This is a genomic window from Vibrio sabulosilitoris (genome assembly GCF_055391395.1).
Map to the genome: position 1 here is coordinate 2183282 of NZ_AP029599.1, position 115343 is coordinate 2298624.

Consider the following 115343-nt stretch of genomic DNA (forward strand, 5'->3'; position numbering starts at 1 on the left):
CACTAGAGTGAAGCTCAGGGTTCTGTTCGAAAAGCGCCATGATGTTAGAGGCGATCAGATCGGTGACAACCTCTTCAACACTCTCCGTGCCTATATCACCCGAAGCGTTAGAAAATAGGTCCAGATTCATTGTTAAATGCTCGATCAAGGCCAAGTAGCCATCGGTCTCTAAAACCACATTGTGCTCCCAAAATGAGATGTAAGTAGCTGGATAACCAGAGATTAAGGGTAAAGTTAGGTTTCCTATATTAGGTATCTACCCGGCATACATCAAGTAAATGTTGCTCCCTGAAGGAAGAGACGAGAATCGAGATCGTGGTGCTGCGAGAGTCGAGGAAGTGATAGCGGGCGGTTCTCATGTCCTTTAACAAAGACGCCCTAACTTTAGTTCAATGACTAAATACTCACGTGTTATTTGAGCACGTAAAAGTTTTTTCCTCCCGACGGTACTGCTCAAAATTTTGTTATCACATTGCTGATTTGTTTAAAATAGTGACTCTACTCTGAGCTTAAAAATGCGATTCATCTACAATTAGGGTTAATCTTGTGCGTCGGGTGAGGAGTGGCAGTTATGTGGCGAGCGATCGAGCAAGCGATTTCTGAGCGTTTAGGAGCGCCTTTTGCAATAAAGGAGCACGAGAAGATCACCGGTGGCGATATCAATCAAGCCTACGTTTTTGGTGATGGCGAACAGCGCTTTTTTGCCAAAGTGAACGATAAAACCCACCTCGAACGTTTTCAGCTTGAGGCTGAGCAACTTGATCGGCTACAAGCCTCAAATACCGTTCAAGTCCCCGATTTAATTGCAGTCGGTCATAGCAAGCAACACGCTTGGCTAATCCTAAACTACCTGGTACTCAAACCACTCGATAGCTGCGGTGGATCTTATGAGTTTGGCCGCCAACTTGCACAGCTCCATCGTTGGGGTGAGCAGAAAGAGTATGGCTACGATGTGGATAATTTCATTGGCGCCACCTTTCAGCCCAATACCTGGATGAAAAATTGGTCGCACTTTTTTTCTGAGCAACGCATTGGCTGGCAGTTGCAACTGTTAAAAGAAAAAGGCGTACACATCGTCGACTTGGATGAGTTTGTCGAGCTTGTCCATCAAAAGTTACTTCACCACAATCCACGCCCTTCACTGTTACATGGCGACTTGTGGCACGGCAACGCGGCGCAGAGTGTTGCAGGCCCTGTTATGTATGACCCGGCTTGCTATTGGGGGGATCGTGAGTGCGACATCGCCATGACCGAGTTATTTGGCGGATTCGACCAGAAGTTCTATCAAGGCTACAACGACGAGTGGCAACTAGACAATCATTACGCTCAGCGGCAGCCAATCTATCAACTGTATCATTTACTCAATCACCTCAACCTGTTTGGTGGTGATTACCTCAATCAAACGCAGAATTTAATCGACAAAATCATGCGAGCGGAGTAACACCTCATAGAAGTAAGGCGCTGAACTCGTCACTCCAATGCGACTCGACTAAACTGTGAGTACAGGTTTGGTGAAAAGACGTTATCCGCCACAGTGTGCTTGCTGTGACGGGGCACGTCGGACCTAAGCAGGTAAGGAGTTCCCATGCAAACATTTACTGAACGACGCATAACATGTCCGCATTGTAATCACTCATTTGGCGTAACCGTTGACGCCTCTAACGGCAATCAAGAGTTTTATGATGACTGCCCCGCCTGTTGTCACCCAATTCACTTAAGCGTCGTGGTGGATGAGGTTCATGACACACTCGAGCTCCATTCCGATGCTGATGATGAGCAGATATTTTAGGTAGTCACTAGTTGAGCTTCTCAACGGTACTATGCTCAGCCAACTTTGCCTCCTGACGATAGCGAGTCGTCATCATACGTTCAACAGTATCGACAATGGCCTGAGTTGAAGGGTCAATTTCTAGATTTACCTTGTCGCCCACCGTTTTATTACCAAATAATGTGCGTTCAAGCGTCTCTGGAATAAGGTGGACACAAAACTGATTGCCCTTTACCTCACCGATCGTCAGCGAGCATCCATCCAAACCTACATAACCCTTGTCTAGAATATACCGACATTGATCATCTTCAATCTCAAACCACAAGGTAACGTTATTCGCGCTTTCATCACGCGCTACAATCGTTGTCACCCCATTGATATGCCCTGACATACTGTGCCCACCGATCTCATCGCCAAAACGAGCGGCACGTTCGATGTTGACATTATCTCCGATATTAATCAGACCCAAATTAGTTACCTTTAGCGTTTCTTGCATCAAGTCAAATGAGACAAGATCGCCATTAATATTTGTCACGGTTAAACAACACCCATTGTGAGCGACAGAAGCCCCCACTTGCAGGTTCTCCGCCATGGCGTCATTCAAGCGAAGAGTATGAGTTTGGAATTTTTCTTTCTTTACAATATCAACGACTTCAGCCGTACCTAGCACTATCCCAGTAAACATCTTATTCTCCTACAAGCTTTACTGGCACTCAGTGTGACATTTCTTTATGATTCCGCCAACCGCCTTTTTCTGACTCATAGCAATCAAAGTGATTAGGGAGTTCCTTTGTACCGATATAAACAAGAAGCCATCAGGCTGATCAAGTTAGCCAGCCCAGTGTTGATCGCTTCTGTCGCTCAAACCAGTATGAGTTTCGTCGATACCGTGATGGCCGGTGGCGTTAGTGCTATTGATATGGCCGCAGTATCGATTGCAGCAAGCATCTGGTTACCCTCAATTCTTTTTGGTGTTGGACTGTTATTGGCCTTGGTACCTGTAGTGGCTCAGCTCAATGGCTCAGGTCGAAGAAGTAAAATTGCCAAAGAAATCCATCAGGGAGGCTATTTAAGCTTGTTGGTGGCGATCCCAATTATCCTGGTCTTGCTGCAAAGTCAACGCATCCTTAACTGGATGGACGTTGAGACCGCGATGGCCGAAAAAACCAATGGTTATATGACGGCGGTGATATTTGCCGTACCAGCCTATCTTTTGTTTCAGACTCTGCGCTGCTTTACCGATGGAATGTCCTACACCAAGCCTGCAATGATCATCGGCTTTATTGGCTTGCTGATTAACATCCCCCTTAACTGGATCTTTGTCTACGGTAAGTTTGGTGCCCCGGCGCTTGGTGGTGTTGGATGTGGTGTGGCTACAGCAATTGTCTATTGGGTGATGTTTCTTATCCAACTTGGCTATGTTGCCACGACAAAGCGCTTTGCCAGCGTCGCCCTTTTTGCGGTTTGGCATAAGCCAGATTGGCGGGAGATCAAACGTCTATTTAGCCTTGGTTTCCCTGTCGCAGCGGCAGTGTTCTTTGAAGTGACATTGTTTGCCGTGGTTTCAATCTTACTCGCGCCACTTGGCTCACTTGTCGTTGCTTCACACCAGGTAGCGATGAACTTCTCATCGATGGTGTTTATGTTACCGATGAGTATTGGTGCTGCGGTGAGTATCAGAGTGGGACATATGCTTGGTGAGCATAGTGTTGAGGGTGCACGTATAGCCTCTCATGTTGGCCTGATAGTCGGTGTCGCTACCGCCATTGTCACGGCGATCCTGACCGTGCTGTTGCGCGAGCATATTGCACTACTCTATACCGATAACCGGGAAGTTATTCGTGTCGCGATGCAACTTTTGTTGTTCGCCGCCATTTATCAAGTGACTGATACTATTCAAGTGATTGCCGCAGGTGCGCTACGGGGATACAAAGATATGCAGGCGATCTTCTACTGCACCTTTACCGCTTATTGGGTCCTTGGCTTCCCGACCGGCTATATACTCGGGCTAACTGATTGGGTCATAGAGCCTTTGGGTGCCTATGGTTTTTGGATTGGGTTTATCGTTGGTCTTTCCTGTGCAGCACTACTGCTTGCCGCAAGATTGATCTGGATTCACCGCCAACCTGACGATCGTCAGCTGGCGTTTGTCGAATCCTAAACGGCCTTGAGAGATATAGAGGTATCCTCGCAGAAAATACTCTCTGGGTGCCTCTTTTCATCTTACTGATTGATGTGACACTGTCACTATGACTATGACTATGTAATTTACTACACGATATGAGCATCCATTTACACAGTGACGGGACTTGCAAGTTTCAAAGCTTAACCCGTCGATAATATGCACCAGCTAGCAATATCTTGCCGCCTGTACAAGGAGTGCCTTTTCTTTCAGCTCTGAATTGGTTATGTTGGTTGCTAAATGTACCAATCAAATATAAGTGTATGAAAAATAGGGTTCTAATTGTTTTTCTAGCCAGTCTGCCGTCATGTCTTTATGCTCTGCCTGACTTGGAAAACCAGCATCGTCTCGCGATTGGTAAAACTCGCGCTGACTTTACTTTATCCAGTTCAAACCAAGATAAACTGCACGTCCAAGGCAATGGCTTTAAGGTTGAATACAGCTATGATTTCAATCGATTGATCGGAATTCATGGCTCGCTGGAGCAAGCCAAAAAGAACCAACTTGCAACAGACACGATTAAGATTGGCGCTGATATTGGCTATCCGCTGTCATTCGGTTCAGTCTCATTCAAACCTTTTATCGCCAGTGGACTGTTTTATTACGATGAACCGGGTTACGAAAAACCGGGTTACGAAGAGCCGGGTTACAGTAAACCGGGTTATGATGACTTGGGGCCTTATTATGGTTTTGGCCTAAGAATCCATTACTTATCAGCATTTGTTGAGGCAAGAAAAGACTATCTCAACATGCAGTTTAACCGCGGTGATCTTGAACTTGAACAAGTTGCATTAACACTGGGGTTTGGCTTCTAACAGCCGGTTTTAACAAATTCGATGCCCTCTGTCTTAACTCGACTATTGTTAACAAAATCATTAACTTCACATATATTGGTGTATGAATTTACTGTGTAAATCAAGCAACACCGTGTCCTACTTGCTCCCGCAACTTTCCTTATGCAGCTAGAATGGGTGACACTGTCACTCAATTAACTTCATTGAGCGCCACCAGTTTGGCAAAGTTAGTCTATTTTTAAACTAATCAGCATCATACCTCTACGATTCATAATCAATAAGGGCAACACACGAGTGGGTAAACTACATATAGTCGTTATCATTTGCATATCTCTATTGGGCGGCTGTCGTCAACAGCAAGAAAGTATGTTTGAGCGCTACATTGTGCGTTTGTCGAATGTATTGGATGTCGAGCCTTTTTCGTTACCTGAGCCCCAGTTTATCTCGTTGCCCGATACCAGAGACCTGTATCGTGAGCCTTCCCCACTGTACCTTGGACTACTCGATAGCTATCAATTGAGGCAGTGTGGATTATTCCAGTTGATCGCCGAGCGTAATTCAATATTGGGTAAAGTGGCCGATCCGTTTAGAAGGTATGACTATCATGTCAGTTTTGTTCAACTGGCTACGCAGTGTCTCAACGAGCAACAGTTTGAACCTGAGATCAATCAGGCACTGACTGAGGCGATTGAGGTAAAGTCGGATGAGCTGACGAGTGTGCACTTCTCTAATCTTATCTGGTCATCTCAAGTCATACGCCGTCAGCTAACTGGCGTTGAATGGCTAGCAGAGGGGGACTTGCATAATAGTGCCCCTGTGGTTGACGCCTTTGAAGCACTCACTGCGGCATTTCTAGGCTCCTATAAGCAAGACTGGGCGGTAATACCTGAGCTCGTCCCTCATCAAGAGGTACTTGAAAAACAAGCGCTAGTTGGAAATCTCATCTACTCAATGTCGAACGCCAGTCATTATTTGTCCATGATTAACCTGTTTTTGACTCAAAATCTCGACACTGTTCGCTGCGGACAAGGGGTTGATAGTACCCAGTATCGTTATCTCAATAATGTCCTTAATCAGCAGTATATTCAGACCATCCAGCCCTACCTCGCTGATCTCAACCAGCTCTACTACCAACTGTTGGAGCACACCCAGTTTCTGAACTCACCACAGCTAAGTCACCAGCTTAGCCTAGAGAGCGTTCACAATGAGTTTCAAGATAAAATCATTGAGCATGTAGCTCAGTGGCAAACTCTGGATCAACGTTGTGAGGTCATTCCCAGCTAACTGTGTTTCTTGTAATTTATCTGTGGCGCTGGATGCAAAGTTCAGCGTCAAGCTAAAGGCGCATATCGAGGATCTTGAGGTTACTTAGGTATATAGGTCTGTTATCATGGCACTCTTTATAGATAACCATAAGTAAAGTGACCTATGTACCTTTCAAAACTGACGCCAGACCTATTTGATCAACTGTACCGAGACATCACCGAGTTTCGTACCACATTTGATTTGCCTGTCGCTCAGCCAGACACCCTTGATGAGCAAGCCGATACTCTGCATACCTCTCTGATAATCGAAGAATTAACAGAGTTAGCTCAAGCGCCTGATAAAACTGAGCAAGCAGATGCTATCGTAGACAGCGTTTATGTCTTGATGGGTCGATTGGTTCATTTGGGTCACAGCAAAATTGAAGACAACCTTTCTATCACCTACATCATCGACTTACTGCTCAATGTTGCCAGCAACCTAGCGATTGATTTTGTTCCATGCTGGAATGAGGTCCACTCAAGTAATATGAGCAAGGTATGCCGTAATGAAAAAGAGTTTGCAGACACCGAGGCGCATTACGCCAAGCAAGGTATTGCTCTGCAAGCTGTCGTGAATGGTGATTACATCATCGCTAAATGCGCTCAGGATGTGGTCACGGCTGAGAAAACGATTCGTCGTGGTAAAGTACTTAAGTCCGTTTACTACCGCGCCGCTGATCTTACGCCGCTAACCAAGTAGGCCTGTTCCCTACTCAACTTCCAGCTTAAGAAAAAAATGGCCACCATCTCTGGTGGCCTCTGCTAACATTAAGCTTAATAAAGATAAGAACGAGAATGTATCCCTTCTTATCTAGCTATCTCTGTGCCAAGATCATCATCTTTAGGACACATTCTATATAATCCATATAAATCATAACCTTAGATTAAGCTGGTCACTATTTAAAGCGAATCCTAGTCGATACTGTGACCAACTTGATGCCCCAAAAACTCTCAAAACGCCCTAGAATGGCGCACTAATCAAACACAAACAGCGCTTGACCATCAACACAGCCTAATGTCACAGGAGTTTGGTAAATCGCTTCTACTCGGTGGGCTAACAAAGTATCGGCAACAGGGCCAAAGCCGCGCATCACCCCTTGATCGAGCATCATCACTTTGTCGGCATGGCGTAAGGTTCGATTCAGATCATGATTCGCCACAATCACTGCCAACCCCATGTCAGCCAACTGCCTTATCAACTGGTGAAGTTTACCCTCAAAGCTAACATCCAATGCAGCGCTTGGCTCATCTAGCAGAACAAATTGAGCATGCGGGTTGTAATCTGGCCAGATCTGAAGGCATGTTGCCACAATCCTCACTCGTTGCCACTCGCCACCGGAGAGTTGATGCACCGATTTACGTAACTTGGTTGTTAGGGCAAACTGCTCAACCAACATCACAAAGGTGTCCTTGAAGCACTCACCGTGCTTATCCACCCACTTAGGAACGGAAACATCGAGGTACTTGTATACCGGCACATTAAAGGCAGGACGACCAGATTGAGCAAGATAGCTTCTCAGGCTCGCCTGCTGCTCATTTGCTTGACGCTCGACAAGGCAGCCCTGCAGGTAAACCTTTCCATTGTACGCAAGCTCACCCGCCAGCGCCGCAATCAAGCTGCTTTTACCGCTGCCATTGGGGCCGACTAAATGCACCACCTCACCTGCTTCAATCTGAAAGCTGGTTGGCAGCAAGCGACGGTCTATCGCGATATCTTTAACGGTAATCATGGTTACGTATCAGCATCCAAATAAACACCGGTGCCCCCAGTGTGGTGGTCACAACGCCCACGGGCAACTCACCTGAGCTCAGCGCCAATCGCGCAATCAGATCAGCGAGTGCAACGAGACTCGCACCAGCCATGGCACTCATCGGGATAAGGTAGCGGTGATCATAGCCAAACCACAGGCGAATTAAGTGAGGCACTACCAGCCCAACAAAGCCGATGATCCCGCCAAGCGCAACCGCACTGCCGACCAAAAGTGACGCCGCAATGATCATGGTCATGCGCAGTGCATCGAGATTAAGGCCTAATTGACGCGCATGACTCTCCCCGAGCATGAGTTTATCCAGCTTGCTGGACTGTAAGCCAATCCAAGTCAGCGTCGGTAAAAAGACCAATACCAGGCTCAGTTGATACCATTGATTACCGGCCAGGTTACCCATCAACCAGTAAAGCAGTTGACGCAAATTCATATCATCACTGAAGTAAAAGGCCCAGGTAACCAGTGCACTCGACATAATGCCAAGCGCGACTCCAACCAACAATAATCGTGGAGTATTGAGATTCAATCGGCGCGCGATAAACACCAATAAAGCGGTAAACGATAGTGCGCCAACGAAAGCCGCGACCATTAGGCCAAGTGTTGTGGCGGCCCAAGGCACGCCAATTAGCACCACGACCATTGCCAGGCTCGCCCCGCCAGAAATACCTATGATACCAGGCTCCGCTAGAGGATTAGCCAATAGAGTTTGCAACACTGCCCCAGCAACGGCAAGGGAGGCACCAATCATTAGCGCCGACAGCAGCCTTGGCAAGCGTAATTGGATCAACAGCTGCTGCTCAATATCGCTCATCGACCAAAACGGGAAGATAATCAGTTCACCGAGCGCTAAATTTAGTGCTGAGACGGCGATTAATAGCGCAGCAAAAATGAAAAAAGCGCGTCGCCAACGCGCGCGCTCACAAGCCAGTATCGATTCTAGTTCCATTAGCTTTTCAATACCGTGAAGACAAGGATGTGCATAATCAGCCCAAGAGGTGTATTAATCATAAACAAGCTGGCCAGCATCATAGCGAGTACGAACCGAGCACACCATCAGCGCGGCGCGTTGACCAATCTCGACATGGCGGTTGGGGAACACCACGGCTTCCCCCTCATTTTTGGCCATTAATGGCTTGTCACCGTCATGGCCAAACACCTCACCGTGTTTGAACTCGGTAAAGTTCTCCACGTCATCACCAAACATAAAGTCAAAGTCTTGGTTAATACGAACAATCGTTCGACTGACTCGGTAATGCACTACTCGACGAGGGTGATGCTCAGATGACGCATTGGCAATAAGATCGCGCAGTGTCATGTCAAATGCCACTAGCTTATCCAGTTGATTCTCACCGATTCTTGCCACCTGACCAAGCTCAATGGTCATTGCTTGCGCAGCAAACTTTTCTGCACTATACCAACTAAAGGTGCTCGACGGCGCGTTAGACAGTAGCACTGCTTCCACATGACACAGCTCGATAAAATCAAACAGTGCTTTGCTTCGTGTAGCGTGGCGTGACCTCGGACTCACGGCAAACGAATAGTGCTTAGACAGGCGGATCGCACAGTGTAAATCAAGGTGCCAGCGATTGCTTGGCAATGTGTCTGCAAAAAACTCACCGATGATTGTCTTAAGATTGTCGGCTATCTGCGATTCCGTACTACTTGGTCTGGCCTTGTTATCAAACAAGCGATTGAGGTTCTCATCGACGCAGCGCTGATGCAATATCGTCGCTTCTGGGTGAGCAATGATAAACAACGTGCGCTGTTTAATAACCTGGAAGCCTGTGGCGACATCCTCGATGATCTTGTCGATAAGTTCCATTGGTGCCGTTTCATCACCATGGATACCAGTGGAGACAACGATGTGTTTACCTACCTCTGGGTCAAAGTCGGCGGGAACACATTCAACAACACCACGTTGGAGCAATTTCAGCGTCGTGCCATTTGCTGCCACGAACTGCTGTGGTTTGAATGGGGTCGCTAAATCCAGTGTATCTTGTAAAAAGGATTGCTGAAATGGTGATGATGCCATGTATTACTCCTTGACCTTACGCACCAGTGGGCTGAACCGTTGTATGCAGTGCCTCTAATCGTTTCTCCATGATAACCGAATTATCGCGTCGAAATACGATCGTAGGCGCACATCATATACGCTATTGCTCGATAACTAGCGACATCCTAACATGATTTTTCCGGTTTTGTGACGTTAAGCGCCGATCTTAAGACGAGTGGTTATCAATGCGGCAACTATTAGCAAATTCGCTACCTTATCAACCCTTTATTAACACACGCAAAGGTACTCACCCTTATTTAGGGCGTGACACGCAAAACACCTCACCTAGGTGAGCATACTCCTGTCCGCCCAGGCGCATTAGTGGTTGTAACTTCGTCGCATCAACCCTAACTCGTCCATCCATATCGCAGGCAACAGTATCACTAATATAGACAGTCTCTATCTTAACAAAGACCAGTGACTGTGGGGTATCACCCATCTCAATCATCTCGTACAGCCGGCAACCAAACGCAATCGGAGCACCTTCGACCCTTGGCAATGGAAAATTGGCCAAGTTGGTCATTTCTATCTCATTTTTACTCACTTCAGATTCACCATGATCGAGCGTTTCAGCGGTCGCACTGACTGAAGGCGCTAGCTATGTGCACCACACAGTGCTGCTGCCGCTCAAGGTTCACCACCGTATCTTTGCGCTCACCCGTCGGCTTCTTGCCAATGGAGAACATCATCAAAGGGGGTTGACTTGAGACCGCGGTAAAATAGGAAAAGGGCGCTAAATTGTAATTCGCCTTTGAAGACTCCGTGAGTACCCAAGCAATCGGCCGTGGGATCACGGTTTGAGTCATTAAGTGGTAGCGTTCGCTGGATGAGAGCGTCTTAAAATCAATATGCATTCTTCCCTCCGCTGCATGAGCCTAACTCCAAGGCCATCAAAATGGCTCAGGCAAAGTCACTAGATTGTGATAGGTTTAGAGTGTGTAGCAACTATTGGACAAGTGCAATGATCTCGGTCGAAAATCAACACGACTATACTGCCGTGCTCGCTGGTGCAACGGGATTGATCGGCAGTGCGCTGCTCGATGTATTGCTTGCAGATCCAAATTGCCAGCAAGTGCTGGTGATCACCCGTCAAGCTCTGGGTAGAGATGACAAACGCATCATTGAGTGTCTCCACCCCCATCTGGTTTTTACCCACGAGGATATCGACCAACTCTGCCTGGCGCCAACATCTGGTTTTATCGCCCTTGGCACTACGCTAAAACAAGCGGGCTCTAAGCAGTGCTTAGCCAATGTTGACGTACACCTAGTCAATAGCGTTGCAGATAGAATGAAACAAGCAAACATCCAGCGCCTGTCGGTCGTGTCCAGTTATGGCGCAGCGCGAAAAAGCCTCAGTTACTATTTGCAGTGCAAAGGCCTAATGGAAGAGTATATCCAAGCGCTTGAATTTGACCATACCGCTATCTTCCGACCCGGCCCTTTAGCGGGAGAGCGCCAGCCGCCGCGTACCAGCGAGGTGATTACCGCTGCGATCTTAAATGTGATCAATCCAGTGATGATCGGCCAACTACGAAATCTGCGACTTATTGACGCCCACACGGTAGCAAGAGCGATGTGGCTAGCCAATCAGTCGCACCTAGGGCTGCAAATTCTCGACAATCGCGCGATGGAAAAACTGGTTGCCGGTGCGGATCGTTAGGGTGGATCGTCAAGACGGATGACTTCTCAGCTCAGTCTCACATTGCGCGTGATGCCATGGAAACGCATCCAGCCTGCGCCAAAGCGGCTGTAGATCAATCACTTCACCGAATTGACGCGCACTATCAATACTCAAAGCGATAATGCCTGCTTCTAGAGCCTGTTTAGCTGTTACAGCGAGTGGCGTTTCATCACAACGCAAGAACTGGCCAAGCCGTTTGGCGATTCTGCGATCAGCGCCGTAATGATGAGAGCACACTTGAGGGTCCTGAGTGTAATCGATATCCAGGCTCAACTGATTGGTTCTTGCACAGTGGACTTTGAGATAGCCTTTTTCAAACTCTCCCTCGGCCATACCGTGCGTACCATAGATTGAAAACCGGCGCTGCAGCTCTGGAGAGTTGGTGTTGGTATGAAATGTCATCGAGACACCATTTTCGAACTGCAAGATCGCGGTTTGGTGATCAACAATGTCCGCCTCACTGGTAAATGGATTTAGGGTTGACTGCCAGTAACTGGGGCGTTGGTGGTACTGTTGATCGCCCTCAAGGCGAGATTCAAACTCGGGTACGAAAGCAGCGCGGGCACCAAAACTCGCCACCTTGATTGGTCGAGAGCCAACTAACATGCGATACAAGTCTAGGTCGTGACAGCACTTTTCAAGCATATACCCACCTGAATAGCGGCTAAAACGCCGCCAATCACGCATAAAGAATGCCCCATGTGAAGGTAAGATATGCTCACATGCTTCAAGCGACACTATCCTTCCCAACCTCCCATCTTCGATGACTTTTTTCAGGTCGAGCATATGTTGTGAGTAACGCAACACCATTCCTACCATCAGGCGCGAACTACCATATTGACACAGTAAGCCTGCCATCTCCCAGGTTTGCTCTAATGAAGAGACGAGCGGCTTTTCACAGAACACCTTAACGCCAGCTTCAAGTCCTGCTCTAACATGTTCTAGATGAAGATGATTGGGCGACGCTACCACCAGTATATCGGGCACCACGCTCTCCAGCATATCCTGGACGCTTTGATAATTGCCTCCACAAATCGGCAGATTGATTTTATCCAGTAAGACTGGATTGGGGTCGCAATAGCCAACTAGTTGGATGCCAGAGTCAACGGCATACAAGTCGTTTAACACCATAACGGCCCGGCGGCCTAAACCTACCACGGCAATCTTCATCTCAGTCACTCCCTTGTCTCATGAGCTAAACGTGGATACGCCATGCCTGTTTCATCAAATAAATGCAGTGACGACGAGCAGTAGTGCAAGGTGATCTGTTGGTACTTGGGCAATTCGGTGTAGAGTGTCGCCGTCATAGGTGTCGAGTCCTTCAAGTGGCCAAAGAGATGACTCACATGCCCTAACGCTTCGCGCCGTTGGCAAGTCATGCTAATCGTACTATCCCCCCTAGAAAGAGATAACGACTCTGGCCTTAATCCTACCGTGACCCTGTCACCAACCTTGCAACCTTTTGAGTTCACTCTTGGGCTATAGTGGTGGCCATTGGCATCAACAACACAGAGCATATCATTACCTATATCCTTTATTCGTGCCGGTATTAGATTCATCCTTTGTTGACCGATAAAGCGCGCCACAAATTGATTGACTGGATAATGATAAAGGTTAAGCGGTGTATCGAACTGCTCAACTCGACCTTGATTGACCACACCCACCTTATCCGCCATCGTCATCGCTTCAACCTGATCATGGGTCACGTATATCATCGTTGTACCCAGTGATTGATGCAGTGCGGTGATCTCCGTGCGCATCTCCGCTCTCAGCACCGTATCTAGGTTAGATAATGGCTCATCAAACAGAAACACCTTGGGCTGACGGACAATCGCCCGCCCGATAGCCACTCGTTGACGCTCCCCACCTGAGAGCGCTCTGGGTTTATGTTTTGCTCGATGCTCCAGTCCGAGTAATTCGAGTGTTTGTTTTACTCGCTCTGTTCTCTGCTGTTTTGGCCACCCCACGCTCTCAAGAGGAAAAACCAAGTTATCAAACACTGTTAAGTGAGGGTACAAGGCGTAAGATTGAAACACCATCGCGATATCGCGCTCAACAGGTTCAAGCTCGGTGACACAACTCTGATTCATGTAGATATCGCCACTGGTAGGCTGATCTAACCCGCAGATAAGGCGCAGTAGAGTACTTTTGCCGCTCCCTGACGGCCCGACCAACACGACAAACTCACCCTCGTCGATCTTTAGGTCGACACCATGAAGGATTGGCGTACTGCCAATTGATTTGGTTACATTTTCTAGGGTGATCACTGCAACGTCCTTACTCTGTTCAATCTATTCATCTTCTAACCTTTGATCCCGCCAACACTAAAACCATATAAAACATAGCGTTGAGATAAGGCATACACGATGATAAGCGGCAGCGTCGAAACCACTGAGCCTGCCATTAACACGGTCCAGTTCGCTTCATACTGACTAAAAAAGTTCATTAACCCAAGAGGCAGCGTATGGCGCTCTGTATCATTTAAAAACAGTAGAGGACGCAATAACTCATTCCAATTGTTAGTAAAGGCAATCACGAACACCGAAATGATGGCGGGCCTGGCTAAAGGACAATAGATTTTTCGAAATATCCGCCATGCAGAGGCCCCCTCTGCATAGGCTAACTGTTTATATTCCTGTGGTAGCTGACAGAAGTACTCTTTCAAGATAAAAGTGCCAAAGGTTCCGACCAGAAAAGACGGCACGATGAGAGCATAAAGACTATTGAGCAGCCCCAACTCTCGCATCATTAAGAACTCCGGGATGATGGTGACCTCAACCGGCACAAAGGCAGTGATCAGTAAGCAAGCAAATAGGCCGTTTTTACCCGCCACAGGCAAACACCCAAGCGCATACCCTGCCAACGTTGTGGTAAAAACCTGGCCAATCGCTGCGCCGGTTGCAACCAGCAGTGAGTTGCGCATAAACAGCCAGAAATCATGTTGGGTGAACAGGCTGACATAGTTCCCCATGGGATCGTCTGACACTAACTTGCTTGGAAACAGGCTCGGTGGGATCCTAAACACATCTGACGGCACCTTAAAGCTGGTGATCACCATCCATAAGAATGGGCCCAGAGCAAACATCAGGTAGGCAAACAAAAAGCCATACAACACGACTAGTGTGACCTTAGTGTGTCGCTGTGAAGCGGGATAATCAGTCATCTTGCCACCGCTTTCTGATTTGAAATTTGAGCAGAGTCAGCAGGCCTAAAACAAAGCACAATAGATAAGCCAACGCAGAGGCGTAACCAAACTTGAAATCAACGAAGGCATGCTGATAGATGGAGAATGCCAATGTGGTTGAGGCATGGTTTGGACCTCCTCCTGTCAGTGAGTAGGTGATCTCAAAGGTCTGGGTGGATTGGATCAACGCGATAATCGCAACCACGAACAAGCTGCGCGAGAGCAGCGGCAGCGTGATGCGATAAAATCGACGCCAGCGCCCTGCTCCATCGACTCTGGCCGCCTCATAGAGGGTGGGATCAATGGTTTGCAATCCCGCCAACAATAGCAGCATGTAAAATCCTGCGTCTTTCCATACCGCGACGATGGCGACCGACGGCAGCGCCCAAAAAGGGTCCGCTAACCAGGCCGGGGGGCTGGTCACTCCCAACCACAGCAGTAGGTTGTTTAACAGTCCAAATCGCGAGGCAAAGATCCAACGCCACGCCAAGGTAACCGCAACAGCAGAGGTAATATAAGGTAAGAAAAACGCCCCACGAAACAAAGCAGAGAAGCGAAAGGCCTTATTTAGGACGATAGCCATCAAGGTCGCAATCACAATAGAGCCGCTAACATACATCAATGAATAGAGTGCAGTGTTAGAAAAGTAAGTCAGCGCCAGCTCTGAGCTCGCAATCTGGCGATAGTTTGCTAGCCCAACAAACTCCGGCGTATCGAATATTTTCCACTCATAGAAAGAAAGAGCAAAAGACCAAATAATTGGCACCAGACGAAACACGATTAAACCAATACAAGTTGGCAATAGGAACAGCAGCGCCATGCTTTTTTCACTCAGCCCTCTTCGGCCAGGTGATCGCTCATTGGCAAACAGCTGAGAGAAGTGAAAAGCTGGCGCCAGCTTGAATATTTTGGCAATCACAATCAGTTATTCAGCACCTGATTACCATAAATAGTGGCAGCTTCGATCGCTTCCTCAATAGACTTTCTGCCATTAAAAGCTTGGTCAAGCTCACCATTTAAACCACCCGAGCCCGAGGCGCCATAGCCGCGCCAGGCACTCCAGTTTGCAGAAAAGCCTGAGTAGGTGTTTTGCTGGCCTATTTTGAGTAGCAGGCGTTTGTTGGCGGGCTGCTGATCTTGCTCGAGGAAGTCTGCGCTTTCAGCGGTAGCGATATAGGCTGGAATTTTCCCTCCCTGATAATCAGAGACTGAGCGCTCTCCCCCAGACATATGCTGGATAAATTCCCAGGCCAGATCTTTATTCGGGGAGTCGGCGGAGATAGACAGCATATCGGACCATGCATAAGCTCGAGCCGCTCCAGCTTTGGCGTCTGGGCCTAGCGGAACTTGAGCGATCCCCCAGCGATATTTATCACCAACGATATCGCGCGTGTTGGAGATAAACCATGAGCCATCTACAAACATCGCCGCCAGCCCCATTGGCATCACATCTTGATGACGAATACCTTCCATCTCTTGCGGTTTTGGCGCAACCTTGTGAACCTGGATCAAGTCATTCAAGAATTTTAATGTGTTAACCGCAGCGGGATTGAATGAGAGTGCCGATCCATCATCGGTGAGATACTGACCACCATTGCGAAATACCCACGCATCGATATGGGCATAGCGACCAAACATCCACATACCCCATTGATCAATCTTGCCATCTTCGTTGTTGTCTAGTGTCAGCGCCTTGGCGGCCGCTAAAAAGTCTTGCCAAGTCCAGTCGGGCTTAGGTAATGGTACTCCTGCCGCCTCAAACATATCAATGTTGTAATACAAGACGGGGGCGACCCAGTTTTGCGGCATCGCGTAGCGGCGCCCTTCCACCAACCCAGCCGCAGAGGCTGCAGGGTAATAAACCTTTAAAACAGTCTCGTCCGCTTGTTCCGTCAAATCAGCCAATAGGTCAGATGCTGACCACTCTTTAATAAAGCCCGAAGACATCATAAATACGTCTGGCATGCTTTTGCCTGCTGCAAGTGCCGAAAGACGGGTCCAATAATGCTTAGAAGCAACCGCTGAGGTCTTAACCCGAACTCCAGGGTGTGCTGACTCAAAGGCTTCGATGGCTTGACGCTCTACCTCCAGTTGTGAGGGATCCCATGACATGTATGTCAGTGTGACGTCACTCGCCAAGGCATTGTTAACATAGATTCCGTTAATCAATACACTGGATGCTAAAATCAATGTATTGATGCTTTTCGCTCTAATCACTTTACTTCCCTATTTACGATTAGTATTCCGCTAAAAATTGTGTTGAGTTGATGCTAAATCGACCAAAGAACTATTCGAAGTTCAAAATTTAAGTCAATGCAGATTATCTCTAGCCACTGGTTAATCGACAGTAATTACCTGACGATTTTACAACAACCCATATTACATCAATTAGTTAGCAAAAGTTAAGCCAGATAGGAATCTCGCCATCTTGGGCTTTGAGTTACGGTATATCGGTGTTACCTACAAAAATCAGCCCGAGCAAGCATTATGGTGCAAACGCTCATTTACATGGTCGTATATTGCACCGTATTGAAGCGCATCGCTAAGGGCTGATCCTTGACTGATTGCTGTGGTCTGCATATGCAGGCCACAACAGTAGCATGGATTTATCCGTTACAGGTTAAAAGTGCCACTTCACTAGTGCAGAGGCCACTCGCTCGTTGATATTAGTACCATATTTATTATTCCAATATGCGAACTCAGCACCTAGGTATAAAGGCGACTTCAAGCCAAAATTGGCCCCTACGTCCCATTTCAACTGAGATGTCCAGTTAAATTCTGCAAGGTTGGTATCGGTGCGATTCGACCAGTCAATGAATCCGTCATAGAGAAATTTTTGACTGGCGAGCTCTAATGGCAGCGCCCAGCTACCGTTAAACAACCACTCGTTATCACTGGTTTCATTGTCCATGTAATACAGATTTAGGTTGACGTAGCGAAAACCAGGAATCGTCCAAGCGGTACCGATACCAGCGCCAAAGTTGTCGAATCCTTCACCCATCTCCCACATAGAGGCGAGGAACAAATCTCTGACTGGCCCCAGTGACAGCTCGCTACCAGACAGATAGCTCAAGCTTAAACGCGGAGCAAATTCACCATAGAAATCGGCCTTGCCCTCATCTGGCATCTTTCTGTCAATAAACATAAAGGTATCGCCCCAATTGTGTGAGCTAGCATGCTCAAAGGTCACGACCTCCATCTCACCATTGGGGGTAAACTGATAGTTTGTGCCATACAGGTAGGTGACACTAAAATTTTGCCAGTTTAGCTCTGCCTGTGCACCGGTACTGGCCAAAGCTAAACTAGCCAGTGGCAGGGTTAAATATTTTGAGTATCTCATCATTAAGTCCTTTTAAGTTAATAAAATAAGTTCAAATTGATATATGCAATCACTAAGCAGAGACAACAACCCCTGCCAACAAACACAATAAAATAAATTGCATATATTAATTTGCTACAAAGTTTAATATAAACACCTTGCAACCCAAGATGTAAAAACAATTTAGTCAATAACTTTAATTGATAAAAGTAGAATATTGAATCACAACTGATTAATTGAGATGCAATATAATTAAATTTATGTAGGCTTATGCCATATTTACAGTGGCGCCCCTAAGGTCAATGTTTAGACTGACCTTAGGGTTTTCTTTTGAGGCTTTTTATTTGAGTTATATAGTAACCACAAAAACGCGATTAAAGTGACATCTCACCTTTGATCTGCTCCACCCAAGTCGCCACTCTATCCTCAGACAGGTTGGATTGGTTGTCTTTATCGATGACTAAGCCAACAAACTTATCTTCTTCAACCGCGGTAGAGTCATTGAACTCATAGCCATCAGTCGACCAACTACCAACAACATTGGCTCCGCAATCAACTACACAGTCAAACAATTCGCCAAGACCATCGACAAACTCATCGGCATAATTGACTTGATCACCAAGCCCAAATAAAGCGACTGTTTTACCAGAGAGATCCATGTCATCAAAATTTGGCGCGAACTCCTCCCAACTTTCACTTTCACACTCAGCAGACAGTCCTGGTAACTCACCTTCACCATAGGTTGGCGTGCCAAGAATTAAATAGTCGTATTGGTCAAATGCAGTCTCATCGACTTGATTAATATTTACAGGCTGCGCTGCAATATCACCACCTAATGTCTGGTGAATTAAAGCTGCAATTTTTTTGGTACTACCTGAGTCCGTTCCGTAAAAAATACCAATTTTAGCCATCATATACTCCTAATAGGTTTTAAATATAATCATTGTATTTCAGTGTTATTATTAACAATTCCATCATATCGCTCGCTGTCAACCATCGCTTTCATTTTCATTATTTTTCCAGGTGATTGGGCGATAGATCTCGACCCGGTCACCCTCTTGTAATTGACTGTCGAGCTTGGTGAGTTTGCCAAATATCCCCACCTTAAGCTGGTTGAGTTCAATACTCGGGAACATGGTTAAGATCCCCGAGAGATGAATTGCGTTCATTACTGTGTCTTGCTCATCCACCTCTAACGGTAGCCAGACCTGCTCTTCCGGTAACGCATACACCACACTCACTTTCATCTCTCTATCCTTATGAATCTCAATACTTATTGCTTTTGTACTTATTGCTCTCTGGCAATCAAACGGCTACGCGCCGGGGCTTGGCGCCGAGCTAAGCTTTGCTTAACAGCTAATAACGCACCCAGAATCAAAAAACCTCCTGGCGGTAATATCACCAAAAGCAGTCCTCGGTACTCTTCGATAAGCGTCATCTCAAGAAACGCAAACTGCTCTCCGAGTAATAAGCTCGCATTGGCAAATAAGGTACCGCTGCCAAGTATCTCCCTTATACCGCCGAGCAGCACCAGAACCCAGGTAAACCCAAGTCCCATTGCAACACCGTCTACCAGTGAGGGCAACACTCCCGAGCGGCTGGCAAACGACTCAACGCGACCGAGAATGGCACAGTTTGTCACTATCAAAGGGATGAATAAGCCCAGCGACTGATGCAGCGGGTGTAGCCAAGCGTTAAGCATCAAGTCGGTCAACGTGACGAGGGTGGCGATAATAATGATGTTGACTGGAATTCGAATTGCCCGGCTAATCAGCATTTTACTCATCGAAACCAGGACATTGGCAGCGACCATCACCGCTGTGGTGGCCAAGCCCAACCCTAAACCGTTGGTGGCGCTGCTCGTCACAGCGAGCAAAGGGCACAGGGCCAGCAGTTGACCTAATACAATATTATTGCCCCACAACCCTTGATAAATGATTTTGTTGTAATCACTCATTGATCGCCTCCTGATAGTCAACGCTATTGTGGGACTCAAATGCCTGCAACGCATTTTGCACACCCTGTACCATGCTTCTAGCGGTGATGGTGGCACCAGTGAATTGATCAAACTGGCCACCATCTTTTTTCACCGCCCAGGTGGGTGTATTGCTCAAGCTGCGACCATTAAAGTCAAGTATCCAGTCACTTTTGGCCAACTCAATCTTGTCCCCCAATCCTGGCGTTTCACTGTGGCTAATCACACGAACGCCAGTAATCGTTGCTGTCTCATCCACGCCAAGTAGAAAACTAATTGGCCCGCTGTAGCCCTTCTCTTGCGCATTGATCACGTGATGCGAGATCTTACCCAAAGCATTTTTGACCTCATAAACCAAGTAAACTTGCCCATTGAAAGCAACTCTTTGGCTACTATCAAATACAGGGTTTGCGACATCAGCACCTGCTAAGACCTCAGTCAGCAGAACTTGTTGGTCGTCGAGGATCCGCTGGGCAATAACGGGCTGTGTATAGTGATAACACACAAACAAAAGCGATGCAGCAAGGCCACAACAACTGCCAAGAAGCAGACTTTGATACGCAATTCGCTCTTTCCATCTCTCTATCAGCGCACTCATTTTACTCCCTCCTTGGTCACCTGACTGCCAAATAGGTTTGGCCTTACATAGTGGTCAATCAAGGGGCTGATCGCATTGAGCAGCAGTACGGCAAATGCGACACCCTCGGGGTAGCTACCATAGCTGCGGATCAACCAAACCAGTGCACCACATCCCGCGCCGTAAATAAGTTGACCCTTAACCGTGCTTGGTGATGTCACCAAGTCGGTCGCAATATAAAAGGCGCACAGCATGGCACCACCACTCAACAAATGCTCAGGCATCGATAAATAATCTGACGGTGCCAATGTCGAGCTGATCAACGCTGGCAGCGCCAAGCCAGCGATAAATGAAACTGGGATAGCCCAATGGATGATTCGTCGGTAAATAAGATACACTCCACCTAGCAGGATCAGTATTGCGCTGGTCTCACCCAGACTACCAGCGTGGCTACCCAACGCTAGACTGCCCAAACTTGGCGTCACTGAACTCTCACCAAGTACGGTCGCGGCCGAAACGCCGTCAAACAAAAGCCAGTTACCGGGAATGTTGATCTGGTCTAAAGTAAAGCCAATCGGGGTTGGCTCTGCCCATTGGCTCATTTCGAGTGGAAAGCAAATCAACAGCATAACTCGAGCTAACATGGCAGGGTTAAACAGGTTCTGACCTAGACCACCATAGATCTGTTTACCCACAACGATGGCAAATACCGTTCCTACTGCGCACAGCCATAAAGGTACCGTTGGTGGCAGACTCATCGCCAGCAATAGCGCGGTGAGAAGCGCAGAACCGTCTATGCAGGCGCGGCAATCTCGACCCATCAGTTTTAGACACAGATACTCACTGATAACGGCGACCAAGCAACACACCATGACCATTGATAAGCCATTGATGCCAAAATGATAAATACCAACCAATAGAGCGGGCAACAGCGATGCTATCACGCGATACATGATTCTGACACTCGAGTTCTCCGAGTGTGCAAAAGGCCCCGCTGCTGAGTCATAGTTAATCATGGCTAGCCTCCGTGCTGGCAGTGGTTGATTTGCGTGCTCGACTTGGCCGTTTACGCCGCCCTTCGGCTTTGGCTGCCTTGGCGGCTTTCTTCGCTTCGGCCTCTTTAGCTAGGCGTAGCTTACGAGCTTCTGTCAATCGCTTGGCCTGCTCCGATTTTTGCTCGCGAACTTTACCCGCCTTAATCACCCCTTTTGCGTGCTGAAAGTACTGAACCAAAGGGATATTAGACGGACACACGTAGGAGCATGCTCCACAGGCAAGACAATGATTCACACCCAGTTGCTCGGCCTTATCAAATGCCGAGACACGGGTATGCGCCGCCATCTGAAAGGGCATCAGCCCCATAGGGCACGCGCGAACACATTGACCACAACGGATGCAAGATTGCTTTGGCGGCGCTTGGACTTCGTCAGCGGTGAGGGCGAGGATCCCTCCTACACACTTATCCACCGGCACAAACGGTGACGCGATCACTTGGCCCATCATCGGGCCGCCAAAAATTAAGCGCTCGGTGTCGTGGTCAAAACCACCACAGAATTCAAGGATCTCACGCACTGGCGTGCCAATCGGCACCTCAACATTCTGTGGATTTTGTATACCTTTGCCTGATACGGTGATCGTGCGACTGACCAAAGGGCGATTAAAACGCACCGCGTGATAGACTGCTTGCGCCGTCGCGATATTGTTCACGACCACACCAACAGACATCGCCAACTGACCTAAAGGCACAGTGATGCCTGTCGCCGCCTTAATCAGATGCCGCTCTGAGCCCATAGGGTAAATACTTGGCACCTTGCGCACCTTGATATTTGCATCCTCGGAGGCGGATGCCGACAACTGCTCAAACGCCTCAACTTTGTTGTCCTCAACACCGATTACCGCCGTCTCTGCACCTGTTGCCGTCAACATTAAGCGCACGCCAGCGATGATCTCTGCTGAATAACGACGCATGGTTAAATCATCACAGGTCAGGTATGGCTCACACTCTCCGCCATTAATCACCAGTGTCGAAACCGCCTGTTGACGCGCAGACTGAAGTTTCGTGGCGGTGGGAAAACCGGCTCCACCAAGGCCAACCACGCCAGCGCTCTGAATCTTGGCCAAAATTGCCTCATGGCTTAACTGATAGAAATTGCCCTTGGTGGTATGCGTGCACCAATGCTTATTCTGATCGGCACGAATAATGATGGTATCGCTATTAGCACGCGAGGGGTGCGCGGTGATATGTGACGTGATCCCCGTGACGACCCCATTCACCGAGGCATGTAACGGAGCGTCCATCTCTGAGCGTCCAACCGCAATCACCTGTCCACGCGCCACTTTTTCACCCACCTTGACCAACGGCGTGAGCATCACGCCACTGCGTAACATCAGCGACATATACACCTGCTTGGGCCAAAAGTGCCGGGCAATACCCTTATCGCGCGTTAACCATTTGCGCCCACGTGGTTTGATCCCGCCTCGAAACGGAGATTTCATTATCATCTAGCCATACCTCAATCTATCATCTTCGTTTCAATTAGTTGGTCTGGCACGTGGTCTGGGTTCGGCCAATACCAGTTTGCCGCACTTGTCTTCACCGCTTGCATCTGCAAGCAGCCTTGAGGACAAACCTCAACACACACACCGCAACCTGTACACACTCGGTGAATGACTGTATGCATCTGCTTATTAGCACCCACAATCGCGTCATAGGGACACGCCTTAAAGCAGCGAGTACAGCCCGAACATTGAGATTCCGTGATATAGGCAATCTGGGGATCAACATGCTTGCCGGTGACCGAGATACCCAACATTTCGGCCACCTTGGTGATAAAGTCCTGCCCCGCCGAAGGACATGAGTCAGGGCTTAACGTCCCTTGTGCCATGGCTTCTGCCGCTTGACGACACCCTGGCTCGCCACACTGACCACACTGAGAGCCCGGCATCATGTCCTCAATCTTATCGGCAATCGGATTGCCCTCGACTCGAAACACGATGGCGGCATAGCCCAGTGCAGCACCGAGTGCAGCGCCTAAAACAATGAAAAAGATTACTGAGACCATATTTCCCCCAAATCAAGCCATGCCCGAGAAGCCCATAAACGCCATCGACAAAAGGCCGGCGGTGATAAAGGCAATCGGTGTACCTTTCATTGCAGCTGGCACACGGTTGAGGGCTAATTGGCTGCGTAGACCAGCAAATACCACAATTACAAAGGTGAATCCTAAGGCAGAACCAAGGCTGAACATCACCGTATTCATAAAGGACAGCTGCTCTTGAACAGCCAGTAGCGCCACCCCAAGCACCGCGCAATTAGTCGTGATCAAAGGAAGAAAGACCCCCAGAGATTGATACAGGGTGGGATCGCTTTTTCTGACATACAGCTCGGTGAGCTGCACTACGGCCGCAATTACCAAAATAAACGCAATAATTCGCATATACTCCAGTTGTAACGGCACTAAAACATAGATTTCCATCAGCCAGGTCGTGATCGCCGCTACTGTTAGAACGAAGGTGGTAGCAATCCCCATCCCTAGTGCGCTGGCTATTTTTCCTGACACCCCCATAAACGGGCACAAGCCAAGAAACTTAGCCAATACGACATTGTTGACAAAGGCGGCACTTAATAAGATCACGACACTTTCTGGCATTTAACTATCCTAGGGTTTATTCAATTTCTATTTTGCAAGAACTCACAACTTGTCAGTTGTTTATACACGACTCGTTTGAACCTTTGGTTCTAGCGGCTCTCCATCACCACTAGGTTGTTGTTGTCGTAGTGAGTTAGGTAGCAATACATTCAAAATAATGGCTGTCAACCCACCAGTGGTTATTGCCGAGCCGAAGATATGCTGTACATATTGTGGAAATACTGACAACACCTCTGGTCGGAACACAACAGAAAGTCCCAAGCCGAGTGATAGAGAAATAATTACAACACCTCTTCGGTCTATTATGCTACTTGCGATAATACGAATACCAGAAGCGGCAACGGTACCAAACATGATAATTGTGGCTCCACCCAGCACTGAGTTTGGAATGATAGAGAATAGACCACCGATAATCGGGAACATCCCAAATAGAACTAATAAGCCTGCTATCCAATACCCGACGTATCGACTCGCGACACCGGTCATTTGGATGACTCCATTATTTTGGCTAAATGTAGTATTAGGGAAAGAATTAAATACTGCAGCAATCGCTGAGTTCACACCATCACCAAAAATACCACCTGAAATACGTTTAAAGTAAATATTTCCTTTTACTGGCTCACCAGAAACCATAGATGTGGCTGTTAAGTCTCCAATCGACTCTACAGTGGTAATTAAATACAGCAATGCCATTGGCAATACATATTCCCAAGCAATATTAAAACCATATTTAAAAGGCACAGGCACATTGACCCAGCCTAACGTAGATAAACTGGAAAAATTAACCATGCCAAGCATAGACGCCACAATATAGCCTAGGGTTAACCCAATGGCGATTGCGCCCATTCTCAACCACTTATTGCGGCTCACGTTGAGAGCAATTACAGTGATTAGAACTAGCACTGCCAGTGACAGATTCTGGGGGCTTGCAAACAGCTCAGGCTTATTACTGAGCAACCATTGGCCACCACCAATATCCGTAATAGCAACTCGGATGAGCGAAAGGCCTATCAAGGTGACAACAATGCCACTGACTAGCGGAGTAATCACCTTTCTCAATAACGGTGTGAAACGGCTAAAAATCATCTCTACCGGAGAGCAGACCAATGCGACACCGAAAATCGTTGCTAATGCTTGCTCGGGCGTACCTCCTGAAGCCTTGACGGATAACCCGATACCGATGCACAAACTAAGGAAGGTGAAGCTAGTGCCTTGTATGCTCAATAGCCCTGAACCAACCGGACCAAATCGTCTGGTTTGAATAAAGGTTGCGATACCCGAAACAAATAGCGCCATGCTGATAATGTACGCTTTCATATCAGGCGGTAACTGTAAGGCTCCACCGATGATCAGTGGTGGTGTCATTATGCCCACAAAAATAGCTAATAGATGTTGTAGTGCAGCAAAGACCGCAGCTGCAGTGGCTGGTTTATCATTAAGCCCATATATTAATTCTGAATGGTGCGTTATTCCTTGAATATCATTACTCATGACTAACGTCTCCTTGTCTTCTTCTTTTTCTTCTTGGTATAACTAGTGTCATCCATCGGTAGTTTTGTCCTAAACTTACCGTCCAACATTAGATAGGCACCCTGAATAGCCGGTGGGGTTGGAATAGTGGCGAGTTCGCCAACTCCTTTGGTCCCACAGGCGATGGTTGCGTCGAATTCACGCTCGACGATGATGGTTTCTATTTCTGGAACATCCGCTGCTTTTAGCAGCCCCAAGTTGTTGTAGGTGGCTTTGGGTATCGCATTGACTAATGGGTAGTCTTCGGTCAGTGCATAACCGAGCCCCATGACAATGCCACCTTCGATTTGTCCTTCTGCACTCTTGCGATTAACCAACTTACCCAGGTCATAGGCCGCTACTACTTTAGTGATTTTACCGTCCTCACCTAAGATCACGACTTGAGCGGCATAACCATAAGCGACATGACTGACCGGGTTTGGTTTATCACTGCCAATTGGGTCGGTCTCGCTGCAGTACTCGGCATAAAACTCTTGGCCTTCGAGATCGCTCAGTGTGCACCCTGGCGACATGGCCTCACGGACTTTTACCGCAGCTCTGCGCACCGCTTCACCGGTAAATACGGTCTGACGTGAAGCAGTAGTGGTCCCGGAGTTGGGTGTGCGAGCGGTATCTGGCGCCTCCACTACCACACAACTTGGTGGCAACCCCGTCATTTCACAGAACATCTGTAAGGCTACCGTACCAATACCTTGGCCAATGCAAGAGGCACTGGTGCGGATATGCGCTTGGCCTTGCTCAATGGAAATCATGCAGCGTCCGGTGTCAGGTATACCGACCCCAAGCCCGGCGTTTTTAAATGAGGTGGCGATCCCCACATATTTACTCGAGTGATAAATGTCTTTCACCGCGTCCAAACACTCGACTAACGCCGTGCTCTCATCGGCAATCTGTCCATTGGCCAGGACCAACCCTGGCCGTATCGCATTGCGATAACGGATCTCCCACGCCGAGATCCCGACCTGCTCTGCCAACAGGTTAAGGTTCGACTCCATTGCAAATGCCACTTGCGAGACACCAAAGCCTCGAAACGCGCCACCTGGTGGGTTATTGGTGTAGACCGCTTGACCTTCAATTAGCACATTTTCCAGTGGATAAGGCCCTGCGGCGTGTGTGCATGCTCGCTGCAATACCGGCCCACCTAAAGAGGCGTAGGCACCAGTGTCAAACAGCAGCTTGGCCTCCAGACCAACCAACATACCCCGCTCATCACAGGCGGTGGTAAACTCCATCTGGGCGGCATGGCGTTTAGGGTGGATCAAGATACTTTCTTGGCGAGAGAACTTGACCTTGACCGGTTGCTTGGTGACCCAAGTCAGCAGCGCAGCATGGTGTTGCACGCTCATGTCTTCCTTGCCCCCAAATCCACCGCCAACTAGCTTACTTTGCACCCTGACCTTCTCTTTGGGTAACCCAAGCAGGCCAGCGACCTCTTTCTGCTCGTCATAGATCCCTTGCCCACCGGTGTAGAGCAAAATACCATCGCCTTCAGTCATGGCGATAGCACACTCAGGCTCCATAAACGCGTGCTCAGTAAACGGGGTTGAGTAGGTATGAGTGACCTTGTATTTTGCGCCTTCGATGGCGGCTTTGGCGTCACCGCGCACCAGACGCTCACTAGATAAAACATTACCCGAAGGGTGCAGTTGCGGCGCTTCTGCACTCAGTGCTTCCTCTGGGCTAGTGATTGGAGTGAGTTCTTCGTAGTCCACCTCAATCAAGGCGAGGATCTCATCCAGAGACTCCTTACGCTTGCTAGCAATCAGCGCAAGGGCGTCACCAATATAGCGGGTGATCTCCCCTTCCGGGATCAAGGCATCCCAATCTTGAACCAAATGGCCAACCTTGTTGTCGCCCGGCACATCCGCAGCGGTCAACACACACACCGCATCGGGATGTTGCTGCGCCGCAAGGGTATCAATACGATTGATACGTGCCCTTGGGTAGCGGGTGCGCAGCGCCTTACCAAACAGCATTCCTGGTACAACGATGTCATCGACGTACTCGCCATAGCCTAAGGTCTTTTCGCGCGCATCGATTCGATGCAAGTCATCGCCTAGTTTACCCGTGTTTTGCTTGGGCTCTATAGCGAGCCCTTCACGAAAATACTTTGCGGCAAGCAGAATCGCATCAATGATCTTCACATAACCCGTACAGCGGCAGATATTACGTCTTAACGCGACCTTAATCTCTTGCTCGTTTGGCTCAGGGTTCTTGTCGATTAGTGCCTTAGCAGCCAGCACCATACCTGGAATACAAAAACCACATTGAACCGCACCGGCCTCGGCAAACACAAAGTCAAACACCTCTTTTTCGCGCTCAGACAACCCTTCAACCGTGACGATATCGAGTGGCTCATCAATGCTCGACAAGTTAATACAAGACTTTTGTGCCGTACCATCAATAATCACGGTACAAGTGCCACACGCGCCCTTAGCGCAGCCATCTTTGACTGAGGTCAACCTATGCTCGTCTCTTAAATAATCCATCAAGGTAATAGGAATGGAATTATCAACACTAATTTGTTGGCCATTAATAGTTAAGTCAATCATTCATATTCCCTCAAAATAGCGCTTGGCTTATATTTTTGACGAGCGCCGTCGCTCATCCGTTAGCAGTGGATTCTCAATTGATCCAATTAATACTGTTCAGTAGAGCAGCTTGGCCTTACTGGTGTAACAAAAAAGTTAGTTACAGGTGTTCAACTTCTTTCTCAGCTGATTGATTTTGTCCCATTGGGCTTGATTACTTGCTTGCATGTTTGCCTGATCATTTGCTTGATTGAATGAGCGGTTTGATTCAAACAAGCCTAACAACTGAGCACTGATGGACACGGCCACCTGCATCGGCAGTTTTCCAGGTACATCAGGGTGACCAATCGGGCAGGTTAACAACTCAAGCCGGGCAGGATCTGATAACTGCTCACTTAACCTAAATTCAAATCGACGCTTTTTCGCTTGGGAGCCAATCAGACCGACAAATTGGCTCCCACCACGCTCAAGCGCCTCAAGGGTAAGCTCGTAGTCCAAGCTATGGTCATGGGTCATAATCACTGTGTATGCGCCAAAAGGCAGCTCGGCTATCGCATGCTTGGGACAGGTGTAGTGCTCAGTCGCAACACCTTGGGTCGCGATAGAGTCTAACCACTCCTGACGGTTATCTCTTACCAGAACCTTACAAGGCAATGGCTGCAAGATGGTGGTCAGCGCGTGCGCGACATGCCCTGCGCCAAAAATAACTACTGAGGGCAGTTGAGTATTAAAAAACTCAAACAATACCTGCGCTGCCCCGCCACAACACTGACCAAGGTCAGCCGCCAAAGACAAACGTTCAATGTGCACGGCCGACAATGATTCTCTACCGAGCCGCTTGCTCAGCTCAGTACGAGCCAATTTAATCACCTCAAACTCAAGCTGGCCTCCGCCCAGAGTGTCGTATTGGTGGGTTGCGGTGATCACCATCTTAGCGCCATGAGATCTTGGCAAAGAGCCTGACTCAGCCACCACAGTTGCGATACAGTATGCCTCACCGTGTTGCTCGAGCCACTGGCAAGCATTCAGCCAATCGAGGCGAGATGCACTCAATAACTGCTCAACTGATGATGACATGAAAAACCTCCTGTTGCGCATGTCCAAATATAATTTCGCATGTAACTTTTACTAATATTTACTTGCAATATTCTGACCAATTAACCAAATTGGGGAAAATATTTTTTATCATGGAATTTACTTATTAAAACCCCACGTTTTAGCTGATTTTATGACCAAATTTGAGTTTACTTTGCTATTGACGTCGACAAACCTTACTCGGTGATAATTAAAGCCAACAATCTCTGCACCAAAATAAACCGGCTGCACCTTAATTGGTCGTCGCCAATGTAACTTTATCGCTTCCCTCCCCTAAAAATGTATCGAACAAATACAATCAATTAACATTCAAATAACATACTTCATACTGCAATTATGATTGTACTAGCAGGCACGTCTTAGTTAAGAGCATCCATCGTATGCCATACTCTTTGAGCAACTCGCTGCGCCTGACGATATATGGACTCAACGTCGAATGGAAACTCTCGATCTTGATAGATAAATTGACCCTCAACCATCACACTTGAGACACTGTTTGCGTTGAGGCCAAAGGCAAAATGACCGGGTAGATTTTCAGCCAACAATGGCGTCGGACTCATATAATCTAGGATGGTCAAATCGGCCTTATAACCAGGCTCAAGCAGGCCAAATTTTGCACCAAAATTACGCGCAAGGATCTGATTGCCATTGTACAAGTGCTTAAGAAAGCTATCTGGCCATAGCTGACCGCCAGAATCTCGATGCTTGAAAAAGGCAAATTTCAGCTCTTCAAACATATCTGCGCCAATACCGTCAGTGCCTAAAGCGACATTATTAAATCGACCAATACTATTATTGTAACCAACGTTATTATTCATATTTGAGCGCGCATTATGCGCTAAAAACGCATCACGCTTATTTATGATTGAAATATCCTTTTCAGACAAATAGATCCCATGGGCAATTAGGGTTTTGCCATTAATCAAATCGTAGTTGTCAAGTCGCTCAACCAAATCTTGCTCATAATGATGATGACTGTGGGTCACATCATAGCGATCCTCTGCGATATGAATGTGTAGACCACGCCCGGTTGCCTTGAGCGCCTCGGATAACATTCCCAATCCATCGTTTGAGACGGTAAATGGGGCGTGGGCACCTATATGTGCCTCTACTAAGTAAGGCTCTTCGCCTAGCGCTTTCGCGGCATCAATTGATTGAGCAAAACGGATGTTCTCCTCAACGCCACGCATCATCTCATCGACACCACCGTTACGGTCCGTAGTCTCAAAACAGGTCATCCCGCGCAGCCCTGTCTCAAGAAAGCTTTTTCGCAGCGTAGTGAGCGAGCCATCGATATAGTTGGGTGATGCGTGATGGTCGATGACGGCACTGCAACCGCTCTTGATCGCCTCTAACGAGCAAATCAAACCACTGTAGTACAACGCTTCCTCATCCAAGGCACGATCCATTCGCCACCAGAGGTTTTTCAAAATAGAGATAAAATCTGGGCTGGGTTTAATATCGGCCATGATCCCGCGCGCAAGCCCGGAGTAAAAATGGTTATGTGAGCAAACAATACCCGGCATGACCAACTTTCCGCGCAGATCCTTGCGACTTGCATCAGGGTACTTGTGCTGAAGGTTGCTCCCCACCTCAACGATCACCCCATTGTCGATCGCAATATCAGTCCCTTCTCGGACTAGAGCGGGCTCAAACTGAACCGCTGTTGCATTGGTTAAAATTAGCATAGTGAACCTCTCTATTATGCGCTGACTTCACCGAGAAGATAGCGGTGGTTTTGGATGACGTGTTGAATGATTTTCTGCTCTTTTTCCAAGCCTTGTGGGAGCTTGAACTCATTACTTTCATCCAGCTCAGCGCAATGCACCTCACCATTGACTCTTAGCCATAGGTTACTCTCCACAAGCCAAAAGCCCGGGTTGGTGCTGGAGTGAAAGTCCTGCTCGAGGTTATACAAGGTGAACTTATCTTTGTAAGGCTTGCTATCCCAAGGGCAGAACTGTGCGCAGTTACCACACTCGTTGCAGTAGGCATCGATATGCATCACTTGCAGCGCGTCTTTAAAGCCTGCAATTGGCAAAGAGACATTAGCGCGGTTTGGGCACACATCGACACACTTACTACACACATAAGAGCACTCGAGACAACGGGCACTTTCTTGCTCTGCAAACACTTGATGCTGCTCTGCCTTTAGGCTTTGTGGCTCAATGACATTCACCTCGATCATGCCTTTGCGTTGGTAGAGCGCATTGAGGTCAGTCGTCAGCTCGTTGCCACTCATCGCCACTTGTCCAGATTCTGATTCGCCCTCACGCGATAGGATCGCAAGCGCTGCCTGTCGTGCGCCTTGAATTGCCGACACAATTGAAGAAGGCCCCGTTTTGCTATCGCCAAGCAAGAACACATTATCAACCTGAGTCTCGCCAGTTTGGTTATCTATCACTGGCCAGCCATCAACGCCCATAGGGACACCCATTTGCTCAAGAACTGGGGTATTCGCTTGCTCACCGATGGCCGTGATCACGCTGTCGGCTTCAATCGTCACAGTGTCTTGTGTCGCCAGTGGACGACATCGACCCTGCTCATCCGGCTCACCCAGCGTCATCACGCGCGCAAGCAGTTGACCGTCGGCCTCAAAACGTTCTGGACTCGCAAGGAACAGAAACTCAACCCCATCCTCGACCGCCTCAAGGTACTCTTCCTTGTAGGCTGGCATTTCCGCCTCGGTTCGGCGGTAGACCACCGTCACTTTCTCGACACCCTCGACCTTAAGCGCGGCCCGCGCGCTATCCATCGCGGTGTTTCCGGCGCCAATCACGACAATATTTTTACCCAGATTTGGCACTTGGTTGCGGTTAAAGCTGCGTAAGAAATCCAGTGACTTGTAGATCTGTGAATTTTCACCGGCGAGTGAAATAGGGTTGCCTTTATCGGCGCCGATACCCAAACAGATGTATTTGAAGCCGCTTTGTTTGAGAGTCTCAACCGTGATATCCGCACTGGCACCATATTCAATCTGCACGCCATGGTCTTGAACAAACTGGATATCGTGCTCAATCGCGGCCGCCGGAATACGAAACTCAGGAATGATGTGTTTGACCACGCCGCCCGCGCTGCGCTCTTTTTCAAAGATGGTCACAGGGTATCCCGCTCGAGCCATAAAATAGCCTGCCGATAGTCCTGCTGGACCTGCGCCTATCACGGCAATCGATGGCTTGTCAGAATCAACACTCGGCTGGTGCCATTTGTCGCGATAACCTTGCCAGCCCTGCTCTAAGGCGATCTTTTTCATCTCGCGAATATTGACCGCCCCTTCGTAATCACGGCGAGTACAGTTGTATTGGCACTGATGATCACAAATATGCCCAGTAATCGATGGCAGCGCGTTACGCGCATAGATAAGGTCAAGCGCCTCTACATAGCGCTGCTCTCCTACCAAACGAACATACTCCGGGATATCTTGACTGATTGGACAGGCAGCAACACACGGAGCCACGCTGCAATCGGTCAACGGAACTGCTTTATCGACCTGGATCTCTTCCGGTCCGCGCCACTCTTTTTGTACGTAATCGGCGCTCAAGGCCTTAGTGGCAAGCTGTTCAAGCTTGTCGACATCGACACAGGTCTTGGTCCAATCTTGGCTGTTGTCTAACTCTTGTGCGCACCCAGCTAAGCGCAGGTAACCGCCTGGCTTAAGTAAATCTGTCGCCATAGTGATAGGACGAATACCGGTAGCAAAAATCTCGCTAATATTAAACTTGCTTGCCCCGCCGGAGTATGAGATCGGCAGTTGACCGTCAAACTCTTTCGACAGCTCGAGCGCAACGTTGATCGACAAAGGAAACAGCGCACGGCCCGACATATACATCTCTTTGTCTGGCAGGCGGCCTTTGTTGTTTAACGTGCCCAAGGTATTGGTCAGCTTAACGCCAAAACCAAGCCCCTTTTCTTTACCTAAATCGACTAGACGATGCAACATCGCTTTAGCGTCGTTCATCTGCAGGTCATGAAGGAAAGCCTCTTCACTCAAAGCAATGTAGTCAAAGCCTGCCTGATCGAGGATATAACGTACTCTTTGGTAGCCAAGCAGGGTTGGATTGAGCTTGACGTAGGTATTGATGCCTTTTTCTTCCAGCATATAGCGACAAATGGACTCTATCTCATGCGATGGGCAGCCATGCAAGGTAGACAGCGTCACCCCTTGAGTCACTTGAGTAGGCACCTGTTCGACGAGTGCTGACAGTGTCGAGCGATCCCAATCATCAAGCAGTTCACTATGCTGGACAAACGCCTTGAGCTCTTGCTGGTATTGAGCAAACTTTGGGTGGTTCGAGGCGTCAAGCATATTGTCGATGTATTCCTGCATCGGCGCAGTCTTTATCCCCTCTAGGTCATAACCAACACTGATGTTAAACACAAACGACTTGTCGTCACCAGGTTGCTTTTGAGCAAATACACCCTCAAGCAAATGCAGAGCAAACCAGGCTTTAAGGTACTCGTCGAAGGCTTTGGGTAAGGTGAATTCAGTGGACCACTCAGTATTAAAACACTCGTCCTCGGCATCAATACACGGCTTAGCGATCTCTAGTTGATCAAGCTTTTGAACGGTTTTGAGCTCGATAAAACGCCCACCAGCTAGCCAAGAGGCAATGATATTTTGGCTCAATTGGGTATGTGGACCGGCTGCTGGTCCCACGGGGGTGGCGCACTGCTCGCCCCACACGCTAAAGTCACGCGCTTGAGGCTGCTGATAAAACTGTTTGGCTGGAATGCCAAAGATGGATTGGCTTTGTTTAAACTCGCCAAATACACGCTCGAGCAGCTCACTAAACGGAATCTGACGCATAATATCGCCCATAATCACTCTCCTAAGATACGGTGCTTTACTTGATTTCTCAATCTGTGAACGGAGTAATCAAGAAGAATGTACTTAGTAGAGCAAGTGACGCGCCAAAAGAGGCCTAAGTCGATATTCTGTCATTAGAACAGAATATTTACGTGCGCGATGGCTAATTCTTTACATAAAATACTAACAAACCACCAAATAGCACCCAACAATTTGTATTGCGCTTTATTCGAGCATCAAAGGTCGTTAATTACTATCGCCAGCTATCACTATCAGAATAATAGTGAACTATCACTTTGATAGCTCTCATCTGTGATAGCCTGCAGGTGTATACCCAAGTAACCTATCGACATAACCTTTGATAATCATCGGGCGTGTCAACATCAAAGTAGATGGTCGGTTGTTCAAGGTTTAAGAATGTCATTGGATAGGGTTGTAACAGCGGCTTCATTGCCTGATGCTCGGCATCGCTGATTATCCTTCGTGCCAGAGGGGTAGAGATCAACACCGGATGCCCACCTTGCGCAGCTGTACCGGGGAAGACGCTGCCTGGGCCCCTTGCCGCCCAAAGCTGGCGATAAGTTTGCGCCTCAATACATGGCATGTCGGCGTGAGCAACAAAAAAATGCTCACTGCGAACTTGTTTAAGCCCTGCCTTGATGGATGACAGCATGCCTTGACGGTAATTAGGATTGCGGACAATTTTAACCTTGGGTTGATGTTGAAAGCATTCAATCATTTCATCCGCGCGATGACCCACGACCAAAATAACTCTAGAGCACACCTTTAATGCATTACTGACGCTTGATTCAACCAATGTGGTGTTTTTATATGTCAGCATCAGTTTCCATTTACCCATACGACTTGATAATCCCGCCGCGGGTATTATACAGTCGACCTTCGGTTGAGTGTTATTTATTGGCATTCCCTGCCCCTTTTTTTAATTAACTCTAGGTTGTGAACTAGCATAATGCATCAAAGTCACTCAGGTGAAAACCACACGATCATTAATAGCAGAGAGCCCATGCATAAGGCATATGGTACGCTCGAGCGGCTCATCACAGCCAAGCATCGTGTTTCGTTAATCTCAATTGTTGGTGGCGGCGGCAAGACTCACTTGGCCTTTGCCCTTGCCAAGCACTTCCAGCAGCAGGGAAAACGTGTTGCGGTGACCACCACCACTAAAATGTATTTACCACGTCAAGACCAAGTGGACATTATCAGCCAGTGGTGTGATGGTGAGCCATTAGGCAATAGAGACGGTGTTTGCTTTCTCTATCAAGAAAAGCTAGTAGATAGCCAAGCACTAGACCCACCCAAAGTACGTGGGCTGTCTCTCACCCAACTCGATAGACTGTGTTACTCACGCCAGTTTGATATCGTGATCGTTGAGGCTGATGGTGCTAAACATAAGCCACTCAAAGCACCAGCAGAGCATGAGCCCTGTCTGTCACACCGTTCTGATGTTGTTATGGCGGTAACCGGGGCAGAAAGCCTGCTTACGCCAGCCATACCCAGTCAAATCCATCGCTGGAGCCATTTTCAAGCCATCACTCACTGCCAACCCGGAGAACTAATTGGCGAGCAGCATCTGAAACGGCTGATAGACAACCCGAAAGGGATGTTTAAGTTCGCTCCAGAGTGCGCGATAAAGATATGGATCATCAACAAATTAGACCAATGTGCTAATTCCAAGGCACTGGTTTCGATGACAAAGAAGCTTTATGCCGACACGCCGTGGCTTAATGATGTTTGGTTTTGCCAGCTGAATACTGGTGAGCCACTGCATGACCACCTCATTCCATTATCTTGGTGCGTGAGCCTGGATAAGATCTAAACCCAACTCAGATTTAACCCAATAAGGTAGCAAGGATGCAAGATTTTCCCCAACCCGCCCGACCTCATCACCACCGGTTCTGCGATCAGCTGGTGGTGATCCGTGGCGCGGGTGATATTGCCACGGGTGTAGCAGTCAAACTGCACAACTGTGGTTTTCCCGTGCTGATGACCGAGATCGCTAAGCCGACTATGATCCGCTGTAGTGTCTCTCTCGGCCAGTGCTTGTTCGATGGTGTGACCGAAGTCGAAGCGGTCACAGCGGTAAAAGTAACTGACAGTCAATCAGCCCTTGAAACACTCGCCAAAGGGCAAATTCCAGTACTGGTTGACCCACATTTGACGCTATCTCAGACGCTTAAGCCGCGTTATGTCATCGATGCGATATTAGCCAAACGTAATCTAGGCCTCACGCGCAGCCATGCGCCGATTACCGTTGCACTTGGCCCCGGCTTTCACGCAGGCATGGATTGCGATGCAGTGATTGAGACCAATCGCGGCCACTATTTAGGTCAAATCATCTATCAAGGCACCAGCCAAGCTAACACTGGCGTACCGGGCATGATTGCCGGCTTTAGCCATGAGAGAGTTATGCGCGCGCCTTGTGATGGTATTATGAAGGGCTTGGTTAAACTCGGTGACGTTGTCACCAAGGGCACCACAATTGCGTTGATTGACGATACTCCAGTGACGGCCCCGCTCTCCGGGATGGTGCGTGGGCTTCTCAATAGCGGATTGAACGTTTCAAGGGGCTTGAAGATTGGTGATATCGACCCAAGAGGAGAAAAAGCTGATCACACCACGATATCAGACAAAGCGCGTGCCATTGGCGGCGGGGTTTTAGAAGCGATGTTGCACTTAGACCGCCAGCGCATGTAATGCCCAAAGCGGCACATTGTTGCTATGGAAAATGAAAAACGCCGTCAAAACTCAAGTAGCTTTGACGGCATTGACCGTTCGGTGGGACAGTCTGGTTACTCAGTGACCGCAACGGTGGTCGCCGTGAAATCGGTCGCCGTGACTTCGGTCGCCGTGACCTCAGTTGGCGCAACAAACCTTTGGCGAGGCAGAAACTGTCCTTGACCGGCTTCACCGACAAATTCCCCATGCCAGGCAACCACTGCGCCGCGGCTTAATGTCACCACAGGCCAGCCTTGCACCTCTTGGCCCTCAAAAGGTGTGTAGTCGCTGTTATCGTGCATCAGCTCATGGCGTAGTGTCGTTACTAAAGTTGGATCAAAAATCACCACATCTGCGTCCGAACCTGGTTGTAAGGTACCCTTTTGCGGATAAAGACCAAACAACTTGGCCGGCATGGTGCAGTTTTGCTGTACGAACTCGCTTGCCGACATTCGCCCACTCATCACCCCCTGTGAAAACATCAGTGGCATCCGTGCCGCCACGCCTGGCAGACCATTTGGACAGCGCGTAAAGTCATCAACGCCGAGCTGTTTCTGCTCATGATAGGTAAACGCGCAGTGATCGGTTGCCACGGTATCAATACTGCCGTCGATTAATCCCTGCCAAAGCTTGTCTTGTTCAGCTTTTGGTCGAAGCGGTGGACTGAGAATATATTTAAGCGCATCTTCTCGCTCGTAGTACGAATCATCGAGCAGCAAGTATTGCGGGCAGGTTTCGACATAAACCGGTTGGTTATTACTTCGGGCAAGGCGCGCATAATCTAGCCCTAAGCCATTGGATAAGTGGACAATGTACAAAGGCGCGTTATCGGCCAGTTTGGCTAAGTTAATCATCCTGCCAATGGCTTCAGCCTCGCACTCCAATGGACGACTAATCGCATGATAGCGCGGGCTGCTTTTACCCTCGGCAAGCAAGCGTTCGCGTTCCAGCGTGATCACCGCATCATTCTCTGGGTGAACAGTGGTCAACGCGCCAACTCGGCGTAGCTCTTGAAGCGCTTGAAACGCCGCTTGATCGTCGAGTTTATAGCCGTAGGTCAGATACAGTTTGAAACTCGAAATCCCCTCACGCTCAACCATTGGCGCCATCTGAGACAAAATCTGATCGTCGATATGCTGAATAACACCATGAAAGCCATAATCGATCACCGCATTCGCTTTGGCGTACTGCTTATAAACCCTCAATTGATGAAACAGATCGCAGCCCTTTGGCCCAAATCCCATATGATCAATGATTGTGGTGGTACCCCCCATCGCTGCCGAGCGGGTTCCAGTAAAGAAATCGTCGCAGCTGCGGCTGATCCCCACATCAATATTGAGGTGGGTATGTACATCAATCCCCCCTGGCATCACATAGTGTCCACTGGCATCGATTACACAACACCCTTCACTATCAATCGATGGACTCACTTGAGCGATTTTCCCATCGATGATCAACACATCGGCTTGTCGCTGTGAGTCTGCTTCAATGACTAAACCATTGCGGATCAGCAAGGGCTTTTCTCCCCCTTGCCTGCCCGCTTGGTTAACTTGGTGTGGTTTAAGGCAATTTTGTGTGTGCATAGCTGCGTCTCTCATTGTGTTAATTAGGTGTAAACGACCTAGCAAAAACCAATATAGGGTTAGCAGCTAGGGTATTTGCCATGCCAAACCACATCTCGATAGTGAGCCGGGTCAGTGTCGCCCTCAGAGCTGATCACCAACACGACCGAGTCTTTATCAAGTCTTAGCGCGGTTTTTAGCGCCTCTCTCTCGGCGCTGAAATGAACACCGGCAAGTAGGCCCGCACCAATAGCGCCCGACTCTCCTGAAATCACTCTCGGATCCCCACTAAGTGGATTAGCTAACACACGCATACCAAGGGCCGCCAAGGTATCTGGACTAGAAACGAAGTGAGTCGCACAGTCACGTAAAACCTGCCAGCCCAATGGATTCGGTTCACCACACGCCAGACCAACCATAATCGTCTCTAGGTCTCCGTCGACATTGACCATCTCGCCGCGTGCTGAGCGACCCGAGCGGTAAATACAATCCGCATTGGCAGGCTCAATAACCACTGCGTTCAATCCATCATTCGCAAACGCCTGTGCTAGGTAACCGAGCACGCCACCCGCCATTGCACCCACGCCCGCTTGCAAGATCACATGGGTTGGTTTTTGCAATTGCTCTGCTTGGATTTGCTCAACCACCTCAGCAGCAAGTGTGCTATACCCCTGCATAATCCAGGTTGGGATCTCGGTATAGCCTTCCCAAGCAGTGTCTTGAACCACTTTCCAACCGCGCTCTTTTGCAGTCTCCACCACGAAACGTACCGTGTCGTCATAGTTCATATCGGTGACAATACACTCCGCCCCAAGTGCGCGAATGTTGTTCACGCGCTCATCGGCCGCACCCTTTGGCATGTACACCACAGCATTTTGCCCAAGCTGCTTTGCCGCCCAAGCGACGCCGCGACCATGATTGCCATCGGTGGCGGTGGCAAAGGTCATCTTGTGACTGATTTTTTTATTCAGCTCAGCAAAATCAAACTGGCTAATGTCAAGCTGATACTCTTGGCACAGTAAGCGTGCGATGGCGTAGACGCCACCGAGCATTTTGAAGGCGTTCAAGCCAAATCGGTAGGACTCATCCTTGACCAAGATGTTTTTCAGGCCAAACTCCTTAGCAAGATGGCTCAGCGAATGCAGCGGTGTTGGCTGATAGCCATCCAGGCGCTGATGAAACGTGCGCGCTTTATCTCCCTCTGCCACGGAAAATTGACTTGATAGCTGTCCGGTATAATGCTGGTTGGCTTCAATGTGAAACGTCTGGTTAGTCACGATAATCCCTCATAATATTGGTAAGTCAAACAATAAGATACAACATACATGCCAACCTTGATCCCCATACCCAGACAAGCATTGAAGCTACAATACTAAGCCGTTGTACTCTCAAAGTGAGCATCAAGCCACCAAAGTGATAGTTAATCGCTCTCACCAACTATCACTTTGATAGTCTGGCGCAGAAACAAGCTGTCCAACCATTTGCTCCTTTACAAGCCTTTCAGTATCCATAAAATGGAAAAAGTGCATTGGCGTTCAATGTGTTCGCCGCACAAGGAATAACAAAACAATGGATTAGTATGTTAAATAGACCAGCCTCCTCCGAGCTAATGGAGATCCAACCGACCATCATTCGCTTTAGTAAAATGTTGGCGGCAGTGCTCAAAGTCGACGCTGAAGTCGTTGATGCGGATCTGGTGCGTATCGCTGGCACCGGCCCTTACGCGCAAAAATTTGGCAAGAAGCTCAGTGCTAGCTCTCGCCTGTTTCGTTATATCATCGATACCAAAGAGCAGAAAACTGTCATTAAGACCCAAGCCGATCCACTGTGCGAAGGGTGCGATAGCAAAGAGAACTGCAGCGAAACGGCCTTTCTCGGCGTTCCTATTCTCTATCAACAACGCTGCATTGGCGTGATCAGCCTAGTCGCCTTTACCCAAGAATCTCAGCAGCACATCAAGCACAACACCCAGCTCTTTTCCGACTATATCCAACATATCGCTCAGCTACTGGTCGCTAAGCTTATCGAAGAGCGCACCCCGCGCAGTGGCCTCGAAGATGTGTTTATCAACTTGATTGATAATATGGACCAAGGCGTCCTGGTGCTTGATGAAGACTATTATGTTCAATATGGTAACCAACCAGCGCTGGATAACCTCAATCTCACCAAGCGTGATATTCAACACACCCCAATCACCATCCGCCCGCTAGCACAATGCAAAAACAGCGTTGAGCAACAGCAACAATACATTATCTCCTTGGGCGAACGTGAAGAGCTGTTGGTTGGGCAAGTCCATGACTCTGATGGACACAAGCTGTTCCTAATGTCCTTCTACCAGCCGCATAAACCGATTATTAGCAACGAGAGTAATCTCGTGTTTCAATCGGTGATCGGTGAGAGCGAGATCATGCACAGGCTTAAAACCCTGATCACCCGCATAGCACCAAGCCCATCGAGTGTCCTGATCAATGGTGAAAGCGGCACTGGTAAAGAAGTGATCGCCAATGCGGTGCATAAACTGAGTGACCGGGCACAAAACCCTTTTATCGCCATTAACTGCGCAGCAATTCCCGACCAACTGCTTGAGAGTGAGCTGTTTGGCTATACTAAGGGCGCGTTTACTGGCGCCTCAAGTAAGGGGCGCGTCGGCTTAATTCAGGCCGCGCACAAGGGCACCCTGTTTCTCGATGAAATTGGCGATATGTCGATGCAGTTGCAAGCAAAATTACTGCGTGTTCTCGAGGCCCGCGAGGTGATGCCCATCGGCTCTAACTCGCCCGTGCCAGTCGATATTCGCGTCATTTCCGCTACCAACCGAAACTTCGAGCAACTGATTGCAGACAATCAATTCCGTGAAGATTTATATTACCGCCTCAATGTGATCCCGCTTTATCTACCCCCTCTGTCTCAGCGCCGCGGTGACGTAACTCTATTACTCAATCATTTTGTCGAGCTGCACACTCGCAAGCTTGGGGTGATCTACCCAGGCTTTACCCCGCAAACGATTGAGTGCTTAACCCATTACGCTTGGCCGGGCAACGTGCGTGAGCTAAGTAACTTGGTTGAGTATCTAGTCAATATCGTGCCTGAGGGAGGGCTGATTGATGTCGACCTGCTGCCACCACATTTTTCGGTCAATATTGCCAAGCCGCAGGAGACAATTGATACAAGCACCCAACAACTGAGCTTGGAAGAGATGGAGAAACGCCAGATTGAAGCGGCGATTGAGAAACTCGGTAACCGTAAACTGGTTGCTGAGGAGCTAGGTATTGGGATTGCGACCTTGTATCGCAAGATAAAAAAATACGGCTTAAGCGAGCGTGCTTAAGCCGTTTGGTGACATTACTCTGTCACTTCAGCTTTTGGCTGACTGATGATTTGGTACTCTTTAGGGCTACGATGGAGATCAAAGTTAAAGATATGCTCTTTGATCTCTTTTGTACGCTCAAAGTCACACTCGGCAACAATTAACTCATCGCCCAATGTCTGAGCCTGAGCAACAATCTCGCCAGTTGGCGCAATAATGCAGCTTTCACCCAGCAGATCACACCCCTCTTCATTACCGGCCTTGGCACAAGCCACCACCCAGCAACCATTCTGATACGCCGCCGATTGCATCACTACATGGTTATGGAACGACTGCAGATGATCATGCTGCGGCACGGGTGGGTAGTGCATCGGCGTGTTGTATCCAAGTACAATCATCTCCGCGCCTTGCAGTGCCATAACACGGTAGGTTTCAGGCCAGCGGCGGTCGTTACACAGCGCCATGCCTACCTTGCCACCCATAAAGTCCCAAGTACCAAAACCAAGGTTGCCTACTTCAAAATAGCGCTTCTCCAAGTGCTGGAATGGGCGCCAAGGTTCGTTCTCCTGATGTCCTGGCAAATGGATCTTACGATATTTACCGACGACTTGACCTTGTTCATTAACCAAGATTGATGTATTGAACTTACGCATTTCGCCATGCTCTTGACACTGCTCAGCGTAGCCAAGATAAAAGCCGATCCCAAGCTCTGCCGCCTTGTTAAACAGCGGCTGAGTCTCTTCACTTGGCATGCTTGTCTCATAGAACTGAGCCAGCTCGTGCTGATCTTCAAAGAACCAGCGCGGGAAAAAGGTCGTCAGCGCAAGCTCCGGGAACACGACAAAATTGACATCCTTTTCACCAGCCTGCTCGAGCAGGTCAATTAGTCGTGCGACAACTAGTTTGCGGCTCTCACTGCGAGCAATTGGGCCTAATTGGGCAACGCCAACTTTTAAACTTCTGGACATGCTGTTATCTCCTTACTTTCACATGCAAATTCGAGCACCGTCTCGAGCAGTAGATTCGCCCCCTTGGCAATCTGCTCTGGTGCGGTGTATTCATTAATGTTGTGGCTTATCCCACCTTGGCTTGGAACAAAAATCATCGCAGTTGGACAATGAGGAGCAAACATCTGTGCGTCGTGACCAGCACCTGAGTACATGCGCTGACACGCTTGGCCTTTTGCTTTGGCTAATGCTTCAATGCGACTGACTAACTGCGGATTAAACGGCACCGGCTCAAAGCGCGCGAGTACCTTGCGCTCGATGGTCAAACCATGTGCCTTCGCTTGCTCGGTGAGGTAGTCCATTAACTGAGTTTCTGCTTGCTTGAGCTGCTGCTCGTCACAGTTTCTTAAATCGACAGTAAACTTCGCGGTATGAGGGATCACATTGATGAGGTTGGGCTGAAGTTCTAGTGCCCCTACCGTCGCAAGTTGGGTTGGTGAGATCTCGTTTGCTAGTTGATGAGCAAAGGTCATCACTTTGGCCGCGACAAGCCCTGCATCATGGCGATAAGCCATCGGTGTGGTTCCCGCATGGTTGGATACACCAGTCAGGGTAAATTCTTGCCAAGAGATCCCTTGCACTCCCTCGACAATACCAATTTCCATGTCTAGCTCATCCAATACCGGGCCTTGCTCAATATGCAGCTCAAGGAACATCGAAACCCACTTGTGAGTGAGAGCAAATTTATCGCTGCCATTGTAGCCAATTCGTTTAAGTTCATCGGCAACCACAGCACCATCAATGCCTTGCGTTTGCAGCGCGACATCAAGAGAAAGTGCGCCCGTAAACACGCCACTGCCCATCATGTCCGGGGCGAAACGAGAGCCCTCTTCATTGGTAAAAAAGCCCACCGCAATCGGACGAGTTGGTGTTATGCCTGACTCAATCAATGTCTCAATCACCTCAAGACCAGCCAACACACCAAGATTGCCATCAAACAAACCAGCAGTAGACACCGTATCGATGTGCGATCCCATCATAATACACGGCGCATCACTCTCACCAGCCAGCACGCCAATAACATTACCAATCGCATCAACCTTGACCTTCAATCCGAGCTGCGTCATCCAACCCACCACAAGATCCCGCCCAAGCTGGTCAGCATCAGTCAATGCTAGACGGCTGACGCCCCCACCCTCAAGCGCACCAATCTCGCCAAGCTGCTCTAGTCGCGCCTGCAGTCGATCAGAATTGATCGTTATCCCTTGATCACTCACCTTACACCTTCCTTGTCTCGATGAAATCATAGTATCAACAATAGAGATGCTAAAATTATATTTTCAATAATTCAAGCCTTTATTGAAAATTGATTTTCATTTAGTATTTAAGCAAAATTATATTTTCATCTCTTTGGAGTTGTTCGTGAGCCGAGTGAAAAAAACCGATCTGTTGGATGCCCGCATCCGCCAATACTATGAATCGATTCCGCCATCAGAGAAGCCCCTGGCCGATTTACTGCTCACATTTCCTGGTGACATTACCGACTACTCGGCCACTGAGCTGTGTGAAAAAGCCAACACCTCAAAGGCGGCGGCATCGCGCTTTTTTAGCCGAATAGGCTACAAGGATTTTAACGATGCACGATTACAAGCTCGGGAAGCTAAAAAATGGGGCGCGCCGCTGTACCAGAGCTCGAGTCAGTATCAAACTGAGCCGAGCACCTCTGATACTAGCGTGGAGATCAGCGAGCACATTCTGACTGAACAGGCTAATCTGGCAAGAACACTGGAAAGTATCAAGAGTGATGATTTAACCGAGATTGCGAATGAGCTGAGAAAGGTAAAACGCGTGCGAGTCATCGGCTATCGAAATAATCATTTTTTGGCCAGTTACTTTAGTCATCAACTTTCACTAGTACGTAATGACGTGACATTGCACCCACAAGCCAATCAAACCATCGCTGAAGAGCTGTTTGACCTGAGCCAAGATGATTTGGTCGTGGTATTTGGTGTTAGGCGCAGAACCCAGCTATTAGAGAACGTGCTGAAACTGGCTAAAAACAAAGGTTGTCAGACACTGTTGATCGCTGATCCCACCGCAAATGCACTTCATAAATACACGACATGGAAATTCGATACCATAGTGCACAGTACCTCAACCTTTGACTCTTATACCTGTGTCATGAGCGCCATTACACTGCTTGTTAATCGCGTGATAGCGGATAACTCAGAGTATATCGAGCGATTGTCGGCGATTGAGTCTGCGCATGAAGTGCTTGGTGAGCTTGATTCGGTTTGAGTGATCGCCAAGTTGACCTTTCGAAGTAGTGAAGAGCCGTTTTCGACCTCGTTACATTTCCCAACGGAAGTACGGACGCTGACCATCCATCCTTTCAACTTCTGCGCCTAACTTCTTATAAAAATCATGAGCCTTGATGTTGTATGGGCTCGCTGTCCATGAAACATGAGAAGTTAACGACTTTTCTGCTTCTGTTTTCAAAGCATGCATAAGTTCAGCGCCATATCCCCTTGACCTATGTTGACCAACAACTAGCAAGTCATCAAGCCAAATTGACGGCTCACCTCGAAAGGAAGAGTAGCGATAATGATATAAGGCGAAACCCACAACTTCACCCTCGACTTCCAATAGCAAGGAGTGAGCAAACGGAAAGTCGCCAAATAAGGTTCGTTCAATCTTGCCTTTAGTTGTCGAGATTTCGCCGTCGAACCCTTTCATACTTCGGTCAAACTCGGCTTTGTGTCCAATAAGCTCTAGCAATTTATCGGAATCTTGCTTGTTCGCTTTCCTAACGTCCACTTTGCTCTCCATAATTCAAATTTCTGTTTGTCGGCGATAGAGCCACGAAAGGCCACCGTAAACAGTCGAGCCAGTTTACACCAACACCTTGTTGTGTAAAGGGTCAACTTGATGGCCTTGTTACATGAATTCTCTTTTAAAACGCCTGACTTTAGTTCGCATATTTTTCATGGGAGATGACGTGTTAAACTGAATCATACGACCAAGTGTCCATTTTTCATACCACACAACACCATACAATTCATGGTTACTCAGGCCAGAAATAAGGGCAAGCACTTCACTGGTTGTTGCCTCTAACTCATCAAGCAAATCATTATAATTCCAATCACGATATTGTTCTTGAAAACTTTCGGCTAACTGCCCTAATTGATTCCACTTGTAGCCAGTTTCAGGAAAGTCTACATGCTGATCTTGAGATGTTAAACAATACCATTTAAGCACCAGCTTTCCCCAACCAACTAGGTAGGCAGCAGTATCACTAACACTGATTACTGTACCTTTAACATTGCCCTCTATACCGCATTCTCGTGCTGAGCTCTCAGGGACTGAACGGTAATCATCCATTAGCTTCGGAAATATTGAGTTTATAGCCAATATCAACTCATCCTTATTTTTTGGTACAGAGGACATTTTTATCTCCTTTCATATAACGCCTCGCTAAGGAGTGCCAACTTCACACTCCAAAAGCAAAACTTCCCCCGTAAACACACAAGCCAAACAAAATCCGCCACGCGCTGGCAGTCCCCTTGAGCGACTTATTGTGTTTCAAATTCTTTCCTAAGTGCTGCTATTTCAAACTCACTTAACTCGTAGAACTTCCGCTTAGCAACAACGTCGATTGGTTTATTCAGCTTTCGTACGTTGGCTACTTCCCAAGCCAGATAACCTTCAACAAACTCAGACTCAACACAACCAGCTGGTTCGCTATCTGATTTAACCCACGGTTTACAACCATCTATGTCGATAATAGCAACGATTTTACCAGCTGGGTCTTCTTGCCCATCTTTAGTTAAGCGGATACTATTTTGAACCAATGCAATATTTTTCATCGGAATTTCATTAGGATGCCAAGACCTAACTTCTAATGACTTCTTTCCACTAGCAATCATGTCACCCCATGGTTCAACAACAGACAAAGCTTTCAATTTACCTCCTTGAAACATACGGCTTGAGCATCTATCCATTGTCGCAGCACACTCGATAAACGCATGTTGGACTGAGCCGCCTCTTTGTACGGATTTTGCTTTTCGACGCTCATTATCTTTGATGGCTATGCTGTCCAAGCAAGCTTGACTAACACTCACACTTCAACCGTAGCCATCCATTTCCATAACAATTACTATATTTGTTGCATATGCATTTTAGAAGCGAACAATACCTCACACTTCAACTGCTTTTTTTGCATTGATACCAAGCAACGTTGAACTGACCGGGAATCACTATGAAATACTTTGTTGCGTATGACTTGTGACGTGCTTTGTCATTGCTGTCTCTGAGACAGATAGACCATCGATTCTATATTGGTCTTTGTACTCTCCGACCACACTAAACCCAACTTTAAGATAGAGGTTCTTTGCTGGGGTGTTCCCCGATAATACACAAAGGTCGAGCCAATCAATTTCTGCTTTATCTTCACAAAAGCTAATGGCTACATTAATCAACTTTTGACCAAGCCCCTGTTTACGACAAGTGGCATCTACGCCCATGCCAAGTAATACCCTGTGAGAACGGCTCTCATCACCATTGTGACGAAGATCAATGTGACCTTTGATACTTCCAGAGGGATCTTTTGCAACCCAAAGTTTCCTCCAACCAAAGGAGCCAAATGGGTGAACAAACCCTTGGGTAAATTTGTCTTTTGTGGGTTTTGGAACTCCTTTTTGCTCTCTAGACATTGGCTGAAAAAGTGGGATTTCTCCATTGCCATTTTCTGACAGCTGATTTTCAAGATAAGCAAAAAAAGATTCTAAATCCGATTGTTCAGCTTCTACTACTTCCATCTACTACTCTACTAGATATTTTTTTGTACTAAACGGCACTGGCGACAAATTAGCCAAGCACATATAACTTCCAATCCAAAATGCTGAACGCATCGGGCCCGTTTGGAGAACTTGTTTGACAACTGTATGTGAGTACTAAATATACGCTGATATGACTGACATGCAGTGTTCGAGCGACATTTCTTTTTCACCAACCGGTGCAACATAGTGGATCGCTGACATAGCCTCTTCTTGACTTGCCAACTTACAAATCGTCCACGCCGCTAAGTATACTGACGATAAGCAACCACCAGACGTTGCAATATTGCCGTGGGCATACAATGGCTGCTCAAGGACATTGATCCCTAACTCCTGCACCCAAGGCCTCGTTGTCAAATCTGTACAAGCTGGTACACCGTTTAATAGTCCCAATTTAGACAAAAGCAGCGTCCCCGAGCACTGTGCACCTATCACCTGTTTTGAGGGGTCTAGCGACAATCGCGATAAAAGAGCTTCATCTTGAGCAATTTGCCTTGTCTGCATTCCACTACCAATCAGTACTGCGTCAGCTTGGTTAGCAAACTCTAGGGGTTGCTGAGCAACTATCTCGACACCATTCATTGATGTAACCGACTCGCTTGGGCATGTTATCTGAACATTCCAACCATGACCTTTCATGCGATTTAAAATCGCGGATGCGATAAATGAGTCTAACTCGTTGAACCCATCAAATGTTACTACTGCTATGTCCATATCTTCCCTGCTTTCCTAACGCCCATAAGAATTTGGTTTGGCCTACAGAAGCCAAAGCTGACGCTTAAAGTGCCGAGCGTTGTGAATCAACTTCAAGCGTTTACTAGGCTTATAAGTTGCTCAATAAAAGCATCACCATAGGCGCTAAAACGTTAACACAACACCTTCTAAAGTGGCAAACAAGACTATCTTTCTGTGAGCAACACTTGTTTAATAATCCTTACTTGGGACCTGCGAAGTATCAGCTCCTTCAGCCAGAGATAACGCTTTTAAAATCACAAATTTCAAGCAATGGATTACGATATACCCAAAGACAACCAACTTTCTTCTTCGATTATGAAACTGTCACTTTATTCACATAATATTAAATGAAATTTTTGATGAGATTGGATTCTTAGACTAGTTTGAGGCTCGATATCATTTGCATTTTTTGATAGAAAGGAACTGCCATTTAATCCATGTTTTTCCACATCCAACATAGTTTAGGTATATTGAACAGAAAAAGCTCCCCAGAATGGAGAGCCAATTGCGTATCTTAACAAATAACCAACAAGTCAAAGGTCACATGACTCTAAAAGCTGTACCTTAAGCCAGCGTATAATCCACTGATAGTGGTATCAACTCCATCAACATCTGCCGACATGGAGCGATAGCCCAGAGTGCCACTTAACGCACTATTAATAACATAGCCAGCTTGTATACCATACTGGAATGCTGTGCCAGTTTCAGAATCTTTAGCTTTATTTATGCCATCAGTTACTTCCACCTCCAACTCTAGTTGGCCAAAACCTAGGGTCGCACCGATATAAAAGTTGTCATTGATGAAGTATTTAGGTGCAGCATTTACAAAAAAAGCATTACCTGAGGTTTTTAGAACACCCTCAAAATCCGCTCCATCATAAGTTCGGTACTCTAACTCTAGACCAAGACTAGCTTCATTGGACAAGGGCATATCGTAGCCAGCTAACAAATTAAACCCAATATCATTGTCTTCCGTGATACTCACACTGTTTACTTTTAACTCTGTTTCGTTGGCGAAAGTTAAGTCAACTCCCACATAAGGTCCCTCTGATGCAAATGAATAACTTGCTACCAACATTGTTAAAGCTGCTACTTTTACCTTCATTTCAATATCCATATTTTTGAGTGTATTCGATGGAATAGTATCATCTTGTATCGACTACTTACTGAGCTCTATCAAAAACAAGAACCTAATACTTAAAATTTGAGCAATTCAAGCTAAGACCTAATGTTCAAAGGAGGCATTGACCCTTTTTTATAAGAACTCATCGTTGAAGTAGTCAAACCACAAAGAAAGGGAACTACAGTGGAAGGAGGCACCTAACTCCCTACTTTTTTGACACTGAGCTTAAAGTCTCATTTTCACCAGCAGAACGTCTAGTGTCCGTTTGAGTAACTTATTATGTAGCGACCTTCCACAACAAAGAAACAAAGCGGTCATCGGTGTCCACGATTTCGTATCCGAGACTCTCATAGAAAGATATTGCCCTCTGGTTACGCTTAAAGCTTGAGAGAGTGACTTGCTGTTTCATCTTCGCAATCGCTTGATCATGAACCATTGCCATAACATTAGCGCCAATTTGCTTACCTTGATAAGAAGTCTCAATGACAAGGAAATGTACATGAAGAGCGTTGTCATAAGGTTTAAAGCACAGCAACCCAGCACGTTTATTATCAACGTAGAGCCAGTGAAACCAATCGGCTTGATATTCTGTTTTTAGTCGGTGCCGTTGAAATTGATCATCCCAACCAAAGACTGCGTCAATGTAATGAAACAAGCCTCTTTTTAACGCGGAAAAAACTTCTTCGAAATCACCCAGCAATACAGGTTCAAATTTTATTTCCATAAACCTTATAACACCTTGTTATACGAGAATGGTTGAATGAGCCGACACCACTTGAAGTTTGTCATTTGTTTTAAGCCAAACTCTCGAAAAAGCAAAACGTCCATTGGCATCTGCACCATCGTATGTCCCAACAATTTCTGCATTCGCATAAACTAAGACACAACTTCCCAGAGGCTCGACTTGGAGATCACTCAATTCAATTGATGCGATAGATAACAAGCCTGTTTGATGCAGTGCGATATCTTCTTGTTTTGAAACTCTATGCCCAAAGTGATTAATAAACACCAAATTATCAGCAAGCAGCTCGTCTAATACTGCAATATCAGAACTAACCATCGAAGATTTTAGCCGATGTTCGGCATTGATAACTTCCTGTACTATTTGGAACTTCATTCTAACTTCTCCTGGTTTTGTATAACGCATTGTCAAGTAGAAGCTAACTACCACTACACCTAAACAAAGCCACCGCAATTACTAAACTCAACCAGACCAAAATTGCCGACTGTTAGCAGCTTGCTTAAGCAAATTGCAAGAGCTCTGTTCTCAAAAGCTAGCTTTTATGTTTTTTACAAATCGTTCTATTTTTTGTTTTGATACGTTTTCACTTTTGTATAGTGACATATACTTGAAACTACACTTGGGGACACAGGCTCCAAGCAGGGCTATTTTGAGTACACGTTTCACTGGTTTCCAGAGTACAAACACATCCACCCACCAAGGAGAGCCTAACGTCGTCACAACTTTAACTTCTGTCAGTTTACTCAATCGTGGCTTAATAGCACCCAAATCCTTGTCGTGGTCATATGCATGTCCAGGAACCCAAACTCTGTCAAACCAACCTTTTAAAATAGCCGGAAAACCGAACCACCAGGTAGGGAAAACCAACACCAATGACTCGGCTTCTGTAAGAAGCGCGATATCTTGTTGAACTAAACTGGTATCAAATGAACTGCCATAGTAGCTTTTTCGTTCTTTTTTAGTTAGAGCAGGCAAAAATTCACGGTGATATAAATCTAGTATGTTTATGTCATAACCTTTTGAACCTAGGTGCTCAACAACCTGATCACACAAATAATGGCACAGACTATCTTTAACTGGATGTGCCACCACAACTAAACATTTCATGAAACTCCTCCTTGAGTTCTAACGCCGAATTAAGGCGCAGAGCGACGTGCGCCAAAATTGAGCGAAGCGAAACCAGCGCACGTTACGGAGTCGCTCTTAAATGCTTTGATATAACGCAGATTTACACCTTACTTTTCTCACCTAAGTACTGACTAAATCTAAGTAAATAGCCGTCCGGGTCTTGGACTAGAAACTCACGTTGCCCCGATAGAGTCTCGCCGACGTCGTACCAAGTTTCTTTCGGTTCTCGAAACAGGGAGACATTCGCGGAATTCAAGCGCTCTAATACAGATGCGATATCAGACAATTCAATTTGAAAATTAACACCTCTTCCTAAAGGAGCCTCGAGAGTTCCAGTCGACCAACCTTGCTCGTGGATTTGTTCAATCATGATGTGAACTTTCTCTAGTTCTAGGTACGCGAAATCTGGTGACGTTCTTTGATTCCTCAATTGAAAACCAAGCACCTCACAATAAAACCTGAGCGTATCGGAGAAGTTTGATACCGATAGTTCGGGCACCATTGGATTCCAGTATTCTTCCATTCAATATACCTCCTTGTAGACGATGAATTTTAATACGTTATAACGCCCGATTAACCTGTGTGCAGCGCAAACACTGAAATTACACACTGCCCTGTAAAGAGCTAACTCAACTCGAAGTGAAAGCACCAAGCGTTGCAATTCATGCTTGTTAGCTGCTCGGGTTTAGAGATTTCTTAAACGCACAGTACTCGTCTGTTTGATAACCCAGTGATTTGTAGAAACTCTGCGAGCCTAAGCGTTCGACATCAGTGATGAGCATAATATACGAGCAGTCACTTGCCTGCGCTCGTTTCTCAGCATCAATCATCAACGCAGAGCCGATTCCTTTACGCTTCATCGACTCATCCACTACGACGTCCTCGATTACCATAAAGGACTTACACTGGCCAAACAGCATCTCACAAGTGACTGACAGTAAAGAGCCAACAACTTTACCGTCAACTCTTGCAATCGAAATAAAATGACCTGGGTTGCTCTGTTGCCGAACGAGAACCTCTTCCATTTTGGAAATCGAAAAATCATTTGGAATAAGTTGCTGATAGAGCTGAGCCAATTCTTCTAAATCACTCACTTTTGCTGCTGATATTTCCATCTGTTCTCCGATAGCTGCAGACGCCTCGCTTATTCAACTGCTAGGTCTGCTTCTGTAAAATTCGTTTTAAAGGTAAATGCATATGGTGTATCTCCATTTTCACGCAAATGCTGCAGGCGATCTAGAGCTTCTTGAATTGTGGGAATATGCTCATCTTGAATCCACCACAAAACATACGTGTCTTCTGCTAATCGATGAAACCATTCACTTTTTCTACGCATAAAATCCCTATGGTGCGTACGAAACATGAAGTTTTTCAGCGCATCAATACTTTCCCAGACTGACATATTCACTATCATATTTGGGTCTTCCGATATCTTAATATTTGTTGCATCACCTGAATCATCTTTCAGGCGCCACACAAAGCCTTCACTTTTTTCTGCAATACCGTTTATCGAATCTAAATTGCCTACAAACTCACTTATTTCTGGCGCATCTAAGGGATACTTAGCCAATGCTATATTCAATTGTGCTAATTTCATTGATAGATCCTTCTTGATTAATTACGTATAAAGCTAAGTAGACTGCACCTCCCACCGAATCAGCAAAATACGCTGAGCTTCATACCAAAAATGCGAGGGTTCATGCGTCCATTTCAGCACCTGTTATGTGCGAACTTTCAGTTTACTGTTTAACCAAAACTGTAGCTACGTTTAACTTCCGTTATTTCCACCACATAAGATTGATACCACTTTTCTCGACCGAGTTTTTGCGCGACCTCATGCTTGCCATCAGTGTACCAATTACGGATGTCTTGTTCGTTGTTCCAATAAGAAATAGCGATTTCCTGCTCCCCTTCAGTGACCGCAATGAAGTCTTGACAATTGTATCTCTCGAACGCCAAGTCACGCAAAATACCCACCATTTCAATATATTGGGCGTCCTGATCACCAACCTTAGCTTTAAAAATAACTGCAAACATTTCGATTTCCTTTCTAGCACATAGCGCCGCATTCTTACGAATCACCTCATCATTCCCTTACAAAACAATGAGTAGAAGCGCGATGTTCAGATTCTACAGTAAACACTCCAACGACAGCGCCCCAGAATTCACAAAAACGGCTTAACTCTCTGATACTTGCAACAAATACTGTTATCGACGGTGCTAAGCTGACACTGACGATGCTTGGTTGAGCACTTGATGCAGATACCACGGTGAAAGACGCAATCTATAAATGGCACGTAGAGCTGATTACTCGCGCTAGCCCCTGCCCTGTTGTGCTCATTGATTGGTCTGATGTAAGGGAGCAATTGCGTTATATGACATTTCGAGCTTCTATTGCAGTCGATGAACGCGCTGTTACCCTGTACAAGCAAGCGTTCGAGTACCGTCACGACTACTCACCCAAAAGCCGTCAACTCTTTCTGGATAAGCTCCAAGCAATAATGCTTTGTCAGGCTTTTTCTACCACCATGTAAGTGTGTAGCTCTGGGTACTGATCGAACTCCAAGTGCCGAACTATACAACCCAACTCTATCAGCAACGCCAAAAAACCGTTAGTGCCAAGAGATGAATAGTAAACTTCTGGCCCCATAAAGTCATCTGTGTGACTACCAGCCTCTGAAGTCCCACCAAAAGAGAATATAAATACCCCACCCACATTTAAGCTATTCACAATCTTGCTAAGGACATTACGTTGTTCTGATAGCGGAACATGCCAAATACTGTCCCACGCGGTTATAAAATCGTAACGTTCCGATAAGGTATGCTTACAAATATCAGCCTGAATAAACTCAATATCCGGATGGTTCTCGCGAGCTACTTTCAACATTTTGCTCGAAATGTCAACTCCAGACGGAGTAAAACCAGCCGACCGCAGTAGCCTAATAAAGCGCCCAGTACAGCCGCAACCAATATCTAAGGCTTTTCCACGATTTTTTGCAAATGCAATGGCTTTTTCGTGCTGTTCAATACCATTGCTCATATTAAAATCACTACTCTCCCAAAGGTGAGTAATCTGATCATATGCTTTTCCAATATCTGCTGGGTTCATGAAACTACTCTCAAAGCCTATCGCTTTATTATAGGGTTAATGCCTTACCTAAACAGATCGATCTATCTGTATGCACGTACTTTCCATATGCCTTTATCTCACTGTAACCTTGGCGTGTATAAAAGTTGATTGCTAATTCATTTACTCTTCGCGTCGATAATACTGCTCGCTTATAACCTTTTTGGAGAGCATATGATTCAAGCTGTGAAACTAGGTAACTGCCCGCTCCTTTTACTTTAGAAAACATACGCTTTAGCTCACATGAATCGTCTTGATGTTTTCTGAATATTCCACAAGCTATCGCTTTATCTTGAGCATAAACGACTATACATCCATCGGTTCTTGGACAGAACTCATCACGCGCAAACGAACCTTCTCCAGTGTCCGCCGTAATCGCATCTAGTGTGACATTTAGCTCTCGTACCAAAGCTAAAAAATCTTCGCATTTGGGATCAGTAATTTTATATTTTAGTTGCATTGAACACTCCAACTATATAACGCCTTGCCAAGTTGCCGCTAATAGCCACAGAACTTAAACAAAACCACCGTAATCACGAAGCTCAACTAAACCAAAAATACCGAGCGTTAGCTATCAACTTGAGCAATTTGCTGGGATAACGATAGCTCATACTCTATGGCATCTTTAAGTTCACCATTTCGTTCCGCGTAGTTTGTAATGCCTTTCACTTTACTGAAGCCATTTCGCTCAAGTACTTTTTGTGAGCCTTCGTTACTGCAAAGTACTATTGCTCTCAAAGAGCTTAACTGCGTTTCTGAAACTAAATAGTCGATCAACTTTCCGACCGCCTGTGATGCAATACCTTTCGAAGTAAATTGTTGACCTATGCGATAGCCTAGCTCACCTGTATATACATTTGAATCAATTCGATGAACATTGATCCTACCGCAAACTTCTTGCGAGTTGCTACGAATAAGCATTGGATACATTTCACCTCTAGCATACAGTGATAGAAACTCTGAAATCTGACTTCTCACACCCTGTGAAGTATAAAATGACTCATCGCGAGGTGAAACATGCTGCTCAAACCAAGAACGATTAACCGATTCAAAATCTAGAAGTACATCCGCATCATCTAGGGAGATTAATTCAATTGATATATCCATTTTAGTTACCCTAACGATTTGCTATGCGAAATTCGTCAATGCTGATTTGTACGTTTTTCTAGCCTCTGGACTTAAGTAACTGTCCATGCCTTGAAACGGCTCAAGTAGCTCGCTACTACCCCAGTCCATCAGAACTTTTTCTGTGCCTTTTAGCCGCGCTTCTAATGTACCGTTAAGGTGCTGAAAATCACCCGCACCAAGCTCTTGAAGCATTGCAAATTTATCCATAAACCCCAATTTCCTTTAGGTCGCACAATGCTTATTATGCAGCACCTGGCCTCATCAAACTTTGGCACCATTTCACAAAGTATTATTTTATCAATTTAAAACAACACTATAGATTAGAACACCTTACCACAACATCGGTCAAATGTGGCAAGTAGCAGCTTCCTTGCCTCCACACTGTACTGATGCGCTTCACAGCCCCAAACTGAATCTATCTACCAACAAAAGTAAACTCGAATGCTGTAATCATCACATAGGTCTTACCAGCCTGAGCGTTGTAATTTTGGGCGCTAAGTTTCTCACCCAGCAACTATTTCACTCGATGCATTTTCACTCGATGCATTGCTGTCTCCAATAATGAGCGCTTGTGATAGCCATACCGTTTTTTTCACTTCTTGTTCGAACTTTAGCAAATTCGGGAGCACTCCAGCATCGGCTGCGTTAGATAAACTCAGCTCTGCTGCAACTATTTCGTGAGTACTTGTAGACTGCAGTATGCAGCTTACACTAAACCCTGTGCTTCCCGTGAGTACAATGTTGTTTTGCACCTCTAGTTTTGGGTTTAAATGAAGCTTTAACGCCCTTAGTTCGACGGCTTATACCAATGTAGTACTGACAAACGAGCGGGATGTTAGCGAGTATAAATACGTAGTCTATAAAACCTTGCAGCGCTCTCAATGACATAGAGAAAATACGCTTTACCATCAGTGCGGTTGTAATGGCAAAGTCACGGAATCAAAGCGCTCTACCGCGCCTACCTTGTTTGAATTGCTTATATTCAGCTATCGCTTTCTCATGAATCCAAAAGTTCAGAAAAAAAAGGTTGTTTAAGACTTTGTTGTACTGCTTACAGTTAGTCGTTTTGTAATGAGGTTTAGGCATAGGGTTACAATGATTAACTGATATAGTCAGTTCATAGCTTTTTGATTTAAGTTCCATCGATTTAAGCAACAAAGCCATCGCACAGTATCACCTTCAGTTAATAACTTAGCACTCAATAACAAGTCATAATTACTATTTTATCAGCCAAATAACCCCCTCAATAAATAAGTGTTATTTAAACTCACACAGATAGTAAACCCATGTTCTATCTTAGTGCATTAAGACAACGCAATTTGTAAATTCTGGTGCAGATACGTCTTATTTATTCGTATAGACACATAGAAAGTCAACTATCTCTCTCCTTCACTATTGCCGTGTATCCATTGTCAACTATAGCCCCAGAAGAAATTAACCACCAAAAATATTCTTTTGGCATTTCACTTGCAGAAATGTGCTTATAAAAATTATATCTTAAAACAACTAAGGAAGTCAGCATGAGCAATAATAATCAATTTTCTCGTCGTGATTTTATCCATAAAATGGCGTTATTAGGTGGTACTGGTGCAGCCTTTGCAGCATTAGGTGCATTTAATATTCGGCATGCTTCAGCCTCCGATGTACCCCCAACCCTAAAGGGAGGAGGCAATGGAAAATCGGTGTTAGTGCTTGGCGCCGGGGTTGCCGGACTGACCGCAGCCTATGAACTCAAAAATAAAGGCTACAACGTTAAGGTGTTAGAAGCCCGAGATTTTGCAGGAGGACGATGTCAAACCGCCCGCAAAGGGACCGTTATCGAAGAGTTAGGTGGTCATCGGCAGGTATGCGACTTTGAATCAGGGCAATACCTAAACCTTGGTCCAATGCGTATCCCTTCTCATCACAAATCTACTCTGTATTACACAAAAAAATTCAATGTACCACTTGAAACCTATATTAACTATAACGAAAACAGTTGGGTTTATTTCGAGGATGGTCAAGGTGTATTGAGCGCAAGTAGAGTAAGAATGCGAGAAATCCTTGCCGACATGCGCGGTTACACGGGCGAATTGATGGCTAAGGCAGTCAATAGTGACTCTCTTGATCTGCCATTATCAGCCGAAGATCGCCATCTATTTTTGGAATACCTAGTCAGTGAAGGACAGCTTGATAAAAAAGACCTCTCCTATAAAGGTTATAGTGGTCGTGGCTATCATACTGACCCTGCTGCCCTCTTACATTCAGGTGAATATTCTAAACCTCATAAATTAGATTCTCTGCTCCACTCAAATCTTTGGAAAGTCTCCAAATCGGTGAGTAGCTACTCTCAGCCTAAGACCGTGTTCCAGCCCATTGGCGGAATGGACAAAATTGCTCAAGCCTTTGAGGAAAACACCAAGGAACTGATCACCTATAACGCTGAGATTACCAAACTTCGTCAATCTAACGGGAAGGTCAATGTTGACTACAAAAATACCAAGACAGGCTCTGTCGTTAACCTTGAAGCAGACTACTGTGTATGTACTATTCCCCTTTCCGTCTTAAAGCAAATCGACACTGATTTCTCTCCAGAATTCAAGCAAGCGATCCAAGCGGTCGCCTACACCCCTACCTGTAAGCTTGGCATTCAAACCTCACGACGCTTTTGGGAAGAGGACGACGAGATCTATGGTGGCCACTGTCTAAACAATGTCGGTTCACCGCGAATTGGAGGTATTACCTATCCTAGTCATGACATGTTTGGCCAAAAAGGCGTGCTCCTTAGCGCCTACAATTACAACGGCGATGCCGCTCAGTTTAGTGCCATGTCACCAGAAAAGCGTTTTGCTCATGCTGTAAAAGAAGGGGCAAAAATTCACGGTAAGGCCTATGAACAGCACGCTGAGAAGGCTGCAAGTATCAGCTGGCATCTTACTAAATACAATCTCGGAGGCTGGGCAAGTTGGAGCTCAGAAGGACGAGAAAAATATTACCCAACACTGTGTGAACCAGAAGGAAATGTCTTTTTGGCAGGAGAACATATGAGCTACCTGACTGGTTGGATGGCGGGGGCCATTGAATCGGCATGGGAACAGATTGAAAAAATCGACCAAATTAACCAAGCCGCGGCATAAAAGGAGTGATTGAATATGAAAGTACTATTAGTCGCCGTCATTGGCCTATTTAGCTTTAGCACAAGCGCTCAAAATGGCGAAACACTTTATCAACATAAGTGTTCAGCTTGTCATATGGGGAATGGAATGGGCATACCCGGAGCCTTTCCTAACCTCAAAGATAGTCAATTCGTCGCGCTGGAAAATGATCAACTGATCGCAACCATAATGGATGGTCGCGGAGGAATGCCTACCTTTAAAAATGAGTTAAGCGACCAAGATTTTGTCGACGTGATTAGCTACATCAAATCAGCTTGGGGCCCACAAGGAGAGCCGGTCAGTACAGAGCAAGTCGCAACAATTAGAAAGCACGGGGCAACTCATACCGCACTCGCGCGCCAAGAATAACGAATAATTCACAAAGGAAGTGTAAATAATGAAAGCAACTATGAAATCCGTTCTTTTCGCATCAGCACTATCGTTAAGTCTTCATGCTCAAGCAAGCGGTGTTGAGAGGCACCTTAACGAAGGAAGTACGTTCCCAATTGCTAAAGCTGTCACCCTAAAAGCAGGCACTGATATCGTCTTTCTTAGTGGCACGGTTCCACCGGCTTTTGATACCAGTTTTGACAAGGGCACGATTGAATACTTTGGGGATATGGAGCAACAGACTGTAGGCGTGCTCACGAGCATTGAGCGTAAGCTCCACTCCCTCGGTCTTGAAATGGCAGATGTCGTCAAGATGCAGGTCTATCTCGTTCCCGAAAAAGACACTCAAAAATCGGACTTTGCCGGTTTTATGCGGGGATATACTCAGTTTTTTGGCACTGAAGCGCAGCCTAATCTACCCAGCCGCTCTGCATTTAACATCCACAGCTTAGCCAACCCAGGCTGGTTGGTTGAAATTGAGGTTGTTGCAGCTAAACAAGGTTAGATTGCCATCACTACGAGTGACCGCTGCACACGTCATCAAAATCTGTCCTTGTATTTAGACTTTGATGTGTGTATCGCCAATGGGTGCTGAATTCGAATCAGCGCCCTTTTCAGTTCGGTTGATTATTTTCATCAACCGATAAGAAAGAGTCGTACAGACTGCCCCTTATACCACCCAAATAGCTACTGGACAGAGCTATTTTTCTGTTTTTGCTTAACCCCCGAATTCAACTGTGAAGTGCAACACCCTCTAATAAAGAAGCATCGGGCTTACTCAACTATTCTGTATCAAGTTAGCCACGGCCAATATAAATAAACAACCAGGGCGACCGCATGAGTGTCTAGTTTTTCACCGCCAGATTAAAACCAGCACTTAATACCGCCTCTAGCATGGCTGTATTCATCATGCATCGCTTTTGTTTCCCAACAATGCTCAACTTGGTTGGCTCTGCACGGAGCATATTCAAGCTCATATGGCGTAAGCAAGACAGATTCTCTGCGCCGTTCTCTTTGTATATCTGACACGCGTCTTCATTCATACTCACATCAAGCACCCAATGCATTGACTCTATACCCCAATGTTCTCTGACTGCTGTCGCTGCTTGCTCGGCGCTAAGCTCTTTGGAGCTGATGTAGTAACGATACTCTAGGCCTATTGCTTTTCCTTTCTCAAAGCGGAAGTTTTCAACCATAACAATGCTCTTCAAGCCTTTCCAACGAGAGAAGTTACCTTCAAGTTTGGCACTGTCAAATACATAGCATTGGCGAGACTCTATACGCCCATGCCCGTCTTCAAGCACAATGTCTTCTGCCACAGTTGCTCGCTCAGTGGAGAACGCTTTTTCTATCGCTTGTCGAAGTTTTCCTTGGTTACACTTCACTGCAAGCAAGTAGTCGCCTCCTTGTTCTACAATGACTTTGGCTATCTTGGTTTGACAGGCCATTGCATCAATGGTGACGAGAGCCCCCTTGATATCGAGCATCTTTATCAGCTCTGGGATTGCCGTTATTTCATTGCTTTTTTGCTCGGTTTTTAGCTGTCCCAATACGAGCTTATTTGATGAGGCATAGGCGCTGATCATGTGAATAGTGCTTGCTCTGTCTTCGCGATTGTAGGAGCCGCGAAGCGTTTTGCCATCTATCGCAACGACTTGGCCGTCGGTGAGTGTATGTATCGACGATATCCAGCTAACAAAGCACTTATGGAATTGCTCGGGCTCTATCGTAGATATTATGCGGGCAATCGTGTCATCGGCAGGAATACCATTCAAAAAGAGGTCATTGCGTTTAAACCAATCGTGGTGTCCGAGAATGTACTCACGAATATCAAACCAGCCCTTTGCACCGGCAATCACGGCACATAGCGAGCCAAAAAGAACTTCAAACAAGCAGTAAGTTACCTTTGCTCCTTGGCGTTGGTCGGTCATCGTTTGGAAATGTTCTTTGAAGTGGTCAATGTGCATCGTATGCTCCCTAAAAAGGGAGTATATGATCACAGGTAGATGTGATCGTCAAATCGATCGTTATTTTGATTATAAAACGTTCACGATCTGACCCTGAATAAACAACAGAATATGTGATCCCTATATCAACAAGGTCGATTATAGTGAATTAGTGTTTATGGGTTAGATCTGTTTTTTCGGTGACTCAAGGGAAAGAGCATGTTGAGAAACAACACAGAAAGACTAAAGGTAATACAAGAACGCTTGGATGTCGAGGTTGACGGTATTTTTGGCCCGGTAACGTTCACTGTATTAGTGAAAAACTCAGGATGCAGACGCAAAACGATCAGCAAGTTAGAGCGATATCCACCGTAGGCTTGACGTTAACCACATCTGGTCTTCAGCACATCATAAACTATGAAATTGGTTCGACGGCTAACTATGGAACCTGCTTACAGTTCCCTAGTTAGCCAGCGGGAGATTCAGGTGTCACCATCGGTGATCGGGTTCGACTAAGGCAAATTTTTGAACCCAACTTATTTGTGTTTGCTCTGCAAAAATGGAGACGCTAAATGAAAGCTTTACCACTAACCTTTGTGATACTAGTTTGTACCGGGTGCGCAAGTAACCCAAAGCTTGATGACTATTACGTCAAGACGAACAAAGAAATCAACAATCTAATTGACTACGAGTTTGCAACCTTCCTGACAGACAACCAAAAAGCCTTAATACTCTCTGAACCGATCCTTGAGCAATCAAAACTAGCCCGAAAAGGTCTCAAATCCGCCCATAGAAGAGTTTCACAAGAGGAGTTCTCCCTCAACATTGTTCAACACATCATCAACCAAGACAACAGCGGACTCATCCTTCATGGTGGGGACGCAGTGAATAATAGTTGCAGATGGGAGTTCGAACAATTTAACAAGATTATGAATCATGATAAAAATAAAGAATGGTACCTAGCCCCCGGCAATCATGATGGTTTTTATCTCGGAATATCCTCCCCCAACAACCGCAAGAACCCCTCCATTTCCGGAATCCTTAACGAACGAAGGGGCTGGAAAGACCTATGTACCCCGGTAACCGAAATGAAAACGATAACCGGAAAAGAAAGATACAATGAGATTCTCGACAAATTTAGCTTCGTTCAAACGTACGCTGAGGCTAAGGGCCTAAAAACATTACACGCCAACAACGCAAACTCCACACCACCTGCCTACTATAGCGACGAACTTTCACTTATCTGCCTGGACGATAACTCAGGATTATCAAGTCAAAAACTAAGCAAGGTGTGCTGGACAAGTGCCAAAGACAATCCAGAGCTCAATGGTAATGTTTATGGTACAAATGACTCACTTATGGTTAAGCAGGCATGGCGATCGTTTATCGTCCAGCTTGTCAGGACTGAAGCCAACGGTCGACCAATTAACATATTACTCATAGACACCGCCGCTTACTCAGAAAATAACTCCGCTGTTTACAATAACGGTGTATTTAAGATGAACGGGTTTGGCGCAGCCGATAACGCCGAAATTGTTAAAGAACAACAAGTTGTCATATCTAGATGGGAAAAAGAGCTGGAAGACAAAGACGAGAAGATTGACATAATTATTGGACACCACCCTCTTGAAGATTTGGATAAGAACTCAAGGGATTTCATTACGAACACTCTTATCAAAACCAGTTCCAAAATTTACATCTCAGGAGATACTCACCATGGCTTTGACGCACTATACACCCAAAACAACAAGCCAGTATTCCGACAAGCTAATATTGGCTCTACGATGGATGCTCCAATTGAGTACGCTAAGTTAGGTATCAGCAACGAAGAGAAGTTTGAATTATCTCGTCATTCGCTAACTCCTCTCGCTAAAGGCGGGAAAACAACTAAGGACAAAACCTACCACTTCGAACAACGTTACGCCAAACTAGACGATGTTTGGAATACATGCAAAGACTTTAAATTTCCGTCCAACAAAACCATTGTAGATGATAAGAAAATCAAAAGTTCCAAGCACCCCGCATCAAAGACAGCGTTGCATCTTATTTACAAAAATAACAGGGTCATTGATACCATCAACCTCTACTACAACTTATACAACTACACCAACCTTGAGGTTCCAACATACAATGACAAGCATCTAACAGATGCCATACAGATTACCATTAATACAAGTAACGAAAGAGCACATTATTTTAATGAATATAAAGAAGAGGAACTGAGGCAAACTTTACTTGAGCTAAGCGAAATTGTAGAAACCCTTCGAGATGGAGTTCACGATGATTCTTTAACGAATAAATTTCAACTTTGCGCTGCATTAGTAGAAGCACATGAAGACGTTGACAAAAAAATAGGCTCAAAAGACAAACCCTCTGCTACTGGGTTTTAATAACGCCCATATCGGAGTTCACAGTAAAAGTACGCAGGGTTACCTGGTGATATAGATGGGTCACTCTTCAGAGACAAGAATGCCACTCGTTCTCACGCGAGTGGCACTAGTCTATATCAGGCAGGGCGGGATCGCACTTTGTTAACTAATGTGATCTAATAGTACCAAACCCTTAATAACACAATCATTTTGAACCTTATTGAATACTTATCTGTTGTAGAAGATACTCGCTCGGACATTAACCAAAAGCACAATCTCATTGATGTAATGTTTCTTGTGATCAGCGCAATCGCTTCAGGGTGTGAAGGATGGCAAGACATTGAATTTTATGGAGAAGAAAAACTCGACTGGTTAAGAAAATATAGGTCATTCGAGCATGGTATCCCTCGCAGACATACGATAGCTCGCATCTTGCGTACCGTTGTTGCGGAGTCGTTGCTTGAGGCCTTAGCTCTTTGGATAAACGAACAACGAACTACTCAGAACAAGCCCATAATCGCATTTGATGGCAAGGTTCTGCGGGGCTCCTATCGTAACGACAGGAAAACTGCATTGCAGTTGGTAACGGCTTACGACACTGAGCGTGGTCTCGTTCTAAGCCAAAAGCCGACTGAGACTAAAAATGGCGAGATAAGCATTGTTCGTCAAATGCTTGATGTTATTGATGTAAAGGGTAGCGTTGTCACGATTGACGCACTGCATTGCCAGCGTGAAACACTAGAAAAAATCAAAGAAAAACAAGCGCATGTTGTTGTCCAAGTGAAGAATAATCAGCCTAAGCTTAGAGCAGCTGTTGTGGAGCAGTTCCAAGCGGTTTTCGATGCTGGCAAAGAGAAAATAGTTACCGAAATCAAAGAAAAAAAGCATGGTCGTAGCGAAGAGAGATACGTGTTTCAGCTAAAGGCTAAATTGCCCGATGACTTGGCGGAAAAATGGCCGACAGTAAGAAGCATCATAGCAGTGGAGCGCCATCGTGTGATCAACGGCAAAGGCACTATAGATACCTCTTACTACATTAGTTCTCTGTCGCCGAACCACAAACTTCTGGGCCACTATATTCGTCAGCATTGGCGGATCGAGAACAGCCAACACTATGTTTTAGATGTTGTTTTTAAAGAAGATAGCTCTCGTATCACTTTGGATGGTGCCGTCGAAAATATCGCGTTGTTTAGACGTTTTGTGATGAACATGCTCAAGCAATGTGACTGTGGTGCGCCGAGCCAAAAGGTGAAGCTAAAGAAAGCGGGTTGGAACGATGATTACAGGGCAAGAGTCTTCTTTGGGTTATAAATCCATCAAAGTATGCTCCCGCCCTGCTATATCAGGTCGTTTGCAGATGTTCCCGTGTCAGGTTCATCAAAATTTGCAACGCCCTAGTCGTGATATAACGCTTCCTCAGGGTTACGCATTTGGAAGGTGTACATTCTTATCAATCGCTCGGACGTACCACCATCGATAAAGATATGCCAAGTGCCATCAATTACCGCTGCATAGCTTCGTCCAGGTGTCATGTTTTTTTGTAGGTAGTGGGTACCAAACATACCTTCATCAGTCTGCCATAGCTCGTTGCTTTGACTCCAGACAGACACCATGTCTCGATAAATAAACACGCTTTCACCCTCAACGTTAGGGTTTGCCAAAGCGTAAGGTGAAGTATCTACAACCTTGTTCCGTGCTGTCGTAGCACCAACATGCTCATACCTAATCTTGTGTCCTTTCTCTGCCGGCTTAAGAGCCTCCGTTTCAAAGGCTTGTTGGTAGACATGGTCAATATGCACGCTAGTTGATGTATCTGGATTTTTCACCACACCTAATGATGCGAACCTTGCCTCCCCTACCTGAGCGATAAAGGGCTCTCGGTTATCTAGAGAGACTTGTGCCCCTCTTTCAGGTGAGTAAATATGCGGATATGCGGTTGGATTCTCCCAAAGTAAACGGCCGCCGTTGTTGTCATTCGGATTGGCCCCCTTACAGTAGACAGAGTATTCCTCAAGCTCATCAGTCAAACTCAATGCCAACAACGCACCATACTCAGAAGAGTAACCACAATATTCGTTGCTTGCACTTTGTGGCAGCTGCAGTTGGTCACTACGAGCGACCTCGAGCGTATCTAAGTCTATATATTTAAAAGTAAGTGGGTTGCCGCGATACGAATCAATCATCAATAGATGATTGTTATGCTTTAACTGTTGGCCAATTCGAGTGGAACTCAATACCAGTGCATCAACTTCCCACGTTTTAGTGTGAGGAAAATACTTGTGAAAACGGTGTAGCGATGAGCCATCACGCTGAACCAAAATCAAGTTGCCCTCTGAGTCGAACGCCGATGCACCCTGTGTATGCTGCGTTGGAAGTTGACTGTATTTCTCAATACCCGAAAAGTCGATTTCGTGTGGTGATTCCAAATCCGTAAGATCAAAAATGAACGAGGCCACTTCTTTCGTTGATGGCCACTTCACTGTCGCGGTAAAGTAACCATTCCCGCCGCCATTGATCATACTAGTGGGCTGCTCAAGCTCGACATGGGGAATGAGCATCTGAGGTTCAGACATGCTCTGTCCATCATAAACGCTTAAAGCAAGGCCTTTAGTTGTATTACCACGACTCATATCCCAAATGAAGTAAACCTTTTCATCTTGGATAAAGAACTCAGAGAAATAGCTATCTTCAGGGTAAGAGTATTCCACCCTATTCCACTGATAAAGGTTCGGGTTATCCACAACTTCAACCGCGATATCCATGTAGGCCTCGCGATCATTTACATAATCTATATTCAGTTCATCAAGCTGTTTCATTAAGTCATCGGATAATCCTGAGTAACGAATATAAAACTGACCGCTGCGTAGTACCCTTGACTGCTCTACACCTTGCTCATCGTCCTCCCAAGACTCAAGCATTAGATAGCCGCTATCGTCCACCGGTTTACTAGTTGGAATACCATTATGATTATAATCATTGAATGCGACAAACGAGATCTCTCCCATATAGTCATACTCTGAGTCATCAGAAAAACGGATCTTTAGTCCCTGAGTCAAAATATCCGCTTCGGTTAAGAGCAAGGTGTTGTCACTGATATCTGGTGTAATACCCTGTGGGTCTGCGGGTAATACTTCAACTTCAACCTCGGCACTATTTTCATCAAATGTTAGCGTGAGATCCGCTACACCTTCGGCTAAACCAAGGGCTAGATTGCCGCTTAGCTCAATAAGCTCAGAATCACTTGTCGCTATTTCAGCTTCATCTGTAACATTCACTATCTCAGAGTCACTGTATATCGCCCAGACTTCTAGTGCCGCTGAATCACCAACTCGGAAGCGAGAGGGTAGACCTCGAAGTTGTAACTCAGAGATTGACGCTAAGCCATCATTAACCGTTAAGCTTGTAGAAGAAGAATAACCAGAGTAACCGGCTGTGATCACCACATCACCGGCAGATAACCCCTTGACCAAACCCTGGTCAACGGCTGCAATTTGGACATTATTAGCCTCCCATGTAGCGGCCTCTGTTACATCAATCTCCGTGCCGTCGTTGTAGTTGAGCAAAGCGAGTATTTGCATCTCTTCGCCAATATCTAACTCCTTACTAGGTCGATTCAATACTAAACCTAAGACTTCAGGAGGAACGACACTGCCAAGTACAATGACATCGATCGTCGCCTGCATGTCATCGTGATCAACCGTAATGGTGACATCCCCAGACGCCTGTGCGGTTACAGTCGAACCACTTAAAGAAACAATCGTACTATTTGAACTGGACCAAGACGCCTGCTCTGTGATGTCAATTTGCTCCCCATTGTCATATTCGGCGATAGCAGACAATGTAAAACTTTCACCGATGTTCATGCTGCCAGCTAATCCGGAAATCTTAATCCCTTCAACGATCGGTTCAGGTAAATCAATCTTAAAGTTTAATTTATCGGTAAAGCCTTTATAAGAAACCGAAAGGACACCAGCATCGGTATAATTCATTGCTGTAAATTGGCTATTGCTTACCTGTGCAGCATCGCTAGGAGAAACTGACCATGAGGATGCGCCAGTCACATCTTCTGTTTTGCCACTATCCCATTTGGCCGTTGCTCGAATAGCAAAGCTATCACCAACCACTATTTCGGTTGGTAGTGACTGAATTGAAACCGTATTAATCTCATCCGGTGTTTGCTCTCCTGATGATGGCTCACTTTCTGAACCACACGCGGCTAGCACGAACGGCAGGAGCAGAGAGAGATACCTCAACTTCATATCAAAAAATCCTTTTTATCCTAAAAAACAACAAGATACACAAAGCAGCAAAGTTATAACCAACAAACTTATTGTTAATATTATGTTTTGTGATAACAACGAGCTTTTTCCATGCACCCGAATTCAACTGCGAAGTGCGACACTCTCCAATATCAAGCAGCTAAAGCCATTTTGGTAAATACAATGGCTGGCTGTTTGAAGCCTAAACACTTTCTTGGTCGATAATTTATCCGCGATAAAGCAAACTCCATATCAATGTCCGTCACCGTCGATAGATCGGTTCCTTTCTTCACATATTGCCTCAAAAGGCCGTTCGCATTCTCATTAGCACCTCGCTCCCAAGAGCTATAGGGATGAGCAAAGTACACATCTGCCTCCAACTCTTTTGCGATAGTTTCATGACCTGCAAACTCTCGCCCGTTGTCCGCGGTGATGGTATGCACATGCTCCTTGTAAGGCATGAGTAGCTCTATTGTCGCCTGGGTAACGTCATCGGCTGACTTAGATGGTACTTTCTTTACCAAGTAAAACCGGGTCTTACGCTCTAAAATAGTTACCATTGCGCCTGTACCATGCTTACCTAGAACAGTGTCAATTTCCCAGTCACCAAACCGCTCTCTGCTGTCAACAATGCTTGGTCTGTCATCAATTGAAACGGCATTCTTAATCGCAGGAGCTTTCTCTTTTTTACCGCGACGATACCGCTTATGGCCTTGCCTCAAGTGGCGATATAATTTACCGCCTGAGCGCTTGTCGCTAGCAACAAAACGATAAATCCACTCATGGCTGACTGCTGCGCCGGCTTTCGTTAAGACGTTGGATATCTGCTCTGGACTCCAATCTGCCTCTAGAAGAAGACGAATAAAGTCAACACGTTCCTTTGGAATTCGGTATTTTAGTGCAGCTCTCCGTCTGGTGATGGACACCATCTGTGCCGTGCTTGGACAGTAATGATTGCTCTTACGGCCTCTTTTTAGCTCTCGATAAACCGTCGAGCGATGGCATTGAACTGTTTTAGCGATTTCAGAAACTGAAATTCCCCGTTCCAAAAGAGCAGAAATCTGGTATCTTCTGCCCTCGGTCAACTGCTGATAATTCATGGTAGTACTGCTTGTTTCTTTGGCGAGAAGAGCGTACCACTTTCAGCAGTTGGCTTCCTCTTCTACACCTTCCCATGAATGTCGCACTTATTATCTGAAATCGGGCATTAACTGATAATCAACCAAACTAATGCCAGCCAAAAATATGGCATTACTTCCACAAATAATTACATACACAGAATTTAAAACTGACTTTTTGTGAAGACCATTTCTTGATAGGTTTTAATAGCTCAATCATGTTGTGCTTCAATCTTACTAAGATGCCCATATCAATTTCGCCTGTAAGAATCCCGCAAAAGCACGAAAATATACAAACCATAAACAGAGAAAAGTGCCAGAGAAAGCTTTTCATTTGATCGACAACTCGAACTATTGGACAGAATCAGGTAAAAAGTGGGCCCCGTTTCAATCATCAGCGGAAATCGAGAGTGAATCAGCGAAGGTTTATGCAGTTTTAAAGCAGCCAACGGCTCCAATCCCTTGCATCCGCTATAGTCCTTGATGGTGGTGATGTTGATATTGGCACATAGACTTTTCATCACCGATAGAGCCGGTAAATGCCTCTTAGAATGAAATAACCACTGACTCCCCTACATCTTCATCTATGCCCAACCACAAGCAAACTAACGCTTCGTTAAGGTGTCAGCAGCGCCATATCGAAGCTCCCGCATACCACCTTAAACACTAAACGCAATGCATAGTCAAAATGCCACGCGTTACGAATAGGTATTAAATAAGTTGCGTATCAAATTTCACACACTTAGCTTTTCAGTTAGTTCTGCGAATGCCTTTTCAATACTTTTGCCTGCCGTGTCCAATTTGATCACATCGGCTATCCAAGCCTCGTAATGACGGTTCTGCACTTGCTTCCAATCCGGTAATTCTAGGTTTGTTATTTCACTTCTACGACTGATGACTCGTTGTTCGTGTTCACTGCTATCTGAGCAACTAATTTCAATATTGATGAATTTAGCCCCCACACTTTCTGCAACTTGCTGCCATTCACGTCGTGTAAGCTCGATAGGATTACAAGAGTCTGAGATACAACTGATACCAAGTCTAGGTTGTCTCTGATTATACGGTAGCTTAACCGGTACCCTTCACCTTCAACTTTAAAGTTGCAAAGATCTCGCAGCCCTTGCTCTACTGTATCAATGCGAACATACGTAGCACCCACTTTAGCCGCTAATAGCTTAGCAAGAGTCGATTTACCTGAAGCTGGGAGACCCGAAAATATGTACAAAATAGGATAACTCAATTGACCTCCGTTACTTGCATATAACGCCGCACTAAGGTGCGGAGTAGCGCGTGCCATACTTGAGCGAAACGATAACCGTACGCATTACGGGGTCACATTAAGATGTTTGTTAGGTGATTGCTCGCCTGACAGCATTGACCTGCTCCTCATATATTGCTTTTGACTCGGGTTTGCTGGATCCAGCTACTGATACCCACTGTACACCGGTTTCATCTATATGTTGGAACTCCACCTGAAGCTCATATTTACTTACTGTAAAAGCGGTACCAACCACGCCGAGGCCAAAAGATATTGGTGCCATTATCATCCCAAACCCTTCCGGGCAAATAACCCATACAATGCTAGAGACAATCGCACCCATCAAAAGTAATTTTAGAGCGTGATCAAATAATGAGTTTGATTTAACTCTCGCACCTCTTATTTTCGACAAAGGATACTCATCCCGCTTGTATCGAAAAGTGCTGTTACTTACTTCAAAGTCACTCATTAACAATGTCCTTTCTCTAATAACCTAACGCCCGTTTAAGGGCCAAGCTACGTGATCACTGAACCTAAGCTAACATGCCGTAACCATTTGACCTAACTATTATTACTGTACTCGCTTAGTGTAGGTTAACCCTCTTTAAGCGCTTGTTACGCTAATACTTCAACGTATGTGGAAAGCTCTGCCTTGCAAATACCTTTTTTACGCCATTCACGAAGAAAACCAGATCGAAGGTTACCGTTAACGCTGGATTCCTCAGTAAACCGAGAGGCATTCCAATGTTTGATTTCACTCGTGCCATCAGTTTTTGTTAGCTTAATGTAAGCTTCCTTACATGCTAAAAGATCTGCCTTAAACTGGGTGGTATTTGGATAGAATATCAACTTTATTCTGGCCATTGCTCCCACTGTCAAACCCAAGTTCGAGCCAAGAAACCAGATGATGCCCCACAAGGTATCTTGGGTCCGAATTTATTAAGCTACATCGCCTTGCTTGCGGGGCAGTATCATCTCAGTGTCCGTAAAATCCAATCTCTACTCAAAGAGCATTTGGGAACAACCTTTTCGATTGGTGCTATCAGTGAAGCTCAAACCAAAGTGGCCTCAATGCTAACACCACTGCACCAAACCATTAAACTGGCAGTGAACAAAGCGCCGTTAGTTCATATCGATGAAACCTCACACATCCGTAATGATGAGCAGAGTCTAAGATGGTGTTGGCTGGTTGCCAGTGATGATCTTGTTTATCAGAAGATCTTATACTCCCGCTCCATACACTCTGCCAAGCTTGTGCTCGGAGAAAAATACACAGGTATCGTTGTCTCTGATCAATATGCCAGTTACAACTGGCTACCTAGCGAAAACCACCAACTCTGCTGGGCTCATGTAAAACGAAACTTACAGCAGATGGCCGACTACAGTGGTGGTGGGCATACGGCCTTTATTGGTCAGCACCTATGCTTTATTGTCAACTTGGTCTTCCGTAATCGTCACAACTTAGAAGAAGGCCACATCACAGAACTTGTCTACCTTCGCAGAATGCAGCGCTTGAGGAAATCGTTACATAGTTGGCTCAACAAAGGCACAGATGTGATGGTTAAGCGATATCGAGGAAGGTGTGCTCACTTACTTAAGCATGAAAGTAGCTTGTGGGTCTTCCTCAAGGATCTCACGATCCCTCTGACCAATAATGAGGCGGAGCGACGTCTTCGAGGTTGCGTGATCATGCGTAAAATTAGCTATGGAACCACTTCTGATGCTGGTGACAAGTTCCGAAGCCGGATCCATACGCTTATCGAAACCTGCAAGAAACGCGGCCTATCAACAATGGATGTGTTGAGTCAGATTATCACTGCTGTTGTGCACCGCCAACCATACCCTGATGTCTTTGAGCTTGCTACTTGAGTCAAGCTACTCCGGTGAACGGTTACAGAATAACGTGTGCCATGCTTAAGCGAAGAGAAACCAGCACACGTTATGGACTCGTTCTTAGACGCTGTATTAGGAATACCGCGCGCGATATTGTCTCGCATGTTTCAAAGTGTATTCACCCTCTAGCTCTGCCTTTATCTGTGCACCCTTTAACTGCTCTAGAGGTTTCCCGTACATGTAAACGCTATAGGTATCTCCAGAATCTGTACACACCACATCAATAACTACCCTTCGATAACCATCGACTTCATTTACTCGCTCAAGCTTGTCCATCAGTGAGAGTTGAGAATTTGATACATCGAAGACCTGACCTTTAACCGGGAACCCCGAGCCCTCATTTAGAACTAACCAAGGAGAATATCGTTCACCGACCAAATACAAAGGAAAAGACTTCTTAGTGAAAAATTCCGAACGGTATCTCACTCCGTTGTTAACACTGAAGTTTGGAAAACCTTCTTTCAAAGTTCCAAACACAAATACTCTCGGCAATTTCCCTCTCCCGATTCCTAACGCCCACTGAACATACTGCCAACAGCACCACACTCAAACAGACCACCGTAATTGCAAATGCCCACCCTAAGCAAAATACCATAGGTTGACAGTCAGGTTGAAGCCTTTGCTATGGCACTGAACTCGTCGCTAGTTCTTGTATGTCAATTGTGTCAACTTCCCTGCCCAATATCCGCTTGTACTCAATCAAACGATGAACTGGGATAACGGGCAACTTGATGCCTCGGTAGTCTTTTATCACTGACTCTGAAAAACTGATTTCAAGCTCATACCAAGAACCATCGAGAACCGATTGTATCTTCGTGTTTTGAGATAAACCGATCTCAATTTTTTGATTTTGATAAACGAGTTGGAAATACTCTAGATCCCAGCCGAACTCCGTGTAGTAAGTTAATGGCTTAGATATAAACTGCGATACGCGAACCAAGACCTTGTTTGCGTCAGAGTTGCGGATATAAAGGTCTATATCAGCGATTTCACGACTTCCACCATGAATAGTTGCAGCTAGCCCACCAACAATTTGATACTCAACACCCTCTGCATCCATGACACCTTTAAGCCATTTCAGGGCTACTTCCACTCTATCACTCATCTAGTTCCCTTCGCTGGGCTTGCCCTGCGCCTTAACGCCCTTGCTAAGTGGCTGCCAAAGCTAAAACGCTATGCGTTGAGTGTCAGCCTGAGCGCCTTGATACTCATTGAGCCTTCTCCCTCCAGCATCGCCATCACTGACTATGCTGGAAGGCGACAAAACCAAAAAAGGAGAAGACTCTATGAGATTTTATAACCAACAGCATGACTATTACTGTGGCATCGATCTCCATGCGCGGATTCTTTATATCTGTATTCTTGACTCTCACGGCAATAAAGTCGTTCACCAAAAGATCAATGCTAACCGGGATGAACTCCTCGACCTCCTCGTGCCCTATCAGGATAAAATTGTCGTCGGGGTCGAATGCATGCACTGCTGGTATTGGGTGAGCGATATGTGTTTCGATTACGCGTTTGATTTTGTCCTCGGCCATGCCCTGTATATGAAAGCCATCCACGGCGGGAAAGCCAAAAACGACAAGATTGATGCGTTTAAAATTGCCGCTTTGCTCAGGGGCGGCAATTTTCCTATCGCCTATGTCTACCCCAAGACCATGCGTGCCTCTCGAGACTTACTGCGGCGAAGAAACAAGATAATGCGCCACGGTGCTGATCTCAAAGCGCATGTATCCAATACCTTCAGCCAGTACAATCTGCCCTCGCATCGACTGCAATTGCGCTACCCCCATGCGAGAGAAGAAGTTCGCAGCCGATATCGGGAATTTCCCGAGCCAGCGATTAACCGCAACCTCGATATCGACCTCAATATCGTCGCCTTCTATACCAAGGAGCTCGCCAGTGTTGAGCACTTCATCGAACAAAACGCCAAACAGCACAACCCTCAAGACTATCAGCTGCTGCAAACCATCCCAGGTATTGGCCGCATCCTTGCGCTGACTATCTTGTATGAAATCGGAACCATCCGACGCTTCCCAACCGTACAGCAGTTCGCCTCCTATTCACGTCTGGTAAAATGCAAGGCAGAATCGGCGGGCAAAGTCTACGGCACCAGCGGCAACAAGATAGGCAACGCGCACCTGAAGTGGGCGTTCTCGGAAGCGGCCGTTCTATACCTACGCGGTAATGACAAAGCTCGGCGTTACATCAACCGACTGCAAAAGCGCATGAGCAAAGCTAAGGCTCTATCGGCACTGGCCCACAAATTAGGACGCTGCGTCTATTTTATGTTGAGGAACAAAACCGTATTCGATGAACAACGTTTTTTACCCGAGTAAGTCGCACAATGGGGTGAGCTGAACGTCTAACTGGTGCTGAGTAAGAGCACGCTGCACGCCTGATGCCATGAGTTGCAACTCTAAAAGTGGCTTGCTGTGCCAAGCGTTGTCCAAGCCCAATTGCTTTGATTAGCCTCCCCATTGTTGCGCACCACAACGAACAGCAAAGTTGTTTACACCTGGGCTGAGCCTGACAATAACTGGAAGCATTAGCTAGCCATTTTCTTTGAATAGCGCCTTCCTGGGTTAACCGATGAATGTCTAGTGGCCCTACCTAGTTGGTAGGCGGCGGTGAGACCGCAGTAAGAGACCCTCTATATGTGTTTGCCGTAAGCAACGATTAACGACCGAAATGACAGAGCGAAGTAGATTACTTTGCTGTTCGACTAACTTGGCTGCTGACGCAGCCAAAAAAGAGCTATTGCCTATTGACGGGAGTTAGGCTCATATGTGTTATGTGTTCATGCCAAAATTTGCTTTGCTGTAATAATCGTAAAACTGTGAGAGTTTATCGTTAATACCGTATTGTGAGTATGGTTTTTGAAGTAGTGACCAAACCAAAATGCCAAAAGTTAGCCGTCACTCTTAAGCAATTTGATACTCATTGAGCCCTCTCCCCCAACATAGCTATCTCTAACTATGCTGGTAGGCGACAAAACCAAACAGGAGAAGACTCGATGAGATTTTACAATCAACAGCACGACTATTACTGTGGCATTGATCTTCATGCTCGCATTCTTTATGTCTGTATTCTCGACAATGATGGTAATAAAGTACTCCACAAGAAAATTGATGCCAACCCAGATCTGCTACTCGATATCTTACAACCCTATCAAAATCAGATCGTTGTTGGCGTTGAGTGTATGCACTGTTGGTACTGGGTGAGTGACCTCTGTTTGGACTATGCCGTCGATTTTGTCCTTGGCCATGCACTCTACATGAAAGCGATTCATGGGGGTAAAACCAAAAATGACCGTATTGACGCATACAAAATTGCCGCCTTGTTGAGGGGCGGTAATTTTCCCCTTGCCTATGTCTATCCTAAAGCGATGCGGGCGACACGAGACTTGCTTCGGCGTCGTTCTAAGATTGTCCGCCACGGAGCTGACCTTAAGGCGCATGTTTCGAATACGTTCACTCAATACAATCAACCATCACCTAATCTTCAACTGCGATACCCCTACGCCAGAGAAGAAGTCAGACAGCGCTTCGAGCAAACATCTATCAATCGCAATATCGACATAGACCTCAACATCATTGCCTTCTTTACCAAAGAACTGTCCAGTCTTGAACACTTCATTGAGATGAATGCAAAGCAACATAACCCGCAAGACTACCAACTGCTGCGAACGATACCAGGCGTGGGGCGGATCCTCGCACTTACCATTTTGTATGAGGTCGGTCATATCGAACGCTTCCCTACCGTACAGCAGTTTGCCTCATACTCTCGGCTGGTGAAATGCAAGGCTCAGTCAGCAGGAAAAACCTATGGTACTAGCGGGAACAAAATTGGCAACGCACACTTAAAGTGGGCATTTTCAGAAGCGGCCGTTCTCTACCTTCGTGGTAATGACAAAGCTCGCCGTTACCTAAACCGTTTACAAAAACGCATGAGTAAAGCCAAAGCGCTCTCCGTTCTAGCGCACAAACTTGGTCGCTGCGTCTACTTCATGCTCAAAAACAAAACTGTGTTTGATGAACAAAGGCTTTTGCCTGAATAAGTCGCACAATGGGATGAGTCTGAAAGTCTAACTGGTGCTGATTATTAGCACGTTGCAGAGCCATAATATCTATAGCCAAGAAACTAAGACCTAGCCTGCTGTGCATTCGACGTTCAAGCCCCTTTGCTTTGATTAGCCATCCCATTGTTGCGCACCGATACGAACAACAAAGTTGCTTACACCCAAGCTGAGCCTGATACTAACTGGCGTAAAACAGCCATTCTCTTTGAGTAGTGCCAGCTTGGGTTAACCGATGAATGTCTAGTGGCCCAATACTTTGTATTGGCAGCGGTAGAGGCCGCGATAAGAGACCCTCAATATGTGTTTGTCGTAAGTAACGATTAACGACCCCATCGACAGAGCGAAGTAGTCAGCTTTGTTGTTCGATTATGTTGGCCGCTGACGCAGCCAAGGATAGATATTGTCTATTGACAGGCTCGGGGCTCATATGTGTTATAAATCAGGCTGCCGATTGCCCAACGGATAACTGTAGCAAGTAGTGTTCAAGTTCTGAATCCGTAACAATTTCAAAGTCCGTGAATAGAGTAACTGGTTTTACTGACTTACCGCTGCCTTGCTCTAAACGAACAAAGCCCTTTTCACTTAATGTCTTCAGCGTATTAGAAAGATTGGATTTCGCACGACCCGTTAGTTCTGACAATTGAGTCAAACTTTCTGGTCGTTCCGAATCTATTAAGCGTAACAACTCAATATTCTCTGGGCGGAGAATCTGAGAGATCGCATTAATTGATGTATACCAAACCTTAGGCTCATTATCTTGAGGTTTATACTTGCCTTGCGCTATAGCTAGTAACCTCATACGAATGAGCTTTTCAGACATGATCCCGATTCTTGCTTTCATATTATTTACCCTCTATTGCAGCAATGGTTTTATCTATACCTTCAAAGAAATCCTGAAGTAATGTATAACAGTCCGAGAATTCATAAGGCGTTCCCTGATCAACTGCTGACTTGTGCAAATGATCGTATTCGTAACGTTTACCACTGAACTTTTTGCCTTTCGGTGATTTTACAGCATGAGCGTTGTCATGCCCAAAAACTCGTTTATTGAACTTATTATGTAGAGTTAGACTATAGCGAATTCCGTGAGGTCGCTCTTTCGTGGGAGGAACAGTCCAAGCCTCGATTTTCCACCAGTAGCCATCATCACGATGAACTTGCTCACCATGCATACTTTATAAGACATCAATCTCATCCACATTTCTAGCCTCAAATGAATGTTATGACCAGAGTATAACACTAGTTTACAAGAGTGCGAAACTTGAGTGATTTATAACGCCCAATTAAGTTGTGAGCAACGCTACCACTGAACCTGACCTTTGCGGCGTAAACACTAAAGTTGATTCAAACCACAGTTGCCAAGCGTTGCGAATCAGCTTGAATTGCTTGTATGGACAATATCCCTATCCAATTCACCAGTTTCGGGTAATGTGAGACCCAGGCTTTAGCTGCAACTAAAGCTTTCCATGTAGCAGTTAGATCGAAGCAAGGCTCCTCTATCGAGAGACCGATAACAAACATGAACGCTACATAGGACTCCAAGCACCACACTCGAATAGTCGACTGAGTCTCGAACCCGCATTACGCAAGCATGAGTTAGCTTAATATGAATACTAAAATGAAGCAAAGCATCAACATTGGAGTTGATACAGGCAAGACACAATTAGACATTTATGTTCGCCCCAATGGCCTGTTTTTCTCTGTCGAAAATACTGATAAAGGCATCAATAAAGCACTAAAAATCATCAAAGAGCACAGTTCGGAGTGCATAGTCATCGAGGCAACTGGCCGCCTAGAAATGCCGTTCGTGTTAGCGTGTGCTGAAGCTAAGCTACTCATTGTCAGAGCCAACCCTGTACACATCAAACGCTTCGCTGGTGCTATCGGTCAGCGAGCTAAAAATGATCAATTGGATGCACAGCTTATTGCATATTATGCCGAAGCTATTCAGCCTTCCCTTACTCTCATTAAACCAAAAAAAATAAGACTTATTAGTGACTTAGTCATTCGCCGCAATCAGCTTCTCTCTATGCAGACTATGGAAAAAAACCGAATGCAAATACTACCAAAATCGCTGCATACAACGATTAAGCCGATGCTGACGACTATGAAAAACCAGATCACAAAAATAGAAGATAAACTGGTTAAGCTCATCGAGGAGTGTCCTGAGTATCAGGCTAAGAATACCATTCTGCAAAGTGTCCCTGGCATTGGAAATATCGCTGCAGCCTCCATCATCAGCAACGTTCCAGAATTGGGCTACATAACCAACAAACAAGCAGCCTCGCTCATTGGTGTCGCTCCGATTACTCGAGAAAGTGGTCGCTACAAAGGCAAGCGAGTAATCCAAGGCGGACGAGCCCAAGTAAGGACTGTTTTGTATATGGCCATGATGTCTGCGATGCAATGTAATCCGGTATTTAAAGCGACTTATACACGTCTGCTCGACGCAGGAAAACCGAAGAAACTGGCCATAATAGCGTGTGTTCGCAAAATGGTGGTGATCTTAAGTTCGATGCTAAGGGATGGCGTCATGTGGAATGAGAACATCACCCAAAACTAGCTATTGACGCCATAGCCGTTTGTTATGTTTATAAGCTCCGTTTGCCCCCAAAACCCTTTGCTCGAAAATTTTACAGTCCAACCACGTCGCCTCAACTCTTTGGTAATAAGCCGATTCGATATACCATGCCCAAAAATAGCAACGTCTTTATGCTCTAAGGCTTTAACCATAATAAGATCTACTGCTGCAATAATACGCTTACGACCGACTTTGTAAGATTCGCTATTAGCCGATATTCCTACAAGCCAACACAACCTTGCAATTACTAACCAACTGTTAACTTTCATCGAAAAAGGTAATTTTAACCTGGGAATGTCCATCTCTCTCAAGTCACCTAACACTACATCTGCTCCTTTTCCCAAACAGATTTCCGCAGAGTGGATGGAACGATTCAGGTCACTAGAAAATGTATAGCTGTTGTGGAATTTTTCTTGTAGTTCTTGAGGCGGAAGGCTGTCCGGGCAAACAAGTGAACGATTATAGGCGCGAACCCATTTTGCAAAACCAACAGCCGTAACCCGCGGGTTTGAACTAGCTATCGGTTTACCATGTCTAACTAACGTGATTCTCACCGAACCTCCTTTTTCGTTGATAAACACAACGCCTTGTTCTAGCGAATCCCCTCATTTACTCTTTTCTAAACAATGAGATGAACGTACATCGCCTTCTCTGATCTAATGGTTATCGCCAAACAAACATTCGAACAGAGAGGAATGGCGATGCACGATACTCAAATATTACAGCAATCCTTGGAAAATCAATGCCCCAACATTCACAAAAAAAGAGTGATATCTCTTGTACTTGCCACCAAGAGCGTGCTTGATGGTGCTGACCTAACGCTCACTAAGTTAGGCCGCAACCTCGATACCAATACCACTGTTAAGCACGCTATAAAACGAGTTGACCGGCTGCTAGGAAATAGCGCTCTACATCGTGAAAAAGATGACATCTATAAATGGCATTGCCGCTTAATTACAGGCGCTAATCCCTGCCAAATTGTTCTTGTGGATTGGTCTGATGTTAGAGAGCAGTTACGATGCATGACTATACGCGCATCCGTTGTGCTCGATGGCCGATCCGTCACTTTGTATGAGCAAGTCTTCGAATACAAAGACTACAACTCGCCGAGAAGCCACCAGATCTTTCTTGATAAACTTGAGCAAATACCGCCTAGTCATGCACTTCCCATCATTGTGTCGGATGCGGGCTTCAGGAATACCTGGTTTAGACAAGTTGAAGCCAAAGGTTGGTTCTGGCTAGGTCGAGTTCGTGGTGAAGTCTTGTTAAAACAAAAAGTAGACCTTGGGTGTCTAATAATGCCGTCTATCCTGAGGCCTGTCAAAAGCCGAGCTATCTTGGCCGCTGTTTACTATCAAAGCTTGGCTCACTGGACTGGGAAACTTACCTCTACAAAGCAACGGATGAGGGCCGTAAAGCCAAGCGGCACGCTCGAACAGGCTAAAAGCACTTTGCAACGCACCTATACCAGAAGAGCGCTAAAGAGCCTTGGTTACTCGCGACTAACGTCCCGAGACACACGCTCAACGAGGTTCAGATAGTCAATCTTTATGCCAAAAGAATGCAGATAGAAGAGTCGTTCCGGGATCTCAAAAGCACCGCCTATGGCGTTGCACTGAGACATAATCGAATACACTGCATTCAACGCCTGAACATACTTCTGTTGATAGCCCTGCTCGCAGAGATCCTAATGTGGCTAACAGGATTAGTTGCCCGACAAGCTAAATGGCACTACGACTTCCAAGCTAACACCATTAAACACCGACGTGTCTTATCTATCCCAAGTTTAGGCCGCGAGGTGAGAAATCACCGGCAGTATCGAATATCAGAGACTCAATATCGCTGGGCGTTACTCGAGTATCAGCGGCTGACTCATAATGCTGGACTGGGAAGATTATAAGGGGATCCCTCAGCGCCTTGCTAAGTGGCACAAAACCTTGGCATACAATTTTGCGAAGCAAAAATACCAAGCGTTTTGTGTCCGTCTTAAGCAACTTGTTAACCGTTTTTCTCAACACCATTAAGATATTTAGTAAACACCTCGCTAGCGCCAACCATGTCCGTAATAAATACCACTTCAATTATTAGTAAAATAACAGGCAGCGCTAGAGGGTTCAAAGACTGCCAAAGTGCAGTAGCCCATACCTGAAGACGCTTTAAACCCGTGATTCTGTAATCACGAGTCATTTCCAGCATCGCGAATTTGTAGTCACTCGAAATATGATTTTCCGTATCTGTTGATATATCAGAATAGCGATCTTGATAAACTCGCAAATCTTCATCAGAGATGGAATTTTTCGTATCCATTTCACGGTCAATCGCGCGAATTAACTCTTTCAGCTTATCACCACATTCAGTCAACTTCTCCGCTCTTACATCATATCTAGCAGTTGCTATAACCACTGAATATACAAGCACTGAAACTGCAAGAAAGATTTGCATCATGCCCAAGACATTCGTTTCATAAGCCAATTTAACCCCCGAACTTTGCATTAGCGGGATAAATATCAAACCCAAAGAAAGAACTGTCGTTGTAAAGAATGAAAACCTAGCCTGCCTTTGTAAACGTGCGGCTGCAAAATAACGGCATTTAGCTGTGGCCCTCATACTCATCTTCAGCTTTTCAACTGCAGTTTTATCTGTTCTTTCATTGAGCTCTAGTGCAAAGAACCAACTAAAAAATTGTCTTATTATATCCAAAACTTCTCCATTACTATTGACGGCTAACGCTTATCATGAGGCACCTAGCCTCATGATACTCTGACACCAATCCAAAAATTGAGACTTTATCCATTTAAAACAATACCATAGCTTCAAAGACCTTACCACAACACCGGCGAAATGTGGCAAGTAGCAGCTTCCTTACCTCCACACTGTAGAGATGCGCTTCGCAACCCCAAACAGAGTCGATCAACCAACAAGACCAAACTCGATCGCTGCAATCAGCACTTTTTTTAGAATAATCCTTGCTTGGGTTATGCGAAGTATCAGATACTTCAATCAGATATAACGCTTTTGAAATCACACATTTCAAGCACCGGATTACAATATGCCTACAGACAACCAACCAACTTTCTTCTTCTTCGATTACGAGACCTGGGGCACCAGCCCAGCCAAAGATCGCCCTAGCCAATTTGCCGGTGTGCGCACTGATGCCGACTTCAACATCATTGGTGAGCCTTTGGTGATATACTGCCAGCTGCCATCGGACTATCTGCCCTCACCCGAAGCGGCTCTGATCACCGGGATCACACCACAAAAAGCCAATACCGAAGGGCTCCCAGAGCCAGAGTTTATTCGCCGTATTCACCAAGAGCTATCAAAACCAAATACCACAAGCCTTGGCTACAACAGCATTCGCTTTGATGACGAAGTGACGCGCTACACCTGTTATCGCAACTTTTATGACCCATACGCTTGGAGTTGGCAAAATGGTAACTCGCGTTGGGACTTGCTTGATGTGATGCGTGCGTGTCATGCGTTAAGACCAGAAGGCATCGAGTGGCCTGAGAATGACGAGGGCTTTACCAGCTTTAAACTTGAGCACCTCTCGGTTGCCAATGGTATTGAGCACGCTAACGCCCACGATGCGATGGCGGATGTGGTGGCGACAATTGAGTTAGCCAAGAAAGTCAAAGTGGCTCAGCCTAAGTTGTTTGATTACTTCCTGCAGTATCGCCACAAGCGCAAGCTTAATGAGCTGATCGATATTGTTGAGATGAAGCCACTGGTTCATGTTTCTGGAATGTTTGGCCGTGAGTGTCAGTACACCAGTTGGATTGTTCCAGTTGCGTGGCATCCAACCAATAAAAATGGCGTGATTGTGGTTGATCTTGCTCAAGATGTTTCACCACTTCTTGAACTGGATGCCGATACCTTACGTGAGCGCCTATATACCAAGCGCAGTGAACTTGCTGCAGATGAGCTTCCCGTGCCAGTTAAGCTGGTGCACTTAAATAAGTGTCCCATTCTCGCCCCAGCTAAAACTCTGACCGCAGACAATGCCGCGACCATTGGTATTAATCGCCAACAGTGTTTGGATAATCTCGCCTTGCTGCGCCAACATCCTGAAATCCGTGAAAAGCTACTCGTCATCTACCAGCAAGAAAGAGAGTTTGATACGTCCAATCAAGATGTCGACAGCATGCTGTACGACGGCTTCTTTTCACCAGCAGATCGCGCAGCGATGGAGATTATCTTGTCTAGCGCACCTGAGGCATTGGGCAGCCTGGATATTACTTTTGATGACTCGCGAATTGAGCCACTGCTGTTTCGCTACCGCGCCCGCCACTACCCTTGGACACTGAGTGATGTGGAGCAGCAAAAATGGCTGGCCCATTGCCGTGATTATTTTGAGTCGCAGCTGCAGGATTACTCACTGAATCTCGAGAACTTGGTTCATGAACATGAATCCGATGAAAGCAAAATACGCGTACTCAAAGCGGTTTATCAGTACGTAACTAAATTGGTCAATTAACCGGGGTGGCTGCGAGTGATACTTAAAAAACTTTTGATCACACTGCGCGAATACTTGATTTCGTTTGCCATTATTGCTGCTTGCCTTGCGGTTGGTGTTGGCTTGCAGCAACTCCTAGCGATTGCCATCCCCGGCAGTATTGTCGGCATGTTGATCTTATTTACGTTATTCAGCTTGAAAGTCATCCCGGTTAAATGGGTCCAACCGGGAGCGAGCTTGTTTATCCGCCATATGATTTTTCTTTTTGTGCCAATCAGTGTTGGCTTGATTGCCCACCTTGACTTACTGCGTGAAAACGCGCTAGCGATTGTGCTCAGTGTCGCCATCGGATCCGTTCTAGTTCTAGTCACAATGAGCTGGAGCATCAACAAGCTACTCAAGGAGAAAGCCTAATTATGTGGTTTCTCATCACTCTTGTGGTATTTATCGTCGTGCGCCGCGTCTGCATCAAAGTTGGCTCGCCAATATTTAACCCCATGTTGGTGTGCGTGTTAGTTTTGGTGCCATTGCTATTAACGCTCGAGGTCGATTACGCCGAATATTATGCAGACAACGCTTGGGTAACTTGGCTACTGCAGCCTGCTGTGGTCGCACTGGCGGTACCGCTTTATCAGCAACTACCGGAGATCCGTCGGCGCTGGCAGATCATTTTCTTAAGTTGCGGTGTGGGTAGTGTCATGAGCATGGTCACGACACTGATGTTTGCCACGTGGCTTGACGTTGATGCTGAGTTGCTTGCCAGTATGATGGGTAAATCGGTTACCACACCAATCGCGATGGAAATTGCTAGCTTCCTTGGCGGCGTGCCTGCAATTGCCGCAATTATGGTGCTTGTCGCTGGACTTGTTGGCTCCATTTTAGCCTATCCGATCTACCGTTTGCTCAACATTACCAGCCCTATTGCACGTGGATTAACCATGGGCTGTGTCTCTCATGCTTTGGGCACTGCCACCAGTGCTGGTAAAGATCCTCAGGATGCTGCTTTTAGCTCGCTATCCCTAGTTCTCTGTGGCGTGATCACCTCAATAACCGCTCCGTCAATCATGGGCTTGGCCATTTGGTTTACAAACTGGTAACTCTAAACAATACCGAGAGGTGATCACCATCACTAATTGGGTGCAATTTAATATTATTGCAATACATATAAATGATATTGATCACGGAAACAATCGTCTACTCATCTAAAATTACCTCATAAACTCCATCGAGGAACTCGTATGTCATCGCGCTTTGACCAAGCCTTGTCACAAATCCCAAGCAATTATAAAGCTGCTTTCTCTGCCCTATTGTGCACAGACCAATTCAATGGCGTCATTGAGCCACAACAATTTCAAACACTACAGCGTCAAACCGGGTTTGAACCAAGTGAGCTGAAACTTGCCCTACTGCCTTTTGCAGCTGCCTATTCGTACGCACCGCTGTCCAATTTCTTTGTTGGCGCAATTGTCGAAGGGCTATCAGGTCGACTCTATTTTGGTGCCAATATGGAGATTGCGGGTGCACAGCTCGCGCAAACCGTTCATGCAGAGCAATCCGCCATCAGCCATGCTTGGATGAAAGGTGAACATGGCATTAGTGATATCACCATTAACTACAGCCCTTGCGGCCATTGCCGCCAATTTCTCAATGAGTTGACCACAGCAGAGTCACTCACTGTGCAACTACCGCAGCGCGATCCAATGTCACTGCAGGCCTATTTGCCAGAATCATTTGGCCCTAAAGATCTTGGTGTAACCGAAGGACTCATGACGCCAGTATCACACGGCTATGAGTTAAACAACGCAGGTAAGCTGATTACTAGCGCTATCGAGGCTTTAAATATCAGCCATTCGCCTTACACCAACAACTTAAGTGGCGTAGCCCTGCAAACCAAAGATGGCGCAGTGTTTAAGGGCGCGTATGCAGAGAATGCCGCCTTTAACCCAAGCCTGCCTCCCCTTCAGGTAGCAATGGCGCAACTGCTACTCAGCGGCTACCAACTCGACGACATCCAGCAAGCCGCACTAGTGGAGCTGTCCAGTGGCAAGATCAGCCACCTACCAGAAACCCAGTCAACACTCGAAACCATCAACCCAGAAATAACGGTTGAATACGCAGCCCTATAAACTTACCTGTATTACCACTTGTGTTTTGGGGTTCTCAACACACGCTCCAAAACACTCGAATCTCGGAACGAAGTGTAACCCGCGCCTCGCGCCTAAAAAAAGAGAGCCATCAGGCTCTCTTTTTTGCGTTTACTGTATTTTAAGTCGCTCAAACACCGTCTGCGGGTCGAGATAATCGACATACGCAAGGTGGTCAAGCTTGTTATCAAACACAAAACGGGTAACTAAGATACGGACAGTATCGATCAGTTGCTTAGCCTGCCAAGGTTTCTCGAAATAGTGCTGAACACCGGCTTGGTTGATTGCTTCAATCGTATCACCATGTGTCGCCTGACCGGTCAAAAGGACTTTCTTTGTGTTCGGATAACGACCATCCTCATGGATATCTTTTAGCAGTTCAACCCCGGTTTTGTCCGGCATCATATGATCTGAGATCACCAAAGCAATATGCTGCCCCTCAGCGTCCAGTTCTTCGATAAGATCGAAGGCTTCGTCCGCAGACTCACAGCCTTCGATTTGTAACCAAGAAGAGAGTGGCTCGAGATCAGAAACCACGGCGGTCAATACTTCTCGTTGATCATCAACACAAATTACATATAGAGATTCCATCATACCTCCCTGATAGAACGATTGAGCGGAACTACTGAATAAAGCCGACGATATTCAGGATCCAAACCATCACGAAACTAAGCGCGACACCAATCAAACCCAAGATCACACCCACGCGTGCCATTTGCTTGGTATTCACAAAACCCGTGGCGTGAGCCAGTGCGTTCGGTGGCGTACTGATCGGCAGAGACATACCCAGCGATGCTGCAAAAGTCACCACAAGGATAAGAGTCATAATGCCGCCAAGCGGTATCAGCCCGTCCATCGACATACCCAGCGCCGCCATAATTGGCATTAGCAAGTTTGCCGTTGCGGTGTGGGACATAAAGTTCGCCATCAACAAACACAGCGCCGCGGCACCCAGCAAGACTGCATAAGGTGACAAACTGCCAAACGGAATGGTGTTAACCACTAGTTCCGCCAAGCCAGTACGGTCAAGCGCCAGACCAAGTGCGATACCACCTGATACCAACCACAACACATCCCAAGAAATACCCTTAAGGTCCTCTTTGTTGATAATGCCGGTCATTGAGAACACCGCCACTGGAATTAACGCTACCGTGTACGAGTTCATGCCGTGAGCAGAGCCCATTAGCCACAACAAGATAGTCAGACCAAACGTGAAATACACGATCATCGCTTTTGGCGTCTTAAGGAACTTGCCTTTGATATCCAGTTTGACCGTCTCTTGATCCGATGGGTACAACTTACACATCACAACCCAAGCGATTGCCATCATCACGATAACAAATGGAATGCCGAATGCCATCCACTCACCGAAGGTAATCGTGTATTCATCAACCAAATATTTGAGCGCAATCGCATTTGGTGGAGTGCCGATAGGTGTGCCGATACCACCAATGTTGGCGGCAACAGGAATACACAAAGCAAGTGCAATCCGACCTCGATCCCCAGCCTTAAACACCGCAATCACTGGCGCAAGGATCGAAAGCATCATTGCCGTGGTTGCCGTGTTGGACATAAACATCGAGAACACGCCAGTGATCAACATCAGACCGAGCATCACATACTTGGGTTGATTGCCAAACGGCTTGAGCATGACCCGAGCCAAGTTGACATCAAGTCGGTATTTGGTGGCCGCCATCGCAAGGAAAAATCCCCCCAAAAACAGCATGATAATCGGGCTGGCAAAAGTCGCCATCAAGTCTTGATGGGCAATCAGCTCACCAAAGCCTGGCTCACCCAAGCCGCTGCGTGCCCAGAGTATCCCCTTGTCCGAAAGGAGCAGTAACTCAAGCACAATGATCACAACCGAGGTGGCGTAAATCGGGATAGGCTCAAATACCCAACAAAGGGCTGCAAGTAAAAAGATAGCAATCACACGCTGTTGAATAATCGTCATGCCTTCAAATGGAAACGCACTGGTTGGCAACAACAAAATAACAAGAGGGATCACGAGAGGAATAATAAATTTTGGTGACAGTTTCATAACGACTGTAATTCCATTTAAAGGTTCCTTAACAAAAGTGGTTTACCCAGTTGGGGGTAAACGGCGGTAATTGGTATTTTGTCCTAAATGGCACATCAATTACTAGTGGCTAGATCAATGAATCTTCAGTGTTTCTTCCTCATCGGTGGATTAACCGCCATTTAGAACAGCACTGAACGCAAACGATTGCTTTTGCGCGTAAATACAGTATGATCCGCTGCGAAATTTCCAACTTCGCGCAAGCACAAAGAGGATTGTCTATGTTTGGTACTGCTACTGCGAAAAATGCAACAAAAGTGTTACTACTCGGCTCAGGTGAACTGGGCAAAGAGGTCGCTATCGAATGTCAGCGACTTGGCTTTGAGGTGATCGCCTGCGATCGCTATGAAAACGCGCCAGCAATGCAAGTTGCCCATCGAAGCTACGCGATTGATATGCTTGATGGTGATGCGTTGGAGGCATTGATCAATCAAGAGCAACCGGATTACGTAGTACCAGAAATTGAAGCGATCGCTACCGATAAACTGGTTGAGCTTGAGCAAAAAGGTCTCAACGTTGTCCCAAGTGCTAAGGCAACCCAGCTGACTATGAATCGCGAGGGCATTCGTCGCCTTGCGGCAGAAGAGCTGGAGCTCGTGACCTCACCATATCAGTTTGCGGATGATTACGACAGCTTCGTCGCAGCGGTTGCAGCGGTCGGCGTACCTTGTGTGTGTAAGCCAGTAATGAGCTCATCGGGTAAAGGCCAAAGCGTTATCAAGACTCAGGCAGATATTGAATCGGCATGGGAATACGCCCAAGAAGGTGGTCGTACTGGCGCTGGTCGCGTTATCGTTGAGGGCTTTATCGACTTTGATTACGAAATCACGCTACTAACAGTACGCGCCGTTGATGGTGTGCATTTCTGTGCGCCTATCGGCCACCGCCAAGAAGATGGTGATTACCGCGAGTCGTGGCAGCCTCAAGCAATGTCAGAGACCGCACGTAAGGCAGCAGAGTACACTGCAGAGCAGATCGTCAATGCACTCGGTGGCTACGGTATCTTTGGTGTCGAACTGTTCGTTAAGGGTAACAAGGTTATCTTCAACGAGGTCTCCCCGCGCCCACACGATACCGGCTTAGTGACGCTTATCTCACAAGACCTGTCTGAGTTCGCACTGCACGTGCGCGCTTTCACTGAGCAGCCAATCGCCGCGATCACCCAATACGGCCCTGCTGCATCGGCGGTAATCCTTGGCCAAGGTCAATCAGAGAATATTCAGTTTGACGGCCTAGCTGACGCCGTACGCGAACCACAAACTCAAGTTCGCCTGTTCGGTAAGCCAGACATCAACGGCCGCCGCCGACTAGGTGTCGTCGTCGCCAGACGCGACAACGTACAAACCGCCATCAACGACGCGGTAGCCGCAACTAAGCGCGTCAAGATCGTCTACTAATTTGTATCTTGTAACAGCATTGGAAAATAAAGCCTTCAAACTCTGAAGGCTTTATTTTATTTAAGTGCTCGATTCAATGACCGCACACTCAGCAATCCTCGCTCCCCGTAGGGCTATACCCGTCCTCATGCCCCGCCCCTTTTTTTAGAACCAATACGCTCTCAGCAAAATAGCTTAAACCACGTTCCGCGCGCTTAGGATGTGACTCATCAGCCACCTCTGTCGCTAATCGAGTGACGTTGTAACCAGGAAACAGCTGAGTTATCTCCTGCTCAAGGACACTAAACGGTGGGCCTTGCATCTCATCTTGCTGGTACTCTAGTGTTACTAACAGAATCTGACCACCCGGCTCAAGTAGTGAGTCGAGTCGCTTTGCATAATCGGCTCTCATCTCTTGAGGCAGTGCTATCAAGGCGGCGCGGTCATAAATCAGAGAGACCTTTTCCAGCGGCGCGGTAAACACATCGCCAGTATAAATAGAGAGTTCATCGAACTGATACAGCTCGTGTTGACCAGACACCTTGGTAACCATTGGCGTATAGAAGTGCTCTGAGAAAAACGCTCTCACCGCAATTTGGCTTAACTCTACGCCTTGAACGTCATCGTGACGTTCAGCAAGCCAAACCAAATCTTCACTCTTACCGCATAAGGGAACCAACACCTTTTGTGAGCGTAAAGGCTTGAGTGCATCCCAGTGTTTGATCAGTAACGGGTTGACTTCAGGAAGGTGGAATCCAATGGAATTTGAGGCCCATTTATTGTGCCAAAACTCGGCATCTCTCATTATATTTCCCTGCAGGTGACTTTGTGTCGCCATCATACGAGGGAACGCCTGGGAAGGGAATAGAATGGTGCACAGCCAGAAGACAAAAAAGCGATCTTACGATCGCTTTTTTGTTTAAGAGGGTTTATCCATCAACCTTTAAACTCTCTACTCGAGACTTGAGCTTCTGTCCCGGACGGAACGTCACCACACGTCGAGCTGAGATTGGGATGTCTTCCCCGGTTTTTGGGTTTCGACCCGGGCGTTCATTTTTATCCCTGAGATCAAAGTTACCAAACCCCGACAGTTTCACTTGCTCGCCATTCTCTAGAGCTTTACGAATTTCTTCAAAAAAAACTTCAACCGTTTCCTTGGCGTCCCGTTTACTGTAATCCAGTTTTTCGAACAAATTCTCTGCCAAATCGGCTTTTGTGAGCGCCATAAAACTTCCCTCAAAGCTAATTTCATCTTCGCTGCGCTTGCAGCACCTTACTTTTGCTCAGTCTTTCAAAGACCTACAGACCGAACTTACGAAAGTGTAAGCCAACCTTATGATTTTCGCCAACTTTTTACTGCGCTACAGGCAATTAACATCAAAACATGACAGCATATAATGCTGTTTAATGAAATTTCCATGACATCATCAGCAAGCAACAGACAACTATCCAACATATAAACTTAACCATACTACTTGCAGTAGAATTTATAGCTTTTATTGGTAAAAGTGTCATTGGACAAAATCATCGCTTACGCCGTAAACAATACACTATTTTTCAACAACTTGTATTTGATTAGGCTCATAATTTACAACAGCCTGACTCAGCAGAAAATGAAAAAGCTTCACATTTACGCTAATCGATTAATTCCATTAAAAAACTTTAAAACAAGCGTGGGTTTACTATCTTGTGTTAGGAAGCAATAAATTAATCAAAATTTTATGAAATTCTGACACTTAGCTCAGTGTATTCATCACCTTGTAAGGCTGTCGAGAGACCAAGGAGAGATCTTGTGAAGTTGAACGTTGCAATTGCCATGGGCATCGCCCTATCCTCCGCTCAGCTTAGTAGTGCTCAAACGCTTGAGCAGGCGGTGGCACACACGCTAAAAACCAACCCCAATATTAAAGCCCAGTACAATGAATACGTCAGCAAGCGCTATCTACGCCGAGCATCTGGAGGGCAGTACTTGCCGAGCATTGACCTGGATGCTGGCATTGGCTTTCAAGACACAGAGAGTCCTGAGTCCGATTTTGGTGACCTTACCGGGCGTGAGGTGACACTTTCTCTGACTCAACTGCTTTGGGATGGCAATGCCACTCTCAATGATATGGATCGCACCGCGGCTGATGCCGAGTCGGTACGCCTACAGTTGGTGGCTGATGCACAGGATATTGCCCTGGAGGTGACAAAAATTTACCTTGATGCGCGCCAGGCGTTCGATCTGTTAGAGCTCTCAGAGGGTAATCTACGCACCCATAAAAAAATCTACACCGACATCAAAAAACGTGTCGATTCTGGGATTGGCTCAACCGCCGATCTCTCCCAAGTTGAAGCACGGATCGCCAAAGCGCACGGCAATCTTCTTGCCGCACAAAACAATATGTATGACGTCCACACTCAGTTTACTCGAATCGTGGGCATGGCACCTCAGGGGCTAATTTACCCGCGCGCGGACGAGAACTTTATTCCGCCATCGCTGCAAGATGCGATTGATATGGCCTTTGAAGATCATCCAGTGATCAAGGTCAGCCAAGCCGATGTCGACTCCGCCAAATTTCAGTACAAACAGTCTAAAGGGGTCAATTTGCCAACCTTTACCATTGAGGCGTCACAGACATGGCGCGATGACATGGATGGTCTAGCAGGCAGTGACGACGAAACCTCTCTGATGCTACGCATGCGCTACAACCTGTATAACGGCGGGAGCGACAGCGCCAGACAAGACAACTTTGCTTATCAGCTTAATCGCTCAAAAGATCTGCGTGATAGCGCCTATCGCCAAGTCGAAGAAGGACTGCGCCTGGCTTGGAGCGGTTTAGACCTAAGTCGTCAGCAAAAGCTTTTTTTGGCCGATCACGTTGATTCAGCATCCAACACTGTGGTCGCCTATGAAAAACAGTACAAAATCGGTAAGCGCACCCTACTCGATGTACTCAATACCGAAAACGAGTTGTTCGAAGCCCGCAAATCTTTCTTAGACGCCAAATATGGGGAGCAGTACGCCAAATACCGTATTCTCAATGCCACCGGCGTATTACTCCAGTCGTTAAGAGTGGAATCGCCGCAAGAATGGTCACAGCAATTGGAGTATTAGTATGAAAACCTGTTCTTTGATATCGCTTGGCCTAATGGCGACCTTGTCTACCTCAGTACTCGCCGATGCGGTCTATGTTGTAAAAGACGCCAATGACGAATACGACTATCGCCCTGTTCCCGTCGCAACGCAAATTCACGACTTGATGGATGATGACCGCGATGGTGTCATTAATGCACGCGATATGTGTCCCGGCACACCGCGTGGGGCAGAAATCGATAACGATGGCTGTGGTGGGATGATTAGCGCCAGCTCACAAATGCAGCTGTACATTCTATTTGCTAACGACTCAGCGGAGATCAGTCCGGCATTTATGAACCAGATTCGTGAAATGGCAATGTTCTTAAAAGATTTCCCCCAGACTTCGATTGAGCTTCAGGGCTTTACCAGTAAAATCGGTGGTGTTGAATATAACCTCGATCTCTCCAAGCGCCGTGCTGCTGCCGCGCAAGCCGCCCTCAATCGCTACGGTATTGGCTCTGATCGAGTTAAAATTGTCGGTTTTGGCGAGTCACAGTTGGTTCGTGATGGTGAAGATGAGATCAGTCATGCTCTTAACCGCCGGGTGGTGGCCACGGTAGTCGGGCTTGAAAATGTGGTTGAGATGGAATGGACTGTTTATACGACTCTGCCCAACAAACGCTAAGCCCTATTTCTTCTCTGAGAATATCGTAATAGACAGAACTTTTCTTTGCACGCGCGGTAGTTTGCGTACCTGTGTGCTAGGAAAAGTGCTATAGTGAGCGGGAAAACGAAGAGTCCTCTTCACACCACTATTGAGATATTCACAATGACAAAACTGACTGAAAATATTGAAGCTAACCTAGAGCTTTTCATTAGCGAATCAAAACAAAACATGAAAGTTTGGGGTCTTCGCAATGAAGATGGTTGGCTTGCGGTTGACTCAACCGAGTTTGAGAACTCAGAAGTGATGCCTTTCTGGTCTAGCGAAGAAGATGCTAAGTACCACAACGTTGAAGAGTGGGCCGACTTCGAAGTGCTAGAGATCCCTCTGGATATCTTCGTAGAAGACTGGCTGGTTACCCTAGATGAGGACGGTGTTCTTATCGGTCCAAACTGGAACGCTCAGCTAGAAGGCAAAGAGGTTGAGCCGGCTGATATCGCCAAGAAATACTTGTAAAGGCATCAGCAGCACTTCAAATTGAAACTGACAAGTTAAACTAAAGCTCTGCATGTCGTGCAGAGCTTTTTACTATCTAATTTTGACTATCTAAGTGGTGCGCAAGGAAGTGAGCATGACGATCAATTTTAATCAGGTCTATTACACCAGTCCAACGACCGAATTAACCATCGAACACTGGTCAATTAAGCCTCAAGAGTCATGGGGAATCCTTTGCGCTGACCAGACCACCAGCGCACTGATTGGTGACCTACTCTGCCAAGAAGCGAGTGTGACTCACGGTCAGCTTGACCTTAATCAAAGAGCCATTGAACCTGTCTCTCTAAAGCAACAACAGCAGCTGCTCGAACTCGAAATCGCCAATGACGATACCGATTTTCTTGACCGCCTTGATCACGGCAGCTCAGTGAAAGATTTGGTGATGGCCTGTTGCGTTAATTCCGATCAGTGCGAGCGTTTGCTGGAAGAACTCGATTTAACTCATCTGATGGGCCATGGTTTTCGTATGCTCTCAACGGGTGAGACGCGCCGAGTCATGCTTGCTCGAGCGATTGCCAGACAGCCAAACTACCTATACCTCGATGATCCCTTCGCTGGGTTAGATGCACAGCACAGAATCGACCTGCAGCATTATCTCACTCGCCTGTCTGACTCGATTGCTATCATCATCAGTGTCAATCGCCTAGAAGATATGCCACAGTGGGTTGATCAAGTTGCCATCTTTGCTGATCACCAGTTGGTTCAAACCGTTGCGGTACAAGACTGGCAGCAACACCCGGTCGTTAAGCAGCTAACATCGCTTGGCGAGCTGCAAAGCCAGCAGGTCACAGCCCTTTTAGATAAATATCAATACCAGCCACAACAACAAGCCCAACCGGTTTTTGAAATCATCGATGGCAAGGTGGAGTACACCGACCAGGTGATTTTTAATCAGCTCAACTGGACCATTAAAGCAGGTCAACACTGGCAGATTGCCGGGCCAAACGGCTGTGGTAAAAGCACCCTGCTTGGGCTAATCTTTGGCGACCATCCTCAATGCTACAGTAATCAAATAGAGCTGTTTGGTTATCAAAGAGGCAATGGTGAGTCTATCTGGCAAATCAAGCAGCATATTGGCCTGGTTTCCTCAGCACTCCATCTGCAATACCGTGCCAGTTGCACCGCCCTTGAAGCAGTGATCAGCGGTTTTTATGACTCAATTGGTCTGTACACTCAACCAACCAAACAGCAGCGCCAAGCGGCCCAAGAATGGCTGACGATCCTTCGCCTCTCTGATTGTCAAAATCAGCCTTTTCGTCAACTTGAATATGCTCAGCAACGGCTGATTCTATTAGCTCGGGCACTGATAAAACAGCCTAAGCTGCTGATCCTCGATGAGCCTTATCAAGGGTTAGATTATCTCGGCCGGCTGCTGTTTAACCAGACGATTCGCTATATCGTGGAGCACCAGTTAAGCCAAGTGCTGTATGTCTCCCACTATGAGCAGGACAACATTCCTGGCATCAACCATCGACTGACCTTTGTCTACAATCACGAGCAAGGCTGCTATCAAGCTCAGATTGAGTCTATCGAGTCATGCCAATAGATTTTTCAATTACTGTTAAAGATTGAACATTATGACTGAACGTTTAATTAAATTTATCGCCGCTGATATGGATGGCACACTACTGGACCAATATGGCCAACTGGACCCACAGATGTTCGAGCTCATCGACCAACTTGAGCAACAAGGCATTCGTTTCTGTGCGGCATCAGGTCGGCAGTACTTCAGCTTAAAAGACACTTTTGCACCGGTTGCTGATAAGGTGGTGTTTGTCGCAGAAAACGGCACCTTGGTGATGCATCAAGGTAAAGAGCTCTATAGCTGTACTATGCCCAAAGATGACATCGTGGCAATTATCAACTGCGTGCGAACCATCCCGGGCGCGACCATTGTGCTGTGCGGTAAACGCTCGGCCTATATCGAGACGCAGGACCCACAGGCGTTAGATGAGCTGCAAAAATACTATCACCAATGCCAATATGTCCCTAATGTTCTTGAGGTAGAGGATGACTTTATCAAGGTGGCGGTGTGTCATTTCGGCGGAACGGAACAATTGGTTTATCCAAGTGTATCGCACCACTTTGGCCATTCCCATCAGGTGGTGGTTAGCGCTTCGATCTGGCTTGATGTGATGAACGCTAATGCGTCTAAAGGCGCGGCAATTGAGCACCTACAGCAGCACTTTGAATTTGAAGCGCAGCATACAATGAGCTTTGGGGATTATCTGAATGATTTAGAAATGCTCGCTGTCAGCGAGCACTCTTACGCAATGGCTAATGCCCATGAAAGGGTCAAACGGGTTGCTCGATTCGAAGCCCCAAGCAACCGTGACGCTGGCGTGCAACGCGTTATCGGGCAGCTCCTAACAGAGATGAAGTAACGCATCACCTACCTATCAAGCCAGTTTGGCCTCTAACTCAGCCATCACGCTAGCACGATTGTCCAGATACTCATTGAGCCCTTCACAGCGGAGATGACACGCTGGGCAATCGCCACACCCATCACCGATGATGCCGTTGTAGCACGTCAAGGTTCGCTCTCGAACCAAATCTAGCGCAGTATATTTGTCTGCTAGCGCCCAGGTTTCGGCCTTGTTGAGCCACATCAGCGGCGTGACAATCTCCAGCTGGCGATCCATCCCTTTCACCAGTGCCTGGTTCATCGATTTTACAAACTCATCACGACAGTCTGGGTAACCTGAAAAATCCGTCTCACACACACCTGTGATCACTGAATCTGCACCGATCTGGTAGGCATAAATACCCGCTAGGGTGAGAAATAAGATATTTCGTCCAGGGACAAAAGAGTTAGGTAGCCCATTGTCTTGTAGTTCGTGCGACACGGGAATATCGTCTCGGGTCAGCGAGCTGATCGCCAGTTCATTCAGCAGACCAACATCCATCACTTTGTGCGCCGCAACGCCAAGTGATTGTGCGAGTTTCTCAGCGACCTCAATTTCAAGCCTGTGACGCTGGCCATAATCGAAGGTAATGGCATGAACTTCATCATACTGCTTCAGAGCCTGAACCAAACAAGTGGTTGAGTCTTGCCCGCCACTAAATACAACTACGGCTTTTTTCATTCTTTTTCTCCTAGGCAATTTGCAGGTATTTGTGGGTTTGAATCGACAGACGCCAGTTACGCTTGATGCAGGTATCAATGCACAGCTCGGTGGCACGTGGCTTTTGGCTGATTGGCTGCAGTGAAATGATCGCCTGTGGCGAAACCTGGGCACTTTCTAGCAACTCATCGAGTTGTTCGATGTCTTTTTGCGTGCCCACTGGATGCTTGATTTCGTCCGCTCTGGCCAGTGCTTGTGGCAGAACAGGCAACTGCCCTTTCATCGCCACTTTTGGTGACACGGTCACAAATGTATCATCAGAGGTACGTATCTCACTGGTACCACTGGTCTCAATCTGACAACGGCAACCAAGTGATTCAAATGCATGGGTCAACTCTGTTAGGTCATAGATACAAGGCTCTCCGCCGGTAATCACAATATGTTTAGCACTGAAACCTTGCTGGTGATAAATCGTGACCAATTGCTCAGCGGTTGTCTTGCACCATAGCTGTGAATCTTGCTGCTTAGCGATCACCTCTCCCACACTGCTCTCATGCTGCGGGTTTGCATCCCAGGTTTGCTTGGTATCACACCAGGCACAGCCGACAGGACACTCTTGCAGCCGAATAAACACCGAAGGCACGCCAGTAAAACTGCCCTCGCCCTGAATGGTCTCGAAAATTTCATTGAGCTTGTACAATGCTCACTCCAGTTACATTTGTCAGATTTTGCCAGCACCTTAATCGAGCTGCTGCAGAATATCAACCAGATAGCGGCCGACCTTGTGCCCTTGTGGTGAAAAAATAGCGGATAACGATCGATAAGTAAGCCAGTAACGCAGCCAGTGGTAGATAAAGCGACTGTACGGCCAACCACTCAAGGCGACTAAAGCTCGGCGGGCCGAGCACAAGGGTGAGATAGACACTGGGCATAACACACAAGCTCCCCCACCAAAATGGTAAACTGACTGGTGATAGTCGCCAGTTTGGCAGTAACAGCATCACTAAACTAACCATCATGATCACCACGAGCAGCTGGACTACTTCAATTGCGTACCAGCGGTAGCACACAACACATGCAAACACCGACAGAAACAGCCAGGCATAGCGTCCAATATACTTGGGATGTTGCCGCCAAATAAGCTTGGCGACAGCATAGCCTATCCCTACGCCAATAAAACCATCAATAATAAAGGCGTGATAACCGAGCGATAAACTCGTCAACGCAAACAGCATCATTACGGCATTGATAAGGTGCCACCTACGGTCTAAGTCGCACAATTGAGTCAGGCTATACCAGCTCGTCGCCCAGAGAGTTAGAGGCAGAGCTGGTAAACCATAGCCCATTCCTTGCTCTGTAAGCATACCAACATACTGGCTAGGGGATGGCGAAGATAGGACAAACATAGCAATGAAACAAACGAGCGCGGCCACAAGCTGGGCAAACAATAGACGAACAGCACTGGCAAAGTTATGACTCGCTAATACCATTATTATCGGTAAACAGAGAAGGATTGGGCTAAACAATATCCGATTTATCGCATCAATCCATCCCGTAAGCCTATCCCCCTGAATCATAGAGTCAGTGGCAACAGATAATAACTTCAACTCACCTTGCTGCCACCAAGAAGCTTCGCTCATTGCATTATCAATATACTTAACTGGATAGGAGTGCGTTTTTGATATCCATGCCTTGACCTTGGGCCATAGGGCCGGGTAACGATACTGCTCAGGCTGTACTAATTCGGGTTCGATAAGCAGAGCATCGGACACCTCAATGGCAAAGTGCGGCGCATGCCAAGATGGGACTGGTTTTCCTTTTAAGCGGTGGCGCGTAGAAAATGCAGTTAACATAGAGGTGGGAACGCATTCATAAACATGGGTTGAGCTCGTCGCGCCAATTTGACGCACGGCACTGACCTCAATCCCCGCCTCTTCCCACGTCTCGCGCTCGGCCGCCAAGCGTGAACTCTCACCCGGGTTTACCGCACCTCCTGGTAGTGACAGCTTATTACTCAGGGTTTCTTTAACCAACAAAAGCTTGTTGTCTGCGTGGATAACACACAGCGCGCCGTGGCTATTGGGCTTTGCTATTTCATCTGCCAGTAGAGGCAATGACGCAGCGGTAAGGACGATCAAAAAACACAGTGCGGCGCGCAAATGCTACTCCCTAACCACCTTCATCAAGCAGTGAATATGACTTTGGTATCCCTGAGTCAAATAAAATTGAGCCGCCGTGGGGTTAGAATCCCAGACCTCAACAAACAGATATCGAGCACCATAATCACCAAGTGTCTGCTCTATCGTATCCATCAATTTAGACGCTATTCCTGACTTTCGATAGTTTGACTCTACGTATAACTCATCGATACTGCCCATCATCACCGGCTTACTGACAGGGGATTGATACTGCCCAAAGTGGCCAGAGACAAATCCAACAACGTTACCATTATCGACAGCAACAAACACCAAGCACTCAGGATGGTCGAGGTAATGCGCGATGGTTTTATCGATTTCATTAGCAGGTTTAAACAGCTCAGGGGACAAAAGATGATGCTCATGATGCAGCTGATACATCATGCGATTGAGTCTATCGAGGTCAGCGCACTTTGCAGCTCTTATCGTGATTAGGGGCATTATTATTTGCTCTTGTTGTATCGGCACTGTTAAATGTTGATGATACTCCGTTTAAAAACAATGTACCAACTAACCAACTGCTCGGTGAGTCTGGTTTTGGGTCCGAACAAAGTGGGAATTTCGCTGCTCAGCTCTGATTAGACATTAGAATCGCTTTCGCTCTGGATAATCATGCTAAATCGTATTTGAGACAACTCGCTGACGAGGGAAACAGTATATCAGTATTAGTGACAGTCACTATATAAGTCGTGACGATTGGCTCGGTCGATACTCCTCAATCGAGTAACGTTGCAACCATCGATTTGGCACTGTCTGCCAGCGCTGCGCCATCTTGGCTATCGTCGATACGGGCACATCATGAATCGACTCAAACTCCCCTTTCGCTTCGACAATCTCAACCCTAAGCTTCAACTGCTCAGCAAGATCTAGATACGATTTCATTTCCCATAACCTGACAAAAGTATTCGAGACAACCACGGTTTTTCCCTCCAGCAACGCAAGACGCGCCTGTTGCTGACACCAGTCATGCGCTTGTGGCAAGTGCTGAGGGTCAAAACAGTAATGACCTGCGTTATTAACAAAATACATGTCCGCCTCAAGGTGCTGGTAATCACGATGCAAATCAACCAGCTTGCGCGCGTAGGTCGACTTGCCCGAACCAGGCAAGCCTCTGACAATGATTAACTTTTGTATGTTTGAAGACGACACACCTGCAGACGCCTTGTAAGATGGACTCATTAACAACCTTTGAGTTATTTTTATTTCTGGACGCCAATAATATTTGATTTAGCTATCGACATAAATCACAGTTTACGTTAACTTTGGATGTATAGACGTCCAAAATTACGCTTAGGGAGTAAAGCTGTGCCGATCAAGATACCCGATCAACTACCTGCCACTGATGTACTGCGCAATGAAAAAATCTTCATTATGTCGGAAACCCGCGCTGCTACTCAGGAAATTCGTCCACTTAAGGTACTGATCCTTAACTTGATGCCGAAAAAGATTGAGACCGAGACTCAGTTTCTGCGTCTACTGTCCAATAGTCCACTGCAAGTGGATGTCGAACTGCTACGCATCGACAATCGCCCAAGTAAAAACACGCCTGTTGAACACCTAGACACCTTTTATCGTCAATTCGAGATGGTCAAGGATCGCAACTTTGATGGCTTGATCATTACTGGTGCGCCACTTGGCTTAGTGCAGTTTGAGGATGTGCTCTACTGGGAACACCTGCAAACCATTATGAATTGGGCTAAAGAACATGTAACTTCAACGCTTTACGTTTGTTGGGCTGCACAAGCTGGTCTGAAACTTTTGTATGATTTACCAAAGCGTACCCGTAAAGAGAAGCTTTCTGGTGTCTATCATCACGATATCCACGACCCTTACCATGCGATTTTGCGTGGCTTTGATGACACCTTCTTAGCGCCGCATTCACGCTTTGCAGACTTTTCACCCCAGTATCTGCAAGATCACACCGATCTGGATATCCTAGCGACCTCAGATGTCGCAGGCGTATACCTAGCAGCCACCAAGGATATGCGCAATGTGTTTGTTACCGGTCACCCAGAGTATGACGCACATACCCTGCACAACGAGTATATTCGCGACTTAGGTGAAGGAATGGAGCCCGCAATCCCGGTTAACTACTATCCGAACAATTGCCCAGACAACAAGCCCATCGCTAGCTGGCGCAGCCACGGACACCTGTTGTTCGCCAACTGGCTAAACTACTGCGTTTACCAGCAAACACCATACGATCTTGATCAGTTTAGTGAGGCTAATTTTACTAAAGACGACTAAACCAAAGGGGGCGAGGTTCGGGGACGGGCGTTGCCCTACAGGGTACGAGGGGCTCGACGCGAGCGGTAAATTACTCGCTACTCGGAACGAAGTGTCCTCGCTCCTAGCCCCTGAAAAAGAAAGGCATACTCCGAAAAGTATGCCTTTTGATCTACTTAAAATTGTCCTAAACGCTGAAGCGCTTAGCGCCAGTCTTTTTCCGTGTTCATACCCATCAGCAAGCTCACACACATCGCCAGTAGCACGAAGGTGAATGGTAGTGCAGTGGAGATGGAGCCGGCCTGGAGTGCCTCGATGGCTTCGGTGCCACCTACCCATAGTAGAGCGGCGGCGATTGCGCCTTCCATAAATGCCCAGAATACGCGTTGCAAAACAGGCGCATCCACTTTACCGCCTGCGGTAATGCTGTCGATAACTAGTGAGCCCGAGTCTGAAGAAGTGATAAAGAACACCATAACCAGAATAATCGCAATAATGGATAGGAAGGTGCTCATTGGCAATACATCGAACATCTCAAACATTGCCAGCGAAACGTCTGTTAAGCCTTGCGCGCCCAGCTGGCCGACGTTGTTTACTACCTGATCAATGGCCATACCGCCAAAGACTGACATCCAGATTACCGTAACTGAGGTAGGCACAATCAATACCGCGGTCATAAACTCTCGCACGGTACGACCACGCGAGACACGCGCGATAAACATACCGACAAATGGAGACCAAGAGATCCACCAAGACCAATAGAATACTGTCCAACCTTGGAACCAGGCTTCATCTTCGCGCCCGTGAGGGTTGCTCAGTGGAATAAGGTTTTCTAGGTACGCCATCAAAGTACTTGGTACAGAGCCTAACACGACACTGTACCCAATCACGCCAACCAAAATCAGTAGTAGAAACGCGACGATAATATTGATATTACTGATGACTTTTACCCCGCCATCAATCCCGCGTAGAACTGATACTACCGCAAGCAAAGTCACAACTGTGATCACGACAATTTGCATGCCCATGCCAGCCTCAATACCAAACACGTGCTGGATGCCAGCTGCGGCTTGCTGCGCCCCAAGGCCCAAAGAAGTCGCAAGACCAAACAGAGTTGCTAACACCGCGAGAATATCAACGATGTGACCTGGCCATCCCCAAGCGCGGTCACCCAAGATAGGGTAAAAAATCGAACGAATCGACAGCGGCAGACCCTTGTTATAGCTGAAAAACGCCAATGAGACCGCAACAACACCATAAATAGCCCAAGGATGCAGACCCCAGTGATACATGGTCGCCCCCATCGCCAGTCTTGCAGCTTCCGGTGTGTTTGGCTCGACACCCAGTGGTGTCTCGAACCATCCCGTGTAATACGCTACTGGCTCAGCAACACTCCAGAACATCAGACCGATTCCCATGCCCGCCGCAAACAGCATGGCTAGCCATGAGAAAAAGGTGTAATCCGCAGTGGCATCTTGACCGCCAAGGCGGATCTTGCCAAATGGCGTAACAATCAATGCCAAACAGAAGATGACAAAAATATTGCCCGCCCAGATATATAGCCAATCAAAAGAGCCGATGATCTGCCACTTAATCCCATCAAGCACCGCTTTGGCTTGGCTGGCATCGAGTACTGCCGCCGCTAGCAGGAAGAATGTTATAAATCCTGCACTAATACCAAAAACGGGGTTATGGACATCAAAACCCCATTTCTGCACGTTATCTTGACCGACCGTATAGTCGGTACTGTCGATACTGTATTTATCTATACCTTTTGTCATTTGACCCTCTAATTTTTCCATATGAGACCAGAGTTATCCCACCGCTTTACGCGGCTGTCAGACTCAAGTCACTTTGGGTACAAATCATCAAAATGATCATTTGTTCGCAAAGTCACTTCTCTCTACTTTGGGATTTCACCCCTTAGTCAGTTATCAAATCATTGAAAACCCGGTTGATTGTACAAGCTTAGGCTATGACTGCCAGTCAATGAGTATAATCTGAGCAAGATTGATGGAATTAACCAAATGACTGCTGGCATATCAATCATTAACCGGCGCTCAAACAGTACTGTGTTTATCATGCTTAGCGACAAGCTGTATAACCAAGTTATGCAACTCGCTTCGACTGATCGCGTTATTTGAGTAAGATTCCCTCGTCGGACAACTTTTGCAAGATGTTGGTAGTTTGCAGACGAAAGTAGTCACGCAGCAACCGCACTGTTGGCGTGATCGACTGACGACTAGGACAGACTAGCCACAACTCCGTCGAGGTAGGAACGTACTCAGGTAATACACTCACCACACGCTGATTGAGGAGGTCATCAGCCATGTCCAGGCACGATTTAATGGCAAAACCATAACCAGAGACGCACCAACGCCGCACTAAGTCGCCGTCATTCGAGGCACGGTTACCCTTGAGCTTAACCTTGTGTAGCTCGTCGCCTTTAATAAAGCGCCATTCGTCTTGAACGATGTCACTAAGCTGGTAAAACAGGCCATTGAAGTGCCGGAGCGACTCAGGAGTATCCGGTATGCCATGCTTTTCAAGGTAACTGGGTGCTGCGCATAACAGCCGAGGCACATCGCAGATCTTAAAGCCGTACATATTAGCGTCATTGGGTGAGCCGTAGCGCAGTGCCATATCCACCGAGTCACGATAGAAGTCAATATTGCTATCGCTAATGTTGCTACGCAGCTCAACCTCAGGGTGCTCAAGTAGGAAGGTATCTAGCCACGGTGTCACTACATTTCTCCCTAAATCCGACGAAAGCGCGATGCGCACCTCTCCACCAAGCACATCAAGATCTTCTTGAATATTCAGTTTAGCGTTCTCTAACAACTGCAATGCCTGCTCACATTGAGGTAGATAGCGCTCGCCAGCAGGTGACAGCCTGAGCTGACGCGTGGTACGTACAAAAAGCTCAAAACCGATCTCTTTTTCGACCCGCTTTAGCGCGGCGCTCGCGGTGGCCATTTGCATGTCCATACTATTTGCCGCGGCGGTAATACTGCGAAACTCAGCCACTTTGAGTACCACTTGAAGATCATTAAGAAGCATATTTTCAATCTCTATTTGAGAATATATCTACCAATATAGTGTGTCTGCCTCAATCAACAAGTTCTTACACGCATATCCATCCAATTTGACAAGTTATCTCCAGCAAGTCGTGCCAAGGTACGATTTAAAGGCGATAAATCATACAATAAGTCTTCGCGCAAAGTCTCATTTCCGCTATACTAGCGCGCTGATTAATCGAGGAAAACCCCATGAACCAGGCCAAGCGAGCAGGCATTATAGCCTTGATCGGCATTCTTTTTATCGCGCTAAATCTACGTGCACCTTTTACCAGCCTTGCACCTGTGCTTGGTCAGATAATGACCGACCTATCGCTCTCGGCCTCATCAGCAGGGTTTCTCACTGCCCTACCACTGCTGTCGTTTGCGATTTTCTCACCAGTTGCCGCCACCGTATCACAGCGTATTGGTCTGTATAACAGCTTGTTCCTTGCCCTAATTTTAATTGCCGTGGGCGTGTTATTGCGCTCATCGGGTCATGAGTTGCCGCTGTATTTAGGCACGATATTGCTCAGTGCTGGCATTGCGGCAGGTAATGTCTTGCTTCCGGTGGTCGTCAAGGTGAGTTTTCCGTCCCGAATATCGGTCATCACATCGCTGTATATCTTCATCATGGGGGTGGGCTCGACCTTAAGCGCAGGTTTAATGGTCCCCCTATCGAGCTTTAGTTTTTCCAACCTCTCAGGTTGGCAGGTTGCTCTGATGTTCAATCTTATTTTTCCATGCCTAGCCTTAGCGGTTTGGCTGCCTCAACGCCAAAGCTATCAAACCAGCCGCCAACAGAATGGTAACCAGTCTAGTTCGACCCCGATGAGGACGCTACTCAAGTGCCCAATCGCATGGCAAGTTACGCTTGGAATTGGTTTAAACTCCTTTACATTTTACTCATTGGCTGGCTGGTTGCCGAAAATGCTCAGTGATTTGAACTATAGTGAGATTGACGCTGGCTATATCTACAGCTTTCTTCAGTTTTCCACCATGATCCCTGGGTTGATCATGTTGCCAATCCTTTCGCGTTCCAACAATCAGCGCGCCCTGATCACTCTTTGTACATCGAGTGTCGTTGTGGCCTTGGGGGGCATGGTATTTGTGCCAAGTTGGGCGATTTTGTGGGTCGGCTTATTTGGTCTTACCAACTGTTCCACCTTTATCATCGCCATGTCTTTTTTTGGTTTGCGGACCAATAACCCAAGCCAAGCAGCCGCGCTCTCAGGCCTTGCTCAGAGCATCGGCTACGCGCTAGCGGCGACTGGGCCAACCATTATCGGTTACACACATACCCTAACTGATGGCTGGGTCTTGCCACTTGGCGTCATTGCCGTCGTGGCGTCACTGTGTGTCGTGTTTAACAACCTTGCAGCGCGGGATAAAAAAATTCTTCAGGGGTAAAGCGTAACTACCCCTTGGCAGGATAATTGATGCTGTGATATTCCGGCTCTTCAATGCCATCGTATTGGTTGATTAAGCGAGTCAGAGCAAAGTAGTAGTTGGCCAGTAAATTGGCAAAACGGGGTAAGGTTGACGGTACCGCTTTACCCTCTTGCTCGACCTTAACTAATAGCCGCACCACTTTCTTGCTTAAGCTGCGACAGTAATGCAGTTGAACCACCGCCCCTTGGCCACGCGGCAGGACAAAGCGCTTGCCTTTATCTGCTACCTGCTCTTTGAAGTAAAAATACTCTTTTGCTAGCTGCTCTAAATCACTTTCAAAGATGCCACACTTGCCGCGGATCGAGCCATTTAAATGGAATAACTTGGGTTGCAGCCTCTCCAAAGATTGACGAATTTCAGGTTGCGTAACCGCACTTAGGGCCAGTCCCGTAAAGGTGCACAGCTCATCGGTTAAAATCTCATAATCACATAAGCAGCTTTGCTCAAAAATAAAGGGGTAGGCGAGCTCCCCAGGTTTGCCTGAATATTTCATAAGCAGATTTCTTTGTTGTTATATCAAGCCGATAGTCACATAGGGGCGCAGTTTGGTCAAACTTAAAGGTAGGATAAGGAAAAGCTAAAATAGGATAACTTACCCTATGGGGGCGAAACCAACTTAATGCTATGGGGCAAAGGTACAGCGCGCACCGCAGACCCTTCCCCTTTTGACCATTGACGTTAAGGTAATCAACCTTTACCTATGGTTGACTGACCGCTTTTATCAGCGGCGCCCATAGTTCTCGATTCTCGGTATAGGGCAGAAAAAGGAACACCAACATCATCAATTTCGCGCATAGTAGGCAATAAGCGCCGAGTGCTAAGGCACCAATCACTTCGCCCATAATACGGGTCACATCAGCATGACTAAGAGGCACCCCAAACGCTCTATAAGCCTCCAAAGCACTTGCAAAGCTCTGATAAATTTCATTACCCGCCAAGAGAAGAAAAACTGCCGTTAAGCCTTTGAGCATAAACCGTGGCGCACCAGTAACACACAATACTAGACACAAAAAGATCGCAAACAGTGCCGCAACTGGTATCACCTCGTAGCCTTTCGTCACTACCGTCATCCCCCAAATCTCAACTTTAGAAAAAGGGATCAATGTACTGCTTAGAAACATCATAAATGCCAAGCAGCCAAATTTGTTATTCATCTAAAACCTATCCAATTAAACGTATTTGTATATTTTTCTATCAATTTTCATTTTGATAGTATTTGTCATACTAATAAGCATATTTTAAAGTTTAATGAACTACCACGTTAACACTCAGTAGATGTTACGTCCGTCCCATCTATGTATATCCATCGCTTTCACTATTGCAGTGACATTTCTCAGGAGTTACCGCTAATCGGTATCATTGTCATCATGATCGGGTTACTTGGTTTAGTAGGCTATAGTCTGTAAGTAATCGCCAAAGCTTACCCCACGTATTACTACTAAGACGCGATAATGGATTAACTTAGGTTGGGAGCAGTAGGAATGGATAAGGATAACCTCTGTGATAATGAAGCCACTGACTATATCAACAAGCTCAATCACCGCTATACTGATATGCCCGGTGCGTTTTACACCAAAGTCGCAGTAAAACCACTGACAAACTCACGCTGGGTGATTTGGAATCAAGATCTCGCCAAGCAATTCAACTGGCCGCAATCCCCTCCTAGTGGATTATTTCAGCGCTTTCTTTTTGGCGAGCAAGCCCTTGAGCACCACCCCGCTCTGGCAATGAAATATGCAGGGCATCAATTTGGTAGTTACAACCCTGACCTAGGGGATGGGCGTGGGCTGTTGCTTGGAGAACTAAAAGGGCATGATGGTTGCTTGCACGACTTGCACCTAAAAGGAGCGGGGATCACGCCCTATTCTCGCATGGGCGATGGTCGCGCTGTATTGCGCTCTACCATTCGTGAATACCTGTGCAGCGAGGCCCTGGCTGGCCTTGGCGTGCCAACAACGCGGGCGCTTGGTATGTTCACCAGCGATACCCCCGTGTATCGAGAAAAAAGCGAGTTTGGCGCGATGTTACTAAGAACCACCCACAGTCACATTCGCTTTGGTCACTTCGAGCATTTCTACTATCTGCAGCAGACTGACCAGTTGCGACTGCTCGCCGATAAAGTCATTGAGTGGTATTGGCCCGAATGCCTTGATTCAGACCTTCCCTACCTCTCGATGTTCATCAAGATAATCGACAAAACGGCCGCTTTAATCGCGCAATGGCAGGGGCTTGGATTTACTCATGGGGTTATGAACACCGACAACATGTCGGTTTTAGGTGAGACCTTTGATTTTGGTCCCTTTGGCTTTATGGACGGATACAACAGCCGATTTATTCCTAATCACTCCGACTATCAGGGTCGCTACGCATTTGATATGCAACCTAGCATTGGACTGTGGAACCTGAGTGCGCTAGGACAAGCACTAACCCCACTGATAGACAAGCAGCACATTGAAGCCGAGCTCTCTCACTATCAAACCAAGATAAACCACTACTACAGCGAGATCATTCGTTCTAAACTCGGTTTAAAAAGTAAGCAGCCTGAGGATGCAGCGCTGTTTAGCGACCTCTTTTCATTACTCGAGCAGCAGCGCACTGACTATACCCGATTTATGCGTGAACTAAGCTGCCTCGACCATCAAGATGGTACAAATGTCACTGACCTGTTTCTCGACCGAGAGGCTGGCTTATCTTGGCTTACTCGCTACCTCGAGCGCTGTAAGCTTGAGAGTGACCAGTGTGGCACTCACCAGTGTGGCGCACACCCGCGTGGCGCTCAGATAACAGATAAACAACGCTGCGAGGCGATGCGCAAGATCAATCCTAAATACATTCTAAGGAACTATCTTGCTGAGCAAGCCATCACTCTTGCCGAACAAGGAGATTACTCTGAGATACATCGTCTGGCTCAATTGCTCAAACATCCTTTTGATGAACAACCTGAGTTGCAACACTATGCGAACCTTCCACCCAAATGGGCAAAGGATATTCAGATAAGCTGCTCTTCATGAGTGCTCGGTAGTGTTAAGCGTATTGAAAGCAGCCTTAGATCTGGGTTGTCTGAGTACCGGGGCTAAATGAACAGGTGGTTAAAACTCAGGCAATACCAAACAATCGCTTTTAAATCCAAGGTACCCAGATAACAGTTGCTCAACACTCGATGGATTGGCTTGGTGCTCATACAAAGCCATCTCTTGACGAATAATACCGATGTAGAAATGGGTAGAGATCATACCCGGGAACAATTTAGGTTGCTCCATCATCATTTCACGGATCTGCTTGTCATTAATTTTTTTTACATGCATAAGTGTTATTCCTCTTCCTTGACTACTGACACCCAAGTAGTCTCAAGATGCAGAAGACTCAAGTACGGTCATAACAAGTCTCCCTACCCAAGCAAATCTCTCTGAAACTGCATCTTAAGGTCACTTGTGTATACTACAGTTTTATTTAATCTTGCACGCCAAATCAAGCTCTATTTTATCCACTGCTATTAATGTTGAAATTTAGAGACAGTTTGCTAATGTGGAATTACCACTCACCAACAAAGTTCATTTCTAGTTATTTATTCGTCACCTTCTGTCATTACGTTACTTGCATTTTGCGAGTAGTAAACTAAACAAAAGGACTGAATCATGAGCACAATAACTGCCACTCAACATGAGGTTGATATCGCCAACCGTTTATTTGCTGAATTTTTGGCCGGCATGCCAGAGATCTCAATTAACACCGCTTATGCCGATGCACCCAGTGAGATGAATACCAATGATCCAGACGAGATTGCAGCGTACCTAACCTATGCTTTCGAGCAGTATCTTAACGCTCTGCCCAAGCCACAACCTGTTTTTGACATACCGCCTCATACCAATCAGGATGGATTGCTTTCTTCACAGCAGCTCGACACCGTTGCTCACCATGAACTAACCATTGATAATCAACCGCCGTTTCATCAGCCTTTACAACCGTAGATAGGCAAGCAAGTTGGCGCTAACCGTCGTTGGCGCCAGATAAACTCATGCTGGTGTAAACATTACTATACAGATGAAAAACACCCACCAAGAGCATAATACTTGACAAAATTGGATTGAAAATATCTTCATACAACTTTACAGTTGGATGCATCGCACGAGACGCACTTAGTAGCGTTTTTCACTACCTAACTGACTGTATTAAAGTTGTAAATTATGCATAAGCACAAGCAAACCCTCGCCAGCAATGTATTACTTTGTCTACTTTCGGCCACCCCTTGGCAGGCGTATTCCGGTGATGTAATGGATGAAATCATCGCCACTAAAACGTTGAAGGTCGGCGTGACCGGAGACTATATGCCCTTCTCCGAGAAGCTAGAGGATGGTCACTATATCGGTATTGAACACGATATTGCCGCTGAAATCGCCGCTTACCTTGGGGTTAATATTGAGCTTGTACCAACCAGCTGGCCTACGCTAATGCAAGATTTTGAGCAGGGCCGTTATCACCTTGGCATGACTGGGATCTCAATCAACGAAGACCGTAAGCAATCTGCTTTTTTCTCAACGCCCTACTATTTTTATGGCAAAACGCCAATCACTCTGTGTGAGAATGCCACTAGGTTTGATAGCTTAGAAAAAATCGATCAGCCTTCCACAACAGTGATCATCAACGAGGGTGGCACTAACGCGAAGTTTGCCCGCGCAACACTAAAAAACGCAAAGCTGCATGTTGAGCCTACCAACAAGTATGTCTATGACCGAATTTTGGATGGCACGGTTGATCTGATGATTCCAGATTCAGTTGAGGCCGATTATCGCGCAGCTAATTACCCAGAGTTATGCCGCTCGATGCCAGACTTCGAGTTTACCCAATCGAGTATCGGCACCATGATGGCCAAGGATAGTGAACTTAAAGCTGCTGTGGATAAAGTGCTAGAGACACTTAAAGCCAACGGTGAACTTGAACGAATCATTGCTACCAATATGAACACCAAGATCTAACTATATTCAGTACCTGCCCTTTTTTCGAGGGCAGTCTCTCCCTTCATCCACTTTTCTATCATCTCGAGCAGCTGTGCCTTTTTCACCGGTTTGGTTAGATAATCATCCATACCCGACAAGACGCCTTTTTGCCGCTCTTCTACCAGCGCGTGTGCTGAGAATGCGATAATTGGACACCAAGGATAGTCACCAGATTGCTGCATTGCTCGGATCTCTTTAGTCACAGTAAAACCATCCTTGTTTGGCATTGAGATATCCGTGATTACCAGATCGGGTTGCAGCTGCTGGTATAGCCGCACTGCCTCAACACCATCCTCCGCCAGGGTAAGGTTGATGTTGGTATCTTTTAGCATTGAGGAGATTAATATTCGATTGATATCACTGTCCTCTGCTACGAGCAATTTGATGCTTGAGAAATCGCACATAGTGATACTGGATGTCGGTGCGACAGATTGCCCGGACTGTTGGTAAAGTGCACATAGTTTGCTATACGTAACTGGCTGGCGTAACAATCGTCCAATCTGTGATTTCCTAGGGTCTCCACTCGATTCTATCATATGGATAAAGTCCGCGGTCTGTACTTGCTCAATGTAATCTAATGCCATTTTTTGAGCTTCAATACTGCGCTGAGCGACGATAACATGGCCGAGTTTAAGTTGTTCAACCTCAACGGCACTGCCTGTAAGGTGTGCATAGTGGCTGACTGTGAGCCCAAGGTCACGAGCCATACGAGCGATCAATTCGGCTCTTGCGTCGCAGTCATCAACCAGCGTTAGGTGCGCATTGAGTCTATCTTTTACCACCACCGAGGGTTCCGTCTGAGAGGGAAGCCAAAGCTCAAATTGAAAACACGAACCTTGACCGAGCTGTGATGTGACGGACAACTCACCATGATACATATCAATCAGATGCTTAGAGATGGCCAGACCTAGCCCAGTGCCTTCATACTGTCGCGTAACTGAATTATCGGCTTGCTCAAACTTGTCCATAATATACGGCAAGCGCTCTGGAGGGATACCAATCCCCGTATCAATCACTTCAAACTGATAACCATGATGTTCAGCCGACTCCATTGAAGACACACGCAACAACACGTATCCCTTATCAGTGAATTTAATCGCATTGCCCAACAAGTTAAGTAAGATTTGGTTGATCCGTCCTTTATCGGCGACCACTGCACTATTGAGTGATGCAGGCATATCAACTAATAACACTAGCTCCTTTCTACTGGCTTGATAAGCACACAGTTCGCAGCAGCTTTCAACTAACTCGCGCAGATCAAACGCTTCATTGACTAGGCTCAGCTTCCCAGCTTCAATCTTGCTGTAATCGAGTATGTCGTTGATCACAGTAACAAGGTTGTCGGCTGATTGATGGAGTAACTTCAATTGTCCTAGTTGCTCACTACGCTGTTCATCTTGCATTAACAACTCACTGATCCCCATGATGGCATTCATAGGCGTGCGAATTTCATGGCTCATATTAGCCAAGAATTCCGATTTTGCTTTCGCCGCCCGGTTGGACTTGTCCAGCGCAGACGATAGCTGCTTCTCAATCTCAATTCTATCCGTGATATCTCTCTCGACGGCTATGTATCTCTGCAGTCGGCCATGCTTATCTTTCACTGGAGTTACATCAAGTTCGACCCAGTATGAACGTCTGGATTTGGTGTAGTTTAAGATCTCAACTCGAATAGGCTGGTGGTCACGAATACTGTCAGACAACAGAGCCACCGTCAATTTGTCCGTACCCTCACCCTGTAGCAAGTCACCAGGAGACAAGCCAATCACCTCCTGCAAGGTGTATTCCGTTAGCTGTTCAAATGCGGGGTTTACCCAGGTGATCTTACCGTTGGGACCGGTGATGATAATTACATCGCGCGCGTGCTCAGCCACTTGAGCTAGTTGGGTAACTTTCTCCGTGAGCCTTTGCTGATTCACATACTCCTGATGAAGTTTTTGCTGCGCCTCTGCCAATGATAGCGACATCCGGTTAAACGCTTCACCAACACGTGTGACCTCATCATTACCACTTATGGTGATTTGTGCTCCAGGACCTTGTTTGGTAACTTGAACCACCCCCTTACGAAGCAGATCCAAACGCCGCATAAGATAGGTACCTAACGCAAACGAAAACAGTGCGACCAAAGACATCTCGACACTAGCAATAATTAAACTTGCTTGCGTGGCGAGCTTAAGCACTTGGTGAATTCCTTCTACCTTGACGCCCATTTCCACATAACCAAACACTTGACCATCGAGTTGGATCTCACTGACCACATCATAAACCCCGTCAGGAACGTCGAATGGGCGCACCGAGGTGTCCACACCATAGTAGTCACCTCTGGTACTCAATACTTGGCGTGCTTGATCCAAAATACGGATATAGGCGAGATTGTGCTCGCTCGCTACAGACTGGGCAAAGCTATCGAGATAGGCGAGATCAGTCGCTATAACAGCATCTCTTGAGGCACTGGCGAACACACTCGCCAGTTGTGAGCTACCTAGTTGGAGCTGTCGCTCATTGGAGCTTTTGAGCCAGCTCAAACCACTGATGATCAGTAATCCCAAAGCCAGCGCTTCAATCAAAGCAATACCGATAATCGTTTTCGAGCGCAAAGTCATTTTGATACCTACAGTTCGATATTCAGCTCTACAATGTCTTGCCAGTCGCTATCTGTCGCTGGCTGAAGCCCAGATATATTGAGCGAATCAAAACTCTGTTTGGCTGTGGCATCGTGATTTAGTGACTCAATGACCTCACTCAACGCCTTGTGGATAGCAGGATCGACTGTATTTGACACCGCAATCGCGTGAGGGGTATAGGCCTGCGTTCTGTGGATGATCTTAAGCTGGCTTTGAATCTCCGGTGCCAAACTGTTAAATGTCCGCGCCACACCACCACCAGCACGATAAAGTCCTTTTGCGACACCTAAGTACACTGAGTCATGAGAGCCAACGTATTTTGCCTCAAACTCAACACCAAACTGTTTTAGCTCCGATTGATTGATGATCGTCGCGGCGAAAGCGCGCGGGGCAGGAAACGCGAGCTCAAGTTGATTGAGGTCTGTCAAAGCCCCCTGCCATTCTTGTCGTGCCACCATAATACCCTCAATACGCTTATCTTTTGCTCGGGCTAATGCGTTATAGCCAGGTGTGCGATTAAACAAAGTAAAGTGGTAGGGATTCATGTAGGCAATATCATACGCACCCGCGGCCAAGCGCTGCTCAAAGGTTGGAATATCACGAGCTGTAGCAAATTTAATCTCTACACCGGCCAGCTCTGCCCAGCGGCTAATTAATGGCTGCCAACTCTTGGCGAGCTTTGACGCTGATTGCTGAGGAACCACGCCAAATGTTAATACTGGCAGCGGTTGCTCAGCAGCCTTTGACACACATGCAACCAGTGCCAATAGCCACAGACTCAATCGCCAGCGATGAAAGATTCTCTCAACAATTTTCTCCATCCATGCCCCCTATTTGAATAATACTGTTCAGGCTCACCAAACGGCACACCACACTTGCCAGCTAACCACCCTTGATAAGCAAATGTTTGCATTAATATCAATTAACTATAGACAACCTAATGCTGATCCACAGGCACAATTGCGGTTAATGTTGCCGTATTGTATCTGTTAGCTGTTTCACCACATAGATACGAGACATATCAAGGTGATATTCGAGTTCTCAATAGGAGAAATGACAGGGAGATAAAAGTGGGAATGAAAGGACACACACCTCAATTAGGGTCCAAACATAGAAAAAGGATAAGGCGGTTTAGCCTTATCCCAATCATGATTTCTACGGAGCATAATACCAGCGGTACTTTTCTACTGAACTCGGTTTGGATCGCTTCTAGTGATCGTCACCTTGATAAATCCACATTGGCGTAGTTTGCCCTGCGCGTTCAAAGCCAACGGCTTGATAAAATGCCACCGCGTCACCATCTGCGGTGAGCATCTGTTGGTGGAAGGCGTGGTACTTAGTTTGCATAAGCTGCATGATCTTCTTTCCAACCCCGTGCCCTTGATAGTCCGGGTGCACTAGTAAATGCGGGTAATAAACCACCAAGTGACCATCCGAAATCGCATTGCCCAGCCCAATTAACCTGCCGTTGTGTTTCGCTACCACCAGTGCATCTGAGTTGAGTAACCCCGCTACTAACTTGATTGGTACTTGCGCCGATGACCATCGATTGGCTCGATAAAGCTCTATCACTTCTACCGGGTCCAACTGATCCACAAAGAGTACTTCTATATTCATTATTTCCATTCCTTTAAGCTAGTCCTTTTTTTCGGTAACGAACCGCTGTACATACTGCATCAACATGGTAGTCGACGCTCGTTTATTTTGAAGCATGTCATTGATACTATAAACAAATAATTGAGTCATTGGTCCTTGAAAGAGTATAATGACTCAACGCACTATTGAGCAATTCAATGCTTAAAAGTTTATTTGCGCAAGGAAGCTAAATGAATAAAACAACAAACCTCGTTATCGCTGGGTTACTACTTAGTGGGTGTATTTCAGAGGATGAGCTGCATCAGCCGAGTGTATCTGAAGTCAAAAAACTCGTTGTCAACGCCTATACAAACTACCACACTAAGTATGGGTTTAGTCGCGAAGGCGATGGCAACCATATCCATGGTTGCTACATAACGCCATACTGCTACACATCCTCTTATGTTTCGACGTCTAGCAGAACCGTATATGGCATCGGTCGCGACAAATTGACTGCCTACGTATTAAACTACTTAACTGACAACTGCTCAGGCAAACCAACCCTTAGCTTTCTAAGCGCTGGGATAACAGCAGCACGCCCGTAAAAGGCGTTACCTATCGCGCCCATTTCCATACCGATGGCGGCAAGAAACTATGCCTAAGTGAAGGCCTGATCGATGCGACCCGACCGCTGAAGTTTATGAGCCTAAATCCTAGCCAGATTAACTTTAGCAAGTGTGCTACTGCCATGTAGCTTGGAAATTTGTTGAGCCTATTTCTGGGCTCGACGTATTTCTATTCCCATTGCCCTTAAACTAGGTTGCTATTGTCTCTTAACCATTTAAGCCCTTCACGCTTGGCCAGCCCGTCTATTTCCTCATCATCAATAAACTTAATCACTGCAGTTGGATCGGTTTTTGAGTACTCGCGCAACGCCCATCCAATCGCCTTTTGAATAAAAAACTCTTTATCATGCTGATTTTCTAGAATTATCTCAAACAACAATCCGATATCCGTTTGCTGTTTAAACTTAAGTTGATAAAGCAATGCAGTCCGCCTTAACCAGATATCGTCCGAGTTTCGCCAACGATTGATGTACGGTGCCATCTGCTGGGGGTAGTTTTGAAATAGCGCTGATGCGATGTGGGTAGCTAGCATATCTACGCTGTCCCACCAAGATTTTGTAGTGATCAAAAACTCGAGTTCAT

111 protein-coding genes and 6 pseudogenes (2 of these 117 running past the window's edge) are annotated in these 115343 nt (G+C 46.6%); 39 read left to right on the forward strand and 78 right to left on the reverse strand.

What is annotated here, in order from left to right; all coding sequences use genetic code 11:
• Positions 1–178, reverse strand: partial view of a DUF3802 family protein gene (locus tag ACZ5R2_RS10315; RefSeq protein ID WP_464902169.1) — the 5' portion only. 167 nt of this gene lie to the left of the window's left edge; only the first 178 of its 345 coding nucleotides appear in the window; it begins with the start codon at positions 176–178; its stop codon lies beyond the left edge, outside the window.
• Positions 179–571: 393 nt separating this feature from the next.
• On the opposite strand from ACZ5R2_RS10315, the gene ACZ5R2_RS10320 reads away from it, so the two are divergent.
• Entirely contained in the window at positions 572–1441 is an 870-nt protein-coding gene (locus ACZ5R2_RS10320) for a fructosamine kinase family protein (protein ID WP_464902170.1), read from the forward strand.
• 144 nt (positions 1442–1585) lie between these two features.
• Positions 1586–1789, forward strand: a complete 204-nt coding sequence (locus tag ACZ5R2_RS10325) for a CPXCG motif-containing cysteine-rich protein (protein ID WP_464902171.1) — start codon at positions 1586–1588, stop codon at positions 1787–1789.
• Positions 1790–1796: 7 nt separating this feature from the next.
• On the opposite strand, the gene ACZ5R2_RS10330 is transcribed toward ACZ5R2_RS10325, so the two are convergent.
• Positions 1797–2453, reverse strand: coding sequence for a riboflavin synthase subunit alpha (locus ACZ5R2_RS10330; protein ID WP_464902172.1), 657 nt, complete (start codon positions 2451–2453; stop codon positions 1797–1799).
• Between the two features lie 105 nt (positions 2454–2558).
• Here ACZ5R2_RS10330 and ACZ5R2_RS10335 point away from each other — a divergent pair, with 105 nt between their 5' ends.
• The 4 genes from ACZ5R2_RS10335 to ACZ5R2_RS10350 all read left to right on the forward strand — a co-directional run bounded on the left by ACZ5R2_RS10335 (position 2559) and on the right by ACZ5R2_RS10350 (position 6748).
• Complete coding sequence (locus ACZ5R2_RS10335) at positions 2559–3929, forward strand: MATE family efflux transporter (RefSeq protein ID WP_464902173.1); 1371 nt, start codon at positions 2559–2561, stop codon at positions 3927–3929.
• Between the two features lie 284 nt (positions 3930–4213).
• Positions 4214–4765 carry a hypothetical protein gene (locus ACZ5R2_RS10340; protein WP_464902174.1) on the forward strand — a complete coding sequence of 184 codons (552 nt, stop codon included), beginning with the start codon at positions 4214–4216 and terminating at the stop codon, positions 4763–4765.
• A gap of 273 nt (positions 4766–5038) precedes the next feature.
• Positions 5039–6028 carry a DUF3080 family protein gene (locus ACZ5R2_RS10345; RefSeq protein WP_464902175.1) on the forward strand — a complete coding sequence of 330 codons (990 nt, stop codon included), beginning with the start codon at positions 5039–5041 and terminating at the stop codon, positions 6026–6028.
• Positions 6029–6172: 144 nt separating this feature from the next.
• Positions 6173–6748, forward strand: a complete 576-nt coding sequence (locus ACZ5R2_RS10350) for a nucleoside triphosphate pyrophosphohydrolase family protein (RefSeq protein ID WP_464902176.1) — start codon at positions 6173–6175, stop codon at positions 6746–6748.
• Between the two features lie 274 nt (positions 6749–7022).
• On the opposite strand, the gene ACZ5R2_RS10355 is transcribed toward ACZ5R2_RS10350, so the two are convergent.
• The 4 genes and pseudogenes from ACZ5R2_RS10355 to ACZ5R2_RS10370 form a co-directional block, all read right to left on the reverse strand.
• Positions 7023–7778 (reverse strand): ATP-binding cassette domain-containing protein, encoded by a 756-nt coding sequence (locus ACZ5R2_RS10355; protein WP_464902177.1) that lies wholly within the window; start codon positions 7776–7778, stop codon positions 7023–7025.
• Complete coding sequence (gene btuC, locus ACZ5R2_RS10360) at positions 7765–8760, reverse strand: vitamin B12 ABC transporter permease BtuC (RefSeq protein WP_464902178.1); 996 nt, start codon at positions 8758–8760, stop codon at positions 7765–7767. Before btuC ends, ACZ5R2_RS10355 begins: the two co-directional genes overlap by 14 nt.
• Positions 8761–8814: 54 nt before the next feature.
• Positions 8815–9846, reverse strand: coding sequence for a succinylglutamate desuccinylase (locus ACZ5R2_RS10365; RefSeq protein ID WP_464902179.1), 1032 nt, complete (start codon positions 9844–9846; stop codon positions 8815–8817).
• A 274-nt stretch (positions 9847–10120) separates the two neighbouring features.
• Positions 10121–10721 (reverse strand): annotated as a pseudogene (locus ACZ5R2_RS10370) (flavin reductase family protein).
• 107 nt (positions 10722–10828) lie between these two features.
• Between ACZ5R2_RS10370 and ACZ5R2_RS10375 the strand changes: the two are divergent.
• Positions 10829–11527 carry an NAD-dependent epimerase/dehydratase family protein gene (locus ACZ5R2_RS10375; RefSeq protein ID WP_464902180.1) on the forward strand — a complete coding sequence of 233 codons (699 nt, stop codon included), beginning with the start codon at positions 10829–10831 and terminating at the stop codon, positions 11525–11527.
• 9 nt (positions 11528–11536) lie between these two features.
• Here ACZ5R2_RS10375 and ACZ5R2_RS10380 read toward each other — a convergent pair whose 3' ends face one another.
• The 20 genes from ACZ5R2_RS10380 to mocA form a co-directional block, all read right to left on the reverse strand.
• Positions 11537–12718 (reverse strand): Gfo/Idh/MocA family protein, encoded by a 1182-nt coding sequence (locus tag ACZ5R2_RS10380; protein ID WP_464902181.1) that lies wholly within the window; start codon positions 12716–12718, stop codon positions 11537–11539.
• A 5-nt stretch (positions 12719–12723) separates the two neighbouring features.
• Complete coding sequence (locus ACZ5R2_RS10385) at positions 12724–13815, reverse strand: ABC transporter ATP-binding protein (RefSeq protein WP_464902182.1); 1092 nt, start codon at positions 13813–13815, stop codon at positions 12724–12726.
• 35 nt (positions 13816–13850) lie between these two features.
• Positions 13851–14711 carry a carbohydrate ABC transporter permease gene (locus ACZ5R2_RS10390; protein WP_464902183.1) on the reverse strand — a complete coding sequence of 287 codons (861 nt, stop codon included), beginning with the start codon at positions 14709–14711 and terminating at the stop codon, positions 13851–13853.
• Positions 14704–15651: a carbohydrate ABC transporter permease gene (locus tag ACZ5R2_RS10395; protein WP_464902184.1), complete on the reverse strand. Its 948-nt coding sequence runs from the start codon at positions 15649–15651 to the stop codon at positions 14704–14706. The genes ACZ5R2_RS10390 and ACZ5R2_RS10395 overlap by 8 nt, the downstream gene beginning before the upstream one ends.
• A 2-nt stretch (positions 15652–15653) precedes the next feature.
• Positions 15654–16949 carry an ABC transporter substrate-binding protein gene (locus tag ACZ5R2_RS10400; RefSeq protein ID WP_464902185.1) on the reverse strand — a complete coding sequence of 432 codons (1296 nt, stop codon included), beginning with the start codon at positions 16947–16949 and terminating at the stop codon, positions 15654–15656.
• Positions 16950–17352: 403 nt separating this feature from the next.
• Entirely contained in the window at positions 17353–18072 is a 720-nt protein-coding gene (locus ACZ5R2_RS10405) for an outer membrane protein OmpK (RefSeq protein WP_464902186.1), read from the reverse strand.
• Positions 18073–18425: 353 nt separating this feature from the next.
• Positions 18426–18965, reverse strand: coding sequence for a flavodoxin (locus tag ACZ5R2_RS10410; protein WP_464902187.1), 540 nt, complete (start codon positions 18963–18965; stop codon positions 18426–18428).
• A 75-nt stretch (positions 18966–19040) separates the two neighbouring features.
• On the reverse strand, positions 19041–19298 hold the full coding sequence (locus tag ACZ5R2_RS10415) for an RnfH family protein (RefSeq protein ID WP_464902188.1): 258 nt from the start codon (positions 19296–19298) through the stop codon (positions 19041–19043).
• Positions 19299–19339: 41 nt separating this feature from the next.
• The gene (locus tag ACZ5R2_RS10420) at positions 19340–20008 is read right to left on the reverse strand and encodes an electron transport complex subunit E (protein WP_464902189.1); all 669 of its coding nucleotides are present in this window, start codon (positions 20006–20008) and stop codon (positions 19340–19342) included.
• Complete coding sequence (locus ACZ5R2_RS10425) at positions 20001–20624, reverse strand: RnfABCDGE type electron transport complex subunit G (RefSeq protein ID WP_464902190.1); 624 nt, start codon at positions 20622–20624, stop codon at positions 20001–20003. Before ACZ5R2_RS10425 ends, ACZ5R2_RS10420 begins: the two co-directional genes overlap by 8 nt.
• Positions 20621–21619, reverse strand: coding sequence for an RnfABCDGE type electron transport complex subunit D (locus tag ACZ5R2_RS10430; RefSeq protein ID WP_464902191.1), 999 nt, complete (start codon positions 21617–21619; stop codon positions 20621–20623). The genes ACZ5R2_RS10425 and ACZ5R2_RS10430 overlap by 4 nt, the downstream gene beginning before the upstream one ends.
• Complete coding sequence (gene rsxC, locus ACZ5R2_RS10435; RefSeq protein ID WP_464902192.1) at positions 21612–23099, reverse strand: electron transport complex subunit RsxC; 1488 nt, start codon at positions 23097–23099, stop codon at positions 21612–21614. The genes ACZ5R2_RS10430 and rsxC overlap by 8 nt, the downstream gene beginning before the upstream one ends.
• Before the next feature lie 17 nt (positions 23100–23116).
• Positions 23117–23665, reverse strand: a complete 549-nt coding sequence (locus tag ACZ5R2_RS10440; RefSeq protein WP_464902193.1) for an RnfABCDGE type electron transport complex subunit B — start codon at positions 23663–23665, stop codon at positions 23117–23119.
• A 12-nt stretch (positions 23666–23677) separates the two neighbouring features.
• A complete protein-coding gene (gene rsxA, locus ACZ5R2_RS10445) occupies positions 23678–24253 on the reverse strand; it encodes an electron transport complex subunit RsxA (protein ID WP_464902194.1) in 576 nt (191 codons plus the stop codon).
• A 60-nt stretch (positions 24254–24313) separates the two neighbouring features.
• Positions 24314–25723, reverse strand: a complete 1410-nt coding sequence (locus ACZ5R2_RS10450) for a nucleobase:cation symporter-2 family protein (RefSeq protein WP_464902352.1) — start codon at positions 25721–25723, stop codon at positions 24314–24316.
• Between the two features lie 23 nt (positions 25724–25746).
• Positions 25747–28335: a selenium-dependent xanthine dehydrogenase gene (gene xdh, locus ACZ5R2_RS10455; RefSeq protein WP_464902195.1), complete on the reverse strand. Its 2589-nt coding sequence runs from the start codon at positions 28333–28335 to the stop codon at positions 25747–25749.
• 135 nt (positions 28336–28470) lie between these two features.
• Positions 28471–29391 carry a xanthine dehydrogenase accessory protein XdhC gene (gene xdhC / locus ACZ5R2_RS10460; protein ID WP_464902196.1) on the reverse strand — a complete coding sequence of 307 codons (921 nt, stop codon included), beginning with the start codon at positions 29389–29391 and terminating at the stop codon, positions 28471–28473.
• A 377-nt stretch (positions 29392–29768) separates the two neighbouring features.
• Positions 29769–31097: a putative aminohydrolase SsnA gene (gene ssnA, locus ACZ5R2_RS10465; RefSeq protein ID WP_464902197.1), complete on the reverse strand. Its 1329-nt coding sequence runs from the start codon at positions 31095–31097 to the stop codon at positions 29769–29771.
• A gap of 14 nt (positions 31098–31111) precedes the next feature.
• Positions 31112–34228: a putative selenate reductase subunit YgfK gene (ygfK, locus tag ACZ5R2_RS10470; RefSeq protein ID WP_464902198.1), complete on the reverse strand. Its 3117-nt coding sequence runs from the start codon at positions 34226–34228 to the stop codon at positions 31112–31114.
• Between the two features lie 331 nt (positions 34229–34559).
• Entirely contained in the window at positions 34560–35141 is a 582-nt protein-coding gene (gene mocA, locus ACZ5R2_RS10475; protein ID WP_464902199.1) for a molybdenum cofactor cytidylyltransferase, read from the reverse strand.
• A gap of 99 nt (positions 35142–35240) precedes the next feature.
• Between mocA and yqeC the strand changes: the two genes are divergently transcribed.
• Both yqeC and yqeB read left to right on the forward strand, forming a co-directional pair.
• On the forward strand, positions 35241–36053 hold the full coding sequence (gene yqeC, locus ACZ5R2_RS10480) for a selenium cofactor biosynthesis protein YqeC (RefSeq protein ID WP_464902200.1): 813 nt from the start codon (positions 35241–35243) through the stop codon (positions 36051–36053).
• A 35-nt stretch (positions 36054–36088) separates the two neighbouring features.
• Positions 36089–36931 (forward strand): selenium-dependent molybdenum cofactor biosynthesis protein YqeB, encoded by an 843-nt coding sequence (yqeB, locus tag ACZ5R2_RS10485; RefSeq protein ID WP_464902201.1) that lies wholly within the window; start codon positions 36089–36091, stop codon positions 36929–36931.
• A 95-nt stretch (positions 36932–37026) separates the two neighbouring features.
• Here yqeB and hydA read toward each other — a convergent pair whose 3' ends face one another.
• Positions 37027–38535, reverse strand: coding sequence for a dihydropyrimidinase (gene hydA, locus ACZ5R2_RS10490; RefSeq protein WP_464902202.1), 1509 nt, complete (start codon positions 38533–38535; stop codon positions 37027–37029).
• Positions 38536–38594: 59 nt separating this feature from the next.
• Positions 38595–39797 (reverse strand): diaminopropionate ammonia-lyase, encoded by a 1203-nt coding sequence (gene dpaL, locus ACZ5R2_RS10495; RefSeq protein WP_464902353.1) that lies wholly within the window; start codon positions 39795–39797, stop codon positions 38595–38597.
• A gap of 296 nt (positions 39798–40093) precedes the next feature.
• Here dpaL and ACZ5R2_RS10500 point away from each other — a divergent pair, with 296 nt between their 5' ends.
• The gene (locus ACZ5R2_RS10500; protein ID WP_464902203.1) at positions 40094–41842 is read left to right on the forward strand and encodes a sigma 54-interacting transcriptional regulator; all 1749 of its coding nucleotides are present in this window, start codon (positions 40094–40096) and stop codon (positions 41840–41842) included.
• A 14-nt stretch (positions 41843–41856) separates the two neighbouring features.
• On the opposite strand, the gene ACZ5R2_RS10505 is transcribed toward ACZ5R2_RS10500, so the two are convergent.
• A complete protein-coding gene (locus ACZ5R2_RS10505) occupies positions 41857–42789 on the reverse strand; it encodes an N-carbamoyl-D-amino-acid hydrolase (protein ID WP_464902204.1) in 933 nt (310 codons plus the stop codon).
• Positions 42774–44045, reverse strand: a complete 1272-nt coding sequence (locus ACZ5R2_RS10510) for a Zn-dependent hydrolase (protein ID WP_464902205.1) — start codon at positions 44043–44045, stop codon at positions 42774–42776. Before ACZ5R2_RS10510 ends, ACZ5R2_RS10505 begins: the two co-directional genes overlap by 16 nt.
• A 145-nt stretch (positions 44046–44190) precedes the next feature.
• On the opposite strand from ACZ5R2_RS10510, the gene ACZ5R2_RS10515 reads away from it, so the two are divergent.
• A complete protein-coding gene (locus ACZ5R2_RS10515; protein WP_464902206.1) occupies positions 44191–45066 on the forward strand; it encodes a MurR/RpiR family transcriptional regulator in 876 nt (291 codons plus the stop codon).
• 51 nt (positions 45067–45117) lie between these two features.
• Here ACZ5R2_RS10515 and ACZ5R2_RS10520 read toward each other — a convergent pair whose 3' ends face one another.
• The 13 genes from ACZ5R2_RS10520 to ACZ5R2_RS10580 form a co-directional block, all read right to left on the reverse strand.
• The gene (locus ACZ5R2_RS10520) at positions 45118–45597 is read right to left on the reverse strand and encodes an N-acetyltransferase family protein (RefSeq protein WP_464902207.1); all 480 of its coding nucleotides are present in this window, start codon (positions 45595–45597) and stop codon (positions 45118–45120) included.
• A gap of 108 nt (positions 45598–45705) precedes the next feature.
• Positions 45706–46215, reverse strand: a complete 510-nt coding sequence (locus ACZ5R2_RS10525; RefSeq protein WP_464902208.1) for a ClbS/DfsB family four-helix bundle protein — start codon at positions 46213–46215, stop codon at positions 45706–45708.
• A 125-nt stretch (positions 46216–46340) separates the two neighbouring features.
• Complete coding sequence (locus tag ACZ5R2_RS10530) at positions 46341–46889, reverse strand: ASCH domain-containing protein (RefSeq protein ID WP_464902209.1); 549 nt, start codon at positions 46887–46889, stop codon at positions 46341–46343.
• Positions 46890–47024: 135 nt separating this feature from the next.
• Positions 47025–47585, reverse strand: a complete 561-nt coding sequence (locus ACZ5R2_RS10535; protein WP_464902210.1) for an N-acetyltransferase family protein — start codon at positions 47583–47585, stop codon at positions 47025–47027.
• 135 nt (positions 47586–47720) lie between these two features.
• A complete protein-coding gene (locus tag ACZ5R2_RS10540) occupies positions 47721–48317 on the reverse strand; it encodes a DJ-1/PfpI family protein (RefSeq protein WP_464902211.1) in 597 nt (198 codons plus the stop codon).
• A 571-nt stretch (positions 48318–48888) separates the two neighbouring features.
• Entirely contained in the window at positions 48889–49443 is a 555-nt protein-coding gene (locus ACZ5R2_RS10545) for an outer membrane beta-barrel protein (RefSeq protein WP_464919410.1), read from the reverse strand.
• Positions 49444–49738: 295 nt separating this feature from the next.
• Positions 49739–50185, reverse strand: coding sequence for a GNAT family N-acetyltransferase (locus ACZ5R2_RS10550; protein WP_464902213.1), 447 nt, complete (start codon positions 50183–50185; stop codon positions 49739–49741).
• An 18-nt stretch (positions 50186–50203) separates the two neighbouring features.
• A complete protein-coding gene (locus ACZ5R2_RS10555; protein WP_464902214.1) occupies positions 50204–50578 on the reverse strand; it encodes a nuclear transport factor 2 family protein in 375 nt (124 codons plus the stop codon).
• A 150-nt stretch (positions 50579–50728) separates the two neighbouring features.
• Positions 50729–51310, reverse strand: a complete 582-nt coding sequence (locus ACZ5R2_RS10560) for an NAD(P)H-dependent oxidoreductase (RefSeq protein WP_464902215.1) — start codon at positions 51308–51310, stop codon at positions 50729–50731.
• 121 nt (positions 51311–51431) lie between these two features.
• The gene (locus ACZ5R2_RS10565) at positions 51432–51854 is read right to left on the reverse strand and encodes a bleomycin resistance protein (protein WP_464902216.1); all 423 of its coding nucleotides are present in this window, start codon (positions 51852–51854) and stop codon (positions 51432–51434) included.
• 148 nt (positions 51855–52002) lie between these two features.
• Entirely contained in the window at positions 52003–52446 is a 444-nt protein-coding gene (locus ACZ5R2_RS10570) for a GNAT family N-acetyltransferase (protein WP_464902217.1), read from the reverse strand.
• 29 nt (positions 52447–52475) lie between these two features.
• Complete coding sequence (locus ACZ5R2_RS10575) at positions 52476–52928, reverse strand: DUF3291 domain-containing protein (protein WP_464902218.1); 453 nt, start codon at positions 52926–52928, stop codon at positions 52476–52478.
• A gap of 149 nt (positions 52929–53077) precedes the next feature.
• The gene (locus tag ACZ5R2_RS10580; protein WP_464902219.1) at positions 53078–53368 is read right to left on the reverse strand and encodes an antibiotic biosynthesis monooxygenase family protein; all 291 of its coding nucleotides are present in this window, start codon (positions 53366–53368) and stop codon (positions 53078–53080) included.
• A gap of 338 nt (positions 53369–53706) precedes the next feature.
• Between ACZ5R2_RS10580 and ACZ5R2_RS10585 the strand changes: the two genes are divergently transcribed.
• On the forward strand, positions 53707–53865 hold the full coding sequence (locus ACZ5R2_RS10585) for a hypothetical protein (protein ID WP_464902220.1): 159 nt from the start codon (positions 53707–53709) through the stop codon (positions 53863–53865).
• Here ACZ5R2_RS10585 and ACZ5R2_RS10590 read toward each other — a convergent pair.
• From ACZ5R2_RS10590 to ACZ5R2_RS10610, 5 genes and pseudogenes are all read right to left on the reverse strand, one after another.
• Positions 53841–54440, reverse strand: a complete 600-nt coding sequence (locus tag ACZ5R2_RS10590) for a class I SAM-dependent DNA methyltransferase (protein ID WP_464902221.1) — start codon at positions 54438–54440, stop codon at positions 53841–53843. The genes ACZ5R2_RS10585 and ACZ5R2_RS10590 overlap by 25 nt on opposite strands.
• Before the next feature lie 28 nt (positions 54441–54468).
• Positions 54469–54918, reverse strand: coding sequence for a GNAT family N-acetyltransferase (locus ACZ5R2_RS10595; protein ID WP_464902222.1), 450 nt, complete (start codon positions 54916–54918; stop codon positions 54469–54471).
• Between the two features lie 107 nt (positions 54919–55025).
• Positions 55026–55565 carry a GNAT family N-acetyltransferase gene (locus ACZ5R2_RS10600; RefSeq protein ID WP_464902223.1) on the reverse strand — a complete coding sequence of 180 codons (540 nt, stop codon included), beginning with the start codon at positions 55563–55565 and terminating at the stop codon, positions 55026–55028.
• Between the two features lie 21 nt (positions 55566–55586).
• The gene (locus tag ACZ5R2_RS10605; RefSeq protein ID WP_464902224.1) at positions 55587–55793 is read right to left on the reverse strand and encodes a hypothetical protein; all 207 of its coding nucleotides are present in this window, start codon (positions 55791–55793) and stop codon (positions 55587–55589) included.
• A gap of 208 nt (positions 55794–56001) precedes the next feature.
• A pseudogene (locus ACZ5R2_RS10610) lies at positions 56002–56672 on the reverse strand (transposase).
• A gap of 434 nt (positions 56673–57106) precedes the next feature.
• On the opposite strand from ACZ5R2_RS10610, the gene ACZ5R2_RS10615 reads away from it, so the two are divergent.
• From ACZ5R2_RS10615 to ACZ5R2_RS10625, 3 genes are read left to right on the forward strand one after another with little or no spacing between them, the layout of a single operon-like run.
• Positions 57107–58702 (forward strand): flavin monoamine oxidase family protein, encoded by a 1596-nt coding sequence (locus ACZ5R2_RS10615; protein ID WP_464902225.1) that lies wholly within the window; start codon positions 57107–57109, stop codon positions 58700–58702.
• A 15-nt stretch (positions 58703–58717) separates the two neighbouring features.
• Positions 58718–59089, forward strand: a complete 372-nt coding sequence (locus ACZ5R2_RS10620; RefSeq protein WP_464902226.1) for a c-type cytochrome — start codon at positions 58718–58720, stop codon at positions 59087–59089.
• Positions 59090–59117: 28 nt separating this feature from the next.
• Positions 59118–59615: a RidA family protein gene (locus ACZ5R2_RS10625; protein WP_464902227.1), complete on the forward strand. Its 498-nt coding sequence runs from the start codon at positions 59118–59120 to the stop codon at positions 59613–59615.
• A 340-nt stretch (positions 59616–59955) separates the two neighbouring features.
• Here the strand turns inward: ACZ5R2_RS10625 and ACZ5R2_RS10630 are convergent, their stop codons facing one another.
• Positions 59956–61077: an ISAs1 family transposase gene (locus ACZ5R2_RS10630; protein WP_464902228.1), complete on the reverse strand. Its 1122-nt coding sequence runs from the start codon at positions 61075–61077 to the stop codon at positions 59956–59958.
• Between the two features lie 551 nt (positions 61078–61628).
• Between ACZ5R2_RS10630 and ACZ5R2_RS10635 the strand changes: the two genes are divergently transcribed.
• Positions 61629–63446, forward strand: a complete 1818-nt coding sequence (locus tag ACZ5R2_RS10635; protein ID WP_464902229.1) for a metallophosphoesterase — start codon at positions 61629–61631, stop codon at positions 63444–63446.
• A gap of 189 nt (positions 63447–63635) precedes the next feature.
• Positions 63636–64736 carry an ISAs1 family transposase gene (locus ACZ5R2_RS10640; protein ID WP_464902230.1) on the forward strand — a complete coding sequence of 367 codons (1101 nt, stop codon included), beginning with the start codon at positions 63636–63638 and terminating at the stop codon, positions 64734–64736.
• Positions 64737–64819: 83 nt separating this feature from the next.
• Here the strand turns inward: ACZ5R2_RS10640 and ACZ5R2_RS10645 are convergent, their stop codons facing one another.
• The 4 genes and pseudogenes from ACZ5R2_RS10645 to ACZ5R2_RS10660 form a co-directional block, all read right to left on the reverse strand.
• Positions 64820–67684: a hypothetical protein gene (locus ACZ5R2_RS10645; protein WP_464902231.1), complete on the reverse strand. Its 2865-nt coding sequence runs from the start codon at positions 67682–67684 to the stop codon at positions 64820–64822.
• A 152-nt stretch (positions 67685–67836) separates the two neighbouring features.
• Positions 67837–68784 carry an IS30 family transposase gene (locus tag ACZ5R2_RS10650; protein ID WP_464902232.1) on the reverse strand — a complete coding sequence of 316 codons (948 nt, stop codon included), beginning with the start codon at positions 68782–68784 and terminating at the stop codon, positions 67837–67839.
• A 752-nt stretch (positions 68785–69536) separates the two neighbouring features.
• Positions 69537–70042 (reverse strand): annotated as a pseudogene (locus ACZ5R2_RS10655) (P-loop nucleotide/nucleoside kinase family protein).
• A gap of 109 nt (positions 70043–70151) precedes the next feature.
• Complete coding sequence (locus ACZ5R2_RS10660; RefSeq protein WP_464902233.1) at positions 70152–70529, reverse strand: hypothetical protein; 378 nt, start codon at positions 70527–70529, stop codon at positions 70152–70154.
• Positions 70530–70900: 371 nt separating this feature from the next.
• Between ACZ5R2_RS10660 and tnpC the strand changes: the two are divergent.
• Positions 70901–71929: pseudogene (gene tnpC, locus ACZ5R2_RS10665) on the forward strand (IS66 family transposase); the annotation flags it as partial.
• A 96-nt stretch (positions 71930–72025) separates the two neighbouring features.
• Here the strand turns inward: tnpC and ACZ5R2_RS10670 are convergent.
• Both ACZ5R2_RS10670 and ACZ5R2_RS10675 read right to left on the reverse strand, forming a co-directional pair.
• A complete protein-coding gene (locus tag ACZ5R2_RS10670; protein ID WP_464919411.1) occupies positions 72026–72445 on the reverse strand; it encodes a gamma-glutamylcyclotransferase family protein in 420 nt (139 codons plus the stop codon).
• 130 nt (positions 72446–72575) lie between these two features.
• Positions 72576–73058, reverse strand: coding sequence for a MazG-related protein (locus ACZ5R2_RS10675; RefSeq protein WP_464902236.1), 483 nt, complete (start codon positions 73056–73058; stop codon positions 72576–72578).
• 181 nt (positions 73059–73239) lie between these two features.
• Between ACZ5R2_RS10675 and ACZ5R2_RS10680 the strand changes: the two genes are divergently transcribed.
• On the forward strand, positions 73240–74292 hold the full coding sequence (locus ACZ5R2_RS10680; RefSeq protein WP_464902237.1) for an IS110 family RNA-guided transposase: 1053 nt from the start codon (positions 73240–73242) through the stop codon (positions 74290–74292).
• A gap of 461 nt (positions 74293–74753) precedes the next feature.
• Here the strand turns inward: ACZ5R2_RS10680 and ACZ5R2_RS10685 are convergent, their stop codons facing one another.
• A complete protein-coding gene (locus ACZ5R2_RS10685; protein WP_464902238.1) occupies positions 74754–74861 on the reverse strand; it encodes a DUF3781 domain-containing protein in 108 nt (35 codons plus the stop codon).
• 108 nt (positions 74862–74969) lie between these two features.
• Here ACZ5R2_RS10685 and ACZ5R2_RS10690 point away from each other — a divergent pair, with 108 nt between their 5' ends.
• Positions 74970–76013, forward strand: a complete 1044-nt coding sequence (locus ACZ5R2_RS10690; RefSeq protein WP_464902239.1) for an IS110 family RNA-guided transposase — start codon at positions 74970–74972, stop codon at positions 76011–76013.
• A gap of 460 nt (positions 76014–76473) precedes the next feature.
• On the opposite strand, the gene ACZ5R2_RS10695 is transcribed toward ACZ5R2_RS10690, so the two are convergent.
• Positions 76474–76875 (reverse strand): HVO_A0114 family putative DNA-binding protein, encoded by a 402-nt coding sequence (locus ACZ5R2_RS10695; RefSeq protein WP_464902240.1) that lies wholly within the window; start codon positions 76873–76875, stop codon positions 76474–76476.
• Between the two features lies 1 nt (position 76876).
• On the reverse strand, positions 76877–77206 hold the full coding sequence (locus ACZ5R2_RS10700; protein ID WP_464902241.1) for a toxin-antitoxin system TumE family protein: 330 nt from the start codon (positions 77204–77206) through the stop codon (positions 76877–76879).
• Between the two features lie 434 nt (positions 77207–77640).
• Here ACZ5R2_RS10700 and ACZ5R2_RS10705 point away from each other — a divergent pair, with 434 nt between their 5' ends.
• Positions 77641–78597 carry an IS110 family RNA-guided transposase gene (locus ACZ5R2_RS10705; protein WP_464902242.1) on the forward strand — a complete coding sequence of 319 codons (957 nt, stop codon included), beginning with the start codon at positions 77641–77643 and terminating at the stop codon, positions 78595–78597.
• Here the strand turns inward: ACZ5R2_RS10705 and ACZ5R2_RS10710 are convergent.
• Positions 78594–79169, reverse strand: coding sequence for a phosphoglycerate mutase family protein (locus ACZ5R2_RS10710; RefSeq protein ID WP_464919412.1), 576 nt, complete (start codon positions 79167–79169; stop codon positions 78594–78596). The two genes, ACZ5R2_RS10705 and ACZ5R2_RS10710, sit on opposite strands and share 4 nt — an antisense overlap.
• A 147-nt stretch (positions 79170–79316) precedes the next feature.
• On the opposite strand from ACZ5R2_RS10710, the gene ACZ5R2_RS10715 reads away from it, so the two are divergent.
• The gene (locus tag ACZ5R2_RS10715) at positions 79317–80156 is read left to right on the forward strand and encodes an IS4 family transposase (RefSeq protein ID WP_464902244.1); all 840 of its coding nucleotides are present in this window, start codon (positions 79317–79319) and stop codon (positions 80154–80156) included.
• Positions 80147–80515: pseudogene (locus ACZ5R2_RS10720) on the forward strand (transposase); the annotation flags it as partial. The gene ACZ5R2_RS10715 and the pseudogene ACZ5R2_RS10720, both read left to right, overlap by 10 nt.
• Before the next feature lie 98 nt (positions 80516–80613).
• Here ACZ5R2_RS10720 and ACZ5R2_RS10725 read toward each other — a convergent pair.
• Positions 80614–81315 (reverse strand): SLATT domain-containing protein, encoded by a 702-nt coding sequence (locus tag ACZ5R2_RS10725; RefSeq protein ID WP_464902245.1) that lies wholly within the window; start codon positions 81313–81315, stop codon positions 80614–80616.
• A gap of 349 nt (positions 81316–81664) precedes the next feature.
• Here ACZ5R2_RS10725 and sbcB point away from each other — a divergent pair, with 349 nt between their 5' ends.
• The 4 genes from sbcB (at position 81665) to cdd (ending at position 85197) form a co-directional block, all read left to right on the forward strand.
• Positions 81665–83092 (forward strand): exodeoxyribonuclease I, encoded by a 1428-nt coding sequence (gene sbcB, locus ACZ5R2_RS10730; RefSeq protein ID WP_464902246.1) that lies wholly within the window; start codon positions 81665–81667, stop codon positions 83090–83092.
• A 15-nt stretch (positions 83093–83107) separates the two neighbouring features.
• The gene (locus ACZ5R2_RS10735) at positions 83108–83485 is read left to right on the forward strand and encodes a CidA/LrgA family protein (protein WP_464902247.1); all 378 of its coding nucleotides are present in this window, start codon (positions 83108–83110) and stop codon (positions 83483–83485) included.
• A gap of 2 nt (positions 83486–83487) precedes the next feature.
• Positions 83488–84168, forward strand: a complete 681-nt coding sequence (locus ACZ5R2_RS10740; RefSeq protein ID WP_464902248.1) for an LrgB family protein — start codon at positions 83488–83490, stop codon at positions 84166–84168.
• Between the two features lie 141 nt (positions 84169–84309).
• Complete coding sequence (cdd, locus tag ACZ5R2_RS10745) at positions 84310–85197, forward strand: cytidine deaminase (RefSeq protein ID WP_464902249.1); 888 nt, start codon at positions 84310–84312, stop codon at positions 85195–85197.
• Positions 85198–85326: 129 nt separating this feature from the next.
• On the opposite strand, the gene ACZ5R2_RS10750 is transcribed toward cdd, so the two are convergent.
• A complete protein-coding gene (locus ACZ5R2_RS10750) occupies positions 85327–85806 on the reverse strand; it encodes a response regulator (protein WP_464902354.1) in 480 nt (159 codons plus the stop codon).
• 31 nt (positions 85807–85837) lie between these two features.
• Positions 85838–87256 carry an SLC13 family permease gene (locus ACZ5R2_RS10755; RefSeq protein WP_464902250.1) on the reverse strand — a complete coding sequence of 473 codons (1419 nt, stop codon included), beginning with the start codon at positions 87254–87256 and terminating at the stop codon, positions 85838–85840.
• 260 nt (positions 87257–87516) lie between these two features.
• Between ACZ5R2_RS10755 and purT the strand changes: the two genes are divergently transcribed.
• The gene (gene purT / locus ACZ5R2_RS10760) at positions 87517–88692 is read left to right on the forward strand and encodes a formate-dependent phosphoribosylglycinamide formyltransferase (protein ID WP_464902251.1); all 1176 of its coding nucleotides are present in this window, start codon (positions 87517–87519) and stop codon (positions 88690–88692) included.
• 88 nt (positions 88693–88780) lie between these two features.
• Here purT and ACZ5R2_RS10765 read toward each other — a convergent pair whose 3' ends face one another.
• Both ACZ5R2_RS10765 and ihfA read right to left on the reverse strand, forming a co-directional pair.
• A complete protein-coding gene (locus tag ACZ5R2_RS10765) occupies positions 88781–89476 on the reverse strand; it encodes a thiopurine S-methyltransferase (RefSeq protein WP_464902252.1) in 696 nt (231 codons plus the stop codon).
• A gap of 124 nt (positions 89477–89600) precedes the next feature.
• Positions 89601–89897, reverse strand: a complete 297-nt coding sequence (ihfA, locus tag ACZ5R2_RS10770; RefSeq protein ID WP_438458361.1) for an integration host factor subunit alpha — start codon at positions 89895–89897, stop codon at positions 89601–89603.
• Between the two features lie 590 nt (positions 89898–90487).
• Here ihfA and ACZ5R2_RS10775 point away from each other — a divergent pair.
• The 5 genes from ACZ5R2_RS10775 to ACZ5R2_RS10795 all read left to right on the forward strand — a co-directional run bounded on the left by ACZ5R2_RS10775 (position 90488) and on the right by ACZ5R2_RS10795 (position 95332).
• Positions 90488–91768 carry a TolC family outer membrane protein gene (locus tag ACZ5R2_RS10775; protein WP_464902355.1) on the forward strand — a complete coding sequence of 427 codons (1281 nt, stop codon included), beginning with the start codon at positions 90488–90490 and terminating at the stop codon, positions 91766–91768.
• 1 nt (position 91769) lies between these two features.
• Positions 91770–92414, forward strand: a complete 645-nt coding sequence (locus ACZ5R2_RS10780; protein WP_464902253.1) for an OmpA family protein — start codon at positions 91770–91772, stop codon at positions 92412–92414.
• A gap of 144 nt (positions 92415–92558) precedes the next feature.
• On the forward strand, positions 92559–92909 hold the full coding sequence (locus ACZ5R2_RS10785; protein WP_464902254.1) for a DUF2750 domain-containing protein: 351 nt from the start codon (positions 92559–92561) through the stop codon (positions 92907–92909).
• Between the two features lie 115 nt (positions 92910–93024).
• A complete protein-coding gene (locus tag ACZ5R2_RS10790; protein WP_464902255.1) occupies positions 93025–94494 on the forward strand; it encodes an ATP-binding cassette domain-containing protein in 1470 nt (489 codons plus the stop codon).
• A gap of 31 nt (positions 94495–94525) precedes the next feature.
• A complete protein-coding gene (locus tag ACZ5R2_RS10795) occupies positions 94526–95332 on the forward strand; it encodes an HAD family hydrolase (protein ID WP_464902256.1) in 807 nt (268 codons plus the stop codon).
• A 15-nt stretch (positions 95333–95347) separates the two neighbouring features.
• On the opposite strand, the gene queC is transcribed toward ACZ5R2_RS10795, so the two are convergent.
• The 5 genes and pseudogenes from queC to ACZ5R2_RS10820 form a co-directional block, all read right to left on the reverse strand.
• Entirely contained in the window at positions 95348–96034 is a 687-nt protein-coding gene (gene queC, locus ACZ5R2_RS10800; protein WP_464902257.1) for a 7-cyano-7-deazaguanine synthase QueC, read from the reverse strand.
• 10 nt (positions 96035–96044) lie between these two features.
• Positions 96045–96713 (reverse strand): 7-carboxy-7-deazaguanine synthase QueE, encoded by a 669-nt coding sequence (gene queE, locus ACZ5R2_RS10805; RefSeq protein WP_464902258.1) that lies wholly within the window; start codon positions 96711–96713, stop codon positions 96045–96047.
• Positions 96714–96774: 61 nt separating this feature from the next.
• The gene (locus ACZ5R2_RS10810; protein ID WP_464902259.1) at positions 96775–98172 is read right to left on the reverse strand and encodes an NUDIX hydrolase; all 1398 of its coding nucleotides are present in this window, start codon (positions 98170–98172) and stop codon (positions 96775–96777) included.
• 3 nt (positions 98173–98175) lie between these two features.
• Positions 98176–98649, reverse strand: coding sequence for an N-acetyltransferase family protein (locus tag ACZ5R2_RS10815; RefSeq protein ID WP_464902260.1), 474 nt, complete (start codon positions 98647–98649; stop codon positions 98176–98178).
• Positions 98650–98961: 312 nt separating this feature from the next.
• A pseudogene (locus ACZ5R2_RS10820) lies at positions 98962–99387 on the reverse strand (ATP-binding protein); the annotation flags it as partial.
• 126 nt (positions 99388–99513) lie between these two features.
• Here ACZ5R2_RS10820 and metA point away from each other — a divergent pair.
• The gene (gene metA / locus ACZ5R2_RS10825; RefSeq protein ID WP_464902261.1) at positions 99514–100455 is read left to right on the forward strand and encodes a homoserine O-succinyltransferase MetA; all 942 of its coding nucleotides are present in this window, start codon (positions 99514–99516) and stop codon (positions 100453–100455) included.
• A gap of 182 nt (positions 100456–100637) precedes the next feature.
• On the opposite strand, the gene ACZ5R2_RS10830 is transcribed toward metA, so the two are convergent.
• A complete protein-coding gene (locus ACZ5R2_RS10830; RefSeq protein ID WP_464902262.1) occupies positions 100638–102215 on the reverse strand; it encodes a BCCT family transporter in 1578 nt (525 codons plus the stop codon).
• Between the two features lie 355 nt (positions 102216–102570).
• Entirely contained in the window at positions 102571–103494 is a 924-nt protein-coding gene (locus ACZ5R2_RS10835) for a LysR family transcriptional regulator (RefSeq protein WP_464902263.1), read from the reverse strand.
• Between the two features lie 209 nt (positions 103495–103703).
• Here ACZ5R2_RS10835 and ACZ5R2_RS10840 point away from each other — a divergent pair, with 209 nt between their 5' ends.
• A complete protein-coding gene (locus tag ACZ5R2_RS10840) occupies positions 103704–104900 on the forward strand; it encodes an MFS transporter (protein ID WP_464902264.1) in 1197 nt (398 codons plus the stop codon).
• 7 nt (positions 104901–104907) lie between these two features.
• Here ACZ5R2_RS10840 and ACZ5R2_RS10845 read toward each other — a convergent pair whose 3' ends face one another.
• Together ACZ5R2_RS10845 and ACZ5R2_RS10850 are read right to left on the reverse strand one after the other, a co-directional pair.
• Complete coding sequence (locus ACZ5R2_RS10845; protein ID WP_464902356.1) at positions 104908–105441, reverse strand: cobalamin adenosyltransferase; 534 nt, start codon at positions 105439–105441, stop codon at positions 104908–104910.
• Positions 105442–105640: 199 nt separating this feature from the next.
• A complete protein-coding gene (locus ACZ5R2_RS10850) occupies positions 105641–106096 on the reverse strand; it encodes a hypothetical protein (RefSeq protein ID WP_464902265.1) in 456 nt (151 codons plus the stop codon).
• A 327-nt stretch (positions 106097–106423) separates the two neighbouring features.
• Here ACZ5R2_RS10850 and ACZ5R2_RS10855 point away from each other — a divergent pair, with 327 nt between their 5' ends.
• On the forward strand, positions 106424–107953 hold the full coding sequence (locus ACZ5R2_RS10855) for a protein adenylyltransferase SelO (RefSeq protein WP_464902266.1): 1530 nt from the start codon (positions 106424–106426) through the stop codon (positions 107951–107953).
• Positions 107954–108031: 78 nt separating this feature from the next.
• Here the strand turns inward: ACZ5R2_RS10855 and ACZ5R2_RS10860 are convergent, their stop codons facing one another.
• Positions 108032–108247, reverse strand: coding sequence for a hypothetical protein (locus tag ACZ5R2_RS10860; protein WP_464902267.1), 216 nt, complete (start codon positions 108245–108247; stop codon positions 108032–108034).
• Between the two features lie 330 nt (positions 108248–108577).
• Here ACZ5R2_RS10860 and ACZ5R2_RS10865 point away from each other — a divergent pair, with 330 nt between their 5' ends.
• Together ACZ5R2_RS10865 and ACZ5R2_RS10870 are read left to right on the forward strand one after the other, a co-directional pair.
• A complete protein-coding gene (locus ACZ5R2_RS10865) occupies positions 108578–108910 on the forward strand; it encodes a hypothetical protein (RefSeq protein ID WP_464902268.1) in 333 nt (110 codons plus the stop codon).
• A gap of 216 nt (positions 108911–109126) precedes the next feature.
• Positions 109127–109915, forward strand: a complete 789-nt coding sequence (locus tag ACZ5R2_RS10870) for a transporter substrate-binding domain-containing protein (RefSeq protein WP_464902269.1) — start codon at positions 109127–109129, stop codon at positions 109913–109915.
• On the opposite strand, the gene ACZ5R2_RS10875 is transcribed toward ACZ5R2_RS10870, so the two are convergent.
• The 3 genes from ACZ5R2_RS10875 to ACZ5R2_RS10885 all read right to left on the reverse strand — a co-directional run bounded on the left by ACZ5R2_RS10875 (position 109912) and on the right by ACZ5R2_RS10885 (position 114177).
• Positions 109912–112539, reverse strand: a complete 2628-nt coding sequence (locus ACZ5R2_RS10875) for an ATP-binding protein (protein ID WP_464902270.1) — start codon at positions 112537–112539, stop codon at positions 109912–109914. The genes ACZ5R2_RS10870 and ACZ5R2_RS10875 overlap by 4 nt on opposite strands.
• A gap of 8 nt (positions 112540–112547) precedes the next feature.
• The gene (locus tag ACZ5R2_RS10880) at positions 112548–113381 is read right to left on the reverse strand and encodes a phosphate/phosphite/phosphonate ABC transporter substrate-binding protein (RefSeq protein ID WP_464902271.1); all 834 of its coding nucleotides are present in this window, start codon (positions 113379–113381) and stop codon (positions 112548–112550) included.
• Between the two features lie 388 nt (positions 113382–113769).
• A complete protein-coding gene (locus ACZ5R2_RS10885; RefSeq protein ID WP_464902272.1) occupies positions 113770–114177 on the reverse strand; it encodes a GNAT family N-acetyltransferase in 408 nt (135 codons plus the stop codon).
• A 209-nt stretch (positions 114178–114386) separates the two neighbouring features.
• Between ACZ5R2_RS10885 and ACZ5R2_RS10890 the strand changes: the two genes are divergently transcribed.
• Positions 114387–114740, forward strand: a complete 354-nt coding sequence (locus ACZ5R2_RS10890; RefSeq protein WP_464902273.1) for a hypothetical protein — start codon at positions 114387–114389, stop codon at positions 114738–114740.
• A gap of 205 nt (positions 114741–114945) precedes the next feature.
• Here the strand turns inward: ACZ5R2_RS10890 and ACZ5R2_RS10895 are convergent, their stop codons facing one another.
• Positions 114946–115343 carry the 3' portion of a DNA alkylation repair protein gene (locus tag ACZ5R2_RS10895; RefSeq protein ID WP_464902274.1) on the reverse strand. Its footprint extends 304 nt past the window's final position, so the window shows 398 of its 702 coding nt (coding positions 305–702); its start codon lies off the right edge, out of view; the stop codon is at positions 114946–114948.

Excerpts from the sequence above, each read along its gene's own strand:
- ACZ5R2_RS10320 (WP_464902170.1), top strand. The coding sequence starts at position 572 with ATGTGGCGAGCGATCGAGCAAGCGATTTCTGAGCGTTTAGGAGCGCCT.
- ACZ5R2_RS10325 (WP_464902171.1), top strand. The coding sequence starts at position 1,586 with ATGCAAACATTTACTGAACGACGCATAACATGTCCGCATTGTAATCAC.
- ACZ5R2_RS10330 (WP_464902172.1), bottom strand. The coding sequence starts at position 2,453 with ATGTTTACTGGGATAGTGCTAGGTACGGCTGAAGTCGTTGATATTGTA.
- ACZ5R2_RS10340 (WP_464902174.1), top strand. The coding sequence starts at position 4,214 with ATGAAAAATAGGGTTCTAATTGTTTTTCTAGCCAGTCTGCCGTCATGT.
- ACZ5R2_RS10350 (WP_464902176.1), top strand. The coding sequence starts at position 6,173 with ATGTACCTTTCAAAACTGACGCCAGACCTATTTGATCAACTGTACCGA.
- ACZ5R2_RS10355 (WP_464902177.1), bottom strand. The coding sequence starts at position 7,778 with ATGATTACCGTTAAAGATATCGCGATAGACCGTCGCTTGCTGCCAACC.
- btuC (WP_464902178.1), bottom strand. The coding sequence starts at position 8,760 with ATGGAACTAGAATCGATACTGGCTTGTGAGCGCGCGCGTTGGCGACGC.
- ACZ5R2_RS10365 (WP_464902179.1), bottom strand. The coding sequence starts at position 9,846 with ATGGCATCATCACCATTTCAGCAATCCTTTTTACAAGATACACTGGAT.
- ACZ5R2_RS10375 (WP_464902180.1), top strand. The coding sequence starts at position 10,829 with ATGATCTCGGTCGAAAATCAACACGACTATACTGCCGTGCTCGCTGGT.
- ACZ5R2_RS10380 (WP_464902181.1), bottom strand. The coding sequence starts at position 12,718 with ATGAAGATTGCCGTGGTAGGTTTAGGCCGCCGGGCCGTTATGGTGTTA.
- ACZ5R2_RS10390 (WP_464902183.1), bottom strand. The coding sequence starts at position 14,711 with ATGACTGATTATCCCGCTTCACAGCGACACACTAAGGTCACACTAGTC.
- ACZ5R2_RS10405 (WP_464902186.1), bottom strand. The coding sequence starts at position 18,072 with ATGAGATACTCAAAATATTTAACCCTGCCACTGGCTAGTTTAGCTTTG.
- ACZ5R2_RS10410 (WP_464902187.1), bottom strand. The coding sequence starts at position 18,965 with ATGATGGCTAAAATTGGTATTTTTTACGGAACGGACTCAGGTAGTACC.
- ACZ5R2_RS10415 (WP_464902188.1), bottom strand. The coding sequence starts at position 19,298 with ATGAAAGTGAGTGTGGTGTATGCGTTACCGGAAGAGCAGGTCTGGCTA.
- ACZ5R2_RS10420 (WP_464902189.1), bottom strand. The coding sequence starts at position 20,008 with ATGAGTGATTACAACAAAATCATTTATCAAGGGTTGTGGGGCAATAAT.
- ACZ5R2_RS10425 (WP_464902190.1), bottom strand. The coding sequence starts at position 20,624 with ATGAGTGCGCTGATAGAGAGATGGAAAGAGCGAATTGCGTATCAAAGT.
- ACZ5R2_RS10430 (WP_464902191.1), bottom strand. The coding sequence starts at position 21,619 with ATGATTAACTATGACTCAGCAGCGGGGCCTTTTGCACACTCGGAGAAC.
- rsxC (WP_464902192.1), bottom strand. The coding sequence starts at position 23,099 with ATGAAATCTCCGTTTCGAGGCGGGATCAAACCACGTGGGCGCAAATGG.
- ACZ5R2_RS10440 (WP_464902193.1), bottom strand. The coding sequence starts at position 23,665 with ATGGTCTCAGTAATCTTTTTCATTGTTTTAGGCGCTGCACTCGGTGCT.
- rsxA (WP_464902194.1), bottom strand. The coding sequence starts at position 24,253 with ATGCCAGAAAGTGTCGTGATCTTATTAAGTGCCGCCTTTGTCAACAAT.
- xdh (WP_464902195.1), bottom strand. The coding sequence starts at position 28,335 with ATGATTGACTTAACTATTAATGGCCAACAAATTAGTGTTGATAATTCC.
- xdhC (WP_464902196.1), bottom strand. The coding sequence starts at position 29,391 with ATGTCATCATCAGTTGAGCAGTTATTGAGTGCATCTCGCCTCGATTGG.
- ssnA (WP_464902197.1), bottom strand. The coding sequence starts at position 31,097 with ATGCTAATTTTAACCAATGCAACAGCGGTTCAGTTTGAGCCCGCTCTA.
- ygfK (WP_464902198.1), bottom strand. The coding sequence starts at position 34,228 with ATGGGCGATATTATGCGTCAGATTCCGTTTAGTGAGCTGCTCGAGCGT.
- mocA (WP_464902199.1), bottom strand. The coding sequence starts at position 35,141 with ATGCCAATAAATAACACTCAACCGAAGGTCGACTGTATAATACCCGCG.
- yqeC (WP_464902200.1), top strand. The coding sequence starts at position 35,241 with ATGCATAAGGCATATGGTACGCTCGAGCGGCTCATCACAGCCAAGCAT.
- yqeB (WP_464902201.1), top strand. The coding sequence starts at position 36,089 with ATGCAAGATTTTCCCCAACCCGCCCGACCTCATCACCACCGGTTCTGC.
- hydA (WP_464902202.1), bottom strand. The coding sequence starts at position 38,535 with ATGCACACACAAAATTGCCTTAAACCACACCAAGTTAACCAAGCGGGC.
- ACZ5R2_RS10500 (WP_464902203.1), top strand. The coding sequence starts at position 40,094 with ATGTTAAATAGACCAGCCTCCTCCGAGCTAATGGAGATCCAACCGACC.
- ACZ5R2_RS10505 (WP_464902204.1), bottom strand. The coding sequence starts at position 42,789 with ATGTCCAGAAGTTTAAAAGTTGGCGTTGCCCAATTAGGCCCAATTGCT.
- ACZ5R2_RS10520 (WP_464902207.1), bottom strand. The coding sequence starts at position 45,597 with ATGGAGAGCAAAGTGGACGTTAGGAAAGCGAACAAGCAAGATTCCGAT.
- ACZ5R2_RS10525 (WP_464902208.1), bottom strand. The coding sequence starts at position 46,215 with ATGTCCTCTGTACCAAAAAATAAGGATGAGTTGATATTGGCTATAAAC.
- ACZ5R2_RS10535 (WP_464902210.1), bottom strand. The coding sequence starts at position 47,585 with ATGGAAGTAGTAGAAGCTGAACAATCGGATTTAGAATCTTTTTTTGCT.
- ACZ5R2_RS10540 (WP_464902211.1), bottom strand. The coding sequence starts at position 48,317 with ATGGACATAGCAGTAGTAACATTTGATGGGTTCAACGAGTTAGACTCA.
- ACZ5R2_RS10545 (WP_464919410.1), bottom strand. The coding sequence starts at position 49,443 with ATGAAGGTAAAAGTAGCAGCTTTAACAATGTTGGTAGCAAGTTATTCA.
- ACZ5R2_RS10550 (WP_464902213.1), bottom strand. The coding sequence starts at position 50,185 with ATGGAAATAAAATTTGAACCTGTATTGCTGGGTGATTTCGAAGAAGTT.
- ACZ5R2_RS10555 (WP_464902214.1), bottom strand. The coding sequence starts at position 50,578 with ATGAAGTTCCAAATAGTACAGGAAGTTATCAATGCCGAACATCGGCTA.
- ACZ5R2_RS10560 (WP_464902215.1), bottom strand. The coding sequence starts at position 51,310 with ATGAAATGTTTAGTTGTGGTGGCACATCCAGTTAAAGATAGTCTGTGC.
- ACZ5R2_RS10565 (WP_464902216.1), bottom strand. The coding sequence starts at position 51,854 with ATGGAAGAATACTGGAATCCAATGGTGCCCGAACTATCGGTATCAAAC.
- ACZ5R2_RS10570 (WP_464902217.1), bottom strand. The coding sequence starts at position 52,446 with ATGGAAATATCAGCAGCAAAAGTGAGTGATTTAGAAGAATTGGCTCAG.
- ACZ5R2_RS10575 (WP_464902218.1), bottom strand. The coding sequence starts at position 52,928 with ATGAAATTAGCACAATTGAATATAGCATTGGCTAAGTATCCCTTAGAT.
- ACZ5R2_RS10580 (WP_464902219.1), bottom strand. The coding sequence starts at position 53,368 with ATGTTTGCAGTTATTTTTAAAGCTAAGGTTGGTGATCAGGACGCCCAA.
- ACZ5R2_RS10585 (WP_464902220.1), top strand. The coding sequence starts at position 53,707 with ATGACATTTCGAGCTTCTATTGCAGTCGATGAACGCGCTGTTACCCTG.
- ACZ5R2_RS10590 (WP_464902221.1), bottom strand. The coding sequence starts at position 54,440 with ATGAACCCAGCAGATATTGGAAAAGCATATGATCAGATTACTCACCTT.
- ACZ5R2_RS10595 (WP_464902222.1), bottom strand. The coding sequence starts at position 54,918 with ATGCAACTAAAATATAAAATTACTGATCCCAAATGCGAAGATTTTTTA.
- ACZ5R2_RS10600 (WP_464902223.1), bottom strand. The coding sequence starts at position 55,565 with ATGGATATATCAATTGAATTAATCTCCCTAGATGATGCGGATGTACTT.
- ACZ5R2_RS10605 (WP_464902224.1), bottom strand. The coding sequence starts at position 55,793 with ATGGATAAATTTGCAATGCTTCAAGAGCTTGGTGCGGGTGATTTTCAG.
- ACZ5R2_RS10615 (WP_464902225.1), top strand. The coding sequence starts at position 57,107 with ATGAGCAATAATAATCAATTTTCTCGTCGTGATTTTATCCATAAAATG.
- ACZ5R2_RS10620 (WP_464902226.1), top strand. The coding sequence starts at position 58,718 with ATGAAAGTACTATTAGTCGCCGTCATTGGCCTATTTAGCTTTAGCACA.
- ACZ5R2_RS10625 (WP_464902227.1), top strand. The coding sequence starts at position 59,118 with ATGAAAGCAACTATGAAATCCGTTCTTTTCGCATCAGCACTATCGTTA.
- ACZ5R2_RS10630 (WP_464902228.1), bottom strand. The coding sequence starts at position 61,077 with ATGCACATTGACCACTTCAAAGAACATTTCCAAACGATGACCGACCAA.
- ACZ5R2_RS10635 (WP_464902229.1), top strand. The coding sequence starts at position 61,629 with ATGAAAGCTTTACCACTAACCTTTGTGATACTAGTTTGTACCGGGTGC.
- ACZ5R2_RS10645 (WP_464902231.1), bottom strand. The coding sequence starts at position 67,684 with ATGAAGTTGAGGTATCTCTCTCTGCTCCTGCCGTTCGTGCTAGCCGCG.
- ACZ5R2_RS10650 (WP_464902232.1), bottom strand. The coding sequence starts at position 68,784 with ATGAATTATCAGCAGTTGACCGAGGGCAGAAGATACCAGATTTCTGCT.
- ACZ5R2_RS10660 (WP_464902233.1), bottom strand. The coding sequence starts at position 70,529 with ATGAGTGACTTTGAAGTAAGTAACAGCACTTTTCGATACAAGCGGGAT.
- ACZ5R2_RS10675 (WP_464902236.1), bottom strand. The coding sequence starts at position 73,058 with ATGAGTGATAGAGTGGAAGTAGCCCTGAAATGGCTTAAAGGTGTCATG.
- ACZ5R2_RS10680 (WP_464902237.1), top strand. The coding sequence starts at position 73,240 with ATGAGATTTTATAACCAACAGCATGACTATTACTGTGGCATCGATCTC.
- ACZ5R2_RS10690 (WP_464902239.1), top strand. The coding sequence starts at position 74,970 with ATGAGATTTTACAATCAACAGCACGACTATTACTGTGGCATTGATCTT.
- ACZ5R2_RS10695 (WP_464902240.1), bottom strand. The coding sequence starts at position 76,875 with ATGAAAGCAAGAATCGGGATCATGTCTGAAAAGCTCATTCGTATGAGG.
- ACZ5R2_RS10700 (WP_464902241.1), bottom strand. The coding sequence starts at position 77,206 with ATGCATGGTGAGCAAGTTCATCGTGATGATGGCTACTGGTGGAAAATC.
- ACZ5R2_RS10705 (WP_464902242.1), top strand. The coding sequence starts at position 77,641 with ATGAATACTAAAATGAAGCAAAGCATCAACATTGGAGTTGATACAGGC.
- ACZ5R2_RS10715 (WP_464902244.1), top strand. The coding sequence starts at position 79,317 with ATGCACGATACTCAAATATTACAGCAATCCTTGGAAAATCAATGCCCC.
- sbcB (WP_464902246.1), top strand. The coding sequence starts at position 81,665 with ATGCCTACAGACAACCAACCAACTTTCTTCTTCTTCGATTACGAGACC.
- ACZ5R2_RS10740 (WP_464902248.1), top strand. The coding sequence starts at position 83,488 with ATGTGGTTTCTCATCACTCTTGTGGTATTTATCGTCGTGCGCCGCGTC.
- cdd (WP_464902249.1), top strand. The coding sequence starts at position 84,310 with ATGTCATCGCGCTTTGACCAAGCCTTGTCACAAATCCCAAGCAATTAT.
- ACZ5R2_RS10750 (WP_464902354.1), bottom strand. The coding sequence starts at position 85,806 with ATGGAATCTCTATATGTAATTTGTGTTGATGATCAACGAGAAGTATTG.
- ACZ5R2_RS10755 (WP_464902250.1), bottom strand. The coding sequence starts at position 87,256 with ATGAAACTGTCACCAAAATTTATTATTCCTCTCGTGATCCCTCTTGTT.
- purT (WP_464902251.1), top strand. The coding sequence starts at position 87,517 with ATGTTTGGTACTGCTACTGCGAAAAATGCAACAAAAGTGTTACTACTC.
- ACZ5R2_RS10765 (WP_464902252.1), bottom strand. The coding sequence starts at position 89,476 with ATGAGAGATGCCGAGTTTTGGCACAATAAATGGGCCTCAAATTCCATT.
- ihfA (WP_438458361.1), bottom strand. The coding sequence starts at position 89,897 with ATGGCGCTCACAAAAGCCGATTTGGCAGAGAATTTGTTCGAAAAACTG.
- ACZ5R2_RS10775 (WP_464902355.1), top strand. The coding sequence starts at position 90,488 with ATGGGCATCGCCCTATCCTCCGCTCAGCTTAGTAGTGCTCAAACGCTT.
- ACZ5R2_RS10780 (WP_464902253.1), top strand. The coding sequence starts at position 91,770 with ATGAAAACCTGTTCTTTGATATCGCTTGGCCTAATGGCGACCTTGTCT.
- ACZ5R2_RS10785 (WP_464902254.1), top strand. The coding sequence starts at position 92,559 with ATGACAAAACTGACTGAAAATATTGAAGCTAACCTAGAGCTTTTCATT.
- ACZ5R2_RS10790 (WP_464902255.1), top strand. The coding sequence starts at position 93,025 with ATGACGATCAATTTTAATCAGGTCTATTACACCAGTCCAACGACCGAA.
- ACZ5R2_RS10795 (WP_464902256.1), top strand. The coding sequence starts at position 94,526 with ATGACTGAACGTTTAATTAAATTTATCGCCGCTGATATGGATGGCACA.
- queC (WP_464902257.1), bottom strand. The coding sequence starts at position 96,034 with ATGAAAAAAGCCGTAGTTGTATTTAGTGGCGGGCAAGACTCAACCACT.
- ACZ5R2_RS10815 (WP_464902260.1), bottom strand. The coding sequence starts at position 98,649 with ATGCCCCTAATCACGATAAGAGCTGCAAAGTGCGCTGACCTCGATAGA.
- ACZ5R2_RS10830 (WP_464902262.1), bottom strand. The coding sequence starts at position 102,215 with ATGACAAAAGGTATAGATAAATACAGTATCGACAGTACCGACTATACG.
- ACZ5R2_RS10835 (WP_464902263.1), bottom strand. The coding sequence starts at position 103,494 with ATGCTTCTTAATGATCTTCAAGTGGTACTCAAAGTGGCTGAGTTTCGC.
- ACZ5R2_RS10840 (WP_464902264.1), top strand. The coding sequence starts at position 103,704 with ATGAACCAGGCCAAGCGAGCAGGCATTATAGCCTTGATCGGCATTCTT.
- ACZ5R2_RS10850 (WP_464902265.1), bottom strand. The coding sequence starts at position 106,096 with ATGAATAACAAATTTGGCTGCTTGGCATTTATGATGTTTCTAAGCAGT.
- ACZ5R2_RS10855 (WP_464902266.1), top strand. The coding sequence starts at position 106,424 with ATGGATAAGGATAACCTCTGTGATAATGAAGCCACTGACTATATCAAC.
- ACZ5R2_RS10860 (WP_464902267.1), bottom strand. The coding sequence starts at position 108,247 with ATGCATGTAAAAAAAATTAATGACAAGCAGATCCGTGAAATGATGATG.
- ACZ5R2_RS10865 (WP_464902268.1), top strand. The coding sequence starts at position 108,578 with ATGAGCACAATAACTGCCACTCAACATGAGGTTGATATCGCCAACCGT.
- ACZ5R2_RS10870 (WP_464902269.1), top strand. The coding sequence starts at position 109,127 with ATGCATAAGCACAAGCAAACCCTCGCCAGCAATGTATTACTTTGTCTA.
- ACZ5R2_RS10875 (WP_464902270.1), bottom strand. The coding sequence starts at position 112,539 with ATGACTTTGCGCTCGAAAACGATTATCGGTATTGCTTTGATTGAAGCG.
- ACZ5R2_RS10880 (WP_464902271.1), bottom strand. The coding sequence starts at position 113,381 with ATGGAGAAAATTGTTGAGAGAATCTTTCATCGCTGGCGATTGAGTCTG.
- ACZ5R2_RS10885 (WP_464902272.1), bottom strand. The coding sequence starts at position 114,177 with ATGAATATAGAAGTACTCTTTGTGGATCAGTTGGACCCGGTAGAAGTG.
- ACZ5R2_RS10890 (WP_464902273.1), top strand. The coding sequence starts at position 114,387 with ATGAATAAAACAACAAACCTCGTTATCGCTGGGTTACTACTTAGTGGG.